Source organism: Nonomuraea sp. NPDC050643, from assembly GCF_040654715.1.
Lineage (GTDB): Bacteria > Actinomycetota > Actinomycetes > Streptosporangiales > Streptosporangiaceae > Nonomuraea.
This window is the reverse complement of sequence record NZ_JBFAIM010000002.1, coordinates 282,556-397,898: the sequence shown is the minus strand read 5'-3', so window position 1 is coordinate 397,898 and position 115,343 is coordinate 282,556. Positions and strand designations below refer to the sequence as shown.

Here is a 115,343-nt window from a genome sequence, read left to right as displayed (position 1 = left end):
GGTTCGCCCGGGCCGCGGCTCGTATTTCGGGGGCCACCCGCAGGAGCCGCTCCGCGGCCACGCGGTCGGCCGGGAAGTGGTCCTTCCCGCCGAGGAAGTAGTCGTAGAGCCGGGCCACATTGGGTGTGTGGGGATCGAAGCCTGATGACTCTCGCTCCAACCGTCCATCCCCCGATCACAAGTCAACGATCTTTGGCCTGGATTCTACGGATCTATACCGACATTCGATCATGGTTATCCCTAGATCTAGGCTGTTGATGTGGATGACACCGGTGTGCCCGTCAAGATTCCCGAGACCGTGCGGCGGATCGTGTCCCTGGTGCCGTCGCTGACCGAGTCGGTGGCGGCGACCGTGCCGGAGGCGCTGGTCGGGGCGACCGACTGGTGCTCGCACCCGGCCGGCCTCGACGTGGCCAGGGTCCGGGGCACCAAGAACCCCGACCTCGACGCGATCGTGCGGCTGCGGCCCGATGTGGTGCTGGCCAACGCCGAGGAGAACCGCGCGCCCGACATCGAGGCCCTGCGCCAGGCCGGTGTCGCGGTGTGGGTGACGCGGATCGAGACGCTGGAGGAGGCGTTCGGGTCGCTGGAGCGGATGTTCGCCCACGCCTGCCGTACCGGGGTGCCCGGCTGGCTGGAGGCGGCGCGGCAGGCGTGGCGCGCGCCGTTCGACGGCCCGAGGCGGACGGCGGTCGTGCCGATCTGGCGGCGGCCGTGGATGGTCGTGGGGCGCGACACGTTCACCGGCGACGTGCTGAGGCGCCTCGGCGTGGACAACCTGTACGCCGGCCACGCCGAACGCTATCCCAAGATCCCGCTCGCCGAGCTGGTCGAGCGCCGCCCCGACCTGGTGGTCCTGCCCGACGAGCCTTACGCGTTCAGCGAGACCGACGGCCCCGAGTCCTTCCCCGGCCTCGACTGCGCCCTGGTCAGCGGACGCCTGCTCACCTGGTACGGCCCCTCACTGACGGAAGCGCCGGACCTGCTGCGCCGCGCACTCGGCTGACCGGCGCGAGCGACCGGCGCGGCCGATCGGGCGACCGGTGCGGGCGGTGCGGGCCGATCGGCCGGCCGGTCAGCTCACGGCGTCGGATTTGGCGGCGAGGGCGGAGTCGACCGACTCGGGGGAGAGCACGTGCTCCATGACGATCACCGCCATGCCCACGATCCCCGCCCGGTCGCCGAGCGAGCTGGTGACGATCTCCAGGTTCCTGGTCGTGTACGGCAGGCTCCGGCGATAGACGATCTCCCGGATGCCGGTCAGGTAGTGCTCCCTGGTCTCGGCCATGTCCCCGGCCAGCACCAGCACGCCGGGGTTGAGCAGGCTGACCGCGGTGGCCAGCACGATGCCCAGCGTGCGCCCGGCCTCCTGGGTGCGCGCGATGGCCTCGGGATCGCCCGCGTGCACCAGGCGGACCACGTCGCGGCTGTAGGCCTGGCCCAGGTCGGTCGCCAGGGCGTGGCCGCTGGCCAGGGAGGCCACGCAGCCGCGCGAGCCGCACGTGCAGACCCGGTCGTCGGTCTCGCGCAGCCGTACGTGCCCGATGTTCCCGGCGGCCTCCTCGACGCCGCGATAGATCTGCCCATCGAGGACGATGCCGGTGCCTATCCCGGTCGACACCTTGATGAGGATCAGCGAGTCCGTGTCACGCCAGAACGACCACCACTCGCCCAGCGCCATCGCGTTGGCGTCGTTCTCCACCAGGATCGGCACGTCGTACGTCTCGCCGATCGCCTCGCCCACCGGATAGTCGTCCCACCCCGGCATGAGGAACGACCTGAGCACCCGGCCGGTCGTGTGATCCACCGAACCGGGCAGATCCAGGCCGATCCCGCACACCTCGCTCGCCGGCCGCCCCATCCGGTCCAGCATCCGCTGGAACGCCTGGCGCACCCACGACAGCACCGCCTCGGGCCCGAGCTCGATGCGCATCTTGGTGCTCTCCTCGGCCATCGGCCGGGCGGCGAGGTCGGTCAGCGCCACCCTGGCGTGGGTGGCGCCCAGGTCGGCGACCAGCATCAGCCGCCTGGTGGCGTCGACGTCGAGCACCGAGGGCGGGCGTCCGCCCCCGGAGGTGCCGACGCCGGACTCGTGGATGTAGCCGGCGTCGATGAGCCGGTCGACCCGGTCGGTGATCGTCGACCGGGACAGACCGGTGTACTCGATCAGTTCTTTGCGGGTACGGCAGGAGCCATTACGGATGATCTGGAGGATCTGCCCCGCCGTCAGCATGGTCTATCCCTTCTCCGCTCCTGCGGTGAGGCCCTCCGTCAGCAGCCGTTCGCTGGCGAAGAACACGATCACGATGGGCAGCGTGAGCACCACCGATCCTGCCATGAGCACCGTCGTCGGGATCTCTATGCTGCCGGCGAGCTGCGAGAGCCCCAGGGAAACGGTCCAGTTCTCCCGCCTGTCCACCAGGAAGAGCAGGGCGAACAGGAACTCGTTCCACGCGATCATGAACGCGTAGAGGCCGGTGGCCATCAGGGCGGGCTTGGACAGCGGCAGCACCACGCGCCAGATGGTCGACAACCTCGTGCACCCGTCGATCGCGGCCGCCTCCTCGACGCTCTGCGGCACGGTCTCGAAGTAGTTGCGGAGCATGTATACCGTGACGGGCACGGTTTGCGCGATATAGACAAGGATCAACCCGATCAGCGATCCCCGCAGACCGATCATGGTGAACAGCACGAACAGCGGGATGGCCAGCACGATCGCCGGGAACAGGTACACCGCGAGGAACAGGAAGTGCACCTGCCTCCGCCCGAAGAAGCGCAACCGCGCCACCGCGTAGGCGCCCGGGATCGAGATCAGCAGCGTGACCGCCACCGAGGCGACCGCGATGATCGCGCTGTTCCTGAGGAAGATCAGGAAGCCCTGTCTGGTCAGCACGTTGACGTAGGTGTCGAGGGTGAAGCTGCGCGGCCAGAGCGAGCCGGGCTCCAGGATGAGCTCCTGGATGTCGCGTACGGACAGCATCACCATGTAGAAGAACGGGAACGCGGTGATCAGGAAGAGGAACGCGATCACCAGGGGCTTGAGCACCCGGAGCAACCCGCGCTCGAACCTATCTCTGCTCACGTTCACCTCCCGCGAAGAACCTGAGATAGACGGCGAGGAACACGACCAGGAAGATCGCCAGCACGATCGCCTGCGCCGCCGAGGCGCCGATGTCGTCGCGCGAGGTCAGGAAGTTGTAGACCCGCACGCTGACCACCTCGGTGCCGGCCCCGCCGCCGGTCAGCAGGTAGACGTCGTCGAACTTGGTGAACGTGAACACGAACCGCAGCACCGACAGCAGCGCGATGATCCGCCAGAGCTGGGGCATGATCACGTACCGGAAGCGCTGGGTGGGCGTGGCGCCGTCGACCACCGCGGCCTCGTCCAGCTCGGCCGGCAGCGCCTGCAGCCTGGCCAGGATGAACAGGAACGCGAACGGGAAATACCGCCACGCCTCGAACGCGATCACCGTGAGCAGCGCCACCGGCACCTCGATGCCGAGAAACTCGCCCCTGGCCTGGGTGAGGAACGCGATCGGCTCGCTGAGCCAGGTGTTGACGATGCCGTACTGGGGGTTGAGCATCGTCTCCCACAGGAAGGCCACCGCGACCACCGGCGCCACGTACGGGATCAGGATCGAGGCCCTGATCAGCGTCCGGCCCCTGAACCTGTCACGCAGCGCCAGCGCGGTCACCAGCCCGATCACGATCGACAACGCCGTCCCCGCGACGGTGTAGACGAGCGTGTTGACCAGCGAGGACCAGAAGCCCGGCTCCGAGATCACGTACGTGAAGTTCTCCAGCGTGTAGTGCCCGAAGACGCCCACCCGCCGGATGTTGATCAGCCGCGCGTCCTGGAACGCCAGCATGATCGCCCACAGCAGCGGCAGCACCACCACGACGAGCGTGATGATCAGCGTCGGCGAGATGAGCGCGAGCCCGGCCCGCCCCTCCTGCTCCCGCAGGGTCCGCCCTCGCCGCACCCGTGCGGGCGGCGGGGGCTGCGGCCCGGTGGTGCGCGCTGGGGTGGTGGTGCTCACTGCCGGATCCCGCGTTTGATGGACTCGACGTCGGCCTTGGCCTGGGCCGCGGCGGCCTGCGGGGTCAGCGATCCGTCGACGATCCCGCTGAGCGCCTTGGGCACGGGCAGCTCGCCCATCGTGGCGCCGACGAGCTTGCCCTGGCCCTGCGGGATGCCCCAGCGGGCGAAGGTGTCAGGGCTCTTGCGCAGGGCGTCGAGCACGTCGGCCGGGTAGACGTCGGCCAGCGGCTTCTTGGTGTCGACCCCCGCGGGCAGCTTGTTCCACTTGTCCTCGAAGCCCTTGCGGGTGGGGAACTTGCCCTCCGGCGCCATCCCGATCCAGCGCTCGTAGCCCTCGTTCATCAGGTAGGAGACGAACTTGGTGGCGGGGTCCTTGGCGGCGTCACGGGTGATCGCCCAGGAGACGATCTCGCCGTACTGTGCGGGCGCGCTCCCGTCGGGCCCCTTCAGCGCCGTGACCACACCGGTGTTCTTGGTCAGCCACTCGGGATCGTCGCGGCACTCCTGGCAGCTCGGCAGCGCGTCCTTACGCAGCCCGGCCATCTCGTCGAGGATGAACGACGACCAGATCGTCATTGCCGCCTTCCCCGAGAAGTAGGTGGCCCTGGTGGAGTCGACGTCCTGCTTTCCCTTGACGGAGTAGTCCCTGGCCAGCCTGGCGTAGAACTCGAAAGCCCTGACGCACTGCGGCGAGTCGAGGGCGACGTTGCCGGAGCCGTCGACGAGCTGGCAGCCGTTCGCCAGCGCGACGTGCTCGAAGCTCTGGGCGGTGAACGAGTCCTTCGGCGCGATCGCCAGCGTGATGCCCGCGACCCCGCCCGTGTTGAGCTTCGCGGCGGCGGCCTCCAGCGCCTCGTACGTGTCGGGCGCCCGCAGCCCGGCCTTCTCGAACAGGTCCTTGCGGTAGAGGATGAGCTGCGCCCACCCGTCGCTGGGCACCGCGAGCAGCTTGCCGCCCGAGGTGTCGAGCTCCAGGGCGCGCGCCGAGAAGGTGTCACGGCCGAGCTGATCGACGATCCTGCCCGGCGTCTCGGTGTCGAGGAGCTCGTTGGCCTCGAGCTCGCGGATGGAGGCCAGCGGCAGCGCCCCGATCACGTCGGGCAGGTCGTCCGCGGCGGCCGCGGCGGTGATGGTCTGGCTGAACTGGTCTTCGGCCACGCCGACCAGCTTCACCTTGATCCCGGTCTTCTGGGTGAACTCGGCGACGATCGTGTTCTGCACGGCCATCCGGTCCTCGAGGTTCTCCTCGGTCCAGACGGTGATCTCGTTGCTGGTGGACGGCTGTTCGCCACCGTCGTCACTGCAGGCCGCCAGTGATACGGCGGCCAGCAGCGAGACGGAGAGGACGGCGGTTACCTTCGTCGGCATGGCACGCTCCTCTTGGTCGGGGATATGCCGCCCTTACCCCCGGACGAGGTGGCGCAACGTGCGGTAGGCGATTCCGAGACCGGTCTGTACCCTCTCCGTGCTGCCGCTCCACACGGGATCCTCATGCTCCACGGAGACCGCTCCGTCGTATCCGCCCTCGTGCAGCGCGTCGACCACCCTGGTCCAGTCGACCTGCCCGAGCCCCGGGACCCGGAAGCGGTACCAGCCCTTGTCACCGCTGATCGGGCCGTAGAAGCCGTAACGGTCGATCTTGCCGGGCAGGAACTGGACGTCCTTGGCCTGGACGTGGGCGATCTGCCCGATGTACGGGGTCAGCGCCGCCACCGGGTCGATCCCGAGGGCGACCAGGTGTGAGGGGTCGTAGTTGAGCTTGAGCCCCAGCGTGAACATCCACTCCCACAGCTCGGGGGAGTAGGCGAGGTTGCCCGGGTAGCCGTCGGGGTGCCAGCTCTTCATGACGCAGTTCTCGATGACGATCTCGACGCCATGGCGGGTCGCGTACTCGACCAGGGGGCCGAAGACGTCCTCGGCCAGCTTGAGGTTGTCGCGCACGGGGAGCCCGGGGTCGCGGCCCACGAACGTGCCCACGGTGGGGCAGCCGAGCGCGGCGGCGGCGTCGACGCAGCGTCTGACGTGCGCGTTCACCTCTGCCCCTTGCTGAGGGTGAAGATTGTTCTCGTAGTAGGCGATCGAGGAAAGCGCGAGTCCGGTCTCCGCGAAGATTCGCCTGACTCGCGCGTATTCGGCCTCGTCGAAACGATCTACTCTGATGTGATTTCGGTCATCCGTAGAGGGCCATCCGGCGACCTCCAGCGCTTCGAAGCCCTGGTTCGCCGCCCAGCCTGCTATGTCGGTAAGGTCGCTTTCCGGAAGACACGCTGTCAGAAACCCCAATTTCATCTGCCACCTCCGACGGAAGTCGTAGACTTAAGAGTGTTACGAGCGCAACTATCGTGTGCAAACAAGCACTAAATCTTTGACTTTTGTTTGATCATAAAGCGTAAGTGTGAGGAATGCGCGTCATCACCTTTGAAGAACCAGGCCATGTCCACGTGGGCCTGGAGTCGCCCGCCGATCTCGTGCCGGGCTCCGTGCGGGTCCGGACTCTCTATTCGGGAGTCTCCGCCGGCACCGAACTCACCGCCTACCGTGGCACCAATCCCTATCTGACCCGCAAGTGGGACACCGAGCGCAGGCTCTTCGTCGAGGGTCAGACGCACGCCTATCCGCTGAGCGGCTGGGGCTATCAGGAAGTCGGCGAGGTGGTGGAGGCCGCGCCCGATGTGGCCGATCCGCCGGTCGGCAGTCTGGTGTGGGGCATCTGGGGCCACCGCGCCGAGGCCGTCGTCCCGGCGGACAAGCTCGTCGGCCACGTGCTCCCGCCCGGCGCCGATCCGCTGACCGGTGTCTTCGCCCGCGTCGGAGCCATCGCGCTCAACGCCGTGCACGCCGCCGACGTGCACCTCGGCGACCAGCTCGCGATCTTCGGCCAGGGCGTCATCGGACTGCTCGCCACCCGCCTGGCCGTGCTCAGCGGCGCCCGGGTGGTCGCGGCCGACGCCATCGCCGACCGGCTCGAACTGGCCAGGAGGTTCGGCGCGGCCGAGACCTTCGACGTGGCGTCGGGCTCGGTGGCCGAGTTCATGCGCAAGCGCGTCGACGGCGCCGACACGGTGATCGAGCTCAGCGGCAACCATCTCGGCCTGCAGGAGGCGATCCGTACCGTGCGCAGAGGCGGCCGGGTCGTGGCCGCCGGGTTCTACCAGGGCGACGGCATCGGCCTGCGGCTCGGCGAGGAGTTCCACCACAACCAGGTGCAGCTCGTCTCCTCCCAGATCGGCGGCGTCGCGTCGTGGCTGGCGCACCGCTGGGACGTCGAGCGCCTGCAGCGCACGTTCATGGAGCTCGTGCACCGCGGCGAGATCGACACCGCCGAGCTCATCAGCCACGTCATGCCCGTCGACAGCGCCGCCGAGGCCTTCGACCTGCTCGACAAGCACCAGTCCGAGGTGCTCCAGCTCGTCTTCGAATTTGAGGAGTCACAGTGAAGCTCGCCGTACAGGAGCAGCTTCTGCCCGGCCGTTCGCTGCAGGAGAAGTTCGCGTTCGCGGTCGATGCGGGGTTCGACGCCATCGAACTGCGCGGCAAGGGCGATTTCCACTTCGCGGGCCGCCTGACCGAGCTCAAGCGGGCCCTGGCCGACGGCGTGGTCATGCCGACGGTGTGCGTGGACATGCCGCACTTCATCGGCGACTTCGACCCGGCCAAGCGCAAGGACGCCATCCAGCAGCTCAGGTCGCAGCTCACGGTGATCGCCGAGCTGGGCGGCATCGGCGTGATGACGCCCGCCTCCTGGGGCCAGTTCTCGCGTCGGCTGCCGCCGTTCGAGCCGCCGCGCAGCCCCGAGGAGGACCGCGAGGTGCTGGCCGAGGCGCTGGGCATCCTGGGCGAGCACGCGCACCGCAACGGCGTGCTGATCATGCTGGAGCCGCTCAACCGCTACGAGAACCACATGGTCAACACGCTGGCCGAGGCCGTCTCCTACTGCGCCTCCGACTCGATCAGGATCGTCGGCGACACCTACCACATGAACATCGAGGAGGACGACCCCTGCCACGCGCTGGCCGAGGCCGCCCCCTACCTCGCCCACATGCAGATCAGCGAGTCCAACAGGAACCAGCCGGGCACCGGTCACCTCGACTGGGGCGCCCAGCTCGCCACGCTCGACGCCGTCGGTTTCGACGGCTACCTGGCCCTCGAATGCCGCCTGCGCGGTGAGGCCGAGATCGTCCTTCCCCAGACCGCAGCCTTTGTCAGGAAGTATCTATGATCCTTCGCGACGCCGTGCGCGTCCTGGTCTCGAACTGGGACGGCAGTTACACGGTTCCCTCCCGTCGCCTCTACCCGCACCAGTGGAGCTGGGACTCCGCCTTCGTCGCCATCGGCAACGCCCGGTGGTCGCCGCGCAGGGCCAGGTCGGAGCTGCTGTCCCTGTTCGGCGCGCAGTGGCGCGACGGCAGGGTGCCGCACATCGTGTTCAACCCGGAGGTGCCGGAGGGCGCCTACTTCCCCGGCCCCGAGTTCTGGGAGTCGCGGGCGCCGTCCGGGTCGGCGACCTCCGGCATCGTCCAGCCGCCGGTCCACGCGCTGGCCGCGTGGAAGACGCACCTGGCCGAGCCCGACCCGGCGTTCCTGCGCCGGATCTACCCCCGGCTGGTGGCCCAGCAGGAGTTCCTGCGGTCGGCCAGGCGCTCCCCTGAGGGCCTGATCTCGATCGTGCACCCCTGGGAGTCGGGCATGGACAACAGCCCGGCCTGGGACCTGCCGCTGCAGGCCGTCGAGACGGGCGTGGCCGGCTTCGTCCGCAGGGACCTCGACACCGTCAGCGCCGACGAGCGGCCCACCGACCGCGACTACGAGCGCTACGTCGGCCTCGCGCGGGCCTACCGCGACTCCGGCTACCGGCTGCCCGGGGCGTTCCAGGTCGAAGACGCCCTGTTCAACACCGCGTACGGCGTCGCCGAGTCCACGCTGGCCAAGATCGCCGAAGTGTGCGGCGCAGACCCCGCGCCGCACGAGCGCGAGGCCGCCGCGATCACCCGGGCCATGGTCGAGCACCTCTACGACGACGGCCTCTTCCAGTCCCGCGACGTGCGCACCGGCGCCCTGATCCGCTCCAGCAGCGCGGCCGGGCTGACCCCGCTCCTGCTGCCGGGGCTGCCCGCCGAGATCGCCGACACGCTGATCGGGACCGCGCTCGACCGGTTCGCGCTCAAGGACGCCGTGCTGCCCAGCTACGCTCCGGCCGCGCCCGAGTTCGACCCCGCCCGCTACTGGCGCGGCCCGAGCTGGATCAACCTCACCTGGCTGGTCTGGCAGGGCCTGCGGGAGCGCCGCCCCGACCTGGCCGGGCCGCTGGCCGACGCCATGATCCGCGCGGTGTCGCACTCCGGCTTCCGCGAATACTTCGACCCCTTCACGCTGCGCGGCCACGGCTGCCGGGACTTCAGCTGGTCAGCCGCCCTCATCCTCGACGTCGTCGCAGAGCACGGCCTGCACGGTCTGCCGTCGTCGGGCCGCGAGGTCGGCCAGGAACTGGGGAGCGTCGGGAAAGCCGACCACGTCGGTGATCACGTGCTCGCGTAGCCGCGGGCCGTGCTCCCTGAGCAGGGTGACGGTCTCGTGCGAGAGCCGCTCCCTGTCCCAGGCGTGCGCCAGGCCGCGCGGCACCCTGCCGATCTGGGCGCAGCGCAGCGTCAGCCCGTTGTGGTGGAACTCCTCGCCGAGCCGCACCTCGTCGGCCCCCTGCGTGTAGAAGGCCAGGTCCACCAGCGTGCCCTGCGGCCGGAGCAGGCGCAGCCCGAGCGCCAGCGCCCTGGTCTGGCCGCGGCACTGGAACACCACGTCGGCGCCGCGGTCGCCGGGCGCGTGGCGCCAGCGGCGCTTCAGCGTCACGGCCGGGTCGTCCTCGGCGGCCGGCGTCGCCGCCGCGTCGTCTCCGACGGCCAGGACGTTCGCGCCGAGCGCCTCGGCGACCGCCAGCCTGGCCGGGGTCTCGTCCACGACGACGACCTCGGCCGCGCCGCCCGACATGGCGAAGCAGGCGGTCAGCAGCCCGACCACGCCGGCGCCCACGACCACGACCCGCCGGCCGCGCACGCCGTCGCCCAACTGCCCCACGGCCGGGCCGTGCAGGTCGTGGGCGGCGTGCAGCAGGCCGTTGGCGCAGATCGGGCCCATGTGGGCGACGTAGATGCCGAGCATGGGGTCGAGGTCGTCGGGCAGCTCGACGAACCGGTCCTGCATCGGGTCGGCCACGTACGCCGTACGGTGCCCGTAGCACATGGCCACCAGCGCGCCCTCGCGCACGGCCCGCGTCCGCGTCTCGGTCACCAGGCCCACCTGCATGTAGCCGATGCCGCGCACGGGATACTCCACCGACGGCGTGCCCTGGAGGAACAGCCCGAGCGCCGGGTCCCAGGTCGAGCCGAGGTAGGGGTTGGTGCCCTTGACGTAGGTCAGTTCGGTGCCGGCGGAGATCCCGCTGTGCGTGGTCGCCACCATGAACCCGCCCTCGGGCAGGTCGGGCAGCTTCTCCTCGACCAGGCAGACCTCGCCCGGCGCCTCGATGCTGAGCAGGTCACTCATCGAGCATCACCGGCTTCCCTTCGGCGGCGGAACGCGCCAGCGCGAGCGCCAGGCGGTGGGTGCGCAGCGCCTCCCGGTACGGTACGCGGACATCGGCCTCCCTACCCTGCACCGCGTTGACGAACTCCCGGTCCACCCGCGTCTTGGCCTGGCCGTCGTCCTCGATCACCCGTTCTCCGTCCACCAGCAGCCGGGTCTCGCTGAGCTCTAGCGCGATGCCGTCGGCGCACACCTCGAGGCCCACGCGGTGCTTCTGGACGAGCAGGCAGGAGGTCGCCAGCATCCCGGCGGCACCGTCCGCGAAGCGCATGACCGCCGCCGTGGCCCGGTCCACCTCACCGTCCACCGTGCTGCCCGCCGGTACCGCGTGCACCATGGACACCTCGCCCACCAGGAGCCGCGCCAGGTCCAGGACGTGCACCGCCTGCTCGACGATCTGGCCGCCGGACATGCCGGGGTCGAGCCACCAGCCGACCGGGGGGACCTTGTCCAGCCAGTGGCCGAGCGCGAGGCGTACCGGGCGGTCGGCGAGCAGGTCACGGGCCCTTTCGACGATGTCCAGATAGCGCCAGTGGTGGCCGACCGCGGAGGGAAGAGATCTCCGCTCGATTTCGGTCGCGATCATTTCTGCGGTTTGGAGATCGAGTGAAAGGGGTTTTTCCACAAAAATCGGGAGATTACACGACAGAACATCACGTTCCGGGTTACCGTGCGCGAAAGGAGGCACACAGACGTAGACCGCATCCAGACTGCCGGCATTCAGCAGGTCCGCATGGCCGCCATAGGCGGGGGAGCCATGCTTGGAGGCCAGAGCCTCGGCCTTGTGGGGATCCGTGTCGGCGATTCCAGCGATCGTGACATCGGGGAAGCCGGACAGGACGTCTGCATGGCGAGCGGCGACATTTCCGGCACCTACGATGCCGATACGGGTCATTGGGGACACAATCCGGCATATGCCACGTGTAGGCGTAATCAAACAAACATGTTCGAAAGCCTATGGACCGGGCAGATGCCGTGACCTCATGAGATCGGGGCTGACTGCATGGAGACAGATGTGCGAGCCTTGGCCAGAGTCCAAGAATGGTACGGACCCCACTCGAGCACCGCCGCCGAGTGGCCCGTGGACGCCTTAATGATGGCCAAGGGAAACACCACGGTAAGCGTGATCCTGCCTGCTCGCGACGAGGAGAGCACGGTGGGCGACATCGTCAGGGTGATCCGCAGAGACCTCGTCGAGCGCACGCCGCTCGTCGATGAGATCCTCGTCGTCGACTCCAACTCCAGGGACGCCACCGCCGACCGGGCCCGCGAGGCGGGCGCCCGGGTGGTGGCGCAGAACGAGGTCCTGTCGCATCTTCCGCCGTTGACGGGCAAGGGGGAGGCGCTGTGGAAGGGAGTGGCCGCCTCCACCGGGGACATCATCGTGTTCATCGACGCCGACCTGCGCAGTTTCGGCGCGCACTACGTGTCGGGACTGGTGGGTCCGCTGCTGGTGGACGGTGACACCCATTTCGTCAAGGCGACCTACGAACGGCCGTACATCGGCGCGGACGGCGTCACGCAGCGAGGTGGCGGCGGACGCGTGACCGAGCTGGTGGCCAGGCCGCTGCTCAACATGTTCTGGCCGGAGCTGGCCGGCTTCGCCCAGCCGCTCGGCGGCGAGTACGCCGCCAGACGCGCGGTGCTCGAACAGGTGCCGTTCGTCACCGAGTACGGCGTGGAGTTCGGGCTCCTCGTCGACCTGCTCCAGCTCGTCGGGCTGGACGCGATGGCCCAGGTGGACCTGGGACACCGCACCCACACCCACCAGTCGATGACCGCGCTCGGCCGGATGGCCGGGCAGATCATGCAGACCGCCTGGTCCCGCCTGGAACGCCAGGGCCGCGTGCTGGCCTCGGAGCCTCCGTCGCACACGCTGCTGCAGTTCGGGCTGGAAGGCGAGGCCGGTCTGGTGGACGTGGCCGTGGCGGAGCGCCCTCCGCTCGCCTCCCTGGTTCTTGAGGAGGATCCGGCATGAAAGTCCTGGTGAACGCGGGACCGTGGCTCGAGGTCCCGCCCGCCGGCTACGGCGGTATCGAGAACGTGGTGGCCACCTTGGTGCCCGCGCTGCGTGAGCGGGGAGTGGAGGTGGTGCTGGCCTCCGTCGGCTCCAGCCCGCTCGAGGTGGACGAGCTGATCAGCGTCTACGACGAGGGTCAGTTCACGGAGCTGCAGAAGCCGTACAACCAGGTCATGGGCATCACCCACGCCCATCTGGCCAGGGTGGTGGACGAGCTGCGCTCCCGCGACGACATCGACCTCGTGCACGATCACGTGGAGGTGGTGGGCCCGGCCGTGCTGTCGGCCCTGGGCGGCCCGCCCGTCCTGCACACCCTCCATTGGGACCTGCACAAACATCCCGCCTTCTATGGCTCGTTCCCGCCGTCGGTCGCGGTCAACGGGGTGTCGGACTCGCAACTGGCCCGCGCTCCGGAAGCGCTGCGCGCGGCCTCCCTCGGCGCCATCCACCTGGCCACCCCGCTCGCCGACCGCGACCTGCGGGCCGAACGCGGCGATCACCTGGTGGTGATGGGCCGCATCTGCGGGCTCAAGGGTCAGCACGTGGCGGCCAGGATCTGCCAGAAGCTCGGCCTCCCGCTGGTGCTGGCGGGCCCGGTGAGCGGCCGGAACACACCCGCCGAGCTGGACGTGGTGGCCCAGAACCCCTACCACCCGCTGCACAGCCACCCGGACGTGCGCTACCACCTGGACCAGGTGTCCCGCTACCTGGACGAGGAGCTGGTCAGGTGGGTCGGGTCGGTGGGCGGCCCGGCCAGGGACCACCTGTACGCCTCGGCCCGCGCCGCGCTCTTCCCCATCCAGTGGGACGAGCCCGGCGGCACGGCCGTGGTGGAGGCCCTGGCCCTCGGCGTACCACCCGTGGGCCTGCGGCGCGGCTGCCTGCCGGAGATCATCGACCACGGCCGCACCGGCTTCCTCGCCGACAGCGAGGAGGAGCTGGCGGAGTGGGTGCTGCGGGTGGACGAGCTGGACCCGGAGGAATGTCGCCGGGAGGCCCGCCGCCGCTTCTCCCCGTCCGTCATGGCCGACCGTTACCTGGAGCTGTACGAGAAGGTCGCGGGCAGCCGCTAGGCCAGGGCGTCCGCCGGGCGGGTCCGCAGGGCCCGCCGCGCCGGGAGGGCCGTGGACAGCAGCGCCAGGACGGCCGCCGCGACGACCACCAGCGCGTACGTGCCCAGCGGCACGTACGGCGTCGCCGACCCCGTCATCCCGGCCCCGAACGCCGCCAGCGTCACCCAGGAGACCGCCGTGCCCGCCAGCGCGGCGGTCAGCACCGCGCCGAGCGTCTCCAGCCGGAGCATGCGCAGCACCTGCCGCCTGGTCGTACCCGCCAGCCGGAGCACGGCCAGCTCCCTCACCCGGCCCGAAGTGGCCATGGCCAGGGTGTTGACCACGGCGATCGCGGTGAAGGCGATGATCAGGCCGAGCGCCACGAACGTGACCTGCGGATCGGCGGCGGCCACATCGGCGGCCTGGGCGCGGTCGAGCACGAGCGCGCCGGGCACCGCCTCCGCCAGGGCGGCCCTGGTCAGGGTGGGCGCCGACACCAGAAGGGTGCCCGTGGGGTCGTCCACGTGGCCGCGGACCAGCTCGTACGGCAGCGTCACGTCGCCGAGGCCCAGGCCGCGCGTGTAGACGGCGGCCACCCCGAGCGTGGCGGGGGTGCCGTCACCGAGGGTGAGGGTCACCCGGTCGCCGGGGGCGAGGCCGAGGTGGGCGGCGGCGGTGCGGCTGAGGGCGACCGAGCCCCGGCCGAAGCGGTCCATGGAGCCGCCGACGACGCCGAGGTCCATGGTGCGCGGGTCGTAGGCGATGGCCTGGGCGCCGTACTTGTCCAGGCCGACCCGGATCGACGTGCGCAGCACCGGGGTGACGGCCGCCACGCCGGGGACGCGCCGTACCTGGTCGGCGGAGGCTCCGGGGAGCACGTAGCCGGCCAGGGTGCCCGCGTCGGCCTGCTCCTGGGCGGCGTGGCCCATCGTGGTCTGGGCGAACAGGATCGTGCACGTCATCGCCACCATCAGGGTGAGCGGCGCCAGCACGGACGCCAGCGTCTTGGGGGCGGCGCGCAGGTTCCTGGCGGCCAGGAAGCCGCTCGGACCGGCGGCCCGCAGCGGGATCAGTCGCGTGGCCCTGGCGACCAGCGGGCCGAGCAGGGCCAGGGCGATCGTCCAGACCAGCGCGGTCAGCATGGTCACCGGCGTGGCCGCGGCCTCGGTGTCCAGCCCCGACAGGACCAGGGTGAGCGCCACGCCGCCCGCCACGAGCACCGCCCCGGCCGCCAGCCGCCACCCGGGCAGCCGTCCGCTGTCCAGCGCGGCCTCGCCGAGCGCCTCGACCGGGCGGATCCTGGACAGGCGGCGGGCGGAGACCCGGGCGGCGGCCCAGGCGGCGCCCACCGTGACGATCAGCGCGATCAGCGGCGGAAACGGGCTGAGCACCAGGCCCAGGTTCGCCGGGGTCGCGCCGAGGGTCACGAACACGCCGTGCAGCCCCAGGCCGAGCCCGATGCCCGCCGCCGCGCCCGGCACCCCGGCCAGTACGCCGACCAGCAGGGCCTCGTCGCCGACCAGCCTGCGTATCTGGCCGGGCGTGGCGGCCACGGCCCGCAGCAGCGCGAGCTCGCGGTGCCGCTGCTGGATCGACAGCGCGAACGTGCCGACCACGACGAGCAGCGCGACCAGCAGCGAGGTGCCGGCCAGCGCGCCGCCCATGCTGATCAGCTTGACCCGCGCCTGCTCCGCGTCGAGGAACTCCAGCCGCCCGCGCTCCAGCCCGGTGTACAGCACCGCGCCCTGAGGGGCGACGGAGATCCCGGGGAAGACGCCGGCGGCGCTGACCTTGCCCGGATGCCCGGCCAGGCGGCGGGCCTGCGCGGTGGCGAAGAACACGGTGTCCTGACCGGGCAGGGCCTGCGCGGTGACGCCCACCACGCGGTATCCGCGCAGCCGCGCCCCCACCTCCAGACCGGCCCCGGCGTCCACGATCACCTCGTCGTCCGCGCGCGGTGCACGTCCCTTCGCGATCGTGAACGGGGTGAGCGCGGCCGACTCCCAGCCGTGCCCGGTGAAGCCGCCGAACGGGAACGTCACCTCCGGGACCACCTTGGCCACGCCGGGCGTACGCTCCAGCGCCTCGACGACCGTCAAGGGCAGCCAGGCGCGCTCCGACAGCGGCTTGGCCTTGGTCTTGGTGTCGCCGTCGCCCTTGACGACGGTCTCGCGGACGTACTGGTCGGCGGCCACGATCGCGGGCGCCCCGGCGTACCGCTCGGGGGCGACCGTGCCGCGCAGGCCGGTCTCCAGCAGCATCAGGCACGCGCACACCAGCGCGGCGGCGCACAGCAGCGCCACGAACGCCCCCGCGAACGCGCCCTTGCGGTGGCGCAGCGTCTTCAGCGCGAACCCGGTCACTTCCACGCCCCCAGCCCGGTCATCCGCTCGGCCACCTTCTCAGGCGTCGGGGCGGTCATCGCGTCCACGATCCGGCCGTCGGCCAGGAACAGCACGGTGTCGGCGTACGAGGCGGCCAGCGGGTCGTGGGTCACCATCACCACGGTCTGGCCCAGGCCGTCCACCACGTCGCGCAGCAGGCGCAGCACGTCCCTGGCCGTCATCGTGTCCAGCGCGCCGGTCGGCTCGTCGCCGAACACCACCTCGGGACGCGTGATCAGCGCCCTGGCGATCGCGACCCGCTGCTGCTGGCCGCCGGAGAGCTGCGCGGGACGGTGCCCGGCCCGGCCCTCGAGCCCCACCCTGCGCAGGATCTCCGCCAGCAGTTCCCCGTCCACGCGGGCGCCGGACAGGCGGAGGGGGAGGGTGACGTTCTCCACCACGTCGAGCGCGGAGATCAGGTTGAACGCCTGGAACACGAAGCCGACCCGCCGCCGGCGCAGCTCGGTGAGTGCGGTCTCGTCCAGGTTCGCCAGCTCCGTGCCGCCGAGCCGGACCGAGCCCGACGACGGCACGTCCAGGCCCGCCGCGCAGTGCAGGAACGTGCTCTTGCCCGACCCCGACGGGCCCATCACGGCGGTGAAGGAGCCGCGCGGAATCCCCGCCGACACCTCCCGCAGGGCCGCCACCGCGCCCTGGCCCTTTCCGTACACCTTGCTCACGGCTTCCAGCCGTACCGCGTCCGTCGTCATGTCCTCCAGCCTGCCGACCAGCGGGTACGCGGCCCAGAGACGCCGTCACCGATCACCCATGACCTCCTCATGATTCGGACACTGGTAGACATGTCTCCGTGATTCGCGTACTGCTGGCCGAAGACCAGGCGGTCATCAGGGGCGCCCTGGCGGCCCTGATCGGCCTGGAGCCGGACCTGGAGGTCGTCGCCGCCGTCGAGACGGGCGCCGCCGCCGTCTCCGCGGCCGCCGTGGACCTGCCCGACGTGGCCGTCCTCGACATCGACATGCCCGGCGAGCTGGACGGCCTGGAGGCCGCCGCCCGGATCCGCGCCCGCGTGCCGGCGTGCCACACGCTCATGCTCACCGGGTACGGCAAGCCCGGCCACCTCAAGCGGGCCCTGGCGGCGCAGGTGAGCGGGTTCCTGCTGAAGACGGCGCCGCCCGAGGAGCTGGTGGCCGCGATCCGCGAGGTCGCCCGGGGCAACCGGGTGCTCGACAAGGCGCTCGCGATCACGGCCTGGGACCTGGCCGACAACCCGCTCACGCCGCGCGAGGCCGACGTGCTGCGGCTGATGGCGGGCGGGGCGGACGCCACCGACGTCGCCGCCCGGCTGCACCTGAGCGCCGGGACCGTGCGCAACTACCTGACGGCCATCGTGGCCAAGCTAAACGCGCGCAACCGTACCGACGCCGTGCGCATCGCCACCGAGTCGGGCTGGATCTAGCGGCGCGCGGGCGTCGAGCCGGAACCAGCCGTCCGCGGCCTCCGTGGTGAGCCGGCCGTCCAGGGCGGCCAGGCGGGTGGTGAGGTTGCCGAGGCCCGACGAGCCGTGGCGGGTGCCGGCCCGGTGGGCGCCGTCGTTGCGCACGCTCAGGCGTACCCGGTCGCCGTCGGCGGCCGTCTCGATCGCGCAGTGGCGGGCGGCGCTGTGGCGCAGGACGTTCGTGACGGCCTCGCGCAGCACGGCGCTGAGCACGGTCTCGACCTCGGGCGGCAGCGGCGGGTGCGCCAGGGCGGCGGTGACCTCGACGTGGGCCGCCCGCAGGACGGACACGGCCGAGTCCGTCTCGGCCGCGAGCGAGAGGTCGCGCTGTTCGCCCGACACCGAGCGCAGGTCGTGCCCAGCGCGTTCGGCCATGTCGAGCACGTCGGCCAGCTCCGCCCGCGCGCGCTCCGGCGGCAGGCGGCGGGCCAGCTCGCATTTGAGCAGGATCGCGGCCAGGCTGTGTCCGAGTAGGTCGTGCAGGTCGCGGGCGGCCCGCAGCCGCTCCTCGACCACGGCCGAGCGGGCCAGGCCCTCCCTGGCCGTCCTCAGCTCCTTCACGATCTGGGCCAGGCGCAGCAGGCTGTAGATCACCAGCCCCGTGACGAGCGTGCTGACCGTGACGTTCGCCCATTCCGGCAGGGGCAGCCCGAAGCGCGCGGCGATCGCGCCCGTGGCGGCCACGATGGCGGCGGTCAGCGGCCAGGCCACCCGGGGCCGGAAGGCCAGCAGCACGGGGCCGGCCAGGAACCCGCTCATCCCCAGCCAGATCGGGCCGAACACCGGGATCGGCGCGTAGGTGAGCACCGCCATCACCGCCAGCGCGGCCATGTGCCGCCCGGTGACGGACCTGAGCTGCATGACCACGATCGCGGCCAGCATCGCGGCGGCGGGCAGGAGCAGGCCGGGCGGGATCTGGAGCAGCGCCTTGGCGCTGAACCCGATCAGCACGGCGGCCAGCAGCAGCACGGAGACGCCTGCGGGCTCACGGGGCTCGGCCCGGCGGCGCGGTGCGGGCAGGCTCGCCTCGACGGTGTGACGGCCCGCGTCGGACAGCGCGCCGCGCAGCGTGCCGCCCGCGGCGCGCACCTGCTCGATCAGCCCGCTCAGGTCGTCGTCCTCGGCGGTGCGGCGGCCGTCGTCGGTGACACGCAGGTGCACCGTGCCGGCCGTCTCGCGGGTCTCGATCACACAGGTACGGGCGGCGCCACGGCGTACGACGTCGGTGACCGCCTCCCTGAGCACGGCCGCCAGCAGCGCCCCCGCCGGTCCCAGCGGCTCGGTGTGCCCGGAGCGCACCTCGGCCTCGACCCCGGCCGCCGCCAGCATGGCGCGGGCGGTGGTCAGCTCGGGCGCCAGCGACATCGCCCGGTAGCTCGACGCCGCCGTCCGCGCGCCGGCCAGGGAGCGCCGCGCCGTGTCGGTCACCTCGCCGAGGTCGCGCCCGCCGCGTACGCCCTCCACGATCGCCGTCAGGCCGCGGCCGAGACCGTCGCTGAGCTCGGCCGCGATGCGCAGCCGCTCCTCGCCCACCGCCGCGGCGGCCAGGGCCAGGCGGGTGGCGTGCAGGTCGTCGACCCGCTCCACCAGGCGGATGAGCCCGGGGACGATCAACGTCATCAGCACCGTGGTGATCGCCAGGTCAAGCGTGACCGGCACGTCACCGCTCCGCGCGTACGCGATCACCACCGCGCCGAACACCACCCCCGGGGCCAGCGCCCACAGCCGGGTCACCAGCAGCGAGCCCGCCAGATAGCCGAGCACCACCACGGACGCCCCGGAGCCGAGCGTCACCCAGGTGACCAGCACCGCCTGCGCCGCCAGCAGCCACCACGCCCTCGACCACAACGTGTAGAGGCACTGCACGGCGAAGACGAGCACGGCCCCGGCGGCCCCCGCCAGGACGTACACGCTGGACAGCGCGGCCAGCACCGCGACCACGATCACGCGCGTCGGGAACACATCCGGCAAGCTTAGGAGAAGCCCCGCGGTAGCACGGCGACGGGGCAGGAGGAGGCCCGCAGCACCTTCATGGCCAGCTCACCGAGGAACACGCGGTGCGGTTGGGCGTCCTCGCCGGCCGCGCACACCAGCAGCTCGCCGGGCAGCCACTCGACGTCCGCCAGCGCCGCCGCCGCGTCGTGGCCCTCGGCCACCTCGGACTCCGCCTCGATCCCGGTCGTCTCCCAGGCCAGCCGGACGGCCAGGGCCAGATCGTCCCTGAGCCGGCCCTGGTCCTCCGTGCGCAGGTCGAGCGTGATCAGCCGGAGCGGCACACCGAGCCGTAGCGCCGCCTGCGCCACCCGCTCCACCGCCGCGTCGCACTGCGGCCGGTGCACGTAGGCGAGCGTGAGCCGGGCGGGCGCGCCGGGCGGCGCGTATTGTGCGGGCGCCAGCATCACCGCCTCGGACGACCGGTGCAGCAGATGGTCGGAGGCCGACCCGATCGCGATCCGGCCGGGCTGCCCGCCGGTCGCCGAGCCGACCACGATCAGGTCGGCCCTGATCCGGCCGGCCAGCACCGACAGCCCGCGCCCGGTGCCCCTGCTCTCGAACGTGAGGTAGTCGGCTGGCGCGGGCCCCAGGTTCTCGGCCGCGTGCGCCAGGTTGGCCTGCGCCTCGACGGCCAGCCCCGGGCTGCCGGGCGGGTAGACGGTGGCGACCGTGAGCTCGCCGCCGGTCACGCCCGTGATCGCGGCGGCCAGGGCGAGAGCGTCTCGCCCGCCCTGGTCGTCGCTGTAGCCGACGATCACGTGCGCTCCGATCACGACTGCCCTCTTACCCGCTCTGAGCAGGGAATACGCGGCATCGCCCGGAACGTTGCAAACGTACGGAGGCGCAAAGAAAGTGAAGATCACTCTTGACACCCGGTTCAACGGGTCCCTCGGCCCGGTCACGCTCCGTGAAGCGGTTCGGCAGCTCAAAGCGCACGATCTGGCGTGCACGGTGCCAGCGGACACCGTGGAGCGGAAGGTCACCATCTTCTCCGACTGCGTGGAGCGCGGGTTCACGCCGCTCCGCAGCGAGATCATGGCCGCCTACTACGTCGCCGAGCGCGACGCCACCACCGAGGCCTTCGACCGGGGCTTGATCACCCAGGGCGAGCTGGAGACGAGGCAGGCCGCGCTGGTCCGCCAGTTCCTGGCCTGAGTTCAGGCGAATTCCCGACTTTCCACCCAATGGTGGAGGCGGTTGCCGCGTTCTGTTCGTAAGGTCGTGTCCATTGATCATTCATCGATTGGACACGTGTGTATCAGGACATCGTCGACTTCGCCATGGCCACCCCCGGTTGGCTGCACACGCTCGCCGAAGTGGGCACGGACGCGGGGTTATTCGTGTTCGCGGCGTTGTTCGTGGTGGCCTTCCTGCGGTCGTGGCGCGGCCCGGCGCGGGACCTGGCACTGGTGATCGCCGGCCCGGCGGGGATCGTGCTGGCCTACGTCGTGAGCGAGGTCGCCAAGCTCCTCATCCGGGAGGACCGGCCCTGCCGGGGCGGGATCGCGACGATCGCCGCCTGCCCGCCCCCGGCGGACTGGTCCTTCCCGAGCAACCACTCCGTGATCGCGGCGGGCGCGGCGGCCACGCTCGCGCTGGTCTGGCGCTCCCTGGCCTGGGCGGTGTTCCCGCTGGCGGCCCTCATGGCGTTCTCGAGGGTGTTCGTCGGCGTGCACTATCCGCACGACGTGGCCGCGGGCTTCCTGCTGGGGCTGGGCCTCGCGCCGCTGTTCGCGTTGCTGCTGGTCGGCGCCGTCACCCCTGCCGTACGTCTCGCGCGAAGCCGTCTGTTGCCCCAATGAGCCGGTCGAGGATGCCCGGCTCCGAATAGGCGTGCCCGGCGTCGTCGACCACGTGGAACTCGGCCTCGGGCCACGCCTTGTGCAGGTCCCAGGCGGTCGCCATGGGGGTGCAGACGTCGTGGCGGCCCTGCACGATCACCGCCGGGATGTGCCGGATCTTGCCGACGTCCCTGATGAGCTGGTCGGGCTCGAACCAGCCGTCGTGGGTGAAGTAGTGGTTCTCGATCCTGGCGAAGCTGACGGCCATCCGGTCCTCGCCGAAATCCGCGACGAGCGCCGGATCGGGCCGCAGCGTGACCGTGCCACCCTCCCACTGGGACCACGCCTTGGCCGCCCGCAGCCGGGCGTCGGCGTCCGGCCCTTCCAGCCGCCGGCGGAAGGCCGCGATCAGGTCGCCCCGCTCCTCCTCCGGGATCGGGGCGACGAAGCGCTCCCACAGGTCGGGGAACAGGTGGCTGGTGCCCTCCTGGTAGAACCAGCGCAGCTCCTGGGGACGCAGGGTGAAGATCCCGCGCAGCACCAGCTCGGTCGTCCGGCCGGGGTGCGTCTGCGCGTAGGCCAGCGCCAGCGCGCTGCCCCACGAGCCCCCGAACACCTGCCACCGGTCGATGCCGAGGTGCTCGCGCAGCAGCTCCATGTCCGCCACCAGGTTCCAGGTGGTGTTGGCGCTCAGGTCGGTCGCCGGGTCGGAGGCGTGGGGCCGGCTCCGGCCGCAGTTGCGCTGGTCGAACAGGACGATGCGGTAGAGCTCGGGGTTCCACTGGCGGCGGTGCTTGGCACTGCACCCACCCCCGGGGCCGCCGTGCAGCATGACCGCCGGCTTGCCGTCGGGGTTGCCGCAGACCTCGTAGTGGATCTGGTTGCCGTCACCCACGTCCAGCAGGCCGGACTCGTACGGTTCGATGGGCGGGTAGAGGGTTCTCATGGACCCCATTCATATCGGTTCAGGAACGAGCGGTCGTCCGTGGCGTACTCGTTGAACGCCTGCTGCACCTCCGCCAGCTCCGGCACCGTGGCGCGGACGAGCGTGCCCTCCTTGTACTCCAGTTCGTAGCCCGGCGACACCTGCAGAAAATGGCGGCCGAAGTTGACCAGGGCCACGAACGGGTTCTGCGGGGACATCGTGGCCAGCACGTCGTGGACGAGGCCGAGGTCGGGGTCGTTGACGACCATGCCGTCACCCGTGTGGAGCTGCATGCCCTCGTAGACCCCCAGCGGCGCCACGTTGTGCACGAGGTCGCGCTGGGGGTCGTAGCAGACCAGGCCGTGAGCCCTGGCGACGGTGAAGACCTGCGCGGACGTCTCGTCCATCGTGTCGAGGTCCATGGTCACCAGCACGTGCCCGCCGGGATAGAGCGTGACCTCTCCCGGCAGCTCCTTGGCGACCTCGGGAGGGTCGCCGCCGCCGGGCTCGGCCCGCTTGACCGCCAGGTACGTCGCGCGTGCCTGGTCCCTGCTGATCGGCACCGGCTCGTCCCAGACCATCAACTCAACGCTCATCGGTCCATCTTGGCCGACCGGCTCCGCCTCCGCGCGTGCCACTACCTGGGTTTTTCCGAATCCGGCACCAGCTCGACGGTGCAGCTCGCGCAGCGGCGCGCCTCGGTGGGAATGTCGGACAGGCATTCGGGGCACTGCTTGGTGGTGGCCGCCCTGTCCCGGTCGAGCAGCCGGACGAGCCGGGTCATCGGGGCCATGATCAGCCAGTACACGACGGCGGCGATGATCAGGAAGCTGAGCAGATGGTTGAGGAAGTCCCCGTACTTGAAGCGGCTGCCGTTGATCGTGAAGGAGTACTGGGCGAAGTCCGGCTGCCGGCCACCGGTGATCGCGCCGATCAGGGGAGTGATGAGGTCGGTGACGAGTGCCTGGATCAGGCCGCTGAACGTGGCGCCGATGATGACCGCTACTGCGAGCTCGACGATGTTGCCCCGGAGTAAGAACTGCTTGAAGCCACTCATGACAACCGCATGTAGCCCGGAACGGCGCCGCCAAACGGGACGGGAGCATGCTGAGTGCGTGGGCCGCCTCCGATACCGCGCCGTCGGGGGCGGTCCACCCTGTTTGACCAGGAACCCGGGGGAAAGATCAGAGTGATCGGTGGGGGCCCGGGCTTGTCGGGTGGAGCGGGGGAACAGAACATGGGGACAGACCGCAAGGGAGCCTCGATGATCGAAGTCTGGCCGGGAGACCCCTATCCGCTCGGGGCGACCTACGACGGTGCCGGCACGAACTTCTCGCTCTACACCGAGGTCGCGGACCAGGTCGAGCTGTGCCTGTTCGACGAGAAGAACGTCGAGACGCGGGTCCCGCTGACCGAGGTCGACGGGTTCATCTGGCACGGCTACCTGCCGGGCATCAACCCGGGCCAGCGCTACGGCTACCGCGTCCACGGGCCCTACGACCCGGCGCACGGGATGCGGTCCAACCCGGCCAAGCTGCTGCTCGACCCGTACGCGATGGCCATCGAGGGGGGTGTCAACTGGAACGAGGCGGTCTACGGCTACCGTTTCGGCCATCCGGACACCAGGAACGACCGCGACTCCGCCCCCTACGTGCCGCGCTCGATCGTGATCAACCCGTTCTTCGGGTGGGGGCACGACCGGCCGCCGGCGACGCCCTACCACGACACCGTGATCTACGAGGCACACGTGCGCGGGCTGACGATCGGCCATCCCAAGATCCCCGAGCACCTGCGCGGCACGTACGCGGCGCTCGGCCACCCGGAGATCCTCGACCACCTCACCAAGCTCGGCGTGACGGCGCTGGAGCTGATGCCGGTGCACCAGTTCGTCACCGACCACATCCTGGAGCAGCGCGGGCTGTCCAACTACTGGGGCTACAACTCGATCGGGTTCTTCGCGCCGCACAACCGCTACTCCAGCCAGGGGCAGCGCGGCGGGCAGGTGCTGGAGTTCAAGGCGATGGTGCGCTCGCTGCACGAGGCGGGCATCGAGGTCATCCTCGACGTCGTCTACAACCACACCGCCGAGGGCAACCACCTGGGGCCGACGCTCGGCTTCCGGGGCATCGACAACGTCAACTACTACCGGCTGGTCGAGAACGACAAGCGGTACTACGTGGACACCACGGGCACGGGCAACAGCCTGCTCATGCGCTCCCCGCACGTCCTGCAGATGATCATGGACTCGCTCCGCTACTGGGTCATCGAGATGCACGTGGACGGGTTCCGGTTCGACCTGGCCTCGACGCTCGCGCGGGAGCTGCACGAGGTCGACCGGCTGAGCGCGTTCTTCGACCTGGTGCAGCAGGACCCGGTCCTGTCGCAGGTCAAGCTCATCGCCGAGCCGTGGGACGTGGGGCCGGGCGGCTACCAGGTCGGGAACTTCCCGTCGCGGTGGACGGAATGGAACGGGCGCTACCGCGACACGATCCGCGACCTGTGGCGGGGGCAGGCGGCGACGCTGCCCGAGTTCGGGTCCCGGTTCACCGGGTCGAGCGACCTGTACAAGGACGACAGCCGCCGCCCCGCCGCCTCGATCAACTTCGTGACCTGCCACGATGGGTTCACGCTGCAGGACCTGGTCTCGTACAACGGCAAGCACAACGAGGCCAACAAGGAGGGCAACCGCGACGGCACCGACGACAACCGCTCCTGGAACTGCGGTGAGGAGGGCCCGGCGGGCATCGCCATCGAGTCGCTGCGCGAGCAGCAGAAGCGCAACTTCCTCACCACGCTGTTCCTGTCGCAGGGCGTGCCGATGCTCTCGCACGGCGACGAGCTGGGCCGCACGCAGCGGGGCAACAACAACGGCTACTGCCAGGACAACGAGCTGACCTGGGTGGACTGGTCGGACGTGCGCGAGAACTGGCTGCTGCTGGAGTTCACCCAGAGCCTGGCCGAGCTGCGCAAGAAGCATCCGGTCTTCCGGCGCAGGCGCTTCTTCTACGGCAAGCCGGTACGCGGCCTCAGCGACATCGCCTGGCTCACCCCCTCGGGAGAGGAGATGACCGACGGCGACTGGAACGTGGGCTACGCCAAGTCGCTGGCCGTCTTCCTCAACGGCGACGCCATCACCGAGCCCGACCGGCGCGGCCGTCCCATGCGGGACGACTCGTTCCTGCTGCTGTTCAACGCCCACTACGACACGATCAAGTTCGCGATCCCCCAGGACTACGGCGAGATGTGGCACACCGAGATCGACACGGCGATGCCGATCAGGCTCGACGCGCGGATGTGCAAGGCGGGCGAGGCGATCGCGGTGCCGGGCCGCAGTGTGCGGGTGCTGCGCCGTGTCTAGGCCCGTCTCGACCTACCGGGTGCAGCTCACCCCGGACTTCGGCTTCGCCCAGGTCGCCGAGATCGCCGGCTACCTGCGCGACCTCGGCGTGACCCACGTCTACCTCTCGCCGATCCTGCAGTCGACGCCCGAGTCGCGGCACGGCTACGACGTCATCGACCACTCCAGGATCAGGGAGGAGTTCGGCGGGGCCACGGGGTTCAGGGAGATGGCCCAGCAGCTCGCCGCCCAAGACCTGGGCATCGTGGTGGACATCGTGCCCAACCACATGAACACGGTCAACGCGCAGTTCTGGTCGGTGCTGAAGGACGGGCCCGCTTCGCCGTACGCGAGCTGGTTCGACATCTATTGGGACGCCGACGGGAAGGTGACGCTGCCCGTGCTGGGCGACGACACCGAGCCCGTCGTGGACGGCGACGTGCTGCGCTACCACGAGCACGCCTACCCCCATCCGGGGCACTACCGGCTGGCCGACTGGCGTGAGGGGCCCGGCTACCGGCGCTTCTTCGACGTGTCGACGCTGATCGGGCTGCGCGTCGAGGACCCGGCCGTGCTGTTCGCCACGCACGAGGTGATCTTCTGGCTGCTCGACGAGGGGCTGGTGGACGGGCTCCGCGTCGACCACCCCGACGGGCTGGCCGACCCGCGCGGCTACCTCGAACGGCTGCGCGACCGCGTCGGCAGCGCGTGGACGGTCGTCGAGAAGATCCTCATCGGCCCCGAGCGGCTGCCCGCCGACTGGCCCTGCGACGGCACCACCGGCTACGAGGTGCTCAACCGGGTGAACGGGCTGTTCGTCGACCCCGCCGGCAAAGATCCACTGATCCAGATCTTTACCGACATGACGGGGCAGCCCGCCGAGTACCGGCCGGTGATGGCGCAGGCCAAGCGGGAGGTGCTCGACCTGTTCTTCGGCGCCGAGGTGGACCGGCTGGCCCGGGTCACCTCGTGCGCCCCCGACGCCGTGCGCGAGCTGCTCGCCGCGATGCCGGTCTACCGCGCGTACGTGGTGCCCGGGGAGCCGGTGCCGCCCGCGTCGGCCGAGATCGTCGAGCTGGCCGCCGAATCCTGCTCACCCGCCGTGCAACCCCTGGTCCACGAGGTCCTGTACGGCTCCGCCGAGTCGATCGTGCGTTTCCAGCAGACGTGCGGCCCGGTGATGGCCAAGGGCGTCGAGGACACGGCGCTCTACCGGTGGTTCCCGCTGGCCTGCCTGAACGAGGTGGGCGGGGAGCCGGACGCGTTCGGGCTGCCGGTGGAGGAGTTCCACGCGTTCTGCGCGGAGATGGCCCCCCACACGATGACCACGTTGTCCACGCACGACACCAAGCGCTCCGAGGACGTGCGGGCGCGGCTGTCGGTGCTGTCGGAGCTGCCAGGAGAGTGGGCGGCGGCGGTGACCGAGTGGTCTGCGCAGGTCAACTTCGACCCGCACCTCGACTACCTGGCCTGGCAGAACCTCATGGCCGCCTGGCCGATCTCGGCCGAGCGCTTCACCGACTACCTGCTCAAGGCCGCCCGCGAGGCCAAGACCGCCATCTCCTGGGTCGACCCGGACCCGGACTACGAGCGGCGGCTGCGGGACTTCGCCGAGGCCGCCGTACGGCTGCCGGTCGGCGGGTTCACCGAGCGGATCGACCCCTTCGCGCAGTCGAACTCGCTCGGGGCCAAGCTCGTGCAGCTCATGATGCCCGGGGTGCCCGACGTGTACCAGGGGAACGAGACCACCGACTTCTCCCTGGTCGACCCCGACAACCGGCGGCCGGTGAGCTATCCGCGCAAGCCGGAGACCTCCTGGGACGCGGCCAAGCTGCTGCTGACGACCCAGGCGCTGCGGCTGCGGCGGCGGCTCGGGGGCGAGGCCGCGTACCTGCCGCTGCGGGCGGAGGGGGAGTCGGCGGAGCACGTGATCGCCTTCGCCCGCGGGGAGCGGCCGCAGGCGGTGGCCGTCGCGACCCGGCTGCCCGTACGCCTGGCCGCCTCCGGCTGGGGCGGCACGACACTGACATTGCCTTCGGGGACCTGGCGCGACCTGCTCACCGGTGCCCTCCACACCGGTCGCATCCCGCTCGCGCACCTGCTCGGTCAGTATCCGGTCTCACTCCTGGAGCGACATGATCTTTGAGGTCTGGGCACCGAAAGCCACACTCGTCGAAGTGGACGTCCTGGGGGAACGCCGGGCGATGTCATCCGGCGAAGGGGGCTGGTGGTCGGCCGAAGTGGAGGGGGTGGGGCACGGCACGCGGTACGGCTTCGTGGTGGACGGGGGCGGGCCGTACCCGGATCCGCGGACGCGGCGGCAGCCCGAGGGGATCTTCGGGCAGAGCGCCGTCTACGATCATGCCCGTTTCACCTGGTCCGACCACGACTGGAAGGGGCGGGACCTGCGGGGGGCGGTCATCTACGAGCTGCACGTGGGGACGTTCACGGCGGAGGGGACGTTCGCGGCGGCCATCGAGAGGCTGCCGCACCTGGTCGAGCTCTGCGTCGACTTCGTCGAGGTCATGCCGGTCGCGCCCGTTCCCGGGGGGCGGAACTGGGGGTATGACGGGGTCGACCTGTACGCCGTGAACGAGACGTACGGGGGGCCTGACGGGCTCAAGTCGTTCGTGGACGCGTGTCATCGGGCCGGGATCGGGGTCATCCTCGACGTGGTCTACAACCATCTCGGGCCGTCGGGGAACTTCCTGCACCCGTTCGGGCCCTATTTCGCCGGATACAAGGGCAGTTACTGGGGCGATGCCGTCAATCTGGACGGACCTGACTCCGATGAGGTGCGCCGCTACTTCATCGGCAACGCCGTGCAGTGGCTGCGCGACTTCCACATCGACGGGCTGCGCCTCGACGCCGTGCACGCGCTGCACGACCGCCGCGCCACGCACCTGCTGGCGGAGCTGGCGGCGGAGGTCGACGTACTGGCCTGCTCGGTCGGCCGGCCGCTGTCGCTGATCGCCGAGTCCGACCTCAACGATCCGCGCATGGTGCGCTCCCTCGACGCGGGCGGGCTCGGCATGACCGCGCAGTGGGACGACGACGTACATCATGCCCTGCACTGCGCCGTCAGCGGCGAGAGCCACGGCTACTACCAGGACTTCGCCCACCTCTCCGCCCTGGTCAAGGTCCTGACCCGCGGCGTGTTCCACGACGGGACCCACTCCTCCTTCCGCGCCCGCGCCCACGGCCACTCGTTCGCCGGGGTGCCCGGTCACCGGCTCGTGGCCTGCCTGCAGAACCACGACCAGATCGGCAACCGCCCCGCCGGCGACCGGCTCCCGATCGCCGCGCTCAAACTCGGGGCCGGACTCCTGCTGACCTCGCCGTTCACGCCGATGCTGTTCATGGGGGAGGAGTGGGGGGCGCGCTCGCCGTTCCTGTTCTTCTCCGATCACGTGGAGCCGGAGTTGCGGGAGAGCGAGGGGGCGCGGAGGGAGCGGGAGTTCGACGGGTTCGGGTACGTCTGGGAGGCGCCCGACCCCTCGGAGGAGGAGACGTTCCTGCGCTCGAAGCTGGACTGGAGCGAGGTCAAGGAGGAGGCGCACTGGTCACTGCTGTGCTGGTACCGCGACCTGATCGCGCTGCGTAAGGCGCTGCCCGAGCTGTCGGATCCGCGGCTGGACCGGGTGCGGGTGGAGGCGGATCCGCTGGGGAAGTGGCTGCTGGTGTGGCGGGGGGCGCTGGCGGTGGCGGTGAACTTCTCCCTGGAGTCGGTGACGCTGCCGCTGTCGCCGGGAACGGTACTCCTGGCCTCGGACGAGCCGGTGGCGGTGGACGAGGACGGCCTGCGACTCCCCGCCCAATCCCTGGCCATCTGCCGCCCCCACCACCCTCCCGCGCCTGGTGGGTGAGGGAGTCACTGCGGACTTAGGGGGCGCCGGCTGAAGACCCCACCACCTCAACGTCGCCCCCTGCCACAAGGCCCCCACAAAGCACCCATCCCCACTCAGAGCCCAACCCCAGGAGCCCCACGACCTCCCGGACCGCGCCCCCGCGACCCCACGGGACCACGCCCACCGGACCGCGGGACCACGCTCACCGGACCACGGACCACGGACCACGGACCGCGGGACCACGGACCGCGGGACCACGGACCGCGGGACCACGGACCGCGGGACCACGCTCACCGGGCCGTCGGACCCCCGGGGGCATGCTGACAGGGCCTTGTCCACAGGACGATAACTCCCGCCCCCCGTTATCCACAGAATCGCGCTCCACTCCTCCGCCTCCACCCACCATCACCGATCCTGAGTGCCTCCCGCCCTCCCAAGGGCCCGCCCTCGCACTGGAGGCCACTCCCTCATGAAGATCACCCTCCCCCTGCCCCGCACCCTGACCTCCCTCTTCATCGTCGCCATGGAACACACCCCTTTCGACATCGAGTCATTCGTGCCCTGGCGCGTCGGCGGCCCATACAGAAGAGCCGTGATCACCTCAGCGAACAACGGCACACTGACGGCCGCCCACCACACGACCCCCTGGAAACCGACGGGTGCCGCCACCACCCTCACAGACGACGAAAGACGCCGCCTACGCCGCACAAAGCACCACGTCGTGGTGTCCTCGACCGCACCCCCGTACAAGCTCCCCACCACCATGCAGGCGGCCCGCGCCGCGGCCCGAGCCTTGGCAAGGGAGTCCGACGGCCTCCTCATCGACCCGCTGACAGGTTCGACGATCCTCACCTGCGGTCGCTGCGCCGGAGAGCCCACCGACTTCCGCCTCACCGACGACTGGCTGACATGGGACGTCCAGGTCCACGACGCCGCCACCTGCCCACCCTGGGACCCGGCCGACACGGGCGTATGCGATTGCCTGCGCGTCACCTCCCGCGGTCTGCGCCGCTTCGCCCTACCGGAGATCACCCTCGACGGCGCCGCCTGCGCCCACAACCTGTGCGCGACAAATCTCCTGCGCACCGTGGCCAACCGCCTGGTGACAGACCACCTGTCCTACGTCAACACCCACCCCGAGGCCACTGAACGCAAGCTCGACGACTTCCTCCAGATCCACCCCTCGGACCAGCCGGACGGCGGCCTCTCTTTCGGCGTCCAGCTCACCCCCTACGACTCCGATCTGGGCGAGCTAGGCCGCACCGGCAGCATCCGCCGCCTGAAAGTAGGCCCGGCCCCCGGCACAGGCCAGGTCGCCTGCCTCAAGGTAGGCCCACCCTCAGGCTTCACCGGTTCCCTCAACGACTGGCTGTGCGCAACCCAGGCCGCCACAAGCCACCCCTCACTCACCCTCATCTCCCCCCACACCCTAACAACCCCCGACCCGACCCCGGTCAGCTCCCTCGCCGCCTGACCAGAGAGAACAGCCCGCCGGCCAAGTCCACTCAAAGGGTCTGAACGGCCTCCAGGGTCTCCGCGATGGCAGACGGGATGTCCAGCACCGGAAAGACGACATGGCGGATGGTCCGGGAGCGGTCGATCACCAGGATCAGGCGCTTGAGCCTCATGACCTGCCCCGCCCGAAACGTCGGCAGCCGCAGCGCCACAGCCAGACGCAGGTCCACGTCCGAGAGCAGCGGAAACGTGATGGCCTCCGCTTCGGCGAAGGCGGCCTGCTCATCGGGACGCTGAGTGCTCACACCGTGAACGACGGCACCAGCCGCAGCGAACTCAGGCAACCGATCACGAAACAGCCGATTCTCCAGGGTGCACCCCGCCGCCCCGGGAACCTGTTTCCAGTCAGGAGGGAGAGACGCGGCCAGCCCCGTCGACGGATAGGCGAACAAGACGGTTGCGTCCGCATCGGCAACGACGTCGAGTTGCCGGCGAGAAGAGGAGACCCCAGAAAACGATGAGGTCGGCGTGAGATCGGCAGCATCAAGGAGGAGAGGTTCAGGAACTCGCGTACTCAGAAGCGCATGAACACGGCCTGTCTCCGTCCCCTGAGGATTCGGAACACCGGACAGTGCACCATCGCCGAGAAGCCAACGATCTGCCCAGTCCTGCATGCTGATCAACGTCGGCGCCAGCGCCCACCCGGTAGCCGTCAGCACATACTCGTGCCGCACCGGCCCCACCTGGTACTGCTCCCGCGTCAAAACCCCATGCTCCACCAGGTGCTTCAGCCGTTCCGTAAGGATCTTCCGCGAGATCCCCAACTCACGCAGCAAGTCATCAAAGCGGCGATGACCACGCGTAACCTCTCGAACGATCAGCAAACTCCACCAGTCGCCGATCACCGAGGCAGCCTGAGCAATCGAACACTGGACATCCCGCTCACGCAACTCTCTGACCATGCACGCACCTCCCCAACATGAGTCTCCTCCAGAAACCAAATAAGTCCCCAAAAGAGACTAACCCACCACCAACCGCCCACCACCAACCGCCCACCACCAACCGCCCACCACCCCACCCCAGCTCCACAGCCGCACCTCCACCCCGCGCCCACATTCACGCCCACGCCCGCGCCCGCATCCAACCCCGCACCCGCACCCACATCCAACCCCGCACCCGCACCCACATCCGCCCGTGCCCACGCCCACACCCACATCCCCTCCACGTCCGCGTCGCACCCACGTCCGCGTCGCACCCACGTCCGCCTCTCCACCCACACGCACGCCCACGCCCGCATCCACGCCCACGCCCCACATCCCTCGGCGCCCGCACCCACTCCCCGCCCGCTCCCCCTCCCCACCTGGGCCCGCATCCGGTCCGCGCACTGGCCGCGCTTCATGAAGCACGTGCGCTTCACCCAATGCACGCCCTTCACATGCTCCACTCGATGACCTTCACCCTCAGTGGCGCCGGAACTGAGACCGCTGCTGCGACTGTTCTGACCTGGTTTGATGGGAAAAGTGCGCGGTCGTCCTGAACCAAATCGCGTTGTAGCACCGTCAAAGGGACGTGATCCCGTTTGAGATGCTCGACGAAGATCTGCACACGGCACGTCGGCGGGCGCGCCGATGGGACGAACTGAACGAGCGCCGCACGGCGATGGCGCGCCTGGTAGGGGAGGCTCGGCGGGAGCTGGAGACGGCCGCGGTGTGGGATCAGGAGAGCGTGTCGGTCGAGGAGGCCCGACTCGGCGCCTACACGGTGGTGCTGGCGGCGGTGGAGCGGGAGCTGGCCGAGGTCGGGCCGGCAAAGGAACTCTACGAAGAGCTTCTGGTACGGGAGGAACGGCGTGTGGCCGACTCCGCCGATCCGCGCGGGGCCGAACTGCTCGAGATCGGGCGGCTGCTGGCCGAGCTGGACGTGGAGCTGCCCGCCAGAGAACGGGCCAGAGCGGCTGGCCTCCAGATCCTGCGTGACCCCGATGACCGGGAGGCGGCGGCCGAACTGGTCCGGCAGGCTCAGGCGCTCGGCATGACGGTGGAGCCCGGGGTGCTGCCGGACGGCGTCGAGACCAGAAAGGACGACATCGGCGGGATGGTGAAGCTGCTGGATGAGCGAAGCCAGGAGCTGGGGCGGCTACGGGACGACCTGCGCTCCCGCCGCGAGGAACTGCTGCTCGGCTGACTCCTCCCGGTCGCTCGGTCGGCACCTCGCCGGATCCTGCGAATGGGTTAGCGGCTGAGGATTTGGCGGAGGGCGTGCTCCAGTGTGTCTGCCGGGTTCGTGACCGGGTCGGGGGAGCGCCAGGCCACATACCCGTCCGGCCGGACCAGTACGGCGCCGCCCCCGCCGACGCCGTAGCGCTCCCTGAAGCGCCCCTCCACGTCCATCAGCTCGTCGTTCACCAGCAACCGCGTGAGCTCCACCCCGAGCCGCTCCTTCACCAGCCGCCCGGCCTCCATCCACGCCTGACCACCCTGCTTGTCGGCCAGCAGGACGAAGCTGGAGCCGAAGAGGTCGCCGATCGCGATGCGCTGCCCGTCCCAGTCGAGCACCACGTGTGGTGCGCGGCCGCCGGGGCGGCCGTTCGGTACGCGGGGGTCCTCCAGGAGGGAGCCGTCGTCCCCGGGTTCGTTGAGGATGGCGGTGGAGTGGTAGCGGTGTCCGAGCAGGGCGCCGATCGGGTCGTCGAGGGGCTCGGGGTAGCCGATGCGGGCGGCGGGCGGCATGCGTACGCCGAGGTTGGCGAGCTGCGCGTCGGCCGTGAGCGTGCCGATCGGGCGGCGCTCGGCGTCGTACGTGTCCAGGAAGCCGGCCCCCGCCTGCCCCGTGAGCACCAGCCACAGCCGCCAGGCGATGTCGCACCCGTCCTGGAGAGCCGTGCTGCCGCCCTGCCCGCCGGTGGGCGGCATGGTGTGGGCGGCGTCGCCGGCGAAGAACACCCGCCCCGCCCGATACCTGTCGGCCAGCACATGCCCGATCCCGAAGGTCGCCTTGTCCAGCACGCGTACGTCCAGCTCGGGCCGGCCGGTCGCGATGCGCACCAGCTCGACGCAGCGCTCGTCGGTGAAGTCGGCCGCGCTCTCACCCTCCGCGTAGTTGACCCCGAGCACGTGCGCCCCGACCCCCGTGCCGGTGACGATCACGCCGGTGAAGACCTCGTTCTGCAGGTACCAGAGGGTGACCTCCCGCTCGCGGACCAGCCCCGTCAGGTCGGCGTCGAACATGATCGAGCACATCCTGCCCAGCTCGCCCTTGCCCGAGGTGGGCAGGTTCAGGAGCTTCCGCAGCGGGCTGCGGTAGCCGTCGGCGGCCACCACGTAGTCGGCTCGTACGAGGCGCTCGCCGTCGACGTCGCGGATCCGGGCCGTCACGCCGTCCTCGTCCTGCTCGAGTGAGCACAGTTCGGTGGAGAAGCGCAGGTCGGCGCCCAGTTCCTCGGCCTTCACGCGCAGCACCCGCTCGATCTCGGCCTGGGGTGCGCCCACCAGGGCGGCCGGTGTGACGTCGGCCAGGAAGGCCAGCTCCTCCTGCTCGTCGTTCATGATCATGTGAGGGTTCGGATCGACCATGGTCTGGGCGATCGCGATGCGCATGTTGTCGCCGATGCCCGTCCAGATGCCGGCGAGCGTGCTTTCGAGACCGGGTACGGGACGCAGCAACTCCAGGGCTCGTGGGCCCACCCCGAACGCCTTGGGCTGGATCGAGGTGCTCGGATGCCGCTCGACGAGCATGACGGGCACCTCGCGCCAGGCCAGCAGCATCGCGGCGCTCAAGCCCGCGTATCCACCACCGACCACGAGGACCGGCACTCGCTCTTGCTCCATTGCACTCCACCTCCGAGGACGCGTACTATCGCGTTTGCGACGAGCGACACGATATGTCGCGTGTTGGAAGATGGTCAAGATATATCTCGAAATTCCAACTATGTCGTCATATTCGCGGTCTGCGCATCCGGGTCACGTGGAGACGATTGAGGGATGGGCGCGCCGGGGTGGGGTGACCGGGCGGGAATGATCGGGGCGGGAATGATCGGGGCGGGGATGGTTGGGGTGGGGATGGGCGCGACAGGGTGGGTGACGGGGTGGGGGTGGCCGGAGGTGAGGATGGTGGCTCGGGTGGGGGGAAGGGCGTGGCGGCCTGGTGTGTGAGCAGGTGTCACCTGCCGTACTCCGGCGTGGGTCCCTTCATCGGATCGGCCATCCCGGCGGGCCGTGGCGAAGTGTCACGTGCAGAGAACGAGCTTGGCTGAGGGCGACCTGTCGTGATGCCGACCCATCGAAGGGGGCCGGCCACCGACATCGAACACCCAGGCCGGCCACCGACATCAAACACTCAGCCCGTGGACGCGAGAAGTGCGGTGCGGGCTCACGTTTGAACCGGCGTAAGACCTGGGCGCGGCCTCAGGCGAAGGCCGTAAGCGTCCAAGAACCGTAAGCGTCCAAGAACCGCACGTGCCTGGGAAGCGTAAGTGCCTAAGAAAGGTGGCGTTCCAGGGAGTCCAGCTTGGACGTCATCCCGTCCGTGACCCCCTGCCGCAGGTCGGCCTTCAGGACCAGGCTCACCCGGGGAGCGACCTCGGCCACCGCGTCCACGGCGCGTTTCACCACGTCCATGACCTCGTCCCAGTCACCCTCGACCGTGGTGAACATCGCGTCCGTCCGGTTGGGCAGCCCGCTGTCGCGGACCACCTTGACGGCGCGGGCGACCGGTTCGGCGACCCCTTCGCCGACGCCCAGCGGGGTGATGGAGAATGCCACGATCATGAGATGCCCCCTCCGGCTCAAGCGAAAAGCCACGACGTCTTCGAACGCCGTGGCCGCCGCCGTACGTCACGCATGACGACCGTACGTGCCATCACGCGAGGTCGTCACGTGTCGTCACACGTGGTCGTGGTCGTGCTCTTCCTCTTCTTCGCTCGGCCCCTCGGACGGCTCCACGCCGAGCACGGCCTCGCGGGGCTCGATCTCGCTGATGTGCTCGACGAGGCCCAGCACGTGATCAGGCTCGATCAGCCACTGCAGCGCCGAGGCACCCGTGTCGTCGGAGGCGACCAGTTCGGCCTGCTCCGTGCGCTCCTCCTCGCTGAGGTCGGCCTCGGGGTGCCTGATCTCAGCCAGCGCCGCCGCCTGCAGCGCGTCCATGTCGAGCACCTCGACGGTCAGCTCGACCGTCAGGCGCAGGAACTTCGGTTCATCACTCATGGCGATAAGGCTAGGGCAGCTTCCACTCGACCGGCGCCGCGCCTTGCTGGGTGAGCAGCTCATTGGCCTTGCTGAACGGCCGCGAGCCGAAGAAGCCGCTACGGGCCGACAGCGGGGACGGGTGGGCCGACTCGATGCGCGGCACGCTGCCGAGCATGGGAGCCAGGTTGCGGGCGTCACGGCCCCAGAGGATGGCCACCATCGGCTTGTCGCGCGCCACGAGGGCGTGGATGGCCTGCTCGGTGACCTGCTCCCAGCCCTTGCCCCGGTGGGAGGCGGGCTTGCCGGGCATCACCGTGAGGACCCTGTTGAGCAGCAGCACACCCTGCTCGGCCCACGGCGTCAGATCGCCGTTGGCGGGGCGCGGCAGGCCGAGGTCGCTCTCCATCTCCTTGTAGATGTTGAGCAGACTGCCGGGCAGCGGCCGCACGTCGGGTGCCACCGAGAACGACAGACCGACGGGGTGACCGGGAGTGGGGTAGGGGTCCTGACCCACGATCAGCACCTTGACGTCGTCGAAGGGCTGGTTGAAAGCGCGCAGCACGTGCGCGCCCGCGGGAAGGTACTGCCTGCCTTCGGCGATTTCCTTACGGAGGAACTCGCCCATCTGGGAGATCTGCTCGGAGACGGGCTCGAGCGCGCGAGCCCATCCGGCTTCGACGACTTCGGTAAGGGGACGACCTGCCATGGCCGTTGAGCTTAGCCAGGTCTGGTACGGCTTGCGGCCCAAACGCCGGTCGCAGCCGTACCAGAATGATCACAACGACGGCTTTCCGGGCTTGAACAGCCAGGCGTCGAAGAGGGCGTCGAGTCGCCGGCCCGACACGCGCTCCGACAGGGCGACGAAGGCGGCGGTGTCGGCGTTGCCATGGCGGTGCTCGCGCGCCCAGGTCCGCAGGATCGCGAAGAACGTGGCGTCGCCGACCTCCCGGCGCAGCGCGTGCAGCGTCATCGCGCCACGGTCGTAGACGGGGGCGTGGAAGAGGTTCTCCGGGCCGCCGGGGTCGGCGGTCGGGGTCTGCCAGAACTCGTCCTCGGCCGGGGTCGCGTACGCCTCGTCGAAAGCGGCCTGCACCGTGCGGGTGCCGAGCCTGTCGGCCCACAGCCACTCGCCGTAGGTGGCGAAGCCCTCGTTGAGCCAGATGTCGCGCCACAGCGTGGGGGTCACGGAGTCGCCGAACCACTGGTGCGCCAGCTCGTGCGCGAGCAGCGACTCGCTGGGCACGCGCGGGTAGATGGGCCGCGTCTGCGTCTCCAGCGCGTAGCCGACCTCGGGCGCGTGGTCGACGATCCCGCCGGTCGAGGAGAACGGGTACGGCCCGAAGAGCGAGGCGAAATAGTCGAGCACCGGCGGATGCCGCTCGGCGAACCCGCTCGCGTCACCGGTGGCCTGCGGGTCCACGGCGGTGGTCACGCGGTGGCCGCCGATCCGGGCGTCGGCGAACGTGAACGTCCCGATCGACACGGTGGTCAGGTAGCCGGCCATCGACTCCCGGCAGTCCCACACGTACGTGGTCCGCCCGCCCCTGGACGCCTTCGACACCAGGTCCCCGTTGGCCACCGCCACCCGCGTGCTCGGCACGGTCACCGTGAACCGGTAGGTGGCCTTGTCGGTCATGTGGTGGTTGCCGGGGTACCAGGTCATCGCGCCCTGGGGCTCGTTGGCGTTGAACACGCCGTCGCCGGTCCTGATCCAGCCGTCCATGGAGCCGTCGGGGTCGATGACGTGGGCCGGGCTGCCGTCGTACCGGATCTGGACGGAGAAGCCGCGGCCCCGCGCCAGCCCTCTGACGGGTGTCACCACCAGCTCGGAGCCGCTCTGCGCATACGTGGCGGGCTTGCCGTCCACCGTCACGGAGCGCACCGTCAGCGTGCTGACGAGGTCGAGGTTGAAGCGGCTGAGCGCCTGGGTGGCCCGCGCCGAGATCCGCGCCACGCCGGAGAGGCGGCCGGTGGACGGGTCGTAGTCCAGGGAGAGGTCGTAGTGGCCGGCGTCGTAGCCGCCGTTGCCCTGGCCGGGGAAGTACGGGTCACCCGCGCCGGGGGCGCCGGGGGTGCCGCCCTGTTCGGCGACGGCGGGACCGATCGGAAGCGAGAGGAGGACTGCCGAGGTGAGAGCGAGGAATCGCTTCATGAAGAATCATCGAGGCCGCGTGAACACGCGTTACGGGCGCCCGTCTCCCCTCTCGGGAGGCGGGCGCCCGTCAGATCGCTACTTGACCGAGCCGGCCATCATGCCCTGGACGAAGTACCGCTGGAACGCGAAGAACAGGACCAGCGGAATGATCAGCGAGAGGAACGCGCCGGAGGAGAGGATGTCCACGTTCGACCCGAACTGCCGCATCTGAGACTGCAGATACTTGGTCATCGGCTGGTTGTCGGTGTTGGCGAAGACCAGCGCGATGAGCATGTCGTTCCACACCCACAGGAACTGGAAGATGCCCAGCGAGGCGATGGCGGGCTTGCCCAGCGGGAAGACCACCGAGACGAAGATCTTCCACTCGGGCGCGCCGTCCATGCGCGCCGCCTCCAGCAGCGAGGACGGGATGCCGACGAAGAAGTTCCGCAGCAGGAAGATCGCGAACGGCAGGCCGAACGCCACGTGGAACAGCACCACTCCGGGGATCGACCCGAAGATCCCGGTGCCGCCGTAAAGCGAGGCGACGGGGATCAGGGCGATCTGGATCGGCACGATCAGCAGCCCGACGACGATGAGGAAGCCCAGGTCGCGGCCGGGGAAGTCCATCCAGGCGAACGCGTACGCCGCCATCGCCGCGATGCCGATCACCAGGACCGTGGTCGGCACCGTGATCAGCACGGTGTTCCAGAAGGACGTGGTGAAGCCGCTGCCCAGCAGGTTGGCGTAGTTCTGGATGGTCAGCTCGGCGGGCTTGGTGAAGATCGTCCACCAGCCCTCGGCGTTGTTGACCTGCGTCGTGCGCATCGAGACGACCCACAGGCCCACCGTGGGCACCAGCCAGAACAGGCCCAGGAGCACCATGACGACCTGGACGGTGCCGCTGCCCACCCGATCGACGATCCTGCCTATCACACCTCTGCGCGGCGCTCCGGTCTCCAGGCCCTTCGGCGCCGTGGCCGTTGCCGTGGTCATGTGTCTTCCCTTCTGAACCTGCGGATATTCATGATCATGAAGGGAAGGACCAGAATGAGCAGGAAGATGGCCAGCGCGCTGCCCAGCCCCTGGTTGTTCCCGCCGCCGAACGAGACGCGCCACATCTCCAGCGCGACCACGTTCGCCTGGGGCTGGACCGAGGCGGGCGCGATGATGAACACCAGGTCGAACACCTTCAGCGTATTGATGATCATCGTCACGAAGACGACGAGCAGCACCGGCGACAGCAGCGGCACCGTGATCCGGCGGAACACCTGCCACTCCGAGGCGCCGTCGATGCGGGCGGCCTCGAGGGCGTCGCGCGGGATCGCCGCCAGCCCGGCCGCGATCAGCACCATGGCGAACCCGGCCCACACCCAGACGAACGCGCCGATGATGGCGGGGGTGATGAGCGTCGGGCCGAGCCAGGTCAGGCCGCCGTACGAGGCCTCGAAGTTCGACTGCGGGAGCCGTACGACGTAGGAGCCGGCGGGGAGCCCCGCGAAGCGGAACGAGCCGTCCTCGGCCGTCGTGGCGGTCGCCGCCACCTGGCCGTTCTGGACCGCCTCGACGGTCATGCCCGGCAGGCCCTTCTCGGTGCCGTCCACCGCGCCGCTCTGCCCGCCGCCGCCCGGTGTGAAGTCGAACCAGACGGTTCCCGAGACGCCGTCCCCGGCCGCCGGGGGCCGCGCGGGCTGGGCGTTGGCCGGCATGACGTCCGGCTTGACGCCGACGATCGGGATCAGCACCGGCTGGCCCGCCTGGGCGGGCTGCTTGGTGACGATCGCGCCGTCCTGGGCGGCGACCTGCGACTGGTCGCCCTCGCGCGGCCGGGCCTCCGGGTAGCCCTGCGAGGAGGAGAACGTGTCGTGCACGGTGGTCAGCACCGCGTTGGCCAGGCCCTTGTCGGGGTCCTCCTCGTAGACGAGGCGGAAGATCACGCCGGCCGCCATGAGCGAGACCGCCATCGGCATGAACACGATCAGCTTGAACGCCGTCGCCCACTTGATGCGCTCGGTCAGCACCGCGAAGATCAGGCCCAGCGTGGTGACCACGATCGGCGCGACGACCACCCAGATGAGGTTGTTGCGGATGGTCGTGAGCATGCCCTGATCGGTGAAGATCGAGATGTAGTTGCCCAGACCCACGAAGCCGTTGCCGGCGGAGTCGAACAGGCTTCGGAAGATCGAGTAGACGATCGGGTAGACCACCCAGATGCCCAGCAGCAACGCCGCGGGAAGGAGGAAGACGATGGCGACCGCCGGCGATGGGCCGAGGCGTCTATTGGTACGGGGGGTATCAGCCGGTCCGGGGGAGGTGCCGCCCGCGGTGTCCGCGGGCGGGTCCTGCCGGCCGTCCAACCGTTCGGTCACGGCCTTACCTCTTTACTTCCAGGCCTTCTTGGCCTCGGCTTCGAGCGCTTCCTGAGCGCCCTTGACGTCGCTCGGGTTGCGCAGGAAGTCCTGCAGCACCTTCCACTCGCCCTTGCCGTCGGTGCCGCCGAAGGCGCTCGGGGCCAGGTCGGACATGTCGTAGCGAACCGCGTCGCCGGCCGAGACGATGGTCTGGCCGAGCTGCTTGGTCAGCTCGTCCGGGTAGTTGTCGGGGGAGACGTTCTTGTTGGGCGACAGGTAGCCGGGGAGCTTGGCCCAGATCTCGCCGCCCTCCTTGGAGGCCAGGAACTGCAGCAGCGCCATGGCGCCGGGGGAGTCCTTCATGGCCACGGCCACGTCGCCGCCGAGCACGACCGGCGCGGTGTCACCGGCCTTGGGGAACGGGAAGTACTTCGCCTGCTCGCCGACCTTGGCGCCGGACTGCACGGCCTCGACGGCCACGAAGTCGGCCTCGATCACCATGGCGGCCTTGTTGTTGCTGTAGACCTCGCTCACGCAGGTGGGGAAGTCGGTCTGCAGGGCGCCGGAGGAGCCGCCGGCCACGAACTCCTTCTTGCCGACGATCTGCCCGATCTTCTCCAGCGCCGTCGCCACCGACGGGTCGGTCCACGGGATCTCGTGCTTGGAGAGCTTGTCGTAGTTCTCGGGGCCCGCGGAGGAGAGGTAGACGTTCTCGAAGAGGTCGGTCAGCGTCCAGCCGGAGGCGCCGCACAGCGAGAACGGCGGCGTGCCGGAGTCGGCGATGGTCTGGGCGGCCTTGACCAGCTCGTCCCACGTCGTCGCCGGCTGCACGCCCGCGTCGTCGAACGCCTGGGCGCGGTACCAGACCAGCGACTTGTGCGCCGCCTTGATCAGCACGCCGTACACCTGGCCGTCGGCGGAGCCGAGCTCCTTCCAGTAGGGGGTGTAGTTGGTGTCGATCTCCTTGGTGACCGTGTCGGCCAGCGGCTTGAGCGCCTTCTGGTCGGCGTACTGCTGCACCAGGCCCGGCTGCGGCAGGATCGCCACGTCCGGCGGGTTGTTGCCCTGGATGCGCGGGCCCAGGTAAGCGCCGGTGTCCTCACCGGTGGAGGCGTAGGTGACCTGGGCGCCCGTCTTGTCGGAGAAGGCCTTGAGCACCTGCTCGAAGTTCTTCTGCTCACTGCCGGTCCACTTGGCGGCCACTTCGAGCTTGACGCCCTGGAGTGTCTTCTCGCCGCCTGCGGCCGGTGCCGACTCCGAAGCGGTGGGCTGGGTCGTCGTCGGTGCGTTGCCGCACGCGGAGACGGCTACCGCCAGCCCGGCCAGGATCGCTGCTGCACTGCCTTTTCGCATGGCTGCCTCACTGGGTTCTGATGATCTCTTCGAGTTCTGACTTCATGGAGGCCGCGACGTCGTCGGCGGACTCGATGGAGGGATTGCCGAGCGCCTTGGCGACCGAACTGGCGATCACCAGGCTCAGCTGGTTGTAGTTGGCGCTCACCGGCCGTGGCTTGGCGGCAAGGATGCTCTCCTTGAGCACGGGCAGGTACGGGAAGCGCTTGATCAGGGCGGGATCGTCGTAGAGCTCGGTCCACACGGGCGGGAACGAGCCTTCGGTCAGGACCCGTCGCTCGTTCTCCAGGCTCGTGAAATAGCGGATGAACTCCTGTGCGGTGTGCTGGTGCTTGGAGAAGGCGCTGACGGCCAGGTTGGCGCCGCCCAGCGTGCTGGACCCGGGTCCGTTGAGGCCGGGCAGCCGGGTCACGCCGACCTTGCCGCCCAGCTTGGCCTTGGCGGGTCCGTACGCGTGCGGCCAGTTGCGGGCGAAGGCCAGCTCGCCCTCCTGGAAGGCCAGGCGCGACTCCTCCTCCTTGAAGCTCAGCGAGTCCTTGGGTATCCAGCCCTCTCGCAGGCCCTGGAACAGGAAGTCGAGCGCGATCTCGCCCTTGGCCGGGTCGAGGGTGACCTCGGTGCCGTCGCGGCTGACGATCTCCCCGCCGGCCGACTGCACGGCCTCCGCGAAGTTGACCGTGAGCCCTTCGTAGGCCAAGAACTGCCCGGCATATCCTCCGATGTGGTGCTTTTTCATGATTGTGCGTGACTGGTCGCGCAGCTCCGCCCACGTCCGCGGCGGCTTCGTGACCAGGTCGGTGCGGTAGTAGAGCAGCCCCGCGTTACTCGTGTACGGGACGGCCCAGAGCTTGTTCTTGTAGACGGCCGTCTCCACGACGGGCGGCAGGAACCTGTCGAGCGGGAAGAGCCCGCGCTCCAGGGGGATGATCCAGCCGTTCTCCGCGAATTCTGCCGTCCAGACCACGTCGAGGCCGATGACGTCGTATCGGTTGCTCTGGGCCTGGAGGTTGGCCGCTATCTGAGCGCGTTGCTCGTCGGCGGCCTCGGGCAGTTCCAGCAGCGTCACCTTCTCGGCCGGGTGGGCCTGGTTCCAGCGATCCAGCAAGGGTTGCAGGTACGCCGTGGTGTCGCGACCGGTGGCGAACGTGATGGGCCCGGTTCCGCCCGTCCCGGTCTCGCCGCCGCCCTCTTTGCCCGTTGCCGCGCAGCCGGCCGCCACGATCACGGCCAGAAGCACCGGCAGCGAGCGAAACACCTTGTTTCCTCCACGTTCAGCGTGGTTTACATACGTGTTAGGTAGATGCATTCATGTTATGCACACCTGTAATCTGTAGGTCAACGGATTGCTCCGTAACGCATACGTAACAGGAGCGGGGAGGTGGGGCGGTGCGACTTCACCTGCTGGCGCTCCTGGCGAAGGAGCCGGCTCATGGCTACGAGCTCAAACAGGCCCTCGAGCAGACCTTCGGCAGTGCCTACCCCTCCCCGAACATCGGCCAGATATACGTCACGCTCGGCAGGCTGGAGAAGGACGGCCTGGTCAGAGCGGTGGACGTGGAGCAGTCCAACCGGCCCAACAAGAAGGTCTACTACCTGACGGCCAAGGGCCGCGACGTGCTCATGACCTGGGTCGACGAGCCCACCGAGGGCCCCAGGGTCCGCGACGAGTTCTTCATGAAGCTCGTGCTCGCCCCCCTGACCGGCATCGCCGACCGGATGGCGCTGATCAGCAGGCAGCGTCGGCACTACTTGTCGCTGATGGGCGACCTCAACGACCTCCTGGCCCGCACCCCGCCGAGCGACCGGGTGGCGATGTTGCTCATCGAAGGTGCCATGCTTCACCTGCAGGCAGATCTTGACTGGCTGGAACGTTGTCAGGAGGATCTGGCATGAGCGCGGTTGTGAAAACGGTCAATCTGGTCAAAATCTACCAGGATGGCGCGGTGCCCGTGCCCGCGGTGCGGGGCGTGGACCTGCAGGTGGAGCCGGGAGAGTTCGTCGCCATCATGGGGCCGTCCGGGTCCGGGAAGTCCACGCTCGTCCACATGCTCGGCGGGCTCGACGCCAGGACCAGCGGCGAGATCTGGCTCGACGGCAAGCGCGTCGACACGTTCTCCGAGAGCGCGTGGGCGCTGCTGCGACGTAAGAAGATCGGATTCGTCTTCCAGTTCTTCAACCTGGTCGCCAACATGACGGTCGGCGACAACGTCGAGCTGCCCGCGCTCCTGGGCGGAGCCTCGCCCAGGGTGGCCCGCGAGCGCAGGGAGAGCCTGCTCGACGCGCTCAACCTGACCGACCGGGCGGGCGCCGCGCCCGCCCAGCTCTCCGGCGGCGAGCAACAGCGGGTGGCGCTGGCCAGGGCGCTGGCCAACCAGCCCAGCCTGCTGCTGGCCGACGAGCCCACCGGCAACCTCGACAGCCGCAACACGCGCGACGTGCTGCGCCTGCTGACCGAGGTCCACAAAGAGGGCCAGACGATCGTCATGGTCACCCACGACGCCCGCGTGGCGGCGCTGGCCGACCGGCTCGTCTCGCTGTTCGACGGAGAGATCGTGGACGACGGCCGCATAGCGCGCAGGCGCACCCGCACCGCCGGAGAGGTGATCGACCTCCGATGAGCGCGTCGCTGGCCGGAAGCCGGTGGATCAAGGCCGACCTGCGGGCCAGGAAGGGCCAGGCGGTGCTGACGGTGCTGGCCGTGGCCGGCATCGTGGCGGCGCTGATCACCGCGGCGACCCTCCTCGAAGACGGCACGAACCCGTGGCGGAGCCTGTTCGCGCAGACCGAAGGGGCCCACGTCTGGCTGCACACCATGGACAGCCCCCAGGTGGCCCTGGGCGACATCGACGGCGTCACCCGGACCGCGGGCCCCTACCGGTCGGCGCCCGTGACCGTGGCGCAGGACGGCAAGAAGGAGCCCGCGTCGCTGCGCGCGATGCCGGCCACCCCGCCGCAGGTGGCGCACCCGGTGGTGGCCGAGGGCAAGTGGCTGGACCCCGCCCAGCCCGACGGCGTGGTCGTCGAGCGGTCGTTCGCGACCTCGCTGGGGCTGCGCATCGGCGCCCCCTTCACGATCATCGCGCTCAGCGGCAAGCGCCACACCCTCTACGTACGCGGCGTCGCCGACTCGGCCGAGCAGGGCTTCTACCCCGAATGGACACCCGGCCTGGCCTACGTGCTGCCCATCATGCTCGACCGCATCGAGCCCATGCTCGGCCGCAGCGAATGGGTGACCGGGCTGCGCCTGGACGACCCCGAGGCCTCCCAGGTCGTCTCACAGCGCGTGGTGGTCATGCTGGAGGACCGGCTGCAGCGCGTCTACACCTGGCGCGAGGTCAGAGCGGCCATGGAGCTGGACAACCGGCTGCTGGGCACGCTGCTGGCGCTGTTCGGGGTGGTCGGCCTCGTGGCCGCCGCGCTCGCCCTGGCCAACGCGGCCGGCGGCCGGGTGCTCGGCCAGCTCCGCGACCTGGCCACGCTCAAGTCGATGGGCTTCACCAGGGGCCAGATCGCGCTGCTGCTCCTGGCCGAGCACGGCGCGCTGGGGCTGCTGGGCGTCGCCGTCGGGGCGCTGGCGGGCTGGGGCGTGATGGCCGCGATGCTCGGCCCGACCTCCGTGGCGCCCGCTCCCGTGCTGGCCATCATCGGCGGCACGGCGCTGGTGGTGCTGGCGGCCGTCGGGGTGCCCGCCTGGCGCGGGGGCCGCACGCCGCCGATCCCCGACGTGCCCTCCGCCCCGCCGCGCGGCCACCTGTCCAGGCTGGCCCGGCTGGCCCTCCTCGTACGCCTCCCGCCCGCCCTCGTCCTCGGCACCAGAGACGCCTTCACCCGCCGCGTGCCGGCGTTCCTGACGGCGTTCGGCCTGGCCGTGCCGATGATGATGATCACGATCGGCCTCGGCGTCTGGGCCACGCTCGACAACTTCCTGGCCCACCCCGAGCAGGTGGGCCAGCACGCCGGCCTCTACGTCAGGCCGGGCAAGGTCGAGCCCGCCGAGGCCCAGCGCCTAGCCGAGCAGGACAAGGACGTGGCCGCGGTCTACCCGGGCACCGACGTCAACGCCCTGGCCCCGGGCGAGGCCCGCTCGGTCAGGGTGCGCGCCCTCGGCAGCTCGACGAGCCCCTACCCGTTCCCCGTGGTCGAGGGCCGCATGTACGGGCAGCAGGGCGAGGCGGTCGCCGGACAGGGCCTGCTCGACCTGCTCGGGCTCAAGATCGGCGACCGGGTGCGGCTCACCGTGGGCGGCAGCCCGCTGATCGTCCGGATCGTCGGCAGGACCGTCGAGCCCGACCTGGACGGCGAGGTGCTCTCGGTGGGGCTCGACAGCCTGGCGGCCAAGGACTCGGTGCCGCCGGAGTTCTACGCGCTGGCCCTCAAGCCCGGAGCCGACCAGGCCGAGGTGCGCGGCAGGCTGCTGGCCGAGTCGGCCGAGGGCCTGGAGGTGCAGGCCGCGGTCAACCCGGCCGACCGGCTGTCGGTCATCAGGATCGTGATCGTGGCGCTGATCGTCGTGCTCGCCCTCATCGGCCTGGCCAACCTGCTCACCGCGAGCGCGCTCGGCCTGCGCGACCACGCCCTCGACCTGGCCGTGTTGAAGGCCATGGGGCTGACGCCACGCCAGGTCATGGCCACGCTCGTCACCGGCACGGGCCTGCTGGTCGTGCTCGGGGTGAGCGTGGGGGCGGCGGTCGGCGTCTCGATCGTCACCGGCCTGATCGACCTGCAGGGCCACACCAGCGGCGTGGGCGCCGGCATCGGCCGGGCGCCCTCCGCCCTGACGCTGACGCTGGCCGTGCTGATCGCCGTGGGCACGGCCCTCGCCGTCGCGCTCATTCCCGCGCGACGGGCGGCCCGTGCCCAGGTGCCGGTCACGTCTCGCTGAGCGCCGCCTCGGGCTTCTTCAGCGCGAACCAGTAGAAGCCGTGCCCCGGCAGCGTGAGCAGGTAGGGCAGCTCTCCGATGGGCGGGAACGGCACCCCGCCCCGCGCCTCGACCGGGATCATGCTCTCGAAGCGCCGCAGGTCCAGCTCGACCGGCTGCGGGAACTTCGACAGGTTGTTCACGCACAGCATCACGTCGTCGCCGTCCTCGCGCACGTACGTCAGCACGCAGGGGTTCGACGACCACATTTCCGTGTACGCGCCCACCCCGAACACCGCGTGCTTACGCCGGATCTCCAGCATCTTGCGGGTGAAGTGCAGCAGCGACCCCTCGTGCCGCTGCTGGGCCTCCACGTTGACCGCCTGGTAGCCGTAGATCGGGTCCATGACCGCGGGCAGGTAGAGGCGGCCCGGGTCCGCGGAGGAGAACCCGGCGTTGCGGTCGGGGCTCCACTGCATCGGCGTGCGGACCGAGTCGCGGTCCTCCAGCCAGATGTTGTCGCCCATGCCGATCTCGTCGCCGTAGTACATGATCGGCGAGCCGGGCAGCGACAGCAGCAGGGCGGTGAACAGCTCGATCCGGTCCCTGTCGTTGTCCAGCAGTGGGGCCAGGCGACGGCGGATGCCCAGGTAGGCGCGCATGCGCGGGTCCTTGGCATATTCCTTGTGCATGTAGTCGCGCTCTTCCTCGGTCACCGTCTCGAGCGTGAGCTCGTCGTGGTTCCGCAGGAAGATGCCCCACTGCGCGTGCTCGGGCAGCTTGGGCGTGCGCGACATGATCTCGGAGATCGGCTCGCGCGTCTCCTTCTTGACCGCCATGTAGATGCGCGGCATGAGCGGGAAGTGGAAGGCCATGTGGCACTCGTCGCCGCCCGTGGTGGGGTCGCCGAAGTATTCGACCACGTCCTCGGGCCAGCCGTTCGCCTCGGCCAGCAGCACCCGGTCCGGGTAGAGGCGGTCGACCTCCGCGCGGATCCGCTTCAGGTACGCGTGCGTCTCGGGAAGCCCGGAGCACGCCGTGCCCTCACGCTCGAACAGGTAGGGGACCGCGTCCAGCCGGAACCCGTCGATCCCCAGGTCCAGCCAGAACCGCAGCACCTCCAGCATGGCCTCCTGGACCGCCGGGTTGTCATAGTTCAGGTCCGGCTGGTGGTGGAAGAAGCGATGCCAGTAGTACTGCTTGCGCACCGGGTCGTAGGTCCAGTTGGACTCTTCGGCGCCGATGAAGATGATCGGCGCGTCGGGATAGCCGCCCGGAGTGTCGGACCACACGTAGAAGTCGCCGTACGGCCCCTCGGGGTCGTGCCGGGACGCCTGGAACCAGGGATGCCGGTCGCTGGTGTGGTTCATCACGAGGTCGGTGATGATCCGCAGGCCGCGCTCGTGCGCCGCCTCGATCAGCTGGACGAAATCCCCCAGGTCCCCGAAATCGGGGAGGATCTTCATGTAATCCGAAATGTCGTAGCCGCCGTCGCGCAGCGGCGACTCGTACAGCGGCAGCAGCCACAGGCAGTCCACGCCGAGCCACTCGAGGTAGCCGAGCTTCTCGATGAGACCGCGCAGGTCGCCGGTGCCGTCGCCGTTGGAGTCCTTGAACCCCCGGACGAGAATCTCGTAGAACACCGCCCGCTTGTACCAGGCTGGATCCTCCGAGACGAACGCCTCGGAGATCGGCTCCGGCATTGGGGATGCGTTGATCATATGTCGCTCACAGGAAGAGATGTGGGCAGGACGAAGTCACCGGTTGCACCGGCGTTTTTATGTGGTGACCGCGCCGCGTGGAGTCGTCATCCCTGCGAACCCCATGCCCTCGAACGAGACCGGATTTGTGATCTGGTGCCCGTTTGTGCGGCGCTTACGGGCCGAACACTACCAGCCCGTTGGCTTTCCGGAACCCGCTTCTGCTGTGCGAGCTGTAATACCCGTGAGATCCATATGTAATCGTGTTGTTACCGAGAGTTCACTAAAAAGGCGGAGTCAGGTCCGGAAGGTCGTTCTCGAAGTCGTTCAGCCAGAGCCCGAACAGCACGAGACCGCGCATCCAGAACCGGTCGTTCCACCCATTGAACCTGGTCAGCGCGTCCGGCCCGCCCGCGATCACCTCATGCAGCTCGTCCGACAGCAAGCCGGGCACCCGGCTCACCACGGTCTCCAGCATGCGGTGCGAATAATTTCGGGCAGGAGCGGCCGTGGACCGCAACGGTACCCGGTGGAGCGGCTGCTTGACCACATTCGTGGACGGCAGCGCCGCCACGCGCGGATTGGCCGCGTGCAGCACCTCGCGGTAGAAGCGGCCCTTGTCCTTGCGGGCCACGCCGACCGACAGCGCGGCGTCGAAGAACTCGGGATGGATGAACGGCGCCGCGAACGACGCCTCGGGGCCCACCAGGTTGACCGCAGAGCGCGCGATGCCCCGCACGGTCCTGGTGTGCAGCACCGACAGCGGCAGCTCGGCCCGGTGCCCGTGGAGCATCGAGGTGGCCGCCAGGAACTGCTCGCGCACGGTCTCGTCGATCCACTCGGCCGCGGCCTTGGACAGGAACGGCTGCGAGGGCTGCCCGAGCGACAGTGAGCCCAGCACGGCCGCCGACCGCTCGGCCTGCGTCCTGGCCTCCAACGCGGCCCCGCTGACCATGAAGTTCTTCAGCAGCGGCCCGCCGGCCAGGCCGTCGATGAGGATCCGGCCCGCGCCGTGCACCTCCTTGGCGAAGGGGGCGTACCAGGCGTGGTGCGGCGTCAGGTATTCCAGCCTGCGCGCCACCTCCATCGCGTCGTCCGGGTAGTCGGCCGCGTGCTGGGTGATCACCCGGTGCGGGATGCCCAGCTCCTTGGTGATCGCGCGGGCGAACGCGATGTCGGTGTCGGTGCCGTCGTCGGGGCTCGTGGTCCACGACTCGACGTCCGCTCCCCGGGCCCTGGCCACGCCGGCCAGCAGCCGCGAGTCGTAGCCGCCGCTGACCGGCACGAGCAGCGCGCGCCCGTCGTAGTCCGCGTAGACCTGGTGCAGCAGCTCGACGATCTCCTGCGGGCTGGTCCACCTCTCATAGGGCTCGGTGCGGAGCCAGCGCGGCAGCCTGCGCTCCGTGGCCAGCCTGCCGTGCTCCCACACCAGCGCGCTCGCCCCCGGCAGCCGCTTGACCCCGGTGTACGGGGTGGCCTCGCCCAGCGGGAACGTCACCTGGAGGATCGAGGCCCACGCCGACCAGTCGATCTCGATCGGCACGAGACTGAGCAGCGGCTGGATCAGCGAGGAGAAGTAGACCGCGTCGCCCTGGCGCACGTAGTAGACGTCCACCAGCCCCAGCGCGCCCGTGTGCAGCGTCACCCGCTCGCCGTCGCCGATCAGCCCCGGAGTCTCGTACGTCTCCGCGACCGTGATCCACTCCTCGGCCGCCCGCGGCCTGCGCTCGCCCCAGGCGAACGCGAACGAGCCGCCGGCCCGGTGGTAGGGCGGCAGCGGCGCGGAGCTGAACAGGGCCGCCTCGGCCGTCTGGAGCGCAGGACGGACCTTTGGGCCCGCCGCTGTCAGTTTGCCCAATATGGCAGTGTCGATCCGGCCGAGGGCGCCGCATATGTAGGGTCGCACGTTGAACTGCACCGGATCTCATCCCTTCGAGACGCTTCCCGCAAAAGAGTATCCTTTGCCGGGCTGAGAGAGCGGAGGCTCCTGAGTGAGCGGAGCGAGCGAGCAATGGGACGCAGCGTCTTGACGCCGGACCGACGAAGGAGGATTCGGTGTCCATAGAGCTTGAGAGCACGCGGCGGGCGCTGCGTGAGGCCATCTCCCAGGCCGAGCGGGCGGCCGAGCTGGCCAGGCTGCTGGACGCCGCGCAGGCCAGGCTGGCCGCGGCCGAGGAGAGCGCCAACGAGGTCAAGGCGCTGGCCGAGCGGCTCAGCGAGACCGAGGAGCGGCTCGCCGCCGAACGGGCCGCCGCGGACAAACTGCGCAAAGAGCTGGCCGAGCAGCGTTTCCAGGCCGAGGTGGCCAACTGGAAGCTGTCGTCGATCAAGGTCGCGCGCTGGAACCGTCTCGGCGACGCGATCAAGAGCGGCAAGAGCAACCCGGTCCGGCTGGCCAAGGGCCTCAGGGGCGCCGCCAAGCCGGTCCAGCGGCCCACCGCCCCCAAGCGCAAGCCCGTGGCCGACGCCTCCGGCAAGCCCAAGGACGAGCGGCCAGGGGCCGCGTTCCAGGCCACCAGCACGACCAGGACGCTCGGGGGCGCCTCGTTCAAGCTCAAGCCGTACCGGGTGCCGACCGGCCCCAACACACGCCCGCACCTGACGGCCGCCGTCATCGCCGACCCGCACGCCGAGGCGCTGCTGCGCTACGAGTGGCGGCAGACGACCGGGTTCACGCCGCGCGACTTCGCCAGGGTGCTGCCGCTCGAGGTGCCCCACCTGCTGGTGGTCGCGTCCGTGACGCAGGGCCCGTGGGCCCAGGAGATCACCGGTGAGCCCGGCGAGGGGCTCAAGGCGCTGCTGGAGTGGTGCCGCGAGCGCGGCATCCGCACGGTCTTCTGGCACACGCAGGGCGAGGTGGAGGCGTACGCGGCGGCGGCCGAGCTGTTCGAGCACCGCTTCACGACCGACCTCACGGTGGCCTGGCCGCGGCTGCAGTTCGGGGTGCAGCCCCGGGTGCACAACCCGCTGCCGCTGGCCGGCGGCCGCATCGACCGGGTGCTCACGATCGACCAGCTCCTGCCCGGCCACCTGGCCTATCCCGACGTGCTCACGTCCTACCGCTGGCCGGCCGCGGCCGACTGCCCGCCGGGGACCCCGCAGTGGCGGCTGGCCGAGATCGCGGCCTGCGGCACGCCCATCGGCACCGAGCCCGACTCGCGGCGGGCGCACGTGGCGTTGCGGCGGGCGTACCAGATGGGGACGATGACCGAGCGGATCGACGAGCTGCTCGACGTGATCGGCCTGCCCAGCGCGCGCGCCACCCTCAACACCTCCGTCATGCTGCCGATCCTCGACCCGTACCTGATGGAGCACGGGCTGGCGCAGGTCGCCAAGCAGTCGGGCGTCGACCAGGTCGTCATCATCGGCCCGCCGGAGTCCGAGCTGCGGGCCCGCGACGTGCTGCCCGACGTGGAGATCGTCTACCGCCGCCCGCACCCGGCGATGACCGAGGGCGCGATGCTCGACGCCGGCATCGACCTGTGCGAGGCCGACCTGGTGGCGGTCATGGACCCGCGCGACGTCTACGGCCCCCACTACCTGTCGGACCTGCGCAGGGCCTTCCTGTTCGGCACCGCCGACATCGTCGGCAAGGCCGCCTTCTACGCCCACCTGCGCAAGCCCCAGGCCACGCTGCTCAAGCAGCCGGACGCCGAGTACACCTACCTGCACGAGATCACCGGCGCGACCCTCCTGGCCAGGCGTAACACGCTGCGCGAGCTGGGCTTCGCCGACCTCACCGAAGGCTGGGACGAGGTGCTCATGCGGCAGTGCCGCAGCGACGGCGTCAAGGTCTTCTCGGCGGACCGGTTCGGCTACGTACGGGTCCGCGACGAGGACCGCTGGCTGCTGGGCGCGGCCCACCTGGTCGAATACGGGTCGGCGGAGCCGCACGCGCTCATCTAGCGTCGTGGTCATGACGCCCGAGGAACTGGCCGGGGTGCTGGGCGAGCCGCCCGTGCCCGAGGGGACGTGGGAGCGCGAGGCCGTCTACGTCTCCGCTGTCGCGCTGCGGCGCGGGCTGCCCGCCGAGGAGCTCGCGGCCCGCGTGCGGCGGCTCGGCGGGGTGGCCTCGGTGGAGGTCCGGGGGAAGGGGTTCCTGCGGATCGTCGTGAGCACCCCCGGCGCGCTGGTGGCCGCCGAGCCGATGGAGGTCCCCCCCGAGCCCGGCTGGCCGGACTTCCCCCGCACCTGGGACAACCCCGGGTTCGTCGTCCGGTACGGCCACGCGCGCGCCCGCGCCGTGCGGCGGTGGGCTCGGGAGCTGGGAGTGCCGGTGGGCGGCTTCCGGCCTGAGCTGCTGGACGATCCCTGCCACCGGCGGGTGCTGCGGGTGCTGGCCGAGCTGCCGGGCAGGATGGAGAGCAGGGAGCCGGGGTGGGAGACGTACCTGCTGCGGCTGGCGCTCGCCTACCACGACGCGCACGAGCGGGCGCCCGCCGTTCCGGTCGGGGACGAGGAGCCCGGGCCGGTGCACACCGCCCGCGTACGGGTGGCGGAGGTCGTGGGGACGGTGCTGCCGGGGCCCGATCGATTGTGAGTGATTGCAAAATATCCGGCTAAACGGCGAAAAATCGTAAAAATATCCCTTCTGGGGCTTGATCGCGTCTCGATACGTGGGCACAGGGTCATGGCGGACTTGCGCGTCCGATAGCCTCGATCGGGTGAGTCGATTCGTCCATCCCGCCGGGGACCGGCACGCCGAGATGCTGCCCCACGAGCGCCCACCGCTGGCGCCCGCCGACCTCAACCGGATCAATCCCACGATCTGGCCCCGAACGTCGACCCGGACCGATGGCGCGCTCACGGTCGGCGGCGTGGACGTCCGCGATCTGGCCCGCGACCACGGCACGCCGCTCTACGTGCTCGACGAGGACGACGTCCGCTCGCGGATGCGCGACTACGCCACCGCCTTCGCCGACTCCGACGTGCACTACGCCGGCAAGGCGTTCCTGTGCAAGGAGATCGTGCGCTGGCTGCGAGACGAGGGCCTCGGGCTCGACGTCGCCAGCGGCGGCGAGCTCGCGGTCGCGCTCAGCGTCGGGTTCCCGCCCGAGCGCATCACGCTGCACGGCAACAACAAGTCCGTCGCCGAGCTCGGCAGGGCGCTGGAGGCCGGGGTCGGCCACATCGTGCTCGACTCCTTCGACGAGATCGCCCGCCTCGGCTACCTCGCCGAGCAGCAGGGCAAGCGGCCCAAGGTGATGGTCAGGGTGACCACCGGGGTCGAGGCGCACACCCACGAGTTCATCGCGACCGCGCACGACGACCAGAAGTTCGGCCTGTCGCTCAACACGGGGGCGGCGGCCGAGGCGGTGCGCCGCATCCTGGCGCTGCCCCAGCTCGAGCTCGTCGGGCTGCACTCCCACATCGGGTCGCAGATCGTCGACACAGCCGGCTTCGAGGTGGCCGCGCGGCGGCTGGCCACGCTGCTCGTGCAGATCAAGGACGAGCACGGCGTGGTGCTGCCCGAGCTCGACCTCGGAGGCGGCTACGGCATCGCCTACGTCGAGGGCGACGAGGCCCCCGACATCAAGGAGCTGGCCGACGGCCTGCGCGAGATCGTCACCAAGGTGTGCGTGGACGCGAGCCTGCCCGTGCCCCGCCTCACCGTCGAGCCGGGCCGCACGATCGTCGGCCCCGGCGGCATCACCCTCTACGAGGTGGGCACGGTCAAGGACGTCGAGGGCCTGCGCACCTACGTGAGCATCGACGGCGGCATGAGCGACAACGTGCGCACGGCGCTCTACGGCGCCGAATACACCGCCGTGCTGGCCAGCCGCGAGAGCGCGGCCGAGCCCATGCTCAGCCGCCTGGTCGGCAAGCACTGCGAGAGCGGCGACATCCTGGTGCGCGACTTCCACCTGCCCGCCGACCTGGCCCCGGGCGATCTGATCGCGGTGGCCGCGACCGGCGCCTACTGCCGCTCGCTGGCCAGCAACTACAACTACTTGCCCAAGCCCGCCGTGGTCGCCGTCTCCGGCGGCGTCTCCCGCGTGATCGTGCAGGGCGAGACCGAGGACGACCTGTTGAGGGGACAGCTGTGAAACCGCTGAAAGTGGCTCTTCTGGGCTGCGGCGTCGTCGGCTCGCAGGTCATCAGGCTCATGCATGAGCAGGCCGGCGACCTGGCGGCCCGCGTGGGCGCCCCGCTCGAGCTGGCCGGCGTCGCCGTACGCCGGCTCGGCCGCAAGCGCGACATCGACGTCGACCCGGCCCTGCTGACCACCGACGCCGAGTCGCTGGTCACCCGCGACGACGTCGACATCGTGATCGAGGTCATCGGCGGCATCGAGCCCGCCCGCACGCTGATCGTCTCCGCCCTGTCACGGGGCAAGTCGGTGGTCACCGCCAACAAGGCGCTGCTGGCCGAAGACGGCGCCGCCCTGCACGAGGCCGCCCGCGCGGGCAAGGGCGACCTCTACTTCGAGGCCAGCGTGGCCGGGGCCATCCCGCTGCTGCGCCCCCTGCGCGAGTCGCTGGCCGGCGACCACGTCAAACGGGTGCTCGGCATCGTCAACGGCACCACCAACTACATCCTCGACAAGATGGACTCCACGGGCGCGTCCTTCACCGACGCCCTGGAGGAGGCCCAGACCCTGGGCTACGCGGAGGCCGACCCGACGGCCGACGTCGAGGGCTTCGACGCCGCCGCCAAGGCCGCCATCCTGGCCGGGCTCGCCTTCCACAGCCGGGTGACGGCCGAGCAGGTGCACCGCGAGGGCATCACCGACATCACCGCCACCGACGTGGCCTCGGCCAATGCCATGGGCTACGTCATCAAGCTGCTGGCCATCTGCGCCCGCTCCGACGACGGCCGCTCGTTCGGGGTCCGGGTGCACCCGGCGATGATCCCGCGGTCGCATCCGCTGGCGGGGGTGCGCGAGGCGTACAACGCGGTCTTCGTGGAGGCGGAGTCTGCGGGGCAGCTCATGTTCTACGGCAAGGGCGCCGGCGGCGCGCCGACGGCCTCGGCGGTGCTCGGCGACCTGGTGGCCGTCGGCCGCAACCGCCTGGCGGGCACGCGGGGGCCGGAGGAGTCGACGTACGCGGACCTGGCGGTGCATCCCATGGGAGAGACCGTCACGCGCTGCCACGTGGCCCTCGACGTGGCCGACAAGCCGGGCGTCCTGGCCAGGGTGGCGGAGCTGTTCGCCAAGCACGACGTGTCGATCCAGACCGTCCGCCAGGAGGGCCACGGTGACGACGCCCAACTCGTCATCGTCACCCACCGCGCCACCGACGCCGCCCTGTCGGCGACCATGGAGGAGCTACGGGACCTGGACATCGTGCGCGCGGTGGCGAGCGTGATGCGGGTGGAGGGCGACGAGTAAGCCCTGGACGGCCGGCCGTGGCGCGCTAGTCGGCGGGGGTGGGGAAGGCGAGGTCGCGGACGCGGCGGACGGCTCGTTTGAGGACCGTGCGGTCGCGTTCGCGGACCTGGCGGACCGCCTCCTGGCGCCAGGACTCCGCCTTCTCCCGCCAGCGGGCCGCGTCCCGCCCGTTCTTGCCCGCCTCCCTGCGCGCCTGCGCCAGCTCGGCCCGGAGGGCGGCCACGCGCTTGCGGTAGAGGGCGATCTCCTTGTCGTGCTGGGCCGTGAGCCGGGCCACCTCTGACGGCGGTCTCCGGCGCGGCGGATACGTGGCCGGACGGCGTCTGAAGCCCCACGTCTCCCCGTCCACCCACTCCAGGCCGAACAGGGCGTCCACGAGGTCGTCCAGGCTCTCGCCGGAGCCCGCGGAGACCGGCCCGGACGAGACCAGTGCCGCCCTGGACAGGGCCGACGTGCGGTCCAGGCGGGCGGCGGTGACGCCCGCCGCCGTCTCCTCCAGGGCGACGCACAGCGTGCCCATGTCGTGCTCCTCCATGTACGCCACCAGCCGCTCCACCGTGTCCTTGCCCGGCACCCACCCGGCCGGGAGAGACAGCCGGAACGGCGCCGTGCCCGGCAGCGGCCCGGCCGCCCGGTCGGTGCGCAGGTGGACGCGGGGGTCGTGGTCGAAGCCGGCGTGGATGAGACGCAGATCCAGGTACGGCTCCGCGAGCGGCGAGCGCCGGTCCCCGGTCAGCGTGTCCCACGGCCCGGCCACCGTGACCCTGACGTCGGGCAGCGACCCCGCCAGCAGGGCGTCCACCGACGCCCGCACGTCCTCGTACGCCCCCACGGCCGCCGGCACGGTGACTGTCGCGTCCACATAGGGCACCAGCCACTGCCGCCCCGGGTCCGCCCGCAGGTAGCGCCGGTACGGCACCCGATCCGCCACGTAGGGGTCGTTGTACCGCTTCAGCGCCCGGTGGTCGCGCATCGCCGTCGGCAGGCCCACGTGCCAGGCCCTGGACTCAGGGTCGGGGATGTAGACCGCGCCCGCCTGGGTGAGCCGATAGCCCAGCTCCGTGTCCTCGGCCAGCACCAGCGAGGTGTCCAGACCGCCGATCGAGCGCAGCAGCGCGGCCGGGTACGACGCCGTGGCCCCCACGTGGATGCGCCCGGCCAGGGCACTCGGCGCGGTACGCAGGCCGTCGTGCTCGGCGATGATCTGCTCGGCCCAGTCGTGGCGGTGCGGCGACAGGGGGAACAGCTCCTCCTCGGTCCCGGCCTCCAGCGCCTGACGTACCCGCTCCTGGGAGGGCAGGACCTCGGCGCCGGTGAAGTCGATCCAGCCCAGCACCACGACGTAGGGAGCCAGGTGGTGCCAGCGGAGCTGCGCCTCCACGTGGCGCCGGTGCGGGACCATGTCGGCGTCCAGCACGAACACGACCTCGCCGCCTGCGGCGTCCAGCCCCGCCTGCACCGCCCAGGCCCGCCCCCACCCGCCGGGCGGGCTGGAGATCAGCTTGGTCTTGGCGGGCACGTGTTCGGGCAGGTGGAGCGGGGTGGCGCTGCCGTCGTCGACGACGATGACGTCGAGCAGGTGCTCCGGGTAGCTCTGCGCCGACAGGGCGGCCAGGGTGAGGTCGAGGGTCTCCTGGCGGTCGTGGGCCGGGATGACGACCGTGACGGTGAGCGTGGGCTCCCACGTGCCCAGGGCGGGTGGGGTGAGGGTGCCGAAGTCGTTGCGGCGGATCCGCGGGATGTTCACCGGATGGGGCTCCCGTCCATGGCCATGAGGGCGTTCGGGCGGAAGCCGCGCCACTGCTGTCGGTTGCGCTGCAGGAACGTGCCGATCGGCTCCTGCCAGGTGTGGTTGGCCGCCGGGCCCCTGCGCAGGATGTAGCCCAGCCCGTGCGTACGGTAGATCTGCCCGCCCGCCGCCTGCAGCGCCTCCTGGAACTGGGTGTCCACCGACCGCCGCAGCGGCCTGAACCCGCCCACGGCCTGGAACGCCGAGCGCTCCACCAGGATCGTCCCGCCGGCCACGAAGCTGGTGATCTGCTCGGTCACCTGCCTGCGGTGCACGGTGACGTCGATGGACGACAGGTACACGAACTCCGGCACCGTCCCCACCACCTGGGCCCCCGAGTACGAGTGCGCCAGCAGCAGGTCGGCCAGGAAGTCGGGGCCGTACCAGTCGTCGTCGTCCATCTTCAGCAGGAACGACCCGGAGGCCATGGCGGCGGCGTGGTTCAGCACCTCGCCGAACACGGCCTGCCGATCGGCCTCGTACACGGTCAGCGGCCCCTCGAAGGCGGCGATCGCGGCGGCCACGTCGGGGTGGCCCTTCGGCACGCCGTGCAGGGCGAGGATCACCTCGAGCTGGACACCGCGTTGGCGGGCGATCTGGTCGAGGGCGAAGGCCACCATGTCGGTGCGGCGGGTGGCGAGCAGGACCGAGGTGAGGGGGGGAGCGGGCACGGGTGCGCCGAGCTGCTCCCACCGGGCGGCCACCCCGTGCGTACGCAGCGCGGCCCGCCGCAGCCGGATGCTGTGCTCCTCCCGCCGCAGGTCGTCGGAGAGATCCGGGCCGAGTTCGAGCAGCTCGACGATGTCGTCCCCGAGTGCCCCGGCCCAGCGTGGCACGGCCTCGGCCACCAGCGGCACCCCGGCCGCGGCCAGCCCGGTCAGCACCCGTACGGCCGACAGCGGCCCGCTGTGCGCGTGCAGCCAGTGGACCTCCACGCCGCGGATCTGCCGCAGCCGGGCCACGTCGGCGTCGGTGACGCCGCCCGACTCGGCGAACGACACCACGACCTTCCCGTCCAGCACCACCGACCAGTGCCCGTCGCGCTCGGCCAGCGAGGCCATGCCGCGGGAGGGGGTGGTGACGAAGCCCTGCGGATTGACCAGCCGTTCGTCCACCGGGGGGATCATGGACGGTTCGGCGAGCACGTCGGGGTCGGCCAGCGGGGACCCGGCCATCCCGGGCCGCCCGAGCCGCTCCCAGCTCGCCGCCTCCAGCGTGGGCCGCTCGATGGGCGTCTGGTCGCCGGCCCACTCCTCGGGGTCGCTCTCCTCGGTGGTGTCCGTGCCGGTGAGCGTGCGCAGGACCATGTCGCTGCCGGGGGCGCCGACGCGCTCGGGCACCGGCCCGCTCACCTCGGCGGGCGTCGCGTTCGGGTCGCCCGGCCGCCAGCTCGCCGCCCCGACGCCCGCGATGGCCGCCGCCGGCGCCGCGATCACGTCGAGCCGGTGGCCGGCGAACGCCCTGGCCGTGGCCGTCACCGTACGGCCGGCGGGCGTGGCGGCGGAGAAGCGCGCGTCGACCACCCAGACCCGGTTCTTCGGCTGGTACACCCGCAGATCCGTCAGCGACCGCCACCGGTGCGCCGGCGTGGGCGTCGGCACGGGCGCGGGATGGGAGGCCGGCGTGTCGAGCACGGCCACGACCACCCGTTCGGCCTGGGGCAGCAGCTTGTGCAGCGTGGCGATCCTGCGCAGGTCGGCGGGCGTCTTGGCCAGGACGAGGACCTCGCGCGCCTCCTCGGGCTCGGTCTGCGGTTCGAGCAGGTCCCGGTCCAGGTCCACCGCCGCGCGGCCCCTGGCGTAGAGGGGTTCGACGTCGTCGATCCCGGCGAAGAACACGCGCGCGCCGCGGAGCTCCGCCAGCAACTGCTTGATCATCCGGCTCTCCGCATGTGCCTGATCAGCGAGCTCAGCGCTCCGCGCCGCTCCTCGTCGGCGGCCGGGGCGGGGGACGCCAGGCGTCCGACCTCGGCCGTCAGCCGCTCCACCTGGGCCCGCAGCTCCTTCACCTCGGTCAGCCGCTCGCCCGCCAGGGCCCGCCACTTCGCGGGCTCACCGGTGAGGGGCTCGGCCTCCGGGGCCGGCGCGAAGCCGTGCTCGGACCCGCTGACCCACTCCGAGCCGAACATCTCGTCCACCAGGTCGTCGGTCCCGCCCGTGAACAGGGCGGCGCGGGCGAAGGCGGCCGTGCGCTCCAGGCGGGCGCTCACGACCCCGTCCGCGCCCTCCGCCAGCGCCACGCAGACCAGGCCGAGCAGGTCGCGGTCGGCGTGCCGGATCAGCCCGGCGAGCGTGTCGGCGCCCAGCGCCCAGCCGGCGGGCACGGTGAGCAGGAAGGGGGAGGGGGCGGCCGAGGCGGGTACGCTCTCCGCGAACTCGACCCGGGGCTCGTGCGCGTACAGGTTGCGCAGCAGCCGCAGCTCCAGGAGCGGGTCGTCGAGGCTGGAGCGGCGCTCGCCGGTCAGCTTGCCCCACGGGCCCACGAGCGTGACGGCGGCGTCGGTGAGCGTGCCCGCGAGCGCCGAGTCCACGGTCGTCCGTGTCTCCTCGTAGGTGGTGGCCGTCACCGCCACCCGCACGTACGGGACGAGCCAGTGGCGCCGGGGATGCCTGCGCAGCCAGCGCAGGTCAGGGATGAGGTCGCCCAGGAAGGACCAGTTGTGCCGGTGCACCTCCTTCTCCCGCAGCATCACGGTGGAGGGTCCGACGTGCCACGCCCTGGCCTGCTCGTCGGGGATGAACACCGCGCCCGCCTGCGCCAGCCGGTAGCCCAGCTCGGTGTCCTCGGCCATGTTGAGCGAGGCGTCCACGCCGCCCGCCGCCCGCAGCAGCTCGGCCCGCACGGACGTGGACGCGCCCGTGTGCAGCAGGTACGCGCTCGACCCGGCGTCCTTGAGCCGCCTGCTCGACTCCAGCGTCTTACGCGTGTACTCGGACTGGACGCCCTCCTCGCCCGGCTCGTCCACGAACCGGGTGTCGCCGATCACCACCGCGTAGTCGATCAGGTGGTGCCAGCGCATGTGCGCCTCAAGATGGTCGTCGGCCAGGATCATGTCGGAGTCGAGCCAGTGGATCACGTCGCCGGTGGCCGCGAGCTGCCCGGTCTGCCGGGCCGCGCCACGCCCCCACCCCTCGCTCACCCGTACGACCCGCGCCCCCGCCACCTTGAGCGGCGGCCGGCTGCCGTCATCGGCGACGACCACCTCGACCAGCTCGGACGGGTACGTCTGCCGCGCGAGCGCGGGCACCGTGCGCTCCAGCGCCTCCGCGCAGTCGTAGGCCGGGATGACCACGGACACGCGCAGGGCGGGCGACCAGGAGCCCACGGCCGGCGGCCGCAGCGTCCCGTAGTCGTTGTGCCTGATCCGCGTCATACGCGGTCCTTGGCCAGCGCGCGAACCTCCTCGCGCAGCTCCTCCACCTCTCGCGCCCTGGCCATGGCGTTCACCCGGTCCTCGCCGAGCGAGGCCAGGATCGCGCCGAGGTCGTCGGCCCGTCGGGCGGCCGACTCCTCGATGGCCTGGACCAGCACGTCCAGCCTGGTCTCGACGTTCTTCAGCGCCGCGGTGGTCTTGGCCAGTTCGGCCTCGTGCTTCTTGACCCGCAGGTCGATGCGCTGTGCCTTGCCGTCGAGGCGGCGTACGGAGAGAAGGAGGAGGGCCAGGGCCGCCAGCGACACCAGGAACGCCACCGTGGCCGCCGCCGCCCCGAATGTGATCAATCCGGCGAACACGAGCAGTGCGAGCACGCCAAGGGCCAGTGCTGCGACGAGTGCGGCGGTCGCTGCCAGTCGGCGGGGCGAGAACATCCGCGCATACCTTTCGTCGTTCACGCCTTGTAGGCGTCTGCCTCGGACATCAGAGGCGTCTCGGACATCTGGGGATTATTGACACCCTAATCAACATTGGCAACCACCGTGCCATAAGTTCCTGGAGGAAAACTGAGAAAACCTGACGGTTCCACCTGTGCCGCCGGGCCTGCCGAATGTGGCACCCGCGTCTACCCGTCAGTAAAACCGGCGTAAGGTAGGCGCCGACTGAGTCCCAAGCGGTCAAGGAGCACCCCACCCATGTCCCTCACCCCTTGCGGCTTCACACGTACGCCGGAGAAGGGGCTGGCCCGCCTGCACTGGGCCGGCGGAGGCTGGGCGGTCGAGGGCCAGCCGCCCGACGTGCCCGCGCTGCGCTCGCTGCGCGGCCTCGAGGTGGAGTGGCCGGAGGCGAAGGTGCCGCTCGACGGCCTGCTGAGCCTGGCCGCCGCCGGGATCCCGCTGACGGCCGACCACGCGCCGCCCTGGGCGCCCGGCGACCTCGCCGCCCTGCTCACCGACCGCGCCTGGCTCGGCCACGCGCCCGACGGCACCTCCCGCTGCCTGGCCGACCTGCGGCGCGAGGAGCACAGCGTACGCCTGCGCCGCCTGGCCCACCCCGGCGGAAGGCCCGAGGTCAGCATCGTCATGGCGACCAAGCGCCCCGCCCTGGTCGGCGCCGCGCTGGCCCAGATGGAGCGCCAGCGCGACGTCTCCGCCGAGGTGCTGCTCGGCCTGCACGGAGTGGCCTTCGACCAGGTCCGCGAGGCGGTACGGTCCTGCTCGCTGCCCGTGAGGTGGGTCGAGGCGGCCGCGTCCGTGCCGTTCGGCGAGGTCCTCAACCGCGCCGCGGCCCTGGCAGGCGGCGACCACCTGGCCAAGTGGGACGACGACGACTGGTACGGCCCCCGCCACCTGGCCGACCTGGCCATGGCCCGCTCGTACGCCGGGGCCGACGTCGTGGGCACCACGGCGGAGTTCTTCTATCTGCGGCCGTTGAAGGCGACGATCAGGCGCACGACGTTCGCCAGTGGCGCGAGCTATCCGAGCGAAGTGTGGAGTGATCACGTAGCGGGCGGAACGATCATGGTTGCCCGGGAGAAATTTCGCGAAATAGGGGGATTTCCCGGGTTGCCGCGCGCTGTTGATCTCGAATTTCTGAAAGCGGCTCAAAAGGCCGGCGCGCGGATCTACCGCACCCACGGTCTGGGCTACGTCCTGCGCAGAGGGCTCAGCGACGACCACACCTGGCAGCTCCCGCTGGCCCACTTCGTGAAGGTGGCCGCCAACCAGTGGCGGGGCTTCCGCCCGAGCCTGCTGATGGAAGCGGCATGACCGTACGCGACGACCCCGGTCTCAGGGTACGCGGCAACGACTACCGGACCCTGAAACCCGACGAACGCTTCACACCCCGGCTGACCGTCAGCATCGTCATCCCGGCCTACGGCGGCCAGGACAAGCTCGACCTGGTGCTCGCCGCGCTGGCCAGGCAGACCTACCCGGCCGGGCTCACCGAGGTCATCGTCGTCGACAACGGCAGCGAGCCCCCGCTGCGGCTCCCCGCCACCCGCCCCGCCGCGACCCGCCTGATCGTCTGCCCCCGGCCCGGCCGGGCCGGAGCCCGCAACGCCGGCCTGGCCGAGGCAACCGGCGACGTGATCCACTGGCTCGACTCCGACGTGGTGCTCACCCCGGGCGCGATCGAGGCCCACATGCGCTGGCACCACGCCGCGCCCTACCTGGTCGTGACCGGCTACATCCGCTTCACCGACGTCGAACCGCCCGCCGAGCTGCCCGACGACCTCGCCGCGCACTTCGAGCCCGCCGAGCCGCACGCCTGGATCGTGGACCTCGTCGAACGCACCGACGGCCTCACCGACAACCCCCAGCGCCCGTTCAGCCTGCACGTCGGAGGCGCGACCTCGGTCGGCGCGCGGCTGATCGAGGCGGCCGGGCCGATGGACGAGGAGCTGATCCTCGGCCAGGACACCGAGATGGGCTACCGGCTGGGGCAGGCGGGGGCGGTCTTCGTACCGGAGCCGGCGGCCCGCGCCTACCACCTCGGGCCGACGATGCGCATGCGCGACAAGGCGCCGATCGACCGGGTCAGCCACGCGTTCGTGGCCGACCGCATCCCGGCCTACCGCTGGCTGCGCGGTCACCCGGGGCGCCAGTGGAAGGTCCCGTACGTCGCCGCCGTCGTCGACGGCACCGCCGGCTACGACCAGGTCCGCGCCACCGTGGACGCCCTGCTCGCCGGCACGCTGCCCGACCTGTCCGTGCACGTCGTCGGCCCCTGGGACACCCTCGACCGCGATCGCCGCGCCCCGCTCAAGGACCCCGCCCTCGACCTGGTGCTGGTCCACGGCCACTACCGGTACGAAGGCCGCGTCCACCTGGCCACGGCCGACGACGTGGACCCCGCCGTGCCCTACGTGCTGCGCCTGCCCGCCGGCTGGATCCCCGGCGAGGACACCCTGGCCCGCCTGCTCGACCTGGCCCGCGACGAGGGCCTCGGCCTGGTCAACGTCCTGCTGAGCGAGTCGTCCGAGGGCGTCGTCGCGGCCCGGCTCGAACGCGGCTCGGCCTTCGCCAGGGCCCGCGTGGTGCTCTCCCCGGGAGAGGACCTCGACGACGCGGTGGACACCGTGTCGGGCGTGTCCTGGGTCGAGGCCGAGACCTACGGCTTCACCACCGAGCCGGCGCAGGTGCTGGGGCGGCGGGGGGCGTACCGGGCCCGGATGGAGGCCCAGGCGGAGGCCGCCAGGCTGGCCAAGGAGGCCGAGCGGCTGCGCGGCCAGGTGGCCAAGTGGAAGGAGGAGTCGGCGCGCTGGCGCAAGACGGCCGTCGAACTGCGCCGCGAGGTCGGCACCCTCCGCCGTCAGCTCGCCGCCGCCGACCGCGCCCAGCAGAGCCTGCGCACGCTGGTGTCCACCACGATGAAACGTGCCCTCCGCCGCCGCCTGCGCGACTGACGCGGGCCGCCGCCGGAGGGTGGGTCAGTTCGGGCGCAGGGCCGACTTCAGGCGGCGGAGCAGGGTCTTCTCCGGCGGTTCGACCGCGACCGTCAACGGCGCCGGGATGGTGACCGGCTCCGGCTGGGCCGGGGCGGGCCAGAAGCGGTCGGGGGGCTCGTGGCGTACGCCGTGGGTGGTGGCGATGATGTCGTCGGCGTCGCGCTCGCCATCGGCCAGCAGCAGCGCGCGGCCGATGGCCGAGGTGCGTTCGAGACGGGCCGTGCGCCCGTCCGGCAGGTCCACGACGAGGACCCCGGCCAGGTCCTTCTGGACCGACTCGATCATCCGCTCCAGCGTCGCCCGGTGGAGCGGAACGTCCACCGGACCCCGGTAACGGAACGGCGCCGGCGCGGGCGTCGGAGCGGCCTCGTCGATGAGGCGGACGCGTTCGTCGTGCGCGAACAGGTCACGCATCAGCCGCAACTCGAAGCACGCGTCGGACAGGGCGAAGCGGCGCGAGTCGTCCAGCCGCGACCACGGCCCCACCAGCGTCACCACGACGTCCTGCAGCTTGCCGTCCAGCGCCGCCATCACCGCCCGCCGCACCACGGCCTCGGAGGTGTCGGTCACGTCGAGCACGATCTCCACGTATGGGACCAGCCACCGCCGCCCGCGATCCTTGCGCAGGTCCCTGCGCAGCGGAATCCGATGCGCCAGGTACGGCTCCACCGCCCGCACCGCCCGCTCCCGGTCACGATGCTGGGCCGGCAACCCCAGATGCACCGCCTGCGCCTCCAGGTCGGGCACGAACACCACGCCGTACATGGCCAGCCGGTAGGAGAACTCGGTGTCCTCACCCCGCGCCACGTTCGGGTCGAGCCCGCCGACGGCGTGGAAGACCTCCCGGGGCAGCGCGAACGTCGGCCCGGTGCACACGTGGTAGGGGTTGCGGCTCTTGCGCAGCCCGTCGGTCTTGGCGATCGTGGCCTCGGTCGAGCTCGACACGGCCGACCCCAGGTCGAACACCTCACCCAGGCGCTCCGCCGCGAACACCTGCCCGGCGGTGACGGGCGGCATCTCGACGAACTTCTTCATCCCGATCGTGACCAGGTAGTCGGTCACGTGGTGCCAGCGGGCCAGCGCCTCGATGTGCTCACGGCAGGCCACCATGTCGGCGTCGAGCCGCTGGATGATCTCGCCGTCGGCGGCCTTCGCGCCGGTGTTGACGGCGTTGGAGATGCCCCAGCCGTCGTGGACGCGTACGAGGCGGGTGTTGACCGGCCGGATCTCCGGCAGCCGGATCGGCGGGCGGCTGCCGTCGTCGACGACCAGGACCTCCATGAGATGGTCCGGATACGTCTGGGCGGCCAGCGCCGCCAGCGTCAGGTCGAGCTTTTCCTGCCCGCCGTGCGCGGGTATCACCACGCTCACGGAAAGGGCGGGAGACCAGGCGCCGAGCTGCGGCGCCGCTACTGGTGAAAAGTCGTTCTGCCTCAGCGCGGGACGCGCGTTCATGGTGGTGACCCCCTGCCGAGACCTTATCGGGAGATGCTGAGAATTTCCTGAATAGTGCCCCTGTCCAATGGGCGAGTCCGGCGGTCGCTTCGGTGGTGGGTCCGACCGTGGATCCGGCGGCGCCTCCGACACAGGGGCGCGGCTCCGCGAGGGCCCGCCGCACCCCGTACACTCTGTGCCCAACACCGCAGGTAGGGAGTCATCATGAGCAGGTCGTGGCGTGGCCTCATCGAGGAGTACCGCGAGCGTCTTCCGGTCACCGCGAAGACGCCGGTCATCACGCTGCTCGAAGGCGGCACGCCGCTGGTGCCCGCGCACCGCGTCTCCGCCCTCACGGGGTGCGACGTCTACCTGAAGGTCGAGGGGGCCAACCCGACGGGCAGCTTCAAGGACCGCGGGATGACCATGGCCATCAGCAAGGCGGTCGAGGAGGGTGCCAAGGCGGTCATCTGCGCCTCCACCGGCAACACCTCGGCCTCGGCGGCGGCCTACGCCGTCCGCGCGGGGCTCACCTGCGCCGTGCTGGTGCCGCGGGGGAAGATCGCCATGGGCAAGCTGGCCCAGGCGCTCGTTCACGGGGCCACGCTGCTGCAGGTCGAGGGGTCGTTCGACGACTGTCTCGAGATGACCCGCAAGCTGTCGTCCAGCTATCCCATCGCGCTGGTCAACTCCGTCAACCCGTTCCGGTTGCAGGGGCAGAAGACGGCGGCGTTCGAGATCGTCGACACGCTGGGTGACGCTCCCGACATCCACTGCATCCCGGTGGGCAACGCGGGCAACATCTCGGCCTACTGGATGGGTTACCAGGAATACGCGGCCGACGAGGTGTCGACGAGGCTGCCGCGCATGTTCGGCTTCCAGGCCAGCGGCGCGGCGCCCATCGTCGAAGGCGCGCCCGTCGCCCATCCGCACACGATCGCCACCGCGATCCGCATCGGCAACCCGGCCTCCTGGTCGATGGCCACCGCGGCGCGCGACGACTCGGGCGGCGTCATCCAGTCGGTGACCGACCGGCAGATCGCGGCGGCGTACAAGCTGCTGGCGCAGGAAGAGGGTGTGTTCGTGGAGCTCGCGTCGGCCGCCAGCGTCGCGGGCCTGCTGCAGGCCCACGCGCAGGGGCTGGTGGAGGCCGGGCAGCGGATCGTCTGCACGGTCACCGGCAACGGGCTGAAGGACCCTGACTGGGCCATCTCGGGGGCGCCGGCGCCGGTCGTGATCCCCATCGACGTCCATGCCGCCGCGGCGGCGCTCAACCTCGCCTGACGGGGGCGCACGGGGAGTGACGAGGGAAAAGTGAACGGATGAGGACCGTTGAGATTCGCGTGCCCGCCACGTCGGCGAACCTCGGGCCTGGGTTCGACGCGCTGGGGCTGGCGCTGAGCCTGCACGACGAGATCGAGGCCGCGCTCACCACGGAGCCCGGGGTGCGTGTCACCGTGACGGGCGAAGGGGCGGGAGAGGTCGATCTCGGCGAAGGGCACCTGGTCGTCAGGGCGATGCGCGCGGCGTTCGACCGCATGGGGGCGCCTCAGCCCGACGGGGTGGCGCTGCGCTGCGTCAACAGGATCCCGCACGCCCGCGGTCTCGGATCGTCGTCGGCGGCCGTGTGCGCGGGCATTCTCGCCGCGCGCGCTTTGGCCGATGGCGAACACGCCGGAGATTTCTCCGACGACGCGGTGTTCGCGCTCGCGACCGAGATGGAGGGCCATCCCGACAACGTGGCCCCCTGTCTGGCCGGCGGGCTGACCGTGGCGTGGTCAGACCACGCCGGTGCGCCCCATATGGTGAAACTGGCTCCCGACCAGCGGATCCGTCCAGTCGCTCTCGTTCCTTCGACGCGGCTGTCCACGGAGGCCGCGCGGGGGCTCTTGCCGAAGGACGTGCCCCACAAGGACGCGTCCTTCAACGCCGGCAGGGCCGCGTTGCTGATCGCCGCGCTGACCCAGCGGCCCGAGCGAGGGCTTCTGCTCGCCGCCACGGAAGATCGACTCCACCAGCACTACCGCGCGCCTGCGATGAGGGAGAGCGCGGATCTGGTAGAACGTCTGCGTGCAGTGGGCGTGCCCGCGGTCGTTTCGGGAGCGGGTCCCACGGTTCTTGCGTTTTCGACATCGGATACGCAGGATTTGATCGCGCCAGAAGTGGGTAATGACTGGCACATCCAGCTAATGGACGTCGACCCGGTTGGTGCGAACGTTCAGTTCCCCGAGACACGCTGATGCCTCTTTAGACCTTCAGGGAATAGCCGTGTGCGCTGGTGATGTTAGGCTGATAGCCGCACCAGATGCCCCCTTGGTGGGTGCGTGCTTGTCAGCCATACATCGCTGCATCATGCTTCACGTCGCGAGGCGTGAGCAGCGCGGCTGTCTCCCCGGAATCCGTTGCCTCCGGTTGGCCCACACCCGGTTGGCGCAACGCGAGGTGGCGACGACGGGGATCTGCGCGTTCGAATCATCTCGACATCTGGTTGGCGACAGCAATCTGGGGGGTGTGTCAGCCACGCGCCTAGGCCCATCGGCCGCGTGGACGTACCCCTCCCCAAGAGTGGCGGCCGTCTCCAGCGACAGCCGAAGATCGCAAAGTGCACCCCGACCCGGTCTGTCCCGCCGGATCGCAAGCACCTCCGGGACGCCCGGCAGAACAAAACCGGCGCCCGACCCCTGGGAAGGACCTTTTAGTTGAGCGACACCACCGAACTCCTCTCCGACGCATCAGGCGCTGAGCCGGCGTCCGGCGACACCCCCACCCGCGCCGCGGCCAAGCCGCGTGCGCGTCGCTCCGGCACCGGCCTGTCCGCCAAGGTGCTGCCCGAGCTGCAGAAGATGGCAGCGGAGCTGGGCATCAGCGGGACCGGGCGCATGCGGAAGAGCCAGCTGATCGCGGCCATCCAGGAGAAGCAGGGTGGCGGTTCCGGAGACGGCGCATCAGCGGCCGCGCCCGCGGCTGAGGCCACAGCCCCGACCTCGACCGAGGCGGCGCCCGTGGCCGAGCGGCCCACCCGTACGCGCAGGGAACGTTCCCGCCCCAAGACCACCGAGGAGCCCGCTCCGCAGGCCGCGGCCCCGGCCGCCGAGCCCGTGATCGCGGCTCCCGAGCCGGTCGCCGCCCCGGCGGAGCCGGTTGTGGAGCAGCAGGCTCAGCCCGCGGACGCCGGACAGGGCGACTCGCGCGCCGAGCGCGGCGAGAGCCGTCGCGAGCGCCGCAGCCGTGGCGAGCGTCGTGAGCGGGGCGACCGCGGCGACCGCTCCGGCGGCGACCGCGGTGAGGGCGGCCGTGCCGACACCGGGCGCGACGGCGGCCGCGATGGCCGTGACAGCCGTGACAGCCGTGACAGCCGTGACCGTGACGGCCGCGATGGTCGTGACGGCCGTGACGGCCGTGACATCCGCGGTGACCGTGGCGACCAGCGCGAGCGCGCCGCCGACTCCGGCACCCGCGGTGACCAGCGGGGCGACCAGCGGGGCGACTCCCGCAACGACCCCCGCAACGACCCGCGCGGTGGCGGCGACGACGACGACCGTAGTCGTGGTCGCAGGGGCCGCTTCAGGGAGCGCAACCGTGGCAGAGGCCGCGACCGCTTCGACAGCACCGAGCCCGTCATCGGCGACGACGACGTGCTCATCCCGATCGCCGGCATCCTCGACATCCTCGACAACTACGCGTTCGTCAGGACGAGCGGCTACCTGCCGGGCAGCAACGACGTCTACGTCTCGCTGGCCCAGATCCGCCGCAACGGCCTGCGCAAGGGCGACGTCGTCACCGGCGCCGTCCGTCAGCCGCGCGAGGGCGAGCGCCGCGAGAAGTTCAACGCCCTGGTCCGCCTCGACACCGTCAACGGCATGGACCCGGAGCAGGCCCGCAACCGGCCCGACTTCAACAAGCTGACGCCGCTCTACCCGCAGGAGCGCCTGCGCCTCGAGACCGAGCCGAACATCCTCACCACGCGGATCATCGACCTCGTCTCGCCCATCGGCAAGGGCCAGCGCGGTCTCATCGTCTCGCCGCCCAAGGCCGGTAAGACGATGGTGCTGCAGGCGATCGCCAACGCGATCACCCGCAACAACCCCGAGTGCCACCTGATGGTCGTGCTCGTGGACGAGCGGCCTGAAGAGGTCACCGACATGCAGCGGTCGGTCAAGGGCGAGGTCATCCACTCGACCTTCGACCGTCCCGCCGAAGACCACACCACGGTCGCCGAGCTCGCCATCGAGCGGGCCAAGCGCCTGGTGGAGCTGGGTCACGACGTGGTCGTCCTGCTCGACTCGATCACCCGCCTCGGCCGCGCCTACAACCTGGCGGCCCCGGCGTCCGGTCGCATCCTGTCGGGTGGTGTCGACTCCACGGCGCTCTACCCGCCGAAGCGGTTCTTCGGCGCCGCCCGCAACATCGAGAACGGCGGCTCGCTGACGATCCTCGCCACGGCCCTGGTCGAGACCGGGTCCAAGATGGACGAGGTCATCTTCGAGGAGTTCAAGGGCACCGGCAACGCCGAGCTCAAGCTCAACCGCTCCCTGGCCGACAAGCGGATCTTCCCCGCGGTGGACGTCGACGCGTCCGGCACCCGTAAGGAAGAGATCCTCATGGGCAAGGACGAGCTCCAGATCGTCTGGAAGCTGCGCCGGGTGCTGCACGCGCTCGACATGCAGCAGGCGCTGGAGCTGCTCCTGGAGAAGATGAAGGAGACCAAGTCCAACGCGGAGTTCCTCCTGCAGGTCCAGAAGACCACGGTGAGCAACGACCGCGACTGACGGTAGCCCGGAAAAGGGGCGGCAGGGCATTTTCCTGCCGCCCCTTTTCTGTTGTCCGGAGCCGAAAGGGGGGCTAGCCCTACCCCATGACGGGCGCTTCCCGGATTCACCGAGCGGGCTCGCGCGGGCAGGCTGGGAGCATGCGTTCAGTGGGGTTGAAGGACCGCGTTCCGCTCGGGCCGAAGGGGCCGCTGGGCATCGTGGTGGACCCGATGACCTGGCGGGCGGCACCATACCTGCTGGTCACCGGGGCGTTCGGGCTCGGCTGGTTCGTGGTGCTGAGCTTCGCGGTGCCGGCCTCGCTCACGCTGGTGGCCGTCTGGGTGGGCGTGCCGCTCATGATGGCGACCGTGCTGATGTGGCGCGGCGGGGCGATGCTGGAGCGGCGGCTGGTGCACGCGGCGCTCGGCGTACGGATCGCCGACCCCTACCGGCCCCGGCCCGAGCGAGGGCTCGGGGCGCATCTGCGCTGGCTGCTGGGCGATGCCGCCACCTGGCAGGACCTGGGTTACCTGCTGATGCTGCTGCCGCTCGGGCTCGTCGAGTCGGCCGTGTCCCTGGTGCTGTGGACGACGGCGGTCGTGCTGCTCCTGCAGCCGCTGCTGCTCGCCCTCTACCAGTTCTTGGGCGTCTACAGCGACGTCACGCTCGACGACTGGCCGGCCGCCTGTCTCGCCGTGATCCTGGGCGCGGTGCTGTTCGTGCTGACGGCGTACCTGGTGCGGGGGATGGCCTGGCTGCACGGCACGCTGGCCACGGTGCTGCTCGGCGGGAGCCAGGAGGAGCGGCTGCGGGCCAGCAGGGCCAGGGGGATCGACGCAGCAGAGGCCGAGCGGCGCCGGATCGAGCGCGACCTGCACGACGGCGCCCAGCAGCGGCTGCTGTCGGTCGCCGTGGACCTGGGGCGGGCGCAGTCGAAGTTCGACACCGACCCCGAAGAGGCCAGGATGCTCATCACCCAGGCGCACGCGGGCACCAAGGCCGCCATCGCCGAGCTGCGCAACCTGGCCAGGGGCATCCACCCGGCCATCCTCAGCGATCGGGGGCTGGACGCGGCGCTGTCGGGGCTGGCCGCGCGGGCTCCCATCAGGGTGGACGTGTCCGTCGAGCTGCCGGAGCGGCCGCCCGCGGCGGTGGAGAGCATCGCGTACTTCATCGTGGCCGAGACGCTGACCAACATGGCCAAGCACTCCGGCGCCACCGAGGCGTCGGTCACGGTCCTGCGCGATCATCGCGGCGTGGTGGTGGACGTGTGGGACGACGGCCTCGGCGGGGCGCTCGTCAGCCCCGGCGGCGGGCTCGCGGGGCTGGCCGACCGGGCGGCCACCATCGACGGCGTGCTCGTGCTGCACAGCCCGATCGGCGGCCCCACCCTGGTGCGCGCGGAGCTGCCCTGCGAATGGTAGTCATGTCCCATGCGCGTGGTCATCGCCGAGGACTCCGTACTGTTGCGCGAGGGGCTGGCACGGCTGCTCGCCGACGGCGGCATCGAGACGGTCGCGGCCGTCTCCGACGGGCCCTCGCTGGTCAGGGCCGTACTGGAGCATGAGCCCGACCTGGCGATCGTCGACGTGCGCATGCCGCCCAGCCACACCGACGAGGGGCTGAGAGCGGCGCTGCGGGTCCGCGAGACCAGGCCGGACTTCCCGATCCTGGTCCTGTCCCAGTACGTCGAGGAGCGTTACGCCGGCGACCTCATCGGCAAGGCCGTCGGCTACCTGCTGAAGGAGCGGGTGGCCGACGTGGCCGACTTCCTGGAGACGGTGCGCCAGGTGGCGGCCGGCGGCACGGTCATCGATCCCGAAGTGGTCGTGCAACTGCTCAGCCGCCAGCGCCGCGGCGCCCCGCTCGACTCGCTCTCCCCCCGTGAGCGCGAGGTCCTCGCCTTGATGGCCGAGGGCCGCTCCAACACCGCCATAGCGGCCAGGCTGGTCGTCTCGGAAGGAGCCGTGGAGAAGCACATCTCCGGCATCTTCGCCAAGCTGGCCCTCGGGCCGGCGCCCGAGGACCATCGGCGTGTGCTGGCCGTCCTGACCTACCTGGGCCGCTAGGGCCCGCTTACCTGACGTCCACGAACTCCTGCGGCGACAGCGCGCTGCGGGTCTTGCTCGTGCCCGGCACCTTGACCTGGAAGTAGCCGTCCTTCCTGGCCTTGAAGGTCTTGCTGTACTTGCCGGTCGAGGTCGCCTTGGCGAAGCCCATCAGCTTGTACGTCTTGGTGCCCTTCGCCTTGAAGTACACCTCGACCTTCTTGCCCTTGTACGCCTTCGAGCCCCGGTACACCTTGCCGTACACCTTGAAGGACTTGCCCTTGCGGACCTTGTTCGCCGCCGCGATCGTCACCCGGCTCTTGGCCTTGTTCGTCGAGCCGCCCGCGGCCGCCTCGACAGAGAACGCCGCCTCGCCCTTGAGGGTCTGGCCGCCCCTGCGGGCGTAGATCTCGAGGGTCCAGGAGCCCGCCGGGGTGTCGTCGGCGAAGTAGGTGGCGCCCCGGTAGTAGCCGTCGGACTCCTTCGCCAGGTCGCCCAGGTCGTAGTATTCGCGGCTGCTGTCGCTGACGAGCTTGGCCGACACCGAGCTCGCGTCCTTCACCGTGGCCTCGACGGTGACCTTGACGTCCTGGCCCTTGACGAGCTTGACGGGGTCGGGGTTGACGCTCGCGCCGGTGATGCCCTGCTTGTCGGCGACCGGCACCACGAAGGGGGTGGTGTTGGTGCCGGTGTCGCGGGTGACGGTGACGTTCAGCTTCCAGTCGCCGGCCGGGTCGTCCTTGCTGATCGGCCACCTGCCGGTGATGGTCTGCTCGGCCCCCGTGCCGCCCGTGCTGAAGTCGAACGAGACCGACTTGGCCGACTTACCAGGCGGTTCGATGGTGCCGGTGACGCTCGTGACCTTCGCGGGGTCCTTGAGGGAGAGCCTCACGACACCGTCGATGTCGTTCTGGATCGGGATGTACGCCTCGGCTGAGGCGCTGCCCGAGAAGTCGTCCGCCATGGCGACGGCGTACTGGGCGGCAGACGCGCCGGTGGCTGGGAGGGTGATGCCTCCGGCGAGAATGACGGCCCCCGTGGCGGTCGCAAGGAGCAACCGCGCGCTTCTCTTCATCTGATCAGGTCATCCTTTAGGGAAAAGTGACGATTGATGCGGATGGAGCCTAATGTCACAAGAGTGACCGCGTCATAAAGATCGAGGGGAATGCCCGATGGCCTGGGCTGGTTGCACGATCTGGCACACTGGTAGCTGACCATTTTTGCGGTTCCGGTTCACGCCACGCGTGAAGGCGACCCGGCGGCCGCACCCCGAAAGGACCAGCGATGAAGCGCGACATCCACCCCGATTACAACGTGACGCAGGTGAGCTGCTCCTGCGGTAACACGTTCACCACCCGTAGCACCGCGAAGAACGGCGTGATCCACGCCGACGTGTGCTCTGCCTGCCACCCGTTCTACACGGGCAAGCAGAAGATCCTCGACACGGGCGGCCGGGTTGCGCGCTTCGAGAAGCGCTTCGGCAAGAAGGCCGGCGGCAACTAGCTTCACCGACGCCGACCCGGTCGCACCCCGGTGCGTCGGGTCGGCGTTGTCGGTGAAACGGCCTACTGCCCACTTCAAGTGAAGGACCCACGGTGAACCTCGACGAGTTGCTCAAGGAGTATTCCGAGCTGGAGCTGCAGCTCGCCGACCCCGCCGTGCACGCAGACCAGAACAAGGCCCGCACCCTCGGCAAGCGTTACCGCCAGCTCACCCCGATCGTCGGCACCTACCGCGAGCTCGATTCGGCCCGCCAGGACCTGACGGCCGCCAAGGAGCTGGGCGGGGAGGACGAAGGCTTCGCGGCGGAGGCGGCCGAGATCGAGGAGCGCATCCCTCAGCTCGAGGAGCGGCTGCGGCACCTGCTCATCCCGCGCGATCCCAACGATGACAAAGACATCATCATGGAGATCAAGGCGGGCGAGGGCGGTGAGGAGTCCGCGCTGTTCGCGGGCGACCTGCTGCGCATGTATCTCCGATACGCCGAGCGCATTGGCTGGAAGACCGAGATCATCGACAGCCAGCCCTCCGACCTGGGCGGTTACAAAGACGTCACGGTCGGCATCAGGGCCAAGGGCGACGAGGGCGTGTGGTCCAGGCTCAAGTTCGAGGGCGGTGTGCACCGCGTGCAGCGCGTGCCCGTCACCGAGTCGCAGGGCCGCATCCACACCAGCGCCGCCGGCGTCCTGATCTACCCGGAGGCGGAGGAGGTCGACGTCCAGGTCGACCCCAACGAGCTGCGCATCGACGTCTACCGCTCCAGCGGCCCCGGCGGCCAGAGCGTCAACACCACCGACTCGGCGGTCCGCATCACCCACCTGCCCACCGGCGTGGTCGTCTCGTGCCAGAACGAGAAGAGCCAGCTCCAGAACAAGGAGTCGGCGCTGCGCATCCTGCGCGCCCGGCTGCTGGCCATTGCGCAGGAGCAGGCCGAGGCCGCCGCCCAGGCCGAGCGCAAGTCGCAGGTCCGCACCGTCGACCGCTCCGAGCGCGTACGCACCTACAACTTCCCGGAAAACCGCATTTCCGACCACCGGGTCGGCTTCAAGGCGTATAACCTCGACCAGGTTCTCGACGGCGAGCTCAACGCCGTCACCCAGGCCCTCATCGACGCCGAGATGGCGGAGAAGCTCGCACAACACTCATGACATTTCTGCTGGACGAGATCGCCCTCGCCACCGCCCGGCTGGCCGAGGCAGGTGTGCCCTCACCGCGCACGGACGCGGAGGAGATCGCGGCGTTCGTCCACGGCGTGCGCAGGAGCGAGCTCCACACGGTCAAGGACGGCGACTTCGACGCGCTCTTCTGGGAGGGCGTCGCCCGCCGTGAGGCTCGCGAGCCGCTGCAGCACATCACCGGGCACGCCTACTTCCGCTATCTGGAGCTCGCGGTCGGGCCCGGCGTGTTCGTGCCGCGGCCCGAGACCGAGGTGATGGCCGGATGGGCCATCGAGACCCTGCGCGAGATGGACGTCACCGCCCCGCTCGTCGTCGACCTCGGCACCGGCTCGGGCGCGATCGCGCTGTCGATCGCCCAGGAGGTGGCGCTGGCCGAGGTGCACGCCGTCGAGGTCGACCCCGAGGCGTACACATGGGCCAAGCGCAACATCTCCGAGCACGGCCAGGGCCGCACCCACCTGCACCCGGAAGACCTCGCGGAGGCTCTGCCCGAGCTCAACGGCAAGGTCGACCTGGTCATCTCCAACCCGCCCTACATCCCGCCCGGCGCGATCCCGCGCGACCCCGAGGTGCGCGACTACGACCCGTCCAGGGCGTTGTTCGGCTCGGGTGACGACGGGCTCGGCGAGGTGCGCGCGGTCGAGCGCACGGCCAGACGGCTGCTGCGCCCCGGTGGCTGGGTGGCCGTCGAGCACGCCGACGAGCAGGGCAGGGCCGTCTATCTGACCTTCCCTGAAGACAACGGCTGGCGTGACGTACGCCTGCGCCAGGACCTCACGAGAAGAGACCGCTTCGTCACCGCGAGGTTGGGCCAGGACTAGGATGCACGCGAGCTCCCGGCGAAAGGGAGCGATGCGGGCGAATGCGGAAGGAGGAGGCCTCGAAGGCACCGCTCGATCATCGAGCGGAGCGAGGCAACAGGACCGTGGGACGACGTTTTGACTGCTCCGACCTCGAACAGCGAGCCGAGGGCCTGACGGAGGCCGCCGCCGCAGTCCGGCGCGGTGAGCTCGTGGTGCTGCCGACCGACACCGTCTACGGGATCGGCGCCGACGCCTTCACCCCCGCGGCGGTCACCGCGCTGCTCGACGCCAAGGGGCGGGGCCGCGAGATGCCCCCGCCCGTGCTCGTGGGCACCGTCAGAGCCGCCACAGCGCTCGTGGACGACCTGGGGCCCTATGGGCAGGACCTGATAGACGCCTTCTGGCCGGGGCCGCTCACGCTCGTCTGCAAGGCCAACAGGGCCCTTTCCTGGGACCTGGGGGAGACCAAGGGCACGGTCGCCATACGCATGCCGCTCCATCCGGTCGCGCTCGACCTCCTCAAGGAGACCGGCCCCATGGCCGTCTCCAGCGCCAACCGCTCCGGAGCCCTCGCCGCCACCACGGCGGAGGAGGCCGAGGAGCAGCTCGGCGACTCGGTCGCGGTCTACCTCGACGGCGGCAAGACCACCGACAACACGCCCTCCACCATTCTCGACCTCACCACGGCCGTGCCCAGGCTGCTGCGCCGCGGGGCCATCCCGGTGGAGAAGCTGCGCGGCATCATCGGCTACGTCGCCACCGACGACTGACGTATACCCGCTGCTTATTCCGGCTGCTATCGCGCTCGGGCCAAGATTACGGTGAGGCCCGGAGCGGCGATGCGTCCGGGAGTGGCTCATGGGCAAGTACGACGGCATGGACCCCAAGCTGGTCCGTGACCTGCTGACCGAGGTCGAACACGCGGCCACGCAGTTGCGCACGGTCGAGGGCCAGGTCAGGGTCGCCATGGGCCGGGCCGGGCTGCCGTCCCAGGCGACCCATCGGCCCGCGCAGGTGGCGGACGCGGTCGACGTGATGGTCCGCGACGTCAACGTCCGGCTCGAGGAGCTGGAGAAGCGGGCGGATCCGCCGAAGGGGGCCGACGAGCCCAAGGACGAGCGGCGCGAGGGGCGGCGCGGGGCCGATCCCGGGGCGGACGACGGCGCCTCGACGGGGAAGGACGGCACGACCGGGGTCGAGCCACCGCCGAAGTCGGACGATGAGCCGAAGCGCGACACGGACGGCAAGCCGGACGCTGATGGTAAGCCGGACGTGGGTGACAAGCCTGACGTGGGCGGGAAGCCCGACGCTGACGGTAAGCCGGACGTGGGCGACAAGCCGGACGCCGACGGCAAGCCCGACGTGGGTGAGAAGCCGGATGCCGACGGGAAGTGCGACGACTCCGATGGCGCCAAGGACACCGGGACCGGCAAGGACGCCGAGGGCGACGGCAAGACCGGTGACCAGCCCGTCGATCAGCCCAAGGACGACGAGCCGGACAGCAGGCGCGACCGCGGGGCCGAGGCGGACGGCGGTGTGACGGACACCCCCGCCAACGACGGGGAGCAGGGGGTCGGCAAGCCGCGGGTGGTGGTGGTCGACGGCGTGAAGGTCCTGCAGGTGCCGCTCGATCCGCCCACGGCCGAGCAACTGGAAGACATGCTGGAGAACAGCGACGACGTGCAGCCGGCCGAGATGCCGAAGCTCCCCGCCGACCCGGCGGGCGTCTCGAACGCCGGCACCTGGGACGACACCCCGGCGGCGGACGGGAAGTGCGACTCCGGCAAGGACACGACCCCGGGCGACCAGTACCCGGCCCCGGACCGTCCCACGGGAGACGCCCCGGACCAGGGCCGAGACGACGGCCAGGGCACGGGAGACCAGGGCACGGGAGGTCAAGGCCGCGGCGATCAGGGCGCAGGAGATCGAGGCGGCGGCGACCAGGGCACCGGCGACCAGGGCACTGGAGATCAAGGCGGCGACCAGGGCAGCGGTGATCAGGGGACGGGGAAGCCGGTCACCATTCCGCCGACGGATCCTTCGGTCGAGTTGCCCGACGGCGACGCGGCCCGGCCAAACGTCGGGGCCGAGGTCGGAGACGCCGAGGTCGGAGACAGGGCGGGGGAGAGCGTGGAGAGCGGTTACGGCGTGCGGGTGATCCTCGGCGGTGGGGAAGGTGGTTTCGAGGTGGTGGCGGGGTCCGGCGTGGAGGCGTGGGCGGGTGACGGCAGTGAGGTGGTCTCCGTCGGCGTTCTCCCGCCGGACCTCGACGCGCTGAGGACGGTCATCGATCACCACCGCGACGTCCAGCCCCTCGACCTGCCCTCCGTCGAGGTTCCCCCCGGCGCGTACGGCAAGGGCGAATGGGAGCCCGTGGAGGTCAGGCCGGACGGGCCGCCGGGGTCGGTCGATCCCGGCGCGCCGGAGAGGAGCCCATGATGTACGTGGACCCGCCCGCCCCCAGGCCCAAGGAACCCCACGAGGTGCCGCCCATCAGCTCCTCCGGGGCCCTCGAGAACCCCCAGCGGGCGTGGGAGTTCAATCCCGACTACCAGCGGCTGGTGGTGGCGTGGAACACCGTGCTGCCCCGGCTCGAGACGCTCAAGACGGCCCTCGACAAGGCGTACTCGCTGGCCAAGAGCCCCCAGACGTGGGACGCCCCCGTGGGCGAGCGTTACGTCGAGGACATCCGCGAATGGCGCACCAGGCTGGCCCTCTACCGCCATTCCGTGCTCACCACGATCAGTGACGAGGCGGCGGACACGCCCCGGTGGATCCCGACGACGGCCAACGCGCCACATGCCTTCCCATGAGCCGAAATTTCCGGCCGGCGTCGGCATATGGGAGAAACGGACATTCAGTCGTACAGTGGAGAAATGGGTGCGGAGCCCTCATACGGGCCTGACTTCGGGCTGCTGCAGAGGCAGGATCCCGAGATCGCGCAGATCCTGCTCGACGAGCTCGAGCGGGTGCGCGGCGGGATCCAGCTCATCGCGAGCGAGAACTTCACCTCGCCCGCCGTGCTGGCCGCCCTCGGGTCCACCCTCACCAACAAGTACGCCGAGGGCTACCCGGGCAGGCGCTACTACGGCGGCTGCGAGGTGGTGGACCGTGCCGAACGGCTGGCGGTCGAGCGGGCGAGACGGCTGTTCAAGGCCGAGCACGCCAACGTCCAGCCCCATTCCGGGGCCTCCGCCAACCTGGCCGCCTACGCCGCCCTCCTGCAACCGGGCGACACCATGCTGGCCATGGCGCTGCCCCACGGCGGGCACCTCACCCATGGCTCCAAGGTGAACTTCTCGGGAAGATGGTTCGACGTCGTCTCGTACGGAGTGCGTCGCGACACCGAACTCATCGACTACGACGAGGTCCGGGACCTGGCGCTGCGGCACCAGCCGAAGCTCATCGTGTGCGGCGCGACGGCCTACCCGAGACTGATCGACTTCTCCGCCTTCCGCGGCATCGCGGACGAGGTGGGGGCGTGGCTGCTGGCCGACGTGGCGCATCCGATCGGGCTGATGGCGGGCGGGGCGATCCCGTCGGCGGTGCCGTACGCGGACGTGGTGACGCTGACCACGCACAAGGCGCTGCGCGGGCCGCGCGGCGGCGCGATCCTGTGCACGGAGGAGCTGGCCAAGAAGATCGACCGGGCGGTGTTCCCGTTCATCCAGGGCGGGCCGCTGATGCACGTGGTGGCGGCCAAGGCGGTGGCGTTCGCGGAGGCGATGCGGCCGGAGTTCGCCGACTACGCCAGGCGCGTGATCGAGAACGCGCGGGTGCTGACCGACGCGCTGGCCGTGGAGGGGATCCGGGCCGTGTCCGGCGGCACCGACACCCACCTGGCGCTGATCGACCTGCGCGGGATCGGCGTGACGGGGGTCGAGGCCGAGCGGAGATGCGCGGCGGCCGGGATCACGCTCAACCGGAACGTCGTGCCGTACGATCCCGAACCTGCGACGATCACCTCGGGGATCCGCGTCGGCACCTCGTGTGTGACCACGCAAGGCATGGGGCCCCAGGAACTTAAAGAGGTCGGCGCTCTGGTGAGCCGGGCGGTGCGTGATCCCGGCTGTGCGCAGGAGGTTCGGGAAAGAGTCTCGGCGCTTCTCGCCATCCATCAGCCATATCTGAGCGAATATTAAGCTGGTCTGTGTCGTTTTCCGGTCACAGTTGGCCGGAGCATCCGGGAAACTAGGTCCGTGCGCGAATACCTGTTCATGGCGCTCATCTCAGCGGCGGTGACCTATCTGCTGGTCCCGCTGGTGCGGCGCTTCGCCATCCGCATCGGTGCCATGCCCGAGGTGCGCGAGCGCGACGTGCACACCACGCCGACGCCCAGACTGGGCGGCCTGGCGATGTACGGCGGCCTGGTCGTGGGCCTGCTGGCGGCCAGCCAGCTCACGCACACCGGGGAGGCGCTGGCGGAGTCCGACGCCAACGCGGTGACCGCGCTGATCGTGGCGGGCGGGCTCATCACGCTGACCGGGTTCCTGGACGACTGGTGGGGCATGGACGCCTTCATCAAGCTCGGCGGGCAGATCGCGGCGGCGGGCGTGCTGGTCTTCTTCGACCTGCGGCTGCTCTACATCCCGCTGCCGCAGAACTGGGGCGGCTCCACCAGCCTCGACTACACGCTCAGCACGATCATCACGATCCTGGTCGTGGTCGTGACCATCAACGCGGTCAACTTCGTCGACGGGCTCGACGGGCTCGCGGCCGGCATCGTCTGCATCGCGGCCATGGCGACCTGGGCCTATTCCATCTTCCTTGCCCAGAGCATGAGCGTCGGCAACATCACCACGACGGCCGCCATCGCCGCCGTCCTCATCGGCACCTGCCTGGGCTTCCTGCCGCACAACTTCCATCCGGCGAAGATCTTCATGGGTGACACGGGCGCCATGCTGATCGGCCTCGTGCTCGCCTCCTCGATCGTGACCGTGACCCCGCTCGACCCGGCGGCCATCGACGACATGAACAAGGTCCCGGTGCTGCTCCCGCTGATGCTGCCGGCGGCCGTGCTGATCCTGCCGCTCATCGACCTGATCACCGCCGTGGTGCGGCGCACCTCGCACGGCCTGTCGCCGTTCGCGCCCGACCGCGGCCACCTGCACCACCGGCTGCTCGACATCGGCCACTCGCACCGCCGCTCGGTGCTGATCATGTACGCGTGGGCGTTCCTGTTCGCCTTCGGCATGGTGCTGATGTCCAGGGAGGGCGTGCCCGTCCTGATGTTCCCCGTGGTCATCGTGCTGGCCCTGGCCGTGCTCGTGCTGATGGCCGCCCCGCGCTGGCGGGGCAGGGGCGGGGCCCACTCCGCCTCCCGCGGCAAGGAGCCCGACGACGACGGGCCGCCCACGGGGCCGATGCCGCCGATCCTGCCAGATCCGCAGGTCAGACGGCAGATGCCGCCGGCCGACGGCCCTTCGGCGCCCGAGCGCGCAACGGCCGAGGGCAATCCGGTCATTCCCGTCTTTCCGAGCCGTTCTTGATCGCGAACTAGAAACGGCAGGTAAAAGCGGTCTTCTGTGAGCTTGTGATATCTTTCACGAGCAGGGACTCCAGACGCACCGGCTCTGGAGGTAGCAAACGCTCGCTTGATAACAGGTAAATGGAGCACCGATGCAGGCCAACGACGTGCGCGTACTCAGAAGCGCCGCGATTCCGACCTTCGCGGTCGGAGTGGTCGCCGTGGTCGTGGCGCTCCTGGCAGCCGGTGGCAAGGGAGCGCTGGGCGCCGCCATCGGCACTCTGCTCGTCGGGTTCTTCTTCAGCGTCAGCGTGGTGGCGGTGTCCTACGCCGCCCGCGTCTCACCGCAGATGATGGCGATCGCCGCGATGGTCAGCTATCTGGTCAAGGTCATAGCGATCATGATCGTGCTGAGCGTGTTCGGTGACACGACGGCCTGGAACCCCAAGGCGTTCGCCTGGACGGTCGTGGTCTGCACGCTGGTGTGGACGGCCTTCGAAGTGCGCGCTTTCATCAAGACGAAGATGCTTTACGTCGACCCCGAAGCCAAGGTCCCCGGTAAGGGCGACTCATGAGGCTGGTTCACGGACGGGGTCCGATATGACTAGTCCTCCACTCGCCTGCTATCGTCGGGGCCGCGATGAGCGCACAAGAACGCCGGCCGGAAGAAGACGGTCGCGACTTCGCCGACGCCATGTGGTCAGTCCCCAGCTACTTGCTCGCAGGGATGGCCATCTATGGCGGAATCGGGTGGTTGCTGGACCGCTGGCTAGACACGTCCGCGTTCTTCCCCATAGGCACCGTCCTGGGGCTGGTGCTTGCCGGCTATCTGGCCTATCGGAAGTTCTCTCGCTAGTCCGACGTAGCGAAAACTCCGCCGAGGAAACCCTTGTGATCCACTACGACGTTGAAGGGAACGCCGCGTGATTACGCTGACGGCCCCAGCCCCTGGCGAGTTCGGGGCGCCGACGCCCAACGAACTGTTCGATCTGCCGCCGATCATTCCGGGGGTCGAATGGTTCACCAAGCCGGTCCTGCTGGCGGTTCTCAGCTCCGTCATCGTGATCGGTCTGTGCTGGGCGGCCTTCTCCAAGCCCAAGCTGGTGCCCAGGGGTATGCAGAACGTCGTCGAATACGGCTACGTGTTCGTCCGTGACCAGGTCGCCCGGCCCTTCCTGGGCAAGGACTCCGACCGGTTCATGGGCCTGCTGGTGACGTTGTTCTTCCTGGTCCTCATCTGGAACCTCATGGGCGTCGTACCGTTCGCCCAGTTCCCGGTCGCCTCGCACATCGCCTTCCCGGCGGTGCTGGCGCTCTCCATCTACGTGCTGAAGATCTACCTCGGTGTCAAGCACCAGGGCCTGGGCGGCTACTTCAAGAACATGATGTTCCCCCCCGGTCTGCCGAAGCCGATCTACCTGCTGCTGTCGCCGATCGAGTTCCTCTCGAACATGATCATCGCGCCGTTCACGCACGCGGTACGACTCTTCGCCAACATGTTCGCCGGGCACATGCTGCTCGCCTTCTTCAGCATGGTCGGCTTCTGGTTCCTGTTCGAGAAGCTCACCCCGCTCGGCGCGGGCGTCGGTGTGGTCGGCGTGGTCATGACGATCATCTTCACCGGCTTCGAGATCTTCATTCAGTTCCTGCAGGCGTTCCTCTTCGCGATGCTGGCATCGATGTACATCGGTGGCTCCTTGCACGCAGAGCACTGAGAACCACATACCGGAATATCCATGACCGGTGGAGACACCGCTTCACCGGCTGTCCAGTAAAGGAATAACAGCAATGAGCGTTCTCGCTGAGGTCTCCGGCAACGTCACCGCCATCGGTTACGGTCTCGCCGCCATCGGCCCCGGCATCGGCGTCGGCATCATCTTCGGTCAGGGCGTGCAGGCCATCGCCCGCCAGCCGGAGGCGTACGGCCTGATCCGCCAGAACATGCTCCTCGGCTTCGTCCTCACCGAGGCCCTCGCCCTGATCGGTCTGGTCGCGCCGTTCCTCTTCGCGAACCTCTAAAGACCAGAAGAATCCCCTGACGAAAGGCTGCACCCATGACTATGGCAGCTACGCTCCTCGCGCAGGAGGAGGGTGAGTTCAACCCTCTCATCCCGCACACGTACGAGCTCGTCGTCGGTATCTTCGCGTTCCTCGTCGTCTTTTTCGTCGTCGGCAAGATCCTCGTCCCGCGCATCCAGAAGACACTGGCTGAGCGGACCGACGCGATCGAGGGCGGCATCAAGAGGGCGGAGGAGGCTCAGGCCGAGGCCCAGGCCCTGCAGAGGCGTTACGCCGAGCAGCTCGAAGAGGCCCGTCGTGAGGCCGGCAGGCTGCGCGAGGAAGCTCGCGAGCAGGCCGCCCAGATCAAGGTCGAGCTTCGCGAGGAGGCGCAGGCCGAGGCCCGCCGTCTCGTCGAGGCCGCCCACGCGCAGATCGAGGCGGACCGCCAGGCGGCGTTCGCTCAGCTCCGCACGGAGATCGGCCGCCTGTCGACCGACCTGGCGGGCCGCATCGTCGGTGAGTCCCTCGAGGACGAGACCCGGCAGAGCCGCATCGTGGACCGGTTCCTTGACGAGCTGGAGAACAGCAACGCGCAGGCGGTGCGCTGATGCGCGGTATGAGCAGGACGTCGCTGGCCGAGGTCGAAGAGCGGTTCAACGCGGTCGCCGGTAGCGCCGACCTCGGCGCGCTCTCCGACGAGCTGTTCGCGGTCGCGGATCTGCTCGACCGCGAGCACGGCCTGCGCCGCGCCCTGTCCGACCCGGCCAGGAGCGCGGAGCAGAAGGCCGCCGCCGCGCGCTCGCTGCTCGGCGGCAAGATCAGTGAGGCGGCGCTCGCCACCGTCGAGGCCGCGGTCTCGGCCAAGTGGTCGCGCGCCGGTGACCTGGCCGACGTGCTCGAGCGGCTCGGTGTCGTCGCCGCGGCCGCGGAGGCGGAGGGCCAGCGACGGCTCGACGAGGTGGAGGACGAGATCTTCCGCTTCGGCCGCATCGTCGCCGCCAACCCCGCCCTGCGCCGCGCGCTCGCCGACGCGGCCGCGCCCGAGGAGGGCAAGCGCGAACTGCTGCGCAACCTCCTCGACGGCAAGGTCGCCCCCACCAGCCTGCGGTTGATCACGCAACTGGTGGTGCACCCCCGTGGGCGTAACCTGGAGTCGGGCCTCGAAGAGGTCAGCCAGCTCGTCGCCCAGCAGCGCCAGCGCCTCGTGGCGGTGGTCCGCAGCGCGGTCGAGCTGTCCGAGACGCAGAAGGAACGCCTGGCGGCGTGGCTGCGGACCTCGTACGGCCGTGAGGTGCACCTGAACGTCGAGGTGGACAAGCGAGTGCTCGGTGGGTTCTCGGTCCGCATCGGCGACGAGATCATCGACACCACCATTGTGGGACGAATCGAAGAAGTCCGCCGCCGGTTGGCCGGCTAGGCGAATAGGGAGACAGAGTAGAGATGGCGGAGCTTACGATCCGGCCGGACGAGATCCGGGACGCGCTTGAGCGCTTCGTCCAGGCGTACGAACCGGAAGGCGCCGCGCGCGAGGAGATCGGGACCGTCGTCGACGCCGGCGACGGCATTGCCCATGTCTCCGGCCTTCCCTCGGCGATGGCGAACGAACTGCTCGAGTTCGAGGACGGCACGCGCGGCCTGGCACTTAACCTCGACACCCGCGAGATCGGTGTCGTTATCCTGGGCGACTTCAGCAAGGTCGAGGAGGGCCAGACGGTCCGCAGGACGGGCGAGATCCTGTCCGTGCCCGTCGGCGACAACTTCCTCGGCCGCGTGGTCGACCCGCTCGGCAACCCGCTCGACGGCAAGGGCGCCATCGAGGCCGAGAGCGTCCGCGCTCTCGAGCTGCAGGCCCCCACCGTCGTTCAGCGGCAGCCGGTGAAGGAGTCACTGGCCACCGGCATCAAGGCGATCGACGCCATGACCGCGATCGGCCGTGGCCAGCGACAGCTGATCATCGGCGACCGTGGCACCGGCAAGACCGCGATCGCCGTGGACACCATCCTCAACCAGCGCGAGAACTGGGCCTCCGGCGACCCCGCCAGGCAGGTCCGCTGCGTCTACGTCGCGGTCGGCCAGAAGGGCTCGACCGTCGCGCAGGTGCGCGCTCGCCTGGAGGAGGCGGGCGCGATGGAATACACCACCATTGTCGCCGCCCCCGCCTCCGACCCCGCCGGCTACAAGTACATCGCGCCCTACGCCGGCTCGGCGATCGGTCAGCACTGGATGTACCAGGGCAAGCACGTCCTGATCGTCTTCGACGACCTGACCAAGCAGGCCGACGCCTACCGCGCGGTCTCGCTGCTGCTGCGCCGTCCGCCGGGCCGTGAGGCGTTCCCCGGCGACGTCTTCTACCTCCACTCCCGTCTGCTGGAGCGCTGCGCCAAGCTCTCCGACGACATGGGCGCCGGTTCGATGACGGGTCTTCCGGTCATCGAGACCAAGGGCAACGACGTGTCGGCCTTCATCCCGACCAACGTCATCTCCATCACCGACGGCCAGGTCTTCCTCGAGACCGACCTGTTCAACGCCGGTGTACGCCCCGCCATCAACGTCGGTGTGTCGGTGTCGCGAGTCGGTGGCTCCGCTCAGTCCAAGGCCATGAGGAAGGTCGCCGGTACGCTGCGTCTGTCGCTTTCGCAGTACCGCGACCTGGAGGCCTTCGCGGCCTTCGCCTCCGACCTCGACGCCGCGTCCAAGGCGCAGCTCGAGCGTGGCCAGCGGCTGGTGGAGCTGCTCAAGCAGGCCCAGTACAGCCCGTTCTCGCTGGAGCGCGAGGTGGCCTCGATCTGGGCCGGCACGACGGGCGAGCTGGACGACGTGCCGATCGAGGACGTCCGCCGCTTCGAGCTGGAGTTCCTGGACTACATCCAGTCTTCGCACAAGGGCATCTTCGACACCATCCGCGAGACCAAGGACCTGGTCGACGACACGGTGACCTCCCTCAAGGACGCCATCACGGAGTTCAAGAAGGGCTTCACCACCTCCTCGGGTGAGCTGCTGGTCAAGGACGAGCCGGTCGCGCCCCTGGGTTCTGACGAGGTGGGCCAGGAGAAGATCAAGAAGGTCGTCCGTCCTGCGGCGGAGAAGAAGTAGGACATGGGTGCCCAGCTAAGGCTGCTGCGGCGGCGGATCACCTCGGTCAAGTCGACCGCGAAGATCACGCGCGCCCAGGAGCTCATCGCCTCTTCACGGATCGTGAAGGCGCAGCAGCGGATGCAGGCGGCGCTGCCGTACGAGCGTGAGATCACTCGCGCCGTCACCGGCGTCGTCAGCAACGCGGCCAGCGTCGACCATCCGCTGACCGTGGCGAAGGAGAACCCCGCCAAGGCGGGCGTCCTCATCGTCACCAGTGACAGCGGGTTCTGTGGCGGCTTCAACGCCAACGTGCTGCGCGAGGCCGAGGCCCTGCGCGGACTGCTGGAGAGCCGCGGGCTGACCGTGGTGCCGTTCGTCACCGGTCGGAAGGGTGTCACCTGGCACACCTTCCGCAACCGGGAGATGGGCGGTAGCTGGGTCGGCTTCTCGCGGCAGCCGGCCTACGCCCAGGCGAAGGAGATCGCCACCACGCTGATCGACTCGTTCAAGGACGACAACGGGATCGACGAGATCCACATCGTCTCGACCGAGTTCGTCTCGATGCTGACGCAGAACGTCGTGGTCAAGCGGGTCCTGCCGCTGGAGGTCGAGGAGACCGAGGCGACGGAGTCCACTGTGATCCCGCCGTACTTCGAGTTCGAGCCGACCGCCGGCGACGTACTGGAATCACTGCTGCCACGTTACGTGGAGTCCCGGATCTTCACGGCGCTGCTCCAGTCGGCGGCCTCCGAGGAGGCCGCGCGGCGGCGCGCGATGAAGTCCGCGACCGACAACGCCAACGAGCTGATGCGGGTGCTCACCCAGCAGATGAACCAGGCTCGCCAGGCCGAGATCACCCAGGAAATCAGCGAGATCGTCGGTGGGGCCAACGCGCTCGCTGACGCCGCAGCGGGGAAAGAGTGAAATGACTGCAGAGGCTGTTGAAACTGTAGAGGCCCCCGTGGCCGGCACAGGCCGCGTGGCACGTGTCACCGGCGCCGTCGTCGACGTGGAATTCTCCGTCGATGCGATGCCTGAAATCTATAACGCGCTCAAGGTCGAGGTGACCCTCGGCGGCGAGGCGAAGACCCTGACGCTCGAGGTCGCCCAGCACCTGGGTGACAACATCGTGCGCGCCATCTCCATGCAGCCCACCGACGGCCTCGTCCGCGGCCAGGCCGTGGTCGACACCGGCAACCCGATCTCGGTTCCGGTCGGCGACGTCGTCAAGGGCCACGTGTGGAACGCGCTGGGCGAGACGCTCGACGTTCCGACCGCGTCCCTCAAGATCGAGGAGCGGTGGGGCATCCACCGGCCGTCCCCGCCGTTCGACCAGCTCGAGTCCCGCACCGAGCTGCTCGTCACCGGCATCAAGGTCATCGACCTGCTCACCCCCTACGTGCAGGGTGGGAAGATCGGCCTGTTCGGTGGCGCCGGCGTCGGCAAGACGGTGCTGATCCAGGAGATGATCCGCCGGGTCGCCCGTAACTTCGGTGGCACCTCGTGCTTCGCGGGTGTGGGCGAGCGCACCCGTGAGGGTAACGACCTGTGGCTGGAGATGGAGGAGGCGGACGTCCTCAAGGACACCGCGCTCGTCTTCGGCCAGATGGACGAGCCGCCGGGCACCCGTCTGCGGGTCGCGCTGTCGGCGCTGACCATGGCGGAATACTTCCGCGATGTGCAGAAGCAGGACGTGCTGCTGTTCATCGACAACATCTTCCGCTTCACGCAGGCCGGTTCCGAGGTCTCGACCCTGCTCGGCCGTATGCCGTCCGCCGTGGGTTACCAGCCCACGCTGGCCGACGAGATGGGTGTGCTCCAGGAGCGCATCACCTCGACGCGTGGCCACTCGATCACCTCCATGCAGGCGATCTACGTGCCCGCGGACGACATCACCGACCCGGCCCCGCACAACGCGTTCGCGCACCTCGACGCGCAGACCGTGCTTTCGCGGCCGATCTCGGAGAAGGGCATCTACCCCGCGGTGGACCCGCTCGACTCCACCTCCCGGATCCTCGACCCGCAGATCGTGGGCGAGGAGCACTACCGGGTGGCCCAGGAGACCAAGCGGATCCTGCAGAAGTTCCGCGAGCTCCAGGACATCATCGCGATCCTCGGTATCGACGAGCTCTCCGAGGAGGACAAGGTCACCGTCCAGCGGGCCCGCCGCATCGAGCGCTTCCTGTCGCACCCGATGTACGCGGCCGAGGCCTTCACCGGCCAGCCGGGCGAGACCGTGCCTCTCGACGAGACCATCGCCTCCTTCAAGGGCCTCTGCGCGGGTGAGTACGACCACCTGCCCGAGCAGGCGTTCTACATGGTCGGTGGCATCGAGCAGGCCATCGCGAAGGCCAAGGAACTCGAGCGCCGCTAATCGCCCTCGGTGGTGGTGCGGTTTCTCCAGAGCCGCACCACTACCTGATCGGAAAGGAACCTACAGAAGTGGCGAAGCTACGCGTAGGGGTTGTCTCACCCGAGCGTGAGATCTGGTCGGGCGAAGCCGACATGGTGATTGCCAAGACCGTGGACGGCGAGATCGGTATTATGCCGCAACACGCACCTGTTCTCGGCGTCCTCGTCGAGGGCGGTGTGCTGCGCATCAAGCGGGAGGGTGAGGGCGATCTCGCGGCGGCGGTGCACGGGGGTTTCATCTCCGTCGCCGACGACGAGGTGTCGGTGCTCGCCGAGGTGGCCGAGCTCGGTTCCGAGGTCGACGTCGCCGCTGCCCGTGACGCTCTCGACCGGGCCCAGGCCTCGATCGAGGCCAACCAGGAAGACGCCGACGCGGCAATCGAGGCCAAGCGTGCCAAGGCTCGGCTGCGTGCGGCGGGCGAAGAGGTTTAATACAAAGCAAGTGGGCTTTCAGGGGGCGGCATGGTAGCGACGGTTGTGATTCTCGTGGTGCTGCTGGCCGCCCTCATAGTTCTGCGAGGGGTGATCCTGGCCCGTTCGCGCGGGAGTGTGCCCTGTCGGCTGCGGGTGGGGGACCGCGGCTGGCAGAGCGGGGTAGCCCGCTACGCAGACGGGGAGCTCCATTGGATTCCGCTCCTGGGCGTCCGACTGAGGCCGCGCCACGCGATCGCGAGGCGCGGCCTCGTCGTTTCCGCCCGTCGTGAGGTCGACGGCGGGCTGTTCGCGGTGGATCTTGAGGGCAGCACGCGGGGGATCTCCCTCGCCATGAGCGCCGACGCGCTGACGGGCTTTCTGGCCTGGCTGGAGTCCGCGCCGCCCAGCGCGTATCTCGACGTCGCCTAGCCCGGAGCTCTCCAGGCCGCCTGGCCTGGAGTTTCGACGTCGCCCAGTTCAGAGCTTCCGACGTCGCCCAGCCCGGAGTGAGGGCGCGGGGCCGGTTAGCGGGTGCCGCCGGGCTTCCAGAGGATCTCGTCGCCGGCGTGGGCCACGCGGCAGGCGATGAAGAGCAGGTCCGACAGGCGGTTGAGGTATTTCGCCGTCAGCGGGTTGATGTCGTCGTGGGCCTCGAGGGCCGCCCACGTCGTGCGCTCGGCCCGGCGGACCGTGACGCGGGCCACGTGCAGCGCGGCCGTCGCGGGGTCGCCGCCCGGCAGGATGAAGCTGCGCAGCGGCTTGAGGCCGGCGTTGAGCAGGTCGCACTGCTCCTCGAGCCGGTCGATGTACGGCTGCTCCACCCGCAGCGGCGGGAACTCCGGATTCTCCACCACCGGTGTGGCCAGGTCGGCCCCCAGGTCGAACAGCTCGTTCTGCACCCGGACCAGAATGGCCACGAGATCGGCGGGCAGGGTGCCGTGTGCGAGCGCGACTCCCAGGTGGGCGTTGGCCTCCTCCACGTCCGCGTAGGCGGCCAGCCGCGGGTCGGTCTTCGAGGTGCGGCTCATGTCGCTCAGCGCTGTCATGCCGTCGTCGCCGGCACGGGTGTAGATGTGGGAGAGGACGACCGGTTTGTCCTTGTCGGCGCGCGTCATGGCCCCCAGCGTAACGGGGATGGGGGTGATGACAAATGTCACCCGGATCGGACGCGCGATCCATGTCGGGTGGGTGATTTCAACGACTACCAGGGTGAACGCCGCGAAAGCCACTATTGACTCATGATGAAGGAGAGGACCTGATGCTCGAGATCAGCGAGCTGCGCAAGCGTTTCGCGGGCGGCCCCGACGCCCCTGGTGGCAAGGTGGCCCTGGACGGGGTGAGCTTCAGCGTACGGCCCGGGGAGATGTTCGGGTTCGTGGGCGCGAACGGCGCCGGCAAGACCACCACGATGCGCATCGTCATGGGGGTGCTCCAGCCCGACTCCGGCTCGGTGAGCTGGCAGGGCCGGCCGCTCGGCTACGACGCCCGGCAGCGGTTCGGGTACATGCCGGAGGAGCGCGGCCTCTACCAGAAGATGCGGGTCGCCGAGCAGATCGAGTATTTCGGCCGCCTGCACGGGCTCAGCGGGCCGGCCACGAAGAAGGCCACCGACGACCTGCTGGAGCGGCTCGCGCTGACGGAGCGCAGGAACGACGCCGTGCAGGCGCTGTCGCTGGGCAACCAGCAGCGCGTGCAGCTCGCCGTGGCGCTGGTGCACGATCCCGAGGTGCTGGTCCTCGACGAGCCGTTCTCCGGGCTCGACCCGATCGCGGTGGACTCGCTCGCCACGGCGCTGCAGGAGCGCTGCAGGGGCGGGGTGCCGGTGATCTTCTCCAGCCACCAGCTCGAACTGGTCGAGCGGCTGTGCGACTCCGTGGGCATCGTCTCGGCCGGCCGGATGGTCGCCACCGGCACGGTGTCCGACCTGCGGGCCGCGGAGAGCAAGACGCTGCGCGTGGTCGTACGGGATCCGGCCCCCGGGTGGGCGGAGGGGCTGCCGGGCGCGGTCACCGTCCACGGCGACAGGCACACCCTGCGCGCCGTCGGCGGCGACGACCAGGAGATCCTGCGCCGCGCCGTGAAGGCCGGGCACGTCGAGCACTTCGGGGTCGAGCAGCCGACCCTGACCGAGATCTTCAAGGAGGCCGTGGCGTGAACGGACTGATGCTGATCGCCCGGCGGGAGATCACCACGCAGATACGGACCAGGTCGTTCCTGATCGGCCTGCTCGTCACGGCCGTGCTGATCGCGGCGCTGAGCTTCCTGCCGAAGCTGATGGGCGGCAACGACTCCTACACGCTCGGCACCGTCAACTCCCAGCAACTGCCGCTGAAGCAGGCCGCGCCGGACGTGGAGTTCGAGTGGCGCTCGTTCCCCGACGAGGGCGTGGCCAAGCAGGCCGTGCTCGACGGCGACGTGGACGCGGTGCTGGTCGACAACGCCAAGGTGCTCACCGACGGGGAGATCGACTCCCAGCTCGGCGTGCTGATGCAGAGCGTCAACCGGGAGGTCAAGCTCGGCGGCGCCGGGGTGTCCATCGCGCCGCTGCAGATGCAGTCCGTGGGCGCCGACACCCGTTACCAGGCGGCCCGCACCGGCATCGCCGTGATTCTCACCGTCCTGCTCTTCATGCTCGTCCTGGGGCAGGCCGTGATGGTCGCGATGGGCGTGGTCGAGGAGAAGGGCAGCCGGATCGTGGAGATCCTGCTCTCCACGGTGCGGCCCTGGCAGTTGCTCGGCGGCAAGATCCTCGGGCTGGGCGTGCTCGGCCTGATCAACCTGCTGACGGTCGTGGTGGTGGGGCTGGGCGCGGCGGCGATGTCCGGGATGTTCCCCGACCTGCCGCCCGGCATGCCGGGGCTGATCGCGGCGGTGCTCGTGTGGTTCGTGCTCGGGTACGCGTTCTTCGCCACGCTCGCGGCGGCGCTGGGCTCGCTGGTCTCGCGCCAGGAGGAGGTCAACACCGTCTTGACGCCGCTGACCATGCTCATCATGGCGACGTACTTCGTGGCCTTCTACGTCACCAACGACCCGACCGGCACGGTCGCCACGGTGCTGTCGCACATCCCGCCCTTCTCCTCCATGATCATGCCGGTCCGGATGGCCGCGGCCGAGGTGCCGATGTGGCAGGTGGGGGTCTCCATGGTGGCGATGGTGCTGGCCGTCGTCGCGATGCTGGCCTTCGGGGCCAAGGTCTATCAGCGGGCCGTGCTGCGGACGGGCGCCCGGCTCAAACTCGGCGACGTGCTCCGCGCCAAGTAGATGGACGCGATCACGCGGGCACGCCGCTTCACCTGGAAGATGCTCATCTCGAACATCGTGATGACGTGGATGATGGTCATCGTCCAGTTCACGCTGGTGGTGGGCGAGAACAGATGGAACTGGTGGAGCGCCGTGCCCGCGGTGATCTTGGCCCTCTGGTTCACCTGGCTGTACCCGAAGATGATCAACGCCGCGCTGGACCGCCGCTACGCCACCAGAGAGGTGGTGCTGTCGGCGGTTCTCGCGTTGGTGGCGACGGCGGTGGGCGGAAGCGAGACGCTCGGCTTCGGCTTCCTTCTCATCTCGTGGCTGGCGGTCGCCACGCTCGGCGTCACGAAACGCATGAGTCACCTGCTGTCGGGCGCCACCTTCGTCGTGGGCGTCGGGCTCGGTGTCGTGATCGGCGCCATGCTGGAAAGCCCCATCGTCGAGGACGCGGGCGTCATGGGCGCGTTGCTGTACTACGTGGTGATCTACGGGCTGCTGTGCGGGGTCATGCCGCCCTCGACGAGGATGTCGGTCTGGATCTGGACGCTGGCCCTGGAGGCCCATGAGGGCCGCGAGGCGCACACGCGGCTGGCGCTGGCCGAGGAGCGGCTGCGCTTCTCCAGGGATCTGCACGATCTCGTGGGCCACCAGCTCTCCGCCATCGCGGTCAAGACCGAGCTGGCGACCCGTCTGTCGGACGTGGACGCCGAGGCGGCCAAGGCCGAGATGCGCGAGGTCAACACCCTGACCAGGAAGGCGCTGCGGGAGCTGCGGGAGGCCGTGCGCGGCTACCGCGAGCTTGACTTGGCCGCTGAGCTGAATAGCGTGAAAGGTGTGCTGGAAGCGGCGGGGGTCCGCTGTGAGGTGCATCTGCCGTACCGCGAGCTGCCGGACGGAGTGGCGCCGGTATTCGCCTATGTGGTGCGCGAGGCGGTGACCAACGTGCTCAAACACAGCACCGCCTCCTTCTGCGACATCACGATCCGCTTCACCGGCGAGGAGGCGGAGCTACGGGTGCGCAACGACGGAGTGGCCCGTTCACAGGCCGCCGATCTGGGCAGTGGCCTGGCGGGCATGGGGGAGCGGCTGGCTGGCGTCGGTGGCAAGGTGACGGCCCATCCGACGGCTGACGGAGAGTTCTTGCTGAATGCGGTCGTGTCACTCCCGCTGGGTGGGTAGGGGGAACATGCAGGGGGGGTTTCACTCCCGGCAGACGACGCTCTGCGCGGGGAAGTGACTACGCTGTGTACGTGATTGAGGAGGTGGCATGCGCGTCCGGGGCAACCCGAGAGCCCAAGTGGTGCGGATCGGTGCGCGGCTAGACGCCGGCACGTCGGCCGGGGTGCGGGAGCGGTTGCACAAGGCGCTCGACTCCGGTGACGGCGACCTGATCCTCGACCTCTCCAAGCTGGAGATGATCGACGCCACCGGGCTCGGAGTGCTCGTGGGCGCGCATCGGCGCGCGTCGAGCGTGCAACGCCGTCTCGTTCTTCGGGGGGTGCCACCGCGGATCATGCGGATACTGGCGGTCACCCGGCTGAATCGGGTGCTGCATGTCGAGGTTCCGGCTGCCGCGGTGGCCTGAGGTGACATATCAGAGCGGGTAACGATCAGCCGTTACCCGCTCTTTCCTTGCGACTTAGACGAAATGTAGATTTCGGTTGCTGCAAAACGCCGGAGCGAATGGCATATATCGAGCGGTCAGCCCGGCCCGAGGCTCCGGTTGAAGATGTGCACCGCGACCGCGGCGAGTTCGTCGATCTCCGGCTGATCTTCGGAGAGCAGCCATTCGATGAGCAACTCTTGTAGTGCCCCAATTACTCCCAGTGCCACCAGCCGCCGATTCAAGCGGGCGGCCTGGGGGAAATCGGATGATGCGTCCTCGACGAGCCGGGCGAACGCGTCCACCGCGCGCTGCCGGGACTGCGTGAGGACATCTCCTGATCTGCGTACCTCGACGTGCATGATGCGGGCCCGGCGCCAGTCCGCCGTGGTGAACTCGATATAGGCGCGAATCCCGGCCTGTACGCGGCCGTCGAGCGTGTTCGGCGCCTCCTGCAGTGCCTTGGCCACGACCGCCAGGCTTTCCTCCACGCAACGCTCGTGTAACGCCTGCAGGAGCTCCTCTCGTCCGCCGAAACATTCGTAGAAGGCCCGGTTGGAGATCCTGGCCTCCGAGCACAGCCTTTCGATCGTGGTCGCCGCGAAACCTGGCTTCGCGTATAGCGTGTACGCGGCCGTCATCAGCCGCTCGCGTCTGTCCGCCAGCCTTTGCTCAGCCGACATTCCCCGGTAAGACCGGTTCACATTCCACCCGTCCAACATGATCGTGGCCCCCAGAGCACACAATTATGGACGGATGATCGGATTTGGGAAAGGGCAAGAAGATTATCTTTTACGTCGACCGTGCAAGAACGTGACAAGTCTGATCAGCCGCTCAAGTTCGCCGGGGCCGCGGTTGAACGAGGTCAGGTTCATCCCGGGCATCGCGAACCGCTGCCGGGAGATGGCCTTCGGCCGGGCGAACTCACGCAGGCCGTCGGCTCCGTGGATCCTGCCGAACCCCGAATCGCCGACGCCGCCGAACGGCAGGGCCGGGACCCCGGCGAACGAGATCACCGAGTTGATGGCCGTCATCCCGGTCCGCATCATGCGCGCCAGTTCGGTCGCGCGGCGGGCGTTGCGGCTGAAGATGGTGCCGCCCAGGCCGTAGGCGGAGGCGTTGGCGAACTCCAGGGCCTCCTGGGCGTCGCGGGTGCGGCGCACGGTGATGGTGGGACCGAACGTCTCCTCGCGTACGGCAGGCGAGTCCTCAGGCACGTCCTCGACGATCACCGGATCCACGTAGGGGGCCCGCACCGACTCCGCGCCGCCGGTGATCACCCTGCCCGACTTCTCGGCGTCGTCGATGTGCCGCTTGATGATGTCGACTTGGCCCGGCATCGTGATCGGGCCGTAGTCCTCGCCGGCTTTCACCTTTGTCACCCGGCCGGACAGCTCGCGCATGAAACTTTCATAGACCGCGTCGACCACGTAGACACGTTCGACGCCCACGCAGGTCTGGCCGGCGTTGGACATCGCGCCCCACAGGCAGGCGTCCGCGGCGGCCTCCAGATCGGCGTCGGCGTCCACGATGAACGCGTCCTTGCCGCCGCACTCGGCCACGATCGGCGTGAGGTTGTCGGCGCAGGCCGCCATGACGCGCTTGGCGGTGGCGGTCGAGCCGGTGAAGGCCACCTTCTTCACGCGGGGGTCGGCCGCCAGCGCCGCGCCGGTCTCGCCGAGACCCGTCACGGTCTGGAACACCGGGTGCTCGGGGACCGACTCGGCGAACAGCTCCGCCAGGCGCACGCCGATGCCGGGGGTGAGCTCGCTGGGTTTGAAGACGACCGCGTTGTCGGCCGCGAGCGCGTACGCGATGGAGCCCATGGGGGTGAAGACGGGGTAGTTCCACGGGCCGATGACGGCCACCACGCCGAGCGGCAGGTATTCGAGGGTCGCGACGAGGTTGAGCCCGATCATGCCGGTGTTGACCCTGCGGCGGCCGAGCACCTTCTGCGCGTTGCGGGCCGCCCAGTCGATGTGCGTGATGGCCAGCACGATCTCGAGCGTGGCGTCGCCCACGGGCTTGCCGGTCTCGGCGTGGACCAGCTCGGCCAGGTCGCGCAGGTTCTGGGTGAGGACCGCCTTGTAGTCGAGCAGCCGGCGCCGGCGCTCGGCGGCGCCGATCCCGGCCCACCAGCCGGCCGCCGCGTCGGCCCGGCCGACGGCCTCGTGAACGGCCTCGGGGTGCTGTTTGGGGTGGCTGCCGACGATTTCGCCGGTCGCCGGGTTGAGTGAGTCGAACAGCGTCGTCATGACGTCACGATAATCCGGTAAGCCATCGCTTACCAGGCGGGGCGGCCACGGATGACCACGGAGGGGGCCGGCCGGGCGCTCCGTGACGGTGGCCCGCCACTGAAGGGTCAGCGGGCGTTTCCCTGGAAGGCCCCCGGCCGGAGTGCGGCGGGGGGCGGGCCACGGCGGAGCGTGATCAGAAGAGGGTGGGGTTCTCCGGCTCGATGCCGCGCAGAGCGGCGTAGTCGAGGACGACGCAGTCGATGCCCCGGTCGGTGGCGAGCACGCGCGCCTGCGGCTTGATCTCCTGCGCCGCGAACACCCCGCGGACCGGGGCCAGCAGCGGGTCGCGGTTGAGCAGCTCCAGGTAGCGGGTGAGCTGCTCCACGCCGTCGATCTCGCCCCGGCGCTTGATCTCCACCGCCACGGTCGCCCCCACCGCGTCGCGGCAGAGGATGTCCACCGGGCCGATCGCCGTCATGAACTCCCGGCGGATCAGTGAGTAGCCGTCGCCCAGCGTCGTGATGTGCTCGGCGAGCAACTCCTGGAGGTGGGCCTCGACGCCGTCCTTGATCAGGCCCGGGTCCACGCCGAGCTCGTGGCTGGAGTCGTGGAGGATCTCCTCCATGGTCAGGACCAGCTTCTCGCCGGTCTTGCCGTGGGTGACCGTCCAGGTCTCGCCGTCCTCCTTGAGCTTGCACGGCGGGTTCATCCAGTTGAGCGGCTTGAAGGCGCGGTCGTCGGCGTGGATGCTCACGCTGCCGTCCGCCTTGATGAGAACGAGCCTCGGCGCCATCGGCAGGTGCGCCGTGAGCCGTCCGATGTAATCCACGCTGCATCGCGCGATGACCAGCCGCATGACGGTCCACCTTAGCGGCTCTGGAAAACTGGACGCATGGCGTTTGAACGGGTAGGAGTGGTCGGACTCGGCACCATGGGGGCCGGGATCGCGGAGGTGTTCGCGCGGGCGAGGCTGCGCGTGATCGGGGTCGAGGCCGACGCCGAGGCGCTGGCCCGAGGCCGGGGGCATCTCGAGCGCTCCACCGGCCGCGCCGTCGACAAGGGCAAACTCACCGCCGACGAGCGGGACGAGATCCTCGGGCGGGTGACCTTGACCACATCGCGCACCGATCTGCGCGACGCCGACCTGGTGGTCGAGGCCATCCCGGAGATCCTCGACTACAAGGTCTCCCTGTTCAAGGACCTCGACGGGATCTGCAAGCCCGAGACCGTGCTGGCCACCAACACCTCCTCGCTCTCCGTCACGGCCGTCGCCGCCGCCACCGGGCGTCCCGGGCGGGTGGTCGGGATGCACTTCTTCAACCCCGCCCCCGTGATGCGGCTGGTCGAGGTCGTGGGGACGGTGGTGACCGAGCCGGGGGTCGTGCGGGAGATCGCGGAGCTGGCGGGCCGGCTCGGCAAGACGGCCGTCGCGGTGGGCGACCGCGCCGGGTTCGTGGTCAACCGGCTGCTGCTGCCCTATCTCAACCACGCCACCGCGCTCATGGAGCAGGGCGTGGCCGGGCGCGACGACATCGACGCGGCGATGAGGCTGGGCGTCGGGCTGCCCATGGGGCCGTTCGCACTGCTCGACCTGATCGGGCTCGACACCGCCTACGAGGTCATGGGCGTGCTGTTCGACGAGACCCGCGACCGCCGGCACGCGCCGTCCCCGCTGCTGCGGGAGCTGGTCACGGCCGGGCTGCTGGGCCGCAAGTCGGGACGCGGGTTCTACGGCGAGGAGCCGGCCCGGGCCGAAGACCGGCAGCGGTCGGAGGTGGTCGCGTTCGACGTGACCGGGCCCGGGGCCGACGAGCTCGTGGAGCGCCTGTCGGCGGCCGGTTTCAAGCGCTCCGCCGATGCCGATGCCGATGCCGATGCCGGGGCCGGGGCCGCCGGCGTCGTGCTGCGCCTGGCCGACCGGCCCGTGATCGAACACGCCGTACGCCTGCGCGACCCCGCCACGATGGTCGGCGTGCACCTCGTCGGCGACCGGGTGGCCGAGCTCGCCACCACGGTCCTGACCTCGGACGAGGCCGCCAGGGCCGCCGCGGACCTGGTGACGGTCGCCGGCCTCGTCCCGGTGCCGTGCAAGGACCGGGCGGGGTTCGTGGTGGACGCGCTGCTGTTCCCCTACCTCAACGACGCCGTCCGGATGCACGACGCCGGCTACGCCTCCATCGACGACATCGACGCCGCCATGCGCCTGGGCTGCGGCTACTTGGCCGGCCCCTTCGAGACGCTCGAGTCCCTGGGCCTGGCCAGGGTCCGCGACGGGCTGCGGGCGCTCTACGCCGAATACCGCGAGCCGTCCTTCGCCCCCGCCCCGCTGCTCGACCAACTCGTCACCGCCGGTGCCAGCGAGTTCCCCCGTCGATGAGCCCGCGCCGCGCCCGCCGGAGAGACTCCTCCCGTCCCCTCGGCTTCCCGACCGGCGTCGACAAGGTGGAGGAGTGGCCCGACGGGGAGTGGAAGGTGCGTACGCTCACTGGAGCCTCCTCGGCGAAGGACTACCGCTGTCCCGGCTGCGACCAGGAGATCCGCGGCGGCCAGCCGCACCTGGTGGCCTGGCCCAACTGGCCGGGCGGCGACGAGGAGCGCCGTCACTGGCATCCGGCCTGCTGGCGCAAGAGACTCGACCGCGGCCCCGGCCGCAGCCGTTACTGAAGGGATTCATGGTGGAGATTCGCGCGGCGACCGTTCTGCCCGCCCGGCGGGAGCCGATCGAGCTGCACACCGGCGACGGCCTGACGCTGGTCGGCGAGCTGGCCCTGCCGCTCGACCGTCCGCCGGTGGCGACACTGGTGACCCTGCATCCGCTGCCCACCCACGGCGGTTTCATGGACAGCCATGTCTACAAGAAGGCCGCCAACCGGCTGCCCGCGCTCGCCGATCTGGCCGTGCTGCGCTTCAACACCCGGGGCACGTCCTCCGACCGGGGCACCTCGGAAGGGGCGTTCGACGGGGGTGAGGGGGAGCGGTTCGACGTGGCCGCGGCGCTGGAATACGCCGAATACCACGATCTTCCGCATGTCTGGGTCGTCGGCTGGTCGTTCGGCACCGAGCTGACGCTCAAGTGGGCCCACGACCCGTTGGTGGAGGGCGCGATCCTGCTCTCGCCGCCGCTGCACCGGGCCACCGATGAGGATCTGGACGGCTGGGCCCATTTCGGACGACCGTTGGTGGCATTGGTGCCGGAGTTCGACGACTACCTGCGGCCCGATGAGGCCCGCCGGCGCTTCGCCCGGGTTCCGCAGGCCGAGGTCATCGGCGTGGACGGCGCCAAGCACCTCTGGGTGGGCGAACCGTACGTGCGGATCGCCCTGGACGAGATCGTCAAGAGGGTCAATCCGGCCGCCCACCCGCTGCCGACGGAGGTCTGACGAATATCTCCAGCCGTATTGCGGTCATGAAAAAATCTTTGAGCAGAATGAACAGAACCCTGGACCTCCGCGATGACGAAAGCGACAATCCGATCGTCAACCGAAGATCGTGGAGACGCCGGGCGGTCCTAGTCCGGGCGTAACCCCTGCTCGGCATGGGCGAGGATCGTATGCGGGTAGTGCATGGACTGGTCGCGGCGGCGTTATCGATTTCGACACTGGCAGTCACCCATCCGGTGGCCGCCGAGGAGGCGCGAGAACGCGTCCGAACCGTTCAGCCCCCCGCCGACAGCGAGCAGGCCGCGCTCGCTTCGGCGCGCAGCACCGGCAAGCAGATCGAGGTCGAGTCGCTGCGCAGCGAGACCCGCCAGGTCTTCGCCCAGCCTGACGGCAGGCTCACCATGGAGATGCACGTCCGTCCCGTACGCGTACGCCAGGGCGACCGCTGGGTGCCCGTGGACACCACGCTCCGCCTGCGCCCCGACGGCGCGGTGGAGCCCGTGGCCACCGCGGTCGGCCTGACGTTCTCCGGCGGCGGCGACGCCCCGCTGGCCAGCCTGTCGCGCGGCGCCAAGTCGATGGAGCTCGGCTGGACGGGCACGCTGCCCAAGCCGACGCTCAACGGCGACACCGCCACCTACGCGGAGGTCATGCCCGGCGTGGACCTCCAGGTCACCGCCGACGTGGACGGCTTCTCCCACGTCCTCGTGGTCAAGTCGCGGGCCGCCGCGGCGGCGATGACCGAGCTGAGGTTCCCGCTGGCCGCCAAGGGCCTGACGCTGAAGGCGGACCAGGCGGGCAACCTGGAGGCCGTCGACCAGAACGAGGGCACGCTCTTCATCGCGCCCACCCCGAAGATGTGGGACTCCGAGGGGATCACGAGCCCGCAGGCGCTCAAGGAGGGCCGCTCGCCGGAGGCCAACGAGGCCACGATGGGCGTGGAGCTGACCGGCAGGGAGCTGCGGCTGCGGCCGGACCGGCGGATGATGACGGACGCGCGGACCAAGTTCCCCGTCTATCTGGACCCGTACTTCTCGGCCGCCCGTAACGCCTGGACCGCGGTCTGGAGCAACTGGCCGAACTCCAACTACCTCAACTCCAGCGACGTCGCCCGGGTGGGGCACGTGGAGTCGCAGAAGAACCGCACGTTCTACCAGATGAACACCGGTTCGACCATCCACGGCAAGCAGATCATCAAGGCGACGCTGCGCACGTACGAGACGTGGTCGTACTCGTGCAGCGCCCGCAAGGTCGAGGCATGGGCGACCAACACCATCAGCAAGACCACCACCTGGAGCAAGCAGCCCGCCTGGGTCACCCTGCTCGACACGGTGAACGTGGCCAAGGGCTGGGGCCCGAGCTGCCTGCCCGGCGGGGTCGAGTTCAACGTCACCCCGCAGGTCGTCAACGCCGCAGCCAACAAGTGGGCCAACGTCACGATCGGCCTGCGGGCGACCAGCGAGACCGACGTGTACGCCTGGAAGAAGTTCAAGAACAACCCGAGCCTGGTCATCGAGTACAACTCGCTGCCGGGCAACCCGGTGGCGGCCGACCTGTGGTCCGACCCGGGCGGCCCCTGCCTCTCCGGTGACAGCCGGCCGATCATCAGCACCGCCACGCCGAAGCTGTGGGCCAAGCTCAAGGACACCGACAACTCGGTCCGTGGCCGCTTCGAGTGGTACAACGCCGCCGGGACGAAGACGGGCGAGTACGTCACCTCCATGGGATCGACGGGCACGGCCTTCTACGCCACCATCCCGGTGAGCCTGTACAACGACGGCGCCCTGATCCGCTGGCGGGCCCGCGCCGAGGACGGCAAGGCCAACAGCGCGTGGAGCCCCTGGTGCGAGGCCACCGTGGACGCCACTGCCCCTGGCCGGGAACCGGAGATCTCCTCGCCGGACTACACCGAGAACGGCTGGAGCGACGGCGTCGGCCTCCCGGGCAGGTTCACGTTCGCCCCGAACGGCGTCACCGACGTGGCCGCCTACGTCTGGGGTGTGGACACCACGCCCAAGAACGAGGTCACGCCCGGCTCGGACGGCTCCACCACGATCGCGCTGACCCCGCGCCACGACGGCCCCAACGTGCTGTCGGTACGCAGCAAGGACCGCGCCGGCCAGTTCGGCCCGATCCGCACCTACGTCTTCAACGTCAACGCGGGCCGGCCCGCCAGCGGACACTGGACGATGGACGACGGCCAGGGCACCGTGGCCGCCGACGCGGCGGGCGCCCGCCCGGCGACCCTCTATGGAGCCACCTGGACCTCGGGCAAGACCGGCACGGCGCTCAAGCTCGCCAACGCCTACGCCCAGACCTCCGGCCCCGCCGTCGACACCAGCCGCAACTTCACCGTCAGCACCTGGGCCCGCCTGACCGGGACGGCCGCCACCGCCACCGCCGTCACCCAGGAGGGCGGCAGGACGGGCGCGATCTCCCTGCAGTACTCCAAGGCCGACGACCGCTGGGCGCTGGCCGTGGCGGGCTCCGACGCGGACGCCGCACCGGTGGTGCGCGCCAAGTCCGCCGCCGCGCCCAGGCTGAACGAATGGACCCACCTGACCGGCGTCTACGACTCGGCGGCCGGCCAGATCACGCTCTACGTGAACGGCAAGCTGGAGGGCACAGCCACCGTCACCGCACCATGGAACGCCACAGGCCCTGTGACGATCGGCCGCGGAAAGGTCAACGGGGCGGCTTCGGAATTCTGGCCCGGGGACGTCGACGAGGTGCGGTTCTATGGCCGCGCCATGTTCGCCGACGAGGTCGCCGACCTGGTCAACAGCGCTGCCACGCTGGTGGGCCACTGGAAGCTGGACGAGGAGTCCGGCACGTCGGCCGCCGAATCCTCGGGCCGGGCCGGCGCGGCGACGCTGTCCGGAGCCGCCTCGTGGACGTCTGGCTGGCTGGACGGCGCACTCGCGCTCGACGGCGTCAACGGCTTCGCCCAGACGGCCGCGCCCGTGGTCAACACCAGGTCGGGCTTCACCGTGGCCGCCTGGACCCAGCTCGACTACCTGCCCACCCGCGACACGGCGGCCGTGGCCCAGCCAGGCAGCCGGGCCGCCGGCTTCCAGCTCGGCTTCGACAAGGAGCAGGGACGGTGGACGCTCGGCATGGCCGCCGCCGACACCGACACCGCCGCCCTCGTCCGCACCCGCTCCGATGCCATCCCGAACCCGCTCGAGTGGACGCACGTCGCCGGCGTGTACGACCCGCTGGCCGGTGAGCTGCGCGTCTACGTCAACGGCCGGCTGTCCACCAGCACCGTCACCAGCCACCTGAGCGCGTGGAGCGCGACCGGCCCGCTGCAACTGGGCCGGACCAAGACCGCGGGCGCCTTCACCGGCTTCTGGCCGGGGACGGTGGATGACGTCCGCGCCTATGACGGAGTGCTGAACGCCGAGCAAATCGCCCAACTAGCCGCCCAGTAACTCCCGTACCGCACCCCCGACTGGGAGAGGTCCATGGATCTGCCGGATGAGTTAGAGCTGCCCGAATCCCGCTGGAATCGTTTTCCGCCCCCTGACGAACCCGACATTCCCGACCCCTCCTGGAACCGTTTCCAGGAACAGCCCAAGTCCGCGTCCCCCTGGCCGAGCAGGCTCGCGGCCACCCTCTCGATCGTCCTGGTCCTGCCGATCGCGTACGCGATGCCGGCCCAGGCGGCCTCCAGGCCCGCCCCGTCCACGCAGCAAGAGACCCCGGTCAAGGGCACGAGCGTCCCGGTCCGGCCCCCGCTGGCCGACCCCGTGCAGAAACAGGCCTGGACAGCGCCACCAGGCGTGACCTGGCCGAGAACGCAGAAGGCGGAGCTGGGCGGCTCCGCGAGCACCCTGGCGGCCGGCTTCCCGGTGAAGCTGGCCCCGCGGAAGGGCGAGGCCAGGGTGGCCGCGGCCGACGCGGAGCCGGTGAGCGTCGAGCTGCTCGACACCGACAGGCTGGGCCTGGCGCTGCGCGTGTCGCCGGGACAGGGCGTCGCCACGGCCAGGGCGGCGAAGAAGACCCGCCTGGAGATCGACTACTCCAGTTTCCGCTACGCGTACGGCGGTGACTACGGTTCCCGCCTGCGCATGGTCAAGCTGGACGAATGCGCGCTCGACCGCGCCGCGACGAACTGCGCGGCGCCGGAAGCGGTGAAAAGCGAGAACAACACCAAGGACGGCACGGTGACCGCCGAGGTCGAGACCGGCGCCGTCTACGCTCTCACCGCCGCCGCCTCCGGCTCGTCGGGCGACCACTCGGCGACCTCGCTGGCCCCCACGGCGGACTGGAGCGTCGGCACCCAGACCGGCGACTTCACCTGGAACTACGAGCTGCGCACCCCGCCCGCGCTGGGCGGCGACGAGCCGGAGATCGCGCTCGGCTACTCCTCGCAGAGCGTGGACGGCCGTACCGCCTCCACCAACAACCAGGCCTCCTGGGTCGGCGAGGGCTTCGAGCTCAATCCCGGCGGCTTCATCGAGCGCCGCTACAAGTCCTGCACGATCGACGGCAAGAAGACCGGCGACCTGTGCTGGGACCAGGACAACGCGATCCTGTCGCTCGGCAGCTCGTCCGTCGAGCTGGTCAAGGACGCCACGAGCAAGCAGTGGCGGCCCAAGCGCGACGACGGCACCCGCATCGAATACCTCACCGGCGCCACCAACGGCGACAACAACGGCGAGTACTGGCGGGTCACCACGGCCGACGGTACCCAGTACACCTTCGGCCTGAACCGGCTGCCCGGCTGGGCGAGCGGCAAGGCGGAGACCAAGTCGGTCCAGACGGTGCCGGTGTTCGGCAACAACAGCGGTGAGCCCTGCTACAACAGCACCCCGGCCAACGCCTGGTGCCAGCAGGGATACCGGTGGAACCTCGACTACGCCGTGGACACCCACGGCAACGCGACCACCTACTGGTACGAGCGCGAGACCAACTACTACGGCCGCAACGGCAAACCGGAGCTGGGCACCTCCTACGTGCGCGGCGCCTACCTGGCCCGGATCGACTACGGCTACCTGCAGAACGAGCTGTTCACCAAGGCGCCGGCCGCCCGTGTGCTGTTCGAGGTGGCCGAGCGCTGCCTGCCCAGCGGCACGGTGACGTGCGCCGCGGCCGAGCTCAAGAAGGAGACCGCCGCCCACTGGCCGGACGTGCCGTTCGACCAGATCTGCGACTCCGGCGTGAAGTGCACCGACCGCACGACCCCGACGTTCTTCACGCGTAAGCGGCTGACCAAGATCACCACCCAGATCGTCAACGCCTCGGGCCAGTACGCGGCGGTGGACTCCTGGGCGCTGGCGCACCAGTTCCCGGCCTCGGGCGACGGCATGAGCCCGGCGCTGTGGCTGGCCTCGATCCAGCAGAGCGGCCACGTGGGCGGCACGGTCACGCTGCCCAAGACCACGTTCATGGGCATCCAGCTCGCCAACCGGGTCGACGCCCAGGAAGGCCGCGCCCCGCTGGTCAAGTGGCGCGTCCAGGCGGTCGACAACGGGACCGGCGGCGAGTTGCGGGTCAACTACGCCGCCGCCGAGTGCAAGCCCGGCGAGCTGCCGGCCGCCGACAAGAACACCAAGCGGTGCTTCCCGCAGCGCTGGGCCCCGCCGAACGAGGGCGAGGTCACCGACTGGTTCCACAAGTACGTGGTGTCGCAGACGGTCGAGGTGGACCGCGTCGCGGGCTCGCCCAACGTCGTCACCAGCTACGAGTACCTCGACGGCGCCGCCTGGCACTACGCCGACAACATCCTCGTCAAGCCCGAGCACCGCACGTGGGCGGACTTCCGCGGCTTCGGCCGGGTGCGGGTGCGCGAGGGCGACGGCCAGGACACCAAGCGCACGCTCACGGAGTTCCGCTACTTCCGGGGCATGCACGGTGACAGGCAGGCCGACGGTTCGAAGCGGACCGTGCAGGTCACGGACTCCGAGGGCGTCAAGCGCGACGACCTCGACCAGTACGCCAGTTTCGAGAACGAGGAGCTCCTCTACGACGGCGACGGCGGCGCCCTGCTGAAGGCGTCGGTCGAGATCCCGTGGTCGCTGAAGAGCGCCGAGTCCACGCAGGGCGGCGTCACCAAGACCGCCTACCTGGTGGAAGCGAAGTCGATGGTCACCCGTACCGCGATCGCGGGCGGCGCGTGGCGGCGTACCGGGGAGGAGCGCTCGTACGACGACAAGGGCCTGCTCACCCAGGTCGAGGAGAAGGGCGACCTGGCCACGGCCGACGACGACCAGTGCGTCCGCTACACCTACGCCCGCAACGACACGACCTGGATGCTCGACTACCCCAGCCGGATCCAGAAGGTCGCCGCGAGCTGCGGCACCGCGGTCTCCACGCTGGCGGGGGAAGAGGTCATCTCCGACGAGAAGGTCCAGTACGACGGCAGGACGCACGGCCAGGCGCCGACCAAGGGTGACGTGACCAGCGTCCAGCAGGTCGTCTCCGGCGACGGAACGACGATCACCGACAGCACGAGCACGTACGACGCCTACGGCCGCGTGACCAGCGAGACCGACGCGGTCGGCACCAAGGAGGTCACCGCCTACACCCCGGCGGCGGGCGCCCTGCCCACCGAGGTCACCGAGACCAACCAGCTCGGCCACGTGGACCGCACGGTGGTCCAGCCGGCATGGGGCGAGCCCGTCACCGAGATCGACGCGAACGGCCGCCGCACCGATCTGGAGTACGACGCGCTCGGCCGCCTGACCAAGGTCTGGCAGCCCGACCGCAGCAAGGCGGCCAACCAGTCGCCCAGCACCGAGTACTCCTACACCATGCGCGCCGACGGCCCCAGCATCGTCACCACGAAGACGCTGCGCGGCGACGGCGCCTACACCACCAGCCACGAGCTGTACGACGGCCTGTCCCGCGAGCGCCAGACCCAGGAACCGGCGCCCAGGGACGAGCAGACGCAGGACCCCAACCTGCGTGACGGCCGCACGATCACCGACACCATCTACAACTCCCTGGGCGAGCAGTCCAAGGCCAACACCGGCTACTTCTCCACCGGGGCGCCCGCCACCGACCTGCTGGCGGTGGCCGACGCGGACGTGCCCACGCAGGTCGTGTCCGTCTTCGACGGCATCGGCGACGTCAACGTCCAGATCCTGAAGGCGAAGGGCCAGGAGAAGTACCGGGTCTCCTCCAAGCAGGAGGGCGACCGGCTCCACGTGACGCCGCCGCAGGGCGGTACAGCGACCACCCGCATCGGTGACGCCGAGGACCGCCTGATCGAGCTGCGCCAGTACAAGGGCTCGACGCCGACCGGCGAGTACGACTCCACCAAGTACACCTACGACCACGCCGGACGCCTGTCCACGGTGACCGACCCGGCCGGCAACGTGTGGCGCCACCACTACGACCTGCGCGGCCGGGAGATCAAGACCGAGGACCCCGACAAGGGCGTCACGACGATGACGTACAACGACGCCGACGAGGTGGTCACCACCACCGACGCCCGCGGCAAGACCCTGTGGTACGGCTACGACGCGCTGGGCCGCAAGAAGGAGCTGCGCGACGGCTCGGCCACGGGCACACTGCTGGCCGAGTGGAAGTACGACGCGCTGGCCAAGGGCCACCAGAACGCCGCCATCCGGTACGTGGGCGGGCAGGCGTACAAGGCCGAGATCAACGCGATCGACGCCGACTACCGCACTCTGCGCGAGACCGTCACCGTCCCGGAGCGGGAGGGCAAGCTGGCGGGCTCCTACCAGCTCAACACCCGCTACACGCTGGACGACCAGGTCCAGTCGGTCACCTTCCCGGCGGCCGGCGGGCTGGCGGAGGAGTCGGTCGCCTACACCTACGACGAGCTGGGCCAGCCCACCAAGGTCAGCGGCCTGTCGTCGTACGTGACCGCGGCCCGCTACTCCAAGTTCGGCGAGACCCTGCAGTACGAGCTGGGCACCGGAGGCAAGAAGACCTGGCTCACCTACAACCATGACGAGGCCACCCGCAGGCTGACCGGCATGCGGCTGGACAGGGAGGGCGCCACCGCGACCGACCTCGACCTCAGCTACACCTACGACGCCGTCGGCAACATCACCAGGATCGCCGACAAGGGCGCCGCCGGTCAGGACACGCAGTGCTTCACCTATGACAGCCTGCGCCGCCTGACCTCGGCCTGGACCGGCACCGACGACTGCGCCTCCGGCGGCCCGCAGTCCGGCAAGATCGGCGGCGTGGCCCCGTACGCGGTCAGCTACGCCTACGACGTCACCGGCAACCGGACCAAGGAGACCAAGCACGCCTGGGGCGGCGCGGCCGAGACCGTCCGCGACTACACCTACCCGGCGGCGGGCGGCAAGCAGCCGCACGCGCTGAAGAACGCCGGTGCCGACCTCTTCGAGTACGACGCCGCGGGCAACACCACCAGGCGCAAGGTCGGCACCTCCGACCAGGCCCTGGTCTGGGACGCCGAGGGCAACCTGGAGTCGGTGACCGAGGCGGGCAAGACGACGTCGTTCCTGTACGACGCCGAGGGCGACCGCCTGATCCGCAAGACGCCCACGGACGCGACGCTCTACATCGACGACCTGGAGCTGCGTTTCGACTTCGCCAAGGACGCGGTCGAGCAGACCCGCTACTACACGATCAACGACCAGGCCGTGGCGGTCCGCACGAACGACAACCAGGTCTTCTTCCTGGCCGCCGACCACCAGGGCACCGCGCAGGCCGCGGTGAACGCCGGCAACGGCGACCTGGCCGTACGGAGGATGACGCCGTTCGGTGAGGACCGGGGCTCGCCACCGCCATGGTGGCCGGGTCAGCGCGGATTCGTCGGAGGCACCAAGGACGCCACGACCGGGCTCGTCCACCTGGGCGCCCGCGAGTACGACGCCAAGCACGGCCGCTTCCTGTCGGTGGACCCGATCATCGACGACGTGGATCCGCAGCAGCTCAACGGCTACTCCTACGCCAGCAACAGCCCCGTCTCCATGAGCGACCCCGACGGGCAGTGGGTGTGGATCGTGGTCGGCATCGGCGTCCGCGTCGGGGCCCGCTACCTCGCCAAGAGGGCGGCCCAGCAGGCCGCCAGGCGGGCGGCCATCCGCCGCGCCAGGGAGATCGCCAGGAAGAAGGCCCTGGAGGAGGCCAGGAAGCGGGCGCTGGAAGAGGCCAAGAAGCGGGCACGCGAGGCGGCCAAGCGGCGGGCCAAGGCCGAGGCGAAGAAGAGAGCCCTGGCCGCGGCGAGGAAGAAGGCACGCGAGGCGGCCGAGAAGGCACGTGAGGCGGCGGCGAAGCGCCGGGCGGCGGCACGGGCCCGCAGAGAGGCGCGCAAGGCGGCTCGCGAGGCGGCGGCCGCGAAGAAGAAGGTGCTGGCACGTCAGCGGTACAACCGGCGCAACGGCTACGTCCCCCGAGGGGTTCAGCACGCGCGCTCGCGCCCGGTGCGGCGTCCGACCAGTCACCGGTCGACGCAGCGGCAGGCGCCGCCGAAGGCGAACCGGCAGCCGGCCCGGCCACGGCCGAGCCAGGTCTACCGGAACGACGGCACCACGCAGCCGACGCAGTCGTACACCGTCTACGGCAACGGCCGGATGTACCCGCAGGGGAGGCCACCGTCGAACCTGCCGCGCGGTGGCGGCTCCGGACAGGGTGAGAAGCAGATCTTCAAGCCCGAGAAGATCGAGATAGAGGTCAACACCAAACGAGGGGCGACCGCGCATCTGGGCATGCGCGGCGGGAAGCTCGGCGACGACATCGCCGACTTCTTCGACGCCCTCCTCGGAGGGCTGGGCTGATCCCCAGAGCGGTTGGCTGAACGACCATCGGCGCGGGGCCCTCGTGGCTCCGCGCCGGTGGCGTCTCGTGGCCCTTTGTCCGTAGAATCTTGTTCGGTTTCCGGAACGAGGAGGCGGCGTGAGCGCGTTCGATCTCAGCGGGAAGCAGGCCCTGGTCACCGGGGCGTCGAAGGGGATCGGGCGGGCCATCGCGCTCGCGTACGCCGCGGCGGGGGCCGACGTGGCGCTGGTGTCCCGGTCGGCCGAGACGCTGGCCGAGGTGGGCAAGGAGGTCGAGGCCCTGGGGCGGCGCGCCGTCGTCATCCCCGCCGACCTTGCCGACCGCGAGGCCGCGGCGGGCGTCGTGAAGGCGGCGATCGACGGGCTCGGGCACCTCGACATCGTGGTCAACAACGCCGGCGGCTCGAACTTCATGGTCGAGTTCAAGGACCTGCGGCTGTCCGGATGGGACAAGCTGATGCGGCTCAACCTCGACTCCGCCATGGCCGTCTGCCACACGGTCGCCCCGCACCTGTTGGGCCGCGGCGGGGGCGTGGTCATCAACGTGGCTTCGGTGGCCGCGCTCGGCGCGCCCCTGCTCGCGCCCTACGCCGCCGCCAAGGCCGGGCTGGTGGCGCTGACCAAGACGCTGGCCGTGGAGTGGGCCCGCTCGGGGGTGCGGGTCAACGCCCTGTGCCCCGGCTGGACGGCCACCGGCCTCAACCGCAACCTCTGGGACGACGCGAGCGGCGGCGCGGCCACGATCGCCGGCGTGCCCATGCGGCGGTGGGGGACGGCGGAGGAGATGGCCCAACCGGCCGTGTTCCTGGCCAGCCCGGCGTCGGCGTACATGACGGGGCAGGTGCTCTTCGTCGACGGTGGCGTCACGGCCATCGCGTCAGGGACGTGACACGTTCTTCTCGTGCTCGCCCTGGATGTCGCCCAGAGGCTCGAACACGAACACGATGTACGTCTCGTACGCCTCCGGGCCCTGTCCCGCCACGCGGGCGGCGCCCATCCTCGTGGTGCTCCTCCAGACGAGCCGGCTGAAGTGGCCGGGGCGCGGGTCGTCCCAGTCGTAGGCCGCGGACTCGGCGTACCAGGAGGCCACCGCCTCGGCGGCGTCGCTCATGTCGTCGCCCGCGCGCCAGTACAGGTTCTCGCCCGTCCCCGCGCGCAACCCGTGGTGGCCGGCGCGCAGGCCCTCGTGCTCCGAGAGGGCGGCGGCCCGCGCCTTGGCGTAGTCGACCAGCAGCGCGTCCATGGCCAGGGGCGGCGCGTGGTGCTCGGCCCTGCGGGCGTTCGCCTCATCCAGCGCCTGGAGGAGAAAGGCGCCGTTGGTGGCGTCGGGGAGCGCGGGGCGGGTTCCTGCCATCAGGGTCACCTCGTGGCATGGTCGGTTTGCCTGGATTGTGCGCGTGAATTATTCGGCGGGCAATGTCAGATTTATGGTGGACATTGATGGAGTGCGGCTTTTAGCGAACTAGTCAGGGCTCTCCAGAGATATAGGCATACGACATTGAGTGATTGTCGCCGTGAACCGGGCTACCGTGTGGTCCGTGCAGCTCTACACGAGATTCGCCGGGACCGGGATCCCGGTTGTGCTGCTTCACGCGTTCCCACTGTCGTCGGCCATGTGGCTGGCCCAGCGGGAAGGGCTGGCCCGGGTCTGCCGCGTCATCACGCCTGACCTGCGCGGCTTCGGCGGGTCGCGGCTGGGCGAGGACGAGCCGTCGCTCGACCTGATGGCCGACGACGTCGCCAGGCTGCTCGACGAGGAGGGCATAGACCGGGCGGTGATCGGCGGGCTGTCGATGGGCGGCTACGTGACCATGGCGTTCTGCCGTCGGCACGCCGACCGCGTGCTCGGCGTGATCCTGGCCGACACGAAGGCCAGTCCGGATCCGCCCCCGGCGAGGGACAACAGGGAACGCATCGCCCAGGCCGTCCTGGCCGGCGGCAGCGAGGTGCTGGTCAGCGAGGTGCTTCCGGCGCTCATCGGGCCCACCACCAAGGAGCGGCGGGCCATGGTGTTCGGACGGGTCAAGGGGCTGGTGCAGTCCGCGCCGCCGGGCGCCGTCGCCTGGGCGCAGCGGGCCATGGCCGCGCGCCCCGACTCCTTCGACACGCTCAGCGCCCTGAAGGCGCCGCTGCTGATCGTCGTGGGGGAGGAGGACGAGCTCTCACCGCCCGCCGACGCCGAGGCCATGGCACGCGCGGTGCCGGAGGGCAAGCTGGAGATCATCCCCAAGGCCGGCCACCTGAGCGCGGTCGAGCAGCCGGAGGCGTTCAACACGGCCGTGATCGAATTCCTGCGGACCGAGCTCGGCGGCGGCCGGAGCTAGGCCCCGTCCTGGCGGGGCAGCACCACCTCGCGGATGATCAGCGAGATCGCCGCCGCCACCGGGATGGCCAGCAGGGCGCCGACGATGCCGAGCAGGGCGCCGCCGAACAGCGCGGCGATCACCGTCACGGCCGGTGTCACGTCGACCGAGCGCTTCATCACCCTCGGGTAGATGAGGTAGTTCTCCACCTGCTGGTAGACCAGGAAGAAGATCAGGCAGGCGATGCCGGCGGGCACCGACTGCAGCAGCGCCACACAGGTCACCAGCGCTGCTCCGATCGTGGCGCCGACCAGCGGGATCAGGTCCGTCAGGGCCACGACGAGGGCGAGCGCGAGCGCGTACTGGACGCCGGCGATCGACAGGAAGATCCAGGTCAGCATGCCCGCGATCACCGAGATCAGCACGTTGCCCGCGACGTAGCCGCCGATCCCGGACAGGATCTGCTCGGAGATCGCGCCCGTCCGTGTCCGGCGCGAGGCCGGTACGAGCTTGAGCAGATAGTCCTTGATCGTGTGCAGCGAGCCGAGGAAGTAGAGCATGAGCACCAGCAGCGTCACCGTGGTGAACACGCCGTTCAGCACCACCAGCCCCGCGCCCATGATCCCGGTGGCCAGCGACGGCCCCAGCGTGCTCGTCACGAACGCCTTGATCTGCGGCAGGATCTGGTAGTCGGCGTCGAGCTGGCGCAGCGTCGCATTGTTGCTCAGCTCGGTGAAGTAGCCCGGCACGGCGTTGATGAACTCACTGAGCTGCTGGCTGACCGGCGGCACCACGGCCACCCCGAACAGCACGAACGCCACGATGACCCCGGTGAACACGATCGCGATCGCGCCCCGCCTGGCCAGGCCGCGGCGCTGTAAGGCCTCGACGGCCGGGTTGAGCCCGACGGCCAGGAACATGGCCACCACGACCAGGACGATCGTGCTCAGCGACTTGACGACCATCTGCGCGATCGCGATCGCCGTCAGCACACCCAGCCCGCCGACCAGCCCGAACAGGAACGGCCCGCGCGCCAGCGGCTTGCCCGGCAACCCGTACGGCTGCGCGGCCTGCCCGATGGGGTCGTCATCCTGGGCCCTGTCCCGCGGGGGCGCGGGCTCGGCCCTGGGTGGCTCCTCGACCTTGGCAGGCTCGACTTCTGCGGACAAGGGGGACTCCTGAGGGCTTCGCGACCGAGCATGACGGACCGGCGCCGGTCCGTACACGCCTGACAACAAAGAGAGAGCCTAGCGACCATCCGATCGCCAGGCTCTCTCCAGCCGTCTATTCAGCCCCCGTGTGCCCGATAAACGGTCGTCTCGGCTACTCCTGCCACCACTCGGCGTCGTCTTCCGACTTGCTCTCGGCCTTGGCCGCGGGCGTCGGGGCCGGAGCCGGCGGCTCCGCCGCGAGCGCCGGCTTCGGCGGGGCCGCGGTGACCGCGGGCTCCGGCTCCATGCCCGGCAGGGCGGCGCCGCCGAGCAGCTGACGCAGCTGGGCGAGGTGGCTGGTGATGCTGTCGCGCTGGCGGGTGAGCTCGTCGACCTGGCGCTGCATCGCCGTACGCGTGCGCTCGGCGTCGTTCTTCGCCTCGGTGACGATCGTGTCGGCGCTCGACTTGGCCTCGGCCACGATGGTCTCGGAGCTCTTGCGGGCGTTCGCGACGAGCTGCTTGGCGTGCAGATCGGCCTCGCGGCGCGTCTGGTCGGCCTGCTGGGTCGCCTTCGTGGCCCTCGACTCGGCCGTGGCGGCGCGCTGCTCGGCCTCGGCGACCAGCTTCTGCGTGGCGGCCTGCGCGGTGGCGTGGCGCTCGGCCTCCTGGCGCTCGGCCTCCTCGCGGCGGGAGGCGAGCTGGATCTCGAACTCGGCCTCGTCCTGCGCCCGCTTGGCCTCCGACTCCTCCAGCACGCGCTGAGCCTGCGCGCGCATCTCGTCGGCCTGCCGCTTGGCGGTGGTCAGCACCTCGTCGCGCTCGCGCTTGGTCGAGGCCCGGAGCTGGGCGACCTCGCGCTCGGTGGTGGTGCGGAGCTTGGCGATCTCCCGCTCGGCGTCGGCCCGCTTCTCCGCGACCTCGTGGTCGGCCGTGGCGCGCAGCTTGGCGGCCTCGCGCTCGGTCGTGTTGGTCAGCTCGTCGGACTCGCGGCGCGCGGTCGAGCGGATGTCCTCGGCGTCCCGCTCCGCCGACGTGCGCATCTCGTCGCTCTCGCGCGTGGCCTGGGCGCGCTTCTCGGCGGCCTCGGCCTCGGCGGCGGCCCGCAGATCGGCGGCCTCGACCTTGGCGGCGGCCTTGATCTCGTTGGCCTCGGACCTGGCGGCCTGGACGAGCTCGGTCGCCTGCTCCTCGGCCAGGCGCAGGAGCTGCTCGATGCGAGCGCCCAGACCGGAGTAGGTGGGACGCTCCTGCTCCTGTAGCTGGCGCTGCGAGTCGGACAAATCGCGCTGCAGGCCGGAGGCCTGTTCGCGGGCCTGGCGTAGCTCCTGATCGAGTTGCTTGAGGTGATCGTGGACCTGATGCCGGTCGTAACCACGGAGCACCACGTCGAACTCGCGAGCTGGGGCGTCCTCGAAGAAGTTGTTGAGCTGGGCGTCGATGTCGGACTGCATGGAGGCTCGATCCTGGGTTGTCGAGACGGCTACACGGGCCGGACGGGGGGTTCGGGGCATCCGAGCCAGGAGCCTGTGCCTCGCGGCAGGCCCCTTGTCCGGTGGAAGGTCAAGCGTACTCCGCCGGTGCCCCCTGCGAAGCCCCGTCCACGTTTCTGCGTGACTAGTTACATATGAACGTTTTATCCGTTTTGTGATGGTTTGGCCGATTGGACCAATTCCGTCAACATGCCACCCACATCTTTGGGGTGCAGGAATGCGATCTGCGAGCCCATCGACCCGTGCCGGGGCCGCTCGTCCAGCAGTCTCACTCCCTTCTCGCCGATCGTGGCCATCGCGTCGGCGACGTCGGGCACGCCGAATGCCACATGATGAACACCCTCGCCCCGCTTAGCCAGGAATTTTCCCACAGGGGAGTCTTCCGAGAGGGGTTCGAGTAGCTGAATGTAGGAGCCCCCACCTTCACCGTCGGCGATATGCAGCATGGCCTCTTTGACGCCCTGCTCCTCGTTCACCTCGCGGGCCACGACCGTCAGGTCGAACGTGCGCGAGAAGAGCTCGATCTTCTCTTCGAGGTCGCGGCAGGCGATCCCGATGTGGTCGATGCGCATGAACATGTGTGCCCTACCTCCATGGCGATCGTCGTCCTACTCGTGGGTATGGTGTCAAAGAACCCGACGCGAGCACAGGAGGCCTTCGTCATGTCCAGTTCCGTCATCGTGGCCGGAGCTCGCACCCCCATCGGCAAGCTCCTC

At 70.1% G+C, this 115,343-nt stretch carries 99 protein-coding genes (2 of these 99 only partly in view); 58 read left to right on the top strand and 41 right to left on the bottom strand.

The features are described 5' to 3' along the window. A protein-coding gene (locus AB0I15_RS04060; protein WP_358089758.1) for an SAM-dependent methyltransferase crosses the window boundary here: on the bottom strand, positions 1–160 show its start. 644 nt of this gene lie to the left of the window's left edge; only the first 160 of its 804 coding nucleotides appear in the window; it begins with the start codon at positions 158–160; its stop codon lies off the left edge, out of view. Positions 161–259: 99 nt separating this feature from the next. Here AB0I15_RS04060 and AB0I15_RS04055 point away from each other — a divergent pair, with 99 nt between their 5' ends. Then, positions 260–1,006, top strand: a complete 747-nt coding sequence (locus AB0I15_RS04055) for a helical backbone metal receptor (RefSeq protein ID WP_358089756.1) — start codon at positions 260–262, stop codon at positions 1,004–1,006. A gap of 69 nt (positions 1,007–1,075) precedes the next feature. Here AB0I15_RS04055 and AB0I15_RS04050 read toward each other — a convergent pair whose 3' ends face one another. The 5 genes from AB0I15_RS04050 to AB0I15_RS04030 are packed head-to-tail and all read right to left on the bottom strand — an operon-like array spanning position 1,076 to position 6,331. Further along, positions 1,076–2,233 carry an ROK family transcriptional regulator gene (locus AB0I15_RS04050; protein WP_358089753.1) on the bottom strand — a complete coding sequence of 386 codons (1,158 nt, stop codon included), beginning with the start codon at positions 2,231–2,233 and terminating at the stop codon, positions 1,076–1,078. Positions 2,234–2,236: 3 nt separating this feature from the next. Continuing rightward, positions 2,237–3,082: a carbohydrate ABC transporter permease gene (locus tag AB0I15_RS04045; RefSeq protein WP_358089751.1), complete on the bottom strand. Its 846-nt coding sequence runs from the start codon at positions 3,080–3,082 to the stop codon at positions 2,237–2,239. After that, entirely contained in the window at positions 3,069–4,040 is a 972-nt protein-coding gene (locus AB0I15_RS04040; protein ID WP_358089748.1) for a sugar ABC transporter permease, read from the bottom strand. Before AB0I15_RS04040 ends, AB0I15_RS04045 begins: the two co-directional genes overlap by 14 nt. After that, positions 4,037–5,410 (bottom strand): extracellular solute-binding protein, encoded by a 1,374-nt coding sequence (locus AB0I15_RS04035; protein ID WP_358089746.1) that lies wholly within the window; start codon positions 5,408–5,410, stop codon positions 4,037–4,039. Before AB0I15_RS04035 ends, AB0I15_RS04040 begins: the two co-directional genes overlap by 4 nt. A gap of 33 nt (positions 5,411–5,443) precedes the next feature. Next, positions 5,444–6,331, bottom strand: a complete 888-nt coding sequence (locus AB0I15_RS04030) for a sugar phosphate isomerase/epimerase family protein (RefSeq protein ID WP_358089744.1) — start codon at positions 6,329–6,331, stop codon at positions 5,444–5,446. Positions 6,332–6,444: 113 nt separating this feature from the next. Here AB0I15_RS04030 and AB0I15_RS04025 point away from each other — a divergent pair, with 113 nt between their 5' ends. Both AB0I15_RS04025 and AB0I15_RS04020 read left to right on the top strand, forming a co-directional pair. After that, complete coding sequence (locus AB0I15_RS04025) at positions 6,445–7,479, top strand: zinc-binding dehydrogenase (protein WP_358089741.1); 1,035 nt, start codon at positions 6,445–6,447, stop codon at positions 7,477–7,479. Further along, a complete protein-coding gene (locus AB0I15_RS04020; protein ID WP_358089737.1) occupies positions 7,476–8,261 on the top strand; it encodes a sugar phosphate isomerase/epimerase family protein in 786 nt (261 codons plus the stop codon). The genes AB0I15_RS04025 and AB0I15_RS04020 overlap by 4 nt, the downstream gene beginning before the upstream one ends. Positions 8,262–9,445: 1,184 nt before the next feature. Here AB0I15_RS04020 and AB0I15_RS04015 read toward each other — a convergent pair. Both AB0I15_RS04015 and AB0I15_RS04010 read right to left on the bottom strand, forming a co-directional pair. Next, complete coding sequence (locus AB0I15_RS04015; protein ID WP_358089735.1) at positions 9,446–10,579, bottom strand: zinc-binding dehydrogenase; 1,134 nt, start codon at positions 10,577–10,579, stop codon at positions 9,446–9,448. Next, positions 10,572–11,513 carry a Gfo/Idh/MocA family oxidoreductase gene (locus AB0I15_RS04010; protein WP_358089733.1) on the bottom strand — a complete coding sequence of 314 codons (942 nt, stop codon included), beginning with the start codon at positions 11,511–11,513 and terminating at the stop codon, positions 10,572–10,574. Before AB0I15_RS04010 ends, AB0I15_RS04015 begins: the two co-directional genes overlap by 8 nt. 108 nt (positions 11,514–11,621) lie before the next feature. Between AB0I15_RS04010 and AB0I15_RS04005 the strand changes: the two genes are divergently transcribed. Both AB0I15_RS04005 and AB0I15_RS04000 read left to right on the top strand, forming a co-directional pair. Beyond that, complete coding sequence (locus tag AB0I15_RS04005) at positions 11,622–12,596, top strand: glucosyl-3-phosphoglycerate synthase (protein WP_358089730.1); 975 nt, start codon at positions 11,622–11,624, stop codon at positions 12,594–12,596. Continuing rightward, entirely contained in the window at positions 12,593–13,711 is a 1,119-nt protein-coding gene (locus AB0I15_RS04000; protein ID WP_358089727.1) for a glycosyltransferase, read from the top strand. The genes AB0I15_RS04005 and AB0I15_RS04000 overlap by 4 nt, the downstream gene beginning before the upstream one ends. Here AB0I15_RS04000 and AB0I15_RS03995 read toward each other — a convergent pair. Then, positions 13,708–16,059 (bottom strand): FtsX-like permease family protein, encoded by a 2,352-nt coding sequence (locus AB0I15_RS03995; RefSeq protein ID WP_358089724.1) that lies wholly within the window; start codon positions 16,057–16,059, stop codon positions 13,708–13,710. The genes AB0I15_RS04000 and AB0I15_RS03995 overlap by 4 nt on opposite strands. Beyond that, complete coding sequence (locus AB0I15_RS03990; protein WP_358089722.1) at positions 16,050–16,784, bottom strand: ABC transporter ATP-binding protein; 735 nt, start codon at positions 16,782–16,784, stop codon at positions 16,050–16,052. The genes AB0I15_RS03995 and AB0I15_RS03990 overlap by 10 nt, the downstream gene beginning before the upstream one ends. A 98-nt stretch (positions 16,785–16,882) precedes the next feature. On the opposite strand from AB0I15_RS03990, the gene AB0I15_RS03985 reads away from it, so the two are divergent. Beyond that, the gene (locus tag AB0I15_RS03985; protein ID WP_358089719.1) at positions 16,883–17,491 is read left to right on the top strand and encodes a response regulator transcription factor; all 609 of its coding nucleotides are present in this window, start codon (positions 16,883–16,885) and stop codon (positions 17,489–17,491) included. Here the strand turns inward: AB0I15_RS03985 and AB0I15_RS03980 are convergent. After that, the gene (locus tag AB0I15_RS03980; protein ID WP_358089716.1) at positions 17,432–19,492 is read right to left on the bottom strand and encodes a histidine kinase; all 2,061 of its coding nucleotides are present in this window, start codon (positions 19,490–19,492) and stop codon (positions 17,432–17,434) included. The genes AB0I15_RS03985 and AB0I15_RS03980 overlap by 60 nt on opposite strands. An 11-nt stretch (positions 19,493–19,503) precedes the next feature. Continuing rightward, the gene (locus tag AB0I15_RS03975) at positions 19,504–20,298 is read right to left on the bottom strand and encodes a universal stress protein (RefSeq protein WP_358089714.1); all 795 of its coding nucleotides are present in this window, start codon (positions 20,296–20,298) and stop codon (positions 19,504–19,506) included. 79 nt (positions 20,299–20,377) lie between these two features. Between AB0I15_RS03975 and AB0I15_RS03970 the strand changes: the two genes are divergently transcribed. Further along, positions 20,378–20,680 (top strand): hypothetical protein, encoded by a 303-nt coding sequence (locus tag AB0I15_RS03970; RefSeq protein ID WP_358089711.1) that lies wholly within the window; start codon positions 20,378–20,380, stop codon positions 20,678–20,680. 98 nt (positions 20,681–20,778) lie between these two features. Next, positions 20,779–21,327: a phosphatase PAP2 family protein gene (locus AB0I15_RS03965; protein WP_358089709.1), complete on the top strand. Its 549-nt coding sequence runs from the start codon at positions 20,779–20,781 to the stop codon at positions 21,325–21,327. Here AB0I15_RS03965 and pip read toward each other — a convergent pair. The 3 genes from pip to mscL are packed head-to-tail and all read right to left on the bottom strand — an operon-like array spanning position 21,281 to position 23,288. After that, positions 21,281–22,252, bottom strand: a complete 972-nt coding sequence (gene pip / locus AB0I15_RS03960; protein ID WP_358089706.1) for a prolyl aminopeptidase — start codon at positions 22,250–22,252, stop codon at positions 21,281–21,283. The two genes, AB0I15_RS03965 and pip, sit on opposite strands and share 47 nt — an antisense overlap. After that, positions 22,249–22,827: a hypothetical protein gene (locus AB0I15_RS03955; RefSeq protein WP_358089703.1), complete on the bottom strand. Its 579-nt coding sequence runs from the start codon at positions 22,825–22,827 to the stop codon at positions 22,249–22,251. The genes pip and AB0I15_RS03955 overlap by 4 nt, the downstream gene beginning before the upstream one ends. A gap of 41 nt (positions 22,828–22,868) precedes the next feature. Continuing rightward, complete coding sequence (gene mscL / locus AB0I15_RS03950; RefSeq protein WP_358089700.1) at positions 22,869–23,288, bottom strand: large conductance mechanosensitive channel protein MscL; 420 nt, start codon at positions 23,286–23,288, stop codon at positions 22,869–22,871. A 207-nt stretch (positions 23,289–23,495) separates the two neighbouring features. Between mscL and glgX the strand changes: the two genes are divergently transcribed. From glgX to AB0I15_RS03930, 4 genes are all read left to right on the top strand, one after another. After that, entirely contained in the window at positions 23,496–25,589 is a 2,094-nt protein-coding gene (glgX, locus tag AB0I15_RS03945; protein WP_358089698.1) for a glycogen debranching protein GlgX, read from the top strand. Then, complete coding sequence (treY, locus tag AB0I15_RS03940) at positions 25,582–27,714, top strand: malto-oligosyltrehalose synthase (protein WP_358089695.1); 2,133 nt, start codon at positions 25,582–25,584, stop codon at positions 27,712–27,714. The genes glgX and treY overlap by 8 nt, the downstream gene beginning before the upstream one ends. 31 nt (positions 27,715–27,745) lie before the next feature. Next, the gene (gene treZ, locus AB0I15_RS03935; protein ID WP_358089693.1) at positions 27,746–29,434 is read left to right on the top strand and encodes a malto-oligosyltrehalose trehalohydrolase; all 1,689 of its coding nucleotides are present in this window, start codon (positions 27,746–27,748) and stop codon (positions 29,432–29,434) included. 451 nt (positions 29,435–29,885) lie between these two features. Then, the gene (locus tag AB0I15_RS03930; RefSeq protein ID WP_358089690.1) at positions 29,886–30,890 is read left to right on the top strand and encodes a hypothetical protein; all 1,005 of its coding nucleotides are present in this window, start codon (positions 29,886–29,888) and stop codon (positions 30,888–30,890) included. Positions 30,891–30,921: 31 nt separating this feature from the next. Here the strand turns inward: AB0I15_RS03930 and AB0I15_RS03925 are convergent, their stop codons facing one another. Beyond that, complete coding sequence (locus tag AB0I15_RS03925; protein WP_358089687.1) at positions 30,922–31,833, bottom strand: winged helix-turn-helix transcriptional regulator; 912 nt, start codon at positions 31,831–31,833, stop codon at positions 30,922–30,924. A 622-nt stretch (positions 31,834–32,455) separates the two neighbouring features. Here AB0I15_RS03925 and AB0I15_RS03920 point away from each other — a divergent pair. Continuing rightward, complete coding sequence (locus AB0I15_RS03920; protein ID WP_358089684.1) at positions 32,456–33,055, top strand: hypothetical protein; 600 nt, start codon at positions 32,456–32,458, stop codon at positions 33,053–33,055. A gap of 47 nt (positions 33,056–33,102) precedes the next feature. On the opposite strand, the gene AB0I15_RS03915 is transcribed toward AB0I15_RS03920, so the two are convergent. From AB0I15_RS03915 to AB0I15_RS03875, 9 genes are all read right to left on the bottom strand, one after another. Beyond that, entirely contained in the window at positions 33,103–34,698 is a 1,596-nt protein-coding gene (locus AB0I15_RS03915; RefSeq protein ID WP_358089681.1) for an FAD-dependent monooxygenase, read from the bottom strand. 648 nt (positions 34,699–35,346) lie between these two features. Then, positions 35,347–35,637 (bottom strand): MTH1187 family thiamine-binding protein, encoded by a 291-nt coding sequence (locus AB0I15_RS03910; protein WP_358089678.1) that lies wholly within the window; start codon positions 35,635–35,637, stop codon positions 35,347–35,349. A 114-nt stretch (positions 35,638–35,751) separates the two neighbouring features. After that, entirely contained in the window at positions 35,752–36,075 is a 324-nt protein-coding gene (locus tag AB0I15_RS03905) for a hypothetical protein (RefSeq protein ID WP_358089675.1), read from the bottom strand. A 10-nt stretch (positions 36,076–36,085) separates the two neighbouring features. Further along, on the bottom strand, positions 36,086–36,763 hold the full coding sequence (locus tag AB0I15_RS03900) for a uracil-DNA glycosylase (protein WP_358089672.1): 678 nt from the start codon (positions 36,761–36,763) through the stop codon (positions 36,086–36,088). Between the two features lie 69 nt (positions 36,764–36,832). Beyond that, positions 36,833–38,209 carry a M1 family metallopeptidase gene (locus AB0I15_RS03895; protein ID WP_358089670.1) on the bottom strand — a complete coding sequence of 459 codons (1,377 nt, stop codon included), beginning with the start codon at positions 38,207–38,209 and terminating at the stop codon, positions 36,833–36,835. A 78-nt stretch (positions 38,210–38,287) separates the two neighbouring features. Continuing rightward, positions 38,288–39,187 carry a carbohydrate ABC transporter permease gene (locus AB0I15_RS03890; protein WP_358089667.1) on the bottom strand — a complete coding sequence of 300 codons (900 nt, stop codon included), beginning with the start codon at positions 39,185–39,187 and terminating at the stop codon, positions 38,288–38,290. Next, complete coding sequence (locus AB0I15_RS03885) at positions 39,184–40,560, bottom strand: ABC transporter permease subunit (protein WP_358089664.1); 1,377 nt, start codon at positions 40,558–40,560, stop codon at positions 39,184–39,186. The genes AB0I15_RS03890 and AB0I15_RS03885 overlap by 4 nt, the downstream gene beginning before the upstream one ends. A gap of 12 nt (positions 40,561–40,572) precedes the next feature. Beyond that, positions 40,573–41,895: an ABC transporter substrate-binding protein gene (locus AB0I15_RS03880; RefSeq protein ID WP_358089661.1), complete on the bottom strand. Its 1,323-nt coding sequence runs from the start codon at positions 41,893–41,895 to the stop codon at positions 40,573–40,575. 7 nt (positions 41,896–41,902) lie between these two features. Continuing rightward, positions 41,903–43,150: an ABC transporter substrate-binding protein gene (locus tag AB0I15_RS03875; protein ID WP_358089658.1), complete on the bottom strand. Its 1,248-nt coding sequence runs from the start codon at positions 43,148–43,150 to the stop codon at positions 41,903–41,905. Positions 43,151–43,281: 131 nt separating this feature from the next. Between AB0I15_RS03875 and AB0I15_RS03870 the strand changes: the two genes are divergently transcribed. Genes AB0I15_RS03870 through AB0I15_RS03860 form a run of 3 tightly spaced genes read left to right on the top strand, consistent with a single transcriptional unit; the run spans position 43,282 to position 46,777 of the window. Continuing rightward, positions 43,282–43,788: a PadR family transcriptional regulator gene (locus AB0I15_RS03870; protein WP_358089655.1), complete on the top strand. Its 507-nt coding sequence runs from the start codon at positions 43,282–43,284 to the stop codon at positions 43,786–43,788. Continuing rightward, on the top strand, positions 43,785–44,513 hold the full coding sequence (locus AB0I15_RS03865) for an ABC transporter ATP-binding protein (RefSeq protein WP_358089653.1): 729 nt from the start codon (positions 43,785–43,787) through the stop codon (positions 44,511–44,513). Before AB0I15_RS03870 ends, AB0I15_RS03865 begins: the two co-directional genes overlap by 4 nt. After that, positions 44,510–46,777: an FtsX-like permease family protein gene (locus AB0I15_RS03860; RefSeq protein ID WP_358089650.1), complete on the top strand. Its 2,268-nt coding sequence runs from the start codon at positions 44,510–44,512 to the stop codon at positions 46,775–46,777. Before AB0I15_RS03865 ends, AB0I15_RS03860 begins: the two co-directional genes overlap by 4 nt. Here the strand turns inward: AB0I15_RS03860 and treS are convergent. Beyond that, a complete protein-coding gene (gene treS, locus AB0I15_RS03855) occupies positions 46,764–48,458 on the bottom strand; it encodes a maltose alpha-D-glucosyltransferase (protein ID WP_358089647.1) in 1,695 nt (564 codons plus the stop codon). The genes AB0I15_RS03860 and treS overlap by 14 nt on opposite strands. Before the next feature lie 280 nt (positions 48,459–48,738). Beyond that, positions 48,739–50,373: an asparagine synthetase B family protein gene (locus tag AB0I15_RS03850; protein ID WP_358089644.1), complete on the bottom strand. Its 1,635-nt coding sequence runs from the start codon at positions 50,371–50,373 to the stop codon at positions 48,739–48,741. Between the two features lie 137 nt (positions 50,374–50,510). Between AB0I15_RS03850 and AB0I15_RS03845 the strand changes: the two genes are divergently transcribed. From AB0I15_RS03845 to AB0I15_RS03830, 4 genes are all read left to right on the top strand, one after another. Next, a complete protein-coding gene (locus AB0I15_RS03845; protein WP_358089642.1) occupies positions 50,511–52,361 on the top strand; it encodes a hypothetical protein in 1,851 nt (616 codons plus the stop codon). Positions 52,362–52,371: 10 nt separating this feature from the next. Beyond that, a complete protein-coding gene (locus AB0I15_RS03840; protein WP_358089640.1) occupies positions 52,372–52,995 on the top strand; it encodes an anticodon-binding protein in 624 nt (207 codons plus the stop codon). A 124-nt stretch (positions 52,996–53,119) separates the two neighbouring features. Continuing rightward, positions 53,120–54,502, top strand: coding sequence for a diaminopimelate decarboxylase (gene lysA / locus AB0I15_RS03835; RefSeq protein WP_358089638.1), 1,383 nt, complete (start codon positions 53,120–53,122; stop codon positions 54,500–54,502). Continuing rightward, positions 54,499–55,788 carry a homoserine dehydrogenase gene (locus AB0I15_RS03830; protein ID WP_358089635.1) on the top strand — a complete coding sequence of 430 codons (1,290 nt, stop codon included), beginning with the start codon at positions 54,499–54,501 and terminating at the stop codon, positions 55,786–55,788. Before lysA ends, AB0I15_RS03830 begins: the two co-directional genes overlap by 4 nt. Positions 55,789–55,813: 25 nt before the next feature. On the opposite strand, the gene AB0I15_RS03825 is transcribed toward AB0I15_RS03830, so the two are convergent. From AB0I15_RS03825 to AB0I15_RS03810, 4 genes are read right to left on the bottom strand one after another with little or no spacing between them, the layout of a single operon-like run. After that, a complete protein-coding gene (locus AB0I15_RS03825) occupies positions 55,814–57,535 on the bottom strand; it encodes a glycosyltransferase (RefSeq protein ID WP_358089632.1) in 1,722 nt (573 codons plus the stop codon). Continuing rightward, complete coding sequence (locus AB0I15_RS03820) at positions 57,532–59,454, bottom strand: glycosyltransferase (RefSeq protein WP_358089629.1); 1,923 nt, start codon at positions 59,452–59,454, stop codon at positions 57,532–57,534. The genes AB0I15_RS03825 and AB0I15_RS03820 overlap by 4 nt, the downstream gene beginning before the upstream one ends. Continuing rightward, entirely contained in the window at positions 59,451–60,950 is a 1,500-nt protein-coding gene (locus AB0I15_RS03815; protein WP_358089626.1) for a glycosyltransferase, read from the bottom strand. The genes AB0I15_RS03820 and AB0I15_RS03815 overlap by 4 nt, the downstream gene beginning before the upstream one ends. Continuing rightward, positions 60,947–61,384, bottom strand: coding sequence for a hypothetical protein (locus AB0I15_RS03810; protein WP_358089623.1), 438 nt, complete (start codon positions 61,382–61,384; stop codon positions 60,947–60,949). The genes AB0I15_RS03815 and AB0I15_RS03810 overlap by 4 nt, the downstream gene beginning before the upstream one ends. A 261-nt stretch (positions 61,385–61,645) precedes the next feature. Between AB0I15_RS03810 and AB0I15_RS03805 the strand changes: the two genes are divergently transcribed. Both AB0I15_RS03805 and AB0I15_RS03800 read left to right on the top strand, forming a co-directional pair. Beyond that, entirely contained in the window at positions 61,646–62,719 is a 1,074-nt protein-coding gene (locus tag AB0I15_RS03805; protein ID WP_358089620.1) for a family 2 glycosyl transferase, read from the top strand. Beyond that, entirely contained in the window at positions 62,716–64,359 is a 1,644-nt protein-coding gene (locus AB0I15_RS03800; protein WP_358089617.1) for a glycosyltransferase, read from the top strand. Before AB0I15_RS03805 ends, AB0I15_RS03800 begins: the two co-directional genes overlap by 4 nt. Positions 64,360–64,383: 24 nt before the next feature. On the opposite strand, the gene AB0I15_RS03795 is transcribed toward AB0I15_RS03800, so the two are convergent. Further along, entirely contained in the window at positions 64,384–65,772 is a 1,389-nt protein-coding gene (locus AB0I15_RS03795; RefSeq protein WP_358089614.1) for a glycosyltransferase, read from the bottom strand. 288 nt (positions 65,773–66,060) lie between these two features. Between AB0I15_RS03795 and thrC the strand changes: the two genes are divergently transcribed. From thrC to AB0I15_RS03770, 5 genes are all read left to right on the top strand, one after another. Continuing rightward, positions 66,061–67,119, top strand: a complete 1,059-nt coding sequence (gene thrC, locus AB0I15_RS03790) for a threonine synthase (RefSeq protein ID WP_358089611.1) — start codon at positions 66,061–66,063, stop codon at positions 67,117–67,119. Positions 67,120–67,157: 38 nt separating this feature from the next. Beyond that, on the top strand, positions 67,158–68,075 hold the full coding sequence (gene thrB, locus AB0I15_RS03785; protein ID WP_358089609.1) for a homoserine kinase: 918 nt from the start codon (positions 67,158–67,160) through the stop codon (positions 68,073–68,075). Between the two features lie 459 nt (positions 68,076–68,534). Beyond that, positions 68,535–70,604 (top strand): transcription termination factor Rho, encoded by a 2,070-nt coding sequence (gene rho / locus AB0I15_RS03780; protein ID WP_358089606.1) that lies wholly within the window; start codon positions 68,535–68,537, stop codon positions 70,602–70,604. Positions 70,605–70,744: 140 nt separating this feature from the next. After that, the gene (locus AB0I15_RS03775; protein WP_358089603.1) at positions 70,745–72,010 is read left to right on the top strand and encodes a sensor domain-containing protein; all 1,266 of its coding nucleotides are present in this window, start codon (positions 70,745–70,747) and stop codon (positions 72,008–72,010) included. Positions 72,011–72,019: 9 nt separating this feature from the next. Then, entirely contained in the window at positions 72,020–72,655 is a 636-nt protein-coding gene (locus AB0I15_RS03770; RefSeq protein ID WP_358089600.1) for a response regulator transcription factor, read from the top strand. 7 nt (positions 72,656–72,662) lie between these two features. Here AB0I15_RS03770 and AB0I15_RS03765 read toward each other — a convergent pair whose 3' ends face one another. Further along, complete coding sequence (locus tag AB0I15_RS03765) at positions 72,663–73,709, bottom strand: hypothetical protein (protein ID WP_358089597.1); 1,047 nt, start codon at positions 73,707–73,709, stop codon at positions 72,663–72,665. Between the two features lie 209 nt (positions 73,710–73,918). Here AB0I15_RS03765 and rpmE point away from each other — a divergent pair, with 209 nt between their 5' ends. The 19 genes from rpmE (at position 73,919) to AB0I15_RS03670 (ending at position 89,913) form a co-directional block, all read left to right on the top strand. Beyond that, complete coding sequence (rpmE, locus tag AB0I15_RS03760; protein WP_358089594.1) at positions 73,919–74,137, top strand: 50S ribosomal protein L31; 219 nt, start codon at positions 73,919–73,921, stop codon at positions 74,135–74,137. Positions 74,138–74,229: 92 nt separating this feature from the next. Then, complete coding sequence (gene prfA, locus AB0I15_RS03755; RefSeq protein ID WP_358089591.1) at positions 74,230–75,282, top strand: peptide chain release factor 1; 1,053 nt, start codon at positions 74,230–74,232, stop codon at positions 75,280–75,282. Continuing rightward, positions 75,279–76,133, top strand: a complete 855-nt coding sequence (gene prmC / locus AB0I15_RS03750; protein WP_358089589.1) for a peptide chain release factor N(5)-glutamine methyltransferase — start codon at positions 75,279–75,281, stop codon at positions 76,131–76,133. Before prfA ends, prmC begins: the two co-directional genes overlap by 4 nt. A gap of 104 nt (positions 76,134–76,237) precedes the next feature. Next, positions 76,238–76,885, top strand: a complete 648-nt coding sequence (locus AB0I15_RS03745; protein ID WP_358089586.1) for an L-threonylcarbamoyladenylate synthase — start codon at positions 76,238–76,240, stop codon at positions 76,883–76,885. A gap of 88 nt (positions 76,886–76,973) precedes the next feature. Continuing rightward, positions 76,974–78,554: a hypothetical protein gene (locus AB0I15_RS03740; RefSeq protein ID WP_358089583.1), complete on the top strand. Its 1,581-nt coding sequence runs from the start codon at positions 76,974–76,976 to the stop codon at positions 78,552–78,554. Then, entirely contained in the window at positions 78,551–78,928 is a 378-nt protein-coding gene (locus AB0I15_RS03735) for a hypothetical protein (RefSeq protein WP_358089580.1), read from the top strand. Before AB0I15_RS03740 ends, AB0I15_RS03735 begins: the two co-directional genes overlap by 4 nt. Positions 78,929–78,991: 63 nt before the next feature. Further along, a complete protein-coding gene (gene glyA / locus AB0I15_RS03730) occupies positions 78,992–80,257 on the top strand; it encodes a serine hydroxymethyltransferase (protein ID WP_358089577.1) in 1,266 nt (421 codons plus the stop codon). 57 nt (positions 80,258–80,314) lie between these two features. Next, positions 80,315–81,604: an MraY family glycosyltransferase gene (locus AB0I15_RS03725; protein ID WP_358089574.1), complete on the top strand. Its 1,290-nt coding sequence runs from the start codon at positions 80,315–80,317 to the stop codon at positions 81,602–81,604. A 130-nt stretch (positions 81,605–81,734) separates the two neighbouring features. Further along, positions 81,735–82,157, top strand: a complete 423-nt coding sequence (locus AB0I15_RS03720) for a hypothetical protein (RefSeq protein ID WP_358089572.1) — start codon at positions 81,735–81,737, stop codon at positions 82,155–82,157. Between the two features lie 65 nt (positions 82,158–82,222). After that, complete coding sequence (locus tag AB0I15_RS03715; RefSeq protein WP_246547139.1) at positions 82,223–82,438, top strand: AtpZ/AtpI family protein; 216 nt, start codon at positions 82,223–82,225, stop codon at positions 82,436–82,438. Between the two features lie 67 nt (positions 82,439–82,505). After that, positions 82,506–83,297 carry a F0F1 ATP synthase subunit A gene (gene atpB / locus AB0I15_RS03710; protein ID WP_358089570.1) on the top strand — a complete coding sequence of 264 codons (792 nt, stop codon included), beginning with the start codon at positions 82,506–82,508 and terminating at the stop codon, positions 83,295–83,297. 73 nt (positions 83,298–83,370) lie between these two features. Continuing rightward, positions 83,371–83,601: an ATP synthase F0 subunit C gene (gene atpE / locus AB0I15_RS03705; RefSeq protein WP_103955992.1), complete on the top strand. Its 231-nt coding sequence runs from the start codon at positions 83,371–83,373 to the stop codon at positions 83,599–83,601. 35 nt (positions 83,602–83,636) lie between these two features. Further along, a complete protein-coding gene (locus AB0I15_RS03700; protein ID WP_358089567.1) occupies positions 83,637–84,191 on the top strand; it encodes a F0F1 ATP synthase subunit B in 555 nt (184 codons plus the stop codon). Then, positions 84,191–85,000, top strand: a complete 810-nt coding sequence (locus AB0I15_RS03695) for a F0F1 ATP synthase subunit delta (RefSeq protein ID WP_358089564.1) — start codon at positions 84,191–84,193, stop codon at positions 84,998–85,000. Before AB0I15_RS03700 ends, AB0I15_RS03695 begins: the two co-directional genes overlap by 1 nt. Positions 85,001–85,023: 23 nt before the next feature. Further along, positions 85,024–86,676 (top strand): F0F1 ATP synthase subunit alpha, encoded by a 1,653-nt coding sequence (gene atpA / locus AB0I15_RS03690; RefSeq protein ID WP_358089561.1) that lies wholly within the window; start codon positions 85,024–85,026, stop codon positions 86,674–86,676. A 3-nt stretch (positions 86,677–86,679) separates the two neighbouring features. After that, the gene (locus AB0I15_RS03685) at positions 86,680–87,582 is read left to right on the top strand and encodes a F0F1 ATP synthase subunit gamma (protein WP_358089558.1); all 903 of its coding nucleotides are present in this window, start codon (positions 86,680–86,682) and stop codon (positions 87,580–87,582) included. A gap of 1 nt (position 87,583) precedes the next feature. Next, entirely contained in the window at positions 87,584–89,032 is a 1,449-nt protein-coding gene (gene atpD / locus AB0I15_RS03680) for a F0F1 ATP synthase subunit beta (protein WP_358089555.1), read from the top strand. Between the two features lie 68 nt (positions 89,033–89,100). After that, a complete protein-coding gene (locus AB0I15_RS03675; RefSeq protein WP_103955987.1) occupies positions 89,101–89,502 on the top strand; it encodes a F0F1 ATP synthase subunit epsilon in 402 nt (133 codons plus the stop codon). 30 nt (positions 89,503–89,532) lie between these two features. Continuing rightward, positions 89,533–89,913 (top strand): DUF2550 domain-containing protein, encoded by a 381-nt coding sequence (locus AB0I15_RS03670; protein ID WP_358089552.1) that lies wholly within the window; start codon positions 89,533–89,535, stop codon positions 89,911–89,913. A 95-nt stretch (positions 89,914–90,008) separates the two neighbouring features. Here the strand turns inward: AB0I15_RS03670 and AB0I15_RS03665 are convergent, their stop codons facing one another. Then, positions 90,009–90,599 carry a cob(I)yrinic acid a,c-diamide adenosyltransferase gene (locus AB0I15_RS03665; RefSeq protein ID WP_358089550.1) on the bottom strand — a complete coding sequence of 197 codons (591 nt, stop codon included), beginning with the start codon at positions 90,597–90,599 and terminating at the stop codon, positions 90,009–90,011. A 143-nt stretch (positions 90,600–90,742) separates the two neighbouring features. Between AB0I15_RS03665 and AB0I15_RS03660 the strand changes: the two genes are divergently transcribed. The 4 genes from AB0I15_RS03660 (at position 90,743) to AB0I15_RS03645 (ending at position 94,318) form a co-directional block, all read left to right on the top strand. After that, positions 90,743–91,639 (top strand): ATP-binding cassette domain-containing protein, encoded by an 897-nt coding sequence (locus tag AB0I15_RS03660; RefSeq protein WP_358089546.1) that lies wholly within the window; start codon positions 90,743–90,745, stop codon positions 91,637–91,639. Further along, positions 91,636–92,745, top strand: coding sequence for an ABC transporter permease (locus tag AB0I15_RS03655; RefSeq protein ID WP_358089543.1), 1,110 nt, complete (start codon positions 91,636–91,638; stop codon positions 92,743–92,745). Before AB0I15_RS03660 ends, AB0I15_RS03655 begins: the two co-directional genes overlap by 4 nt. Then, a complete protein-coding gene (locus AB0I15_RS03650) occupies positions 92,746–93,912 on the top strand; it encodes a sensor histidine kinase (RefSeq protein WP_358089540.1) in 1,167 nt (388 codons plus the stop codon). A gap of 88 nt (positions 93,913–94,000) precedes the next feature. Beyond that, positions 94,001–94,318 carry an STAS domain-containing protein gene (locus tag AB0I15_RS03645; protein WP_358089537.1) on the top strand — a complete coding sequence of 106 codons (318 nt, stop codon included), beginning with the start codon at positions 94,001–94,003 and terminating at the stop codon, positions 94,316–94,318. 116 nt (positions 94,319–94,434) lie between these two features. Here AB0I15_RS03645 and AB0I15_RS03640 read toward each other — a convergent pair whose 3' ends face one another. From AB0I15_RS03640 to nucS, 3 genes are all read right to left on the bottom strand, one after another. Next, a complete protein-coding gene (locus AB0I15_RS03640; RefSeq protein ID WP_358089534.1) occupies positions 94,435–94,977 on the bottom strand; it encodes a TetR/AcrR family transcriptional regulator in 543 nt (180 codons plus the stop codon). Between the two features lie 144 nt (positions 94,978–95,121). Further along, a complete protein-coding gene (locus AB0I15_RS03635; protein ID WP_358089531.1) occupies positions 95,122–96,591 on the bottom strand; it encodes an aldehyde dehydrogenase family protein in 1,470 nt (489 codons plus the stop codon). Positions 96,592–96,766: 175 nt separating this feature from the next. After that, on the bottom strand, positions 96,767–97,429 hold the full coding sequence (gene nucS, locus AB0I15_RS03630) for an endonuclease NucS (protein ID WP_358089528.1): 663 nt from the start codon (positions 97,427–97,429) through the stop codon (positions 96,767–96,769). Between the two features lie 36 nt (positions 97,430–97,465). On the opposite strand from nucS, the gene AB0I15_RS03625 reads away from it, so the two are divergent. The 6 genes from AB0I15_RS03625 (at position 97,466) to AB0I15_RS03600 (ending at position 110,570) form a co-directional block, all read left to right on the top strand. Next, positions 97,466–98,950: a 3-hydroxybutyryl-CoA dehydrogenase gene (locus AB0I15_RS03625; protein ID WP_358089525.1), complete on the top strand. Its 1,485-nt coding sequence runs from the start codon at positions 97,466–97,468 to the stop codon at positions 98,948–98,950. Next, complete coding sequence (locus tag AB0I15_RS03620) at positions 98,947–99,237, top strand: ATP/GTP-binding protein (RefSeq protein WP_358089522.1); 291 nt, start codon at positions 98,947–98,949, stop codon at positions 99,235–99,237. Before AB0I15_RS03625 ends, AB0I15_RS03620 begins: the two co-directional genes overlap by 4 nt. 11 nt (positions 99,238–99,248) lie before the next feature. Continuing rightward, on the top strand, positions 99,249–99,953 hold the full coding sequence (locus AB0I15_RS03615) for an alpha/beta fold hydrolase (protein WP_358089845.1): 705 nt from the start codon (positions 99,249–99,251) through the stop codon (positions 99,951–99,953). A gap of 170 nt (positions 99,954–100,123) precedes the next feature. Continuing rightward, entirely contained in the window at positions 100,124–103,387 is a 3,264-nt protein-coding gene (locus AB0I15_RS03610; RefSeq protein WP_358089519.1) for a LamG-like jellyroll fold domain-containing protein, read from the top strand. 33 nt (positions 103,388–103,420) lie between these two features. Then, positions 103,421–109,681, top strand: a complete 6,261-nt coding sequence (locus AB0I15_RS03605; protein WP_358089516.1) for an RHS repeat-associated core domain-containing protein — start codon at positions 103,421–103,423, stop codon at positions 109,679–109,681. A 118-nt stretch (positions 109,682–109,799) separates the two neighbouring features. After that, positions 109,800–110,570, top strand: a complete 771-nt coding sequence (locus AB0I15_RS03600) for an SDR family NAD(P)-dependent oxidoreductase (protein ID WP_358089513.1) — start codon at positions 109,800–109,802, stop codon at positions 110,568–110,570. Here the strand turns inward: AB0I15_RS03600 and AB0I15_RS03595 are convergent. After that, positions 110,559–111,035 (bottom strand): CAP domain-containing protein, encoded by a 477-nt coding sequence (locus AB0I15_RS03595; protein ID WP_358089510.1) that lies wholly within the window; start codon positions 111,033–111,035, stop codon positions 110,559–110,561. The genes AB0I15_RS03600 and AB0I15_RS03595 overlap by 12 nt on opposite strands. A 184-nt stretch (positions 111,036–111,219) precedes the next feature. On the opposite strand from AB0I15_RS03595, the gene AB0I15_RS03590 reads away from it, so the two are divergent. Then, positions 111,220–112,005 carry an alpha/beta fold hydrolase gene (locus AB0I15_RS03590; protein ID WP_358089507.1) on the top strand — a complete coding sequence of 262 codons (786 nt, stop codon included), beginning with the start codon at positions 111,220–111,222 and terminating at the stop codon, positions 112,003–112,005. On the opposite strand, the gene AB0I15_RS03585 is transcribed toward AB0I15_RS03590, so the two are convergent. The 3 genes from AB0I15_RS03585 to mce all read right to left on the bottom strand — a co-directional run bounded on the left by AB0I15_RS03585 (position 112,002) and on the right by mce (position 115,205). Next, a complete protein-coding gene (locus tag AB0I15_RS03585; protein ID WP_358089504.1) occupies positions 112,002–113,153 on the bottom strand; it encodes an AI-2E family transporter in 1,152 nt (383 codons plus the stop codon). The two genes, AB0I15_RS03590 and AB0I15_RS03585, sit on opposite strands and share 4 nt — an antisense overlap. Positions 113,154–113,307: 154 nt before the next feature. After that, positions 113,308–114,588: a DivIVA domain-containing protein gene (locus AB0I15_RS03580; RefSeq protein WP_358089502.1), complete on the bottom strand. Its 1,281-nt coding sequence runs from the start codon at positions 114,586–114,588 to the stop codon at positions 113,308–113,310. Between the two features lie 182 nt (positions 114,589–114,770). Beyond that, the gene (mce, locus tag AB0I15_RS03575; RefSeq protein ID WP_358089499.1) at positions 114,771–115,205 is read right to left on the bottom strand and encodes a methylmalonyl-CoA epimerase; all 435 of its coding nucleotides are present in this window, start codon (positions 115,203–115,205) and stop codon (positions 114,771–114,773) included. A gap of 84 nt (positions 115,206–115,289) precedes the next feature. On the opposite strand from mce, the gene AB0I15_RS03570 reads away from it, so the two are divergent. Next, positions 115,290–115,343, top strand: partial view of an acetyl-CoA C-acetyltransferase gene (locus AB0I15_RS03570; RefSeq protein ID WP_358089497.1) — the 5' end (the start) only. Its footprint extends 1,134 nt past the window's final position; 54 of the gene's 1,188 nt are visible here — the first part of the coding sequence; its start codon is at positions 115,290–115,292; its stop codon lies beyond the right edge, outside the window.

Bases quoted from the DNA above. Each gene is read 5' to 3' on its own strand.
- AB0I15_RS03605 (WP_358089516.1), top strand. From the start codon at position 103,421: ATGGATCTGCCGGATGAGTTAGAGCTGCCCGAATCCCGCTGGAATCGT.
- glyA (WP_358089577.1), top strand. From the start codon at position 78,992: ATGGGTGCGGAGCCCTCATACGGGCCTGACTTCGGGCTGCTGCAGAGG.
- AB0I15_RS03895 (WP_358089670.1), bottom strand. From the start codon at position 38,209: ATGAAGCGATTCCTCGCTCTCACCTCGGCAGTCCTCCTCTCGCTTCCG.
- AB0I15_RS03900 (WP_358089672.1), bottom strand. From the start codon at position 36,763: ATGGCAGGTCGTCCCCTTACCGAAGTCGTCGAAGCCGGATGGGCTCGC.
- atpE (WP_103955992.1), top strand. From the start codon at position 83,371: ATGAGCGTTCTCGCTGAGGTCTCCGGCAACGTCACCGCCATCGGTTAC.
- thrC (WP_358089611.1), top strand. From the start codon at position 66,061: ATGAGCAGGTCGTGGCGTGGCCTCATCGAGGAGTACCGCGAGCGTCTT.
- AB0I15_RS03650 (WP_358089540.1), top strand. From the start codon at position 92,746: ATGGACGCGATCACGCGGGCACGCCGCTTCACCTGGAAGATGCTCATC.
- AB0I15_RS04005 (WP_358089730.1), top strand. From the start codon at position 11,622: ATGGAGACAGATGTGCGAGCCTTGGCCAGAGTCCAAGAATGGTACGGA.
- AB0I15_RS03930 (WP_358089690.1), top strand. From the start codon at position 29,886: ATGAAGATCACCCTCCCCCTGCCCCGCACCCTGACCTCCCTCTTCATC.
- AB0I15_RS04035 (WP_358089746.1), bottom strand. From the start codon at position 5,410: ATGCCGACGAAGGTAACCGCCGTCCTCTCCGTCTCGCTGCTGGCCGCC.
- AB0I15_RS03700 (WP_358089567.1), top strand. From the start codon at position 83,637: ATGACTATGGCAGCTACGCTCCTCGCGCAGGAGGAGGGTGAGTTCAAC.
- AB0I15_RS04025 (WP_358089741.1), top strand. From the start codon at position 6,445: ATGCGCGTCATCACCTTTGAAGAACCAGGCCATGTCCACGTGGGCCTG.
- AB0I15_RS03620 (WP_358089522.1), top strand. From the start codon at position 98,947: ATGAGCCCGCGCCGCGCCCGCCGGAGAGACTCCTCCCGTCCCCTCGGC.
- AB0I15_RS03955 (WP_358089703.1), bottom strand. From the start codon at position 22,827: ATGAGCGTTGAGTTGATGGTCTGGGACGAGCCGGTGCCGATCAGCAGG.
- AB0I15_RS04000 (WP_358089727.1), top strand. From the start codon at position 12,593: ATGAAAGTCCTGGTGAACGCGGGACCGTGGCTCGAGGTCCCGCCCGCC.
- mce (WP_358089499.1), bottom strand. From the start codon at position 115,205: ATGTTCATGCGCATCGACCACATCGGGATCGCCTGCCGCGACCTCGAA.
- thrB (WP_358089609.1), top strand. From the start codon at position 67,158: ATGAGGACCGTTGAGATTCGCGTGCCCGCCACGTCGGCGAACCTCGGG.
- AB0I15_RS03890 (WP_358089667.1), bottom strand. From the start codon at position 39,187: ATGACCACGGCAACGGCCACGGCGCCGAAGGGCCTGGAGACCGGAGCG.
- AB0I15_RS03880 (WP_358089661.1), bottom strand. From the start codon at position 41,895: ATGCGAAAAGGCAGTGCAGCAGCGATCCTGGCCGGGCTGGCGGTAGCC.
- AB0I15_RS03990 (WP_358089722.1), bottom strand. From the start codon at position 16,784: ATGACGACGGACGCGGTACGGCTGGAAGCCGTGAGCAAGGTGTACGGA.
- AB0I15_RS03865 (WP_358089653.1), top strand. From the start codon at position 43,785: ATGAGCGCGGTTGTGAAAACGGTCAATCTGGTCAAAATCTACCAGGAT.
- atpA (WP_358089561.1), top strand. From the start codon at position 85,024: ATGGCGGAGCTTACGATCCGGCCGGACGAGATCCGGGACGCGCTTGAG.
- AB0I15_RS03715 (WP_246547139.1), top strand. From the start codon at position 82,223: ATGAGCGCACAAGAACGCCGGCCGGAAGAAGACGGTCGCGACTTCGCC.
- AB0I15_RS03805 (WP_358089620.1), top strand. From the start codon at position 61,646: ATGTCCCTCACCCCTTGCGGCTTCACACGTACGCCGGAGAAGGGGCTG.
- treS (WP_358089647.1), bottom strand. From the start codon at position 48,458: ATGCCGGAGCCGATCTCCGAGGCGTTCGTCTCGGAGGATCCAGCCTGG.
- AB0I15_RS03735 (WP_358089580.1), top strand. From the start codon at position 78,551: ATGATGTACGTGGACCCGCCCGCCCCCAGGCCCAAGGAACCCCACGAG.
- AB0I15_RS03640 (WP_358089534.1), bottom strand. From the start codon at position 94,977: ATGACGGCCGCGTACACGCTATACGCGAAGCCAGGTTTCGCGGCGACC.
- AB0I15_RS04030 (WP_358089744.1), bottom strand. From the start codon at position 6,331: ATGAAATTGGGGTTTCTGACAGCGTGTCTTCCGGAAAGCGACCTTACC.
- AB0I15_RS03720 (WP_358089572.1), top strand. From the start codon at position 81,735: ATGCAGGCCAACGACGTGCGCGTACTCAGAAGCGCCGCGATTCCGACC.
- nucS (WP_358089528.1), bottom strand. From the start codon at position 97,429: ATGCGGCTGGTCATCGCGCGATGCAGCGTGGATTACATCGGACGGCTC.
- AB0I15_RS03740 (WP_358089583.1), top strand. From the start codon at position 76,974: ATGGGCAAGTACGACGGCATGGACCCCAAGCTGGTCCGTGACCTGCTG.
- AB0I15_RS03645 (WP_358089537.1), top strand. From the start codon at position 94,001: ATGCGCGTCCGGGGCAACCCGAGAGCCCAAGTGGTGCGGATCGGTGCG.
- AB0I15_RS04015 (WP_358089735.1), bottom strand. From the start codon at position 10,579: ATGAGTGACCTGCTCAGCATCGAGGCGCCGGGCGAGGTCTGCCTGGTC.
- AB0I15_RS03685 (WP_358089558.1), top strand. From the start codon at position 86,680: ATGGGTGCCCAGCTAAGGCTGCTGCGGCGGCGGATCACCTCGGTCAAG.
- AB0I15_RS03765 (WP_358089597.1), bottom strand. From the start codon at position 73,709: ATGAAGAGAAGCGCGCGGTTGCTCCTTGCGACCGCCACGGGGGCCGTC.
- AB0I15_RS03915 (WP_358089681.1), bottom strand. From the start codon at position 34,698: ATGGAGCAAGAGCGAGTGCCGGTCCTCGTGGTCGGTGGTGGATACGCG.
- AB0I15_RS03635 (WP_358089531.1), bottom strand. From the start codon at position 96,591: ATGACGACGCTGTTCGACTCACTCAACCCGGCGACCGGCGAAATCGTC.
- rpmE (WP_358089594.1), top strand. From the start codon at position 73,919: ATGAAGCGCGACATCCACCCCGATTACAACGTGACGCAGGTGAGCTGC.
- AB0I15_RS03800 (WP_358089617.1), top strand. From the start codon at position 62,716: ATGACCGTACGCGACGACCCCGGTCTCAGGGTACGCGGCAACGACTAC.
- AB0I15_RS03660 (WP_358089546.1), top strand. From the start codon at position 90,743: ATGCTCGAGATCAGCGAGCTGCGCAAGCGTTTCGCGGGCGGCCCCGAC.
- AB0I15_RS03840 (WP_358089640.1), top strand. From the start codon at position 52,372: ATGACGCCCGAGGAACTGGCCGGGGTGCTGGGCGAGCCGCCCGTGCCC.
- AB0I15_RS03860 (WP_358089650.1), top strand. From the start codon at position 44,510: ATGAGCGCGTCGCTGGCCGGAAGCCGGTGGATCAAGGCCGACCTGCGG.
- AB0I15_RS04010 (WP_358089733.1), bottom strand. From the start codon at position 11,513: ATGACCCGTATCGGCATCGTAGGTGCCGGAAATGTCGCCGCTCGCCAT.
- AB0I15_RS03695 (WP_358089564.1), top strand. From the start codon at position 84,191: ATGCGCGGTATGAGCAGGACGTCGCTGGCCGAGGTCGAAGAGCGGTTC.
- AB0I15_RS03815 (WP_358089626.1), bottom strand. From the start codon at position 60,950: ATGACGCGGATCAGGCACAACGACTACGGGACGCTGCGGCCGCCGGCC.
- AB0I15_RS03920 (WP_358089684.1), top strand. From the start codon at position 32,456: ATGCTCGACGAAGATCTGCACACGGCACGTCGGCGGGCGCGCCGATGG.
- AB0I15_RS03580 (WP_358089502.1), bottom strand. From the start codon at position 114,588: ATGCAGTCCGACATCGACGCCCAGCTCAACAACTTCTTCGAGGACGCC.
- atpD (WP_358089555.1), top strand. From the start codon at position 87,584: ATGACTGCAGAGGCTGTTGAAACTGTAGAGGCCCCCGTGGCCGGCACA.
- AB0I15_RS03905 (WP_358089675.1), bottom strand. From the start codon at position 36,075: ATGAGTGATGAACCGAAGTTCCTGCGCCTGACGGTCGAGCTGACCGTC.
- AB0I15_RS03775 (WP_358089603.1), top strand. From the start codon at position 70,745: ATGCGTTCAGTGGGGTTGAAGGACCGCGTTCCGCTCGGGCCGAAGGGG.
- glgX (WP_358089698.1), top strand. From the start codon at position 23,496: ATGATCGAAGTCTGGCCGGGAGACCCCTATCCGCTCGGGGCGACCTAC.
- AB0I15_RS03770 (WP_358089600.1), top strand. From the start codon at position 72,020: ATGCGCGTGGTCATCGCCGAGGACTCCGTACTGTTGCGCGAGGGGCTG.
- AB0I15_RS03820 (WP_358089629.1), bottom strand. From the start codon at position 59,454: ATGATCAAGCAGTTGCTGGCGGAGCTCCGCGGCGCGCGCGTGTTCTTC.
- AB0I15_RS03595 (WP_358089510.1), bottom strand. From the start codon at position 111,035: ATGGCAGGAACCCGCCCCGCGCTCCCCGACGCCACCAACGGCGCCTTT.
- AB0I15_RS03625 (WP_358089525.1), top strand. From the start codon at position 97,466: ATGGCGTTTGAACGGGTAGGAGTGGTCGGACTCGGCACCATGGGGGCC.
- AB0I15_RS03810 (WP_358089623.1), bottom strand. From the start codon at position 61,384: ATGTTCTCGCCCCGCCGACTGGCAGCGACCGCCGCACTCGTCGCAGCA.
- mscL (WP_358089700.1), bottom strand. From the start codon at position 23,288: ATGAGTGGCTTCAAGCAGTTCTTACTCCGGGGCAACATCGTCGAGCTC.
- AB0I15_RS03665 (WP_358089550.1), bottom strand. From the start codon at position 90,599: ATGACGCGCGCCGACAAGGACAAACCGGTCGTCCTCTCCCACATCTAC.
- AB0I15_RS04050 (WP_358089753.1), bottom strand. From the start codon at position 2,233: ATGCTGACGGCGGGGCAGATCCTCCAGATCATCCGTAATGGCTCCTGC.
- pip (WP_358089706.1), bottom strand. From the start codon at position 22,252: ATGAGAACCCTCTACCCGCCCATCGAACCGTACGAGTCCGGCCTGCTG.
- AB0I15_RS03670 (WP_358089552.1), top strand. From the start codon at position 89,533: ATGGTAGCGACGGTTGTGATTCTCGTGGTGCTGCTGGCCGCCCTCATA.
- AB0I15_RS03610 (WP_358089519.1), top strand. From the start codon at position 100,124: ATGCGGGTAGTGCATGGACTGGTCGCGGCGGCGTTATCGATTTCGACA.
- AB0I15_RS03925 (WP_358089687.1), bottom strand. From the start codon at position 31,833: ATGGTCAGAGAGTTGCGTGAGCGGGATGTCCAGTGTTCGATTGCTCAG.
- prmC (WP_358089589.1), top strand. From the start codon at position 75,279: ATGACATTTCTGCTGGACGAGATCGCCCTCGCCACCGCCCGGCTGGCC.
- AB0I15_RS03910 (WP_358089678.1), bottom strand. From the start codon at position 35,637: ATGATCGTGGCATTCTCCATCACCCCGCTGGGCGTCGGCGAAGGGGTC.